The sequence below is a fragment of the Methanofollis ethanolicus genome, from assembly GCF_001571385.1.
Taxonomy (GTDB): domain Archaea; phylum Halobacteriota; class Methanomicrobia; order Methanomicrobiales; family Methanofollaceae; genus Methanofollis; species Methanofollis ethanolicus.
Genome location: NZ_BCNW01000001.1, coordinates 1,627,960 through 1,739,757, shown reverse-complemented (window position 1 = coordinate 1,739,757; position 111,798 = coordinate 1,627,960). Strand labels below are relative to the sequence as shown.

Annotated in this window: 116 protein-coding genes and 2 tRNA genes (1 of these 118 only partly in view); 58 read left to right on the top strand and 60 right to left on the bottom strand. The window is 58.3% G+C overall.

What is annotated here, in order from left to right:
- The 3 genes in view from MEFOE_RS08565 to MEFOE_RS08555 are tightly spaced (at most 49 nt apart) and all read left to right on the top strand, a layout consistent with a single transcriptional unit that may run on beyond the window.
- Window positions 1-478, top strand: the 3' portion of a protein-coding gene (locus tag MEFOE_RS08565; protein WP_067051071.1) for an acetoacetate decarboxylase family protein. 317 nt of this gene lie to the left of the window's left edge; only the last 478 of its 795 coding nucleotides appear in the window; its start codon lies off the left edge, out of view; its stop codon occupies window positions 476-478.
- 12 nt (window positions 479-490) lie between these two features.
- Complete coding sequence (locus tag MEFOE_RS08560) at window positions 491-1,321, top strand: SDR family oxidoreductase (RefSeq protein ID WP_067051068.1); 831 nt, start codon at window positions 491-493, stop codon at window positions 1,319-1,321.
- A 49-nt stretch (window positions 1,322-1,370) separates the two neighbouring features.
- Window positions 1,371-2,309, top strand: coding sequence for a DUF1848 domain-containing protein (locus MEFOE_RS08555; protein WP_083523399.1), 939 nt, complete (start codon window positions 1,371-1,373; stop codon window positions 2,307-2,309).
- Window positions 2,310-2,779: 470 nt separating this feature from the next.
- Here MEFOE_RS08555 and rsgA read toward each other — a convergent pair whose 3' ends face one another.
- The 5 genes from rsgA to MEFOE_RS08530 all read right to left on the bottom strand — a co-directional run bounded on the left by rsgA (window position 2,780) and on the right by MEFOE_RS08530 (window position 7,544).
- Window positions 2,780-3,832, bottom strand: coding sequence for a ribosome small subunit-dependent GTPase A (gene rsgA / locus MEFOE_RS08550; protein ID WP_235809595.1), 1,053 nt, complete (start codon window positions 3,830-3,832; stop codon window positions 2,780-2,782).
- Window positions 3,833-4,113: 281 nt separating this feature from the next.
- Entirely contained in the window at window positions 4,114-4,860 is a 747-nt protein-coding gene (locus tag MEFOE_RS08545; protein ID WP_067051062.1) for a class I SAM-dependent methyltransferase, read from the bottom strand.
- 79 nt (window positions 4,861-4,939) lie between these two features.
- Window positions 4,940-5,665, bottom strand: coding sequence for a TetR/AcrR family transcriptional regulator (locus MEFOE_RS08540; protein WP_067051059.1), 726 nt, complete (start codon window positions 5,663-5,665; stop codon window positions 4,940-4,942).
- A gap of 177 nt (window positions 5,666-5,842) precedes the next feature.
- Window positions 5,843-6,685, bottom strand: a complete 843-nt coding sequence (gene nudC, locus MEFOE_RS08535) for an NAD(+) diphosphatase (RefSeq protein ID WP_067051056.1) — start codon at window positions 6,683-6,685, stop codon at window positions 5,843-5,845.
- A gap of 58 nt (window positions 6,686-6,743) precedes the next feature.
- Complete coding sequence (locus MEFOE_RS08530) at window positions 6,744-7,544, bottom strand: EFR1 family ferrodoxin (RefSeq protein ID WP_067051053.1); 801 nt, start codon at window positions 7,542-7,544, stop codon at window positions 6,744-6,746.
- A 613-nt stretch (window positions 7,545-8,157) separates the two neighbouring features.
- Here MEFOE_RS08530 and MEFOE_RS08520 point away from each other — a divergent pair.
- Window positions 8,158-9,471 carry an ATP-binding protein gene (locus MEFOE_RS08520; RefSeq protein ID WP_235809594.1) on the top strand — a complete coding sequence of 438 codons (1,314 nt, stop codon included), beginning with the start codon at window positions 8,158-8,160 and terminating at the stop codon, window positions 9,469-9,471.
- Window positions 9,472-9,724: 253 nt separating this feature from the next.
- On the opposite strand, the gene MEFOE_RS08515 is transcribed toward MEFOE_RS08520, so the two are convergent.
- On the bottom strand, window positions 9,725-10,354 hold the full coding sequence (locus tag MEFOE_RS08515; protein ID WP_067051044.1) for a type 1 glutamine amidotransferase family protein: 630 nt from the start codon (window positions 10,352-10,354) through the stop codon (window positions 9,725-9,727).
- 658 nt (window positions 10,355-11,012) lie between these two features.
- On the opposite strand from MEFOE_RS08515, the gene MEFOE_RS08510 reads away from it, so the two are divergent.
- The 3 genes from MEFOE_RS08510 to MEFOE_RS14700 all read left to right on the top strand — a co-directional run bounded on the left by MEFOE_RS08510 (window position 11,013) and on the right by MEFOE_RS14700 (window position 14,344).
- A complete protein-coding gene (locus MEFOE_RS08510) occupies window positions 11,013-12,497 on the top strand; it encodes a potassium/proton antiporter (protein ID WP_067051042.1) in 1,485 nt (494 codons plus the stop codon).
- 360 nt (window positions 12,498-12,857) lie between these two features.
- Window positions 12,858-13,121 (top strand): hypothetical protein, encoded by a 264-nt coding sequence (locus tag MEFOE_RS08505; protein WP_067051039.1) that lies wholly within the window; start codon window positions 12,858-12,860, stop codon window positions 13,119-13,121.
- Window positions 13,122-13,462: 341 nt separating this feature from the next.
- Window positions 13,463-14,344: a cache domain-containing protein gene (locus tag MEFOE_RS14700; RefSeq protein ID WP_328585461.1), complete on the top strand. Its 882-nt coding sequence runs from the start codon at window positions 13,463-13,465 to the stop codon at window positions 14,342-14,344.
- A gap of 27 nt (window positions 14,345-14,371) precedes the next feature.
- Here the strand turns inward: MEFOE_RS14700 and MEFOE_RS08495 are convergent, their stop codons facing one another.
- The 6 genes from MEFOE_RS08495 to MEFOE_RS08475 form a co-directional block, all read right to left on the bottom strand.
- Window positions 14,372-14,632, bottom strand: coding sequence for a type II toxin-antitoxin system RelE family toxin (locus MEFOE_RS08495; RefSeq protein ID WP_067051036.1), 261 nt, complete (start codon window positions 14,630-14,632; stop codon window positions 14,372-14,374).
- On the bottom strand, window positions 14,629-14,868 hold the full coding sequence (locus tag MEFOE_RS08490; protein WP_067051033.1) for a DUF7557 family protein: 240 nt from the start codon (window positions 14,866-14,868) through the stop codon (window positions 14,629-14,631). Before MEFOE_RS08490 ends, MEFOE_RS08495 begins: the two co-directional genes overlap by 4 nt.
- Window positions 14,869-15,064: 196 nt before the next feature.
- Window positions 15,065-16,504 (bottom strand): Fic family protein, encoded by a 1,440-nt coding sequence (locus MEFOE_RS08485; RefSeq protein ID WP_067051030.1) that lies wholly within the window; start codon window positions 16,502-16,504, stop codon window positions 15,065-15,067.
- Window positions 16,501-17,139, bottom strand: a complete 639-nt coding sequence (locus MEFOE_RS08480; RefSeq protein WP_067051027.1) for a DUF4062 domain-containing protein — start codon at window positions 17,137-17,139, stop codon at window positions 16,501-16,503. Before MEFOE_RS08480 ends, MEFOE_RS08485 begins: the two co-directional genes overlap by 4 nt.
- A 71-nt stretch (window positions 17,140-17,210) precedes the next feature.
- Window positions 17,211-17,384 carry a hypothetical protein gene (locus MEFOE_RS13750; protein WP_201785185.1) on the bottom strand — a complete coding sequence of 58 codons (174 nt, stop codon included), beginning with the start codon at window positions 17,382-17,384 and terminating at the stop codon, window positions 17,211-17,213.
- Window positions 17,385-17,621: 237 nt separating this feature from the next.
- Window positions 17,622-20,675: an ATP-dependent helicase gene (locus MEFOE_RS08475; protein ID WP_268872621.1), complete on the bottom strand. Its 3,054-nt coding sequence runs from the start codon at window positions 20,673-20,675 to the stop codon at window positions 17,622-17,624.
- Between the two features lie 194 nt (window positions 20,676-20,869).
- On the opposite strand from MEFOE_RS08475, the gene MEFOE_RS08470 reads away from it, so the two are divergent.
- Window positions 20,870-21,970, top strand: a complete 1,101-nt coding sequence (locus MEFOE_RS08470; protein WP_067051021.1) for a DUF4268 domain-containing protein — start codon at window positions 20,870-20,872, stop codon at window positions 21,968-21,970.
- Window positions 21,971-22,349: 379 nt separating this feature from the next.
- On the opposite strand, the gene MEFOE_RS08465 is transcribed toward MEFOE_RS08470, so the two are convergent.
- From MEFOE_RS08465 to MEFOE_RS08395, 15 genes are all read right to left on the bottom strand, one after another.
- On the bottom strand, window positions 22,350-22,643 hold the full coding sequence (locus tag MEFOE_RS08465) for a hypothetical protein (RefSeq protein ID WP_067051018.1): 294 nt from the start codon (window positions 22,641-22,643) through the stop codon (window positions 22,350-22,352).
- A 63-nt stretch (window positions 22,644-22,706) separates the two neighbouring features.
- Window positions 22,707-22,817: transfer RNA gene (locus MEFOE_RS08460), tRNA-Met, on the bottom strand.
- A gap of 69 nt (window positions 22,818-22,886) precedes the next feature.
- Window positions 22,887-24,365 (bottom strand): acetyl-CoA carboxylase biotin carboxylase subunit, encoded by a 1,479-nt coding sequence (locus tag MEFOE_RS08455; RefSeq protein ID WP_067051015.1) that lies wholly within the window; start codon window positions 24,363-24,365, stop codon window positions 22,887-22,889.
- 20 nt (window positions 24,366-24,385) lie between these two features.
- Window positions 24,386-26,128, bottom strand: a complete 1,743-nt coding sequence (gene oadA / locus MEFOE_RS08450; RefSeq protein ID WP_067051013.1) for a sodium-extruding oxaloacetate decarboxylase subunit alpha — start codon at window positions 26,126-26,128, stop codon at window positions 24,386-24,388.
- A 54-nt stretch (window positions 26,129-26,182) separates the two neighbouring features.
- Entirely contained in the window at window positions 26,183-26,827 is a 645-nt protein-coding gene (locus MEFOE_RS08445) for a hypothetical protein (protein ID WP_067051010.1), read from the bottom strand.
- Window positions 26,809-27,507: an ATP-binding cassette domain-containing protein gene (locus MEFOE_RS08440; RefSeq protein WP_067051006.1), complete on the bottom strand. Its 699-nt coding sequence runs from the start codon at window positions 27,505-27,507 to the stop codon at window positions 26,809-26,811. The genes MEFOE_RS08445 and MEFOE_RS08440 overlap by 19 nt, the downstream gene beginning before the upstream one ends.
- Window positions 27,491-28,174 carry an energy-coupling factor ABC transporter ATP-binding protein gene (locus MEFOE_RS08435; RefSeq protein ID WP_067051002.1) on the bottom strand — a complete coding sequence of 228 codons (684 nt, stop codon included), beginning with the start codon at window positions 28,172-28,174 and terminating at the stop codon, window positions 27,491-27,493. The genes MEFOE_RS08440 and MEFOE_RS08435 overlap by 17 nt, the downstream gene beginning before the upstream one ends.
- The gene (locus tag MEFOE_RS08430) at window positions 28,171-28,680 is read right to left on the bottom strand and encodes a biotin transporter BioY (protein ID WP_067051000.1); all 510 of its coding nucleotides are present in this window, start codon (window positions 28,678-28,680) and stop codon (window positions 28,171-28,173) included. Before MEFOE_RS08430 ends, MEFOE_RS08435 begins: the two co-directional genes overlap by 4 nt.
- A gap of 9 nt (window positions 28,681-28,689) precedes the next feature.
- Window positions 28,690-29,670, bottom strand: a complete 981-nt coding sequence (locus MEFOE_RS08425; RefSeq protein ID WP_067050997.1) for a biotin--[acetyl-CoA-carboxylase] ligase — start codon at window positions 29,668-29,670, stop codon at window positions 28,690-28,692.
- A 5-nt stretch (window positions 29,671-29,675) separates the two neighbouring features.
- Window positions 29,676-30,098, bottom strand: coding sequence for a DUF2111 domain-containing protein (locus tag MEFOE_RS08420; protein WP_067050994.1), 423 nt, complete (start codon window positions 30,096-30,098; stop codon window positions 29,676-29,678).
- A 30-nt stretch (window positions 30,099-30,128) separates the two neighbouring features.
- Window positions 30,129-30,710 (bottom strand): hypothetical protein, encoded by a 582-nt coding sequence (locus MEFOE_RS08415; RefSeq protein WP_067050991.1) that lies wholly within the window; start codon window positions 30,708-30,710, stop codon window positions 30,129-30,131.
- Window positions 30,707-32,140: an RtcB family protein gene (locus MEFOE_RS08410; protein WP_067050988.1), complete on the bottom strand. Its 1,434-nt coding sequence runs from the start codon at window positions 32,138-32,140 to the stop codon at window positions 30,707-30,709. The genes MEFOE_RS08415 and MEFOE_RS08410 overlap by 4 nt, the downstream gene beginning before the upstream one ends.
- Window positions 32,141-32,151: 11 nt before the next feature.
- Window positions 32,152-32,559, bottom strand: coding sequence for an archease (locus MEFOE_RS08405; RefSeq protein WP_067050985.1), 408 nt, complete (start codon window positions 32,557-32,559; stop codon window positions 32,152-32,154).
- A gap of 2 nt (window positions 32,560-32,561) precedes the next feature.
- Window positions 32,562-32,705 carry a hypothetical protein gene (locus MEFOE_RS14695; RefSeq protein WP_328585448.1) on the bottom strand — a complete coding sequence of 48 codons (144 nt, stop codon included), beginning with the start codon at window positions 32,703-32,705 and terminating at the stop codon, window positions 32,562-32,564.
- Window positions 32,706-32,873: 168 nt separating this feature from the next.
- Window positions 32,874-33,188, bottom strand: a complete 315-nt coding sequence (locus MEFOE_RS08395) for a DUF2551 domain-containing protein (RefSeq protein WP_067050980.1) — start codon at window positions 33,186-33,188, stop codon at window positions 32,874-32,876.
- Between the two features lie 182 nt (window positions 33,189-33,370).
- Here MEFOE_RS08395 and MEFOE_RS08390 point away from each other — a divergent pair, with 182 nt between their 5' ends.
- The 8 genes from MEFOE_RS08390 (at window position 33,371) to MEFOE_RS13745 (ending at window position 39,769) form a co-directional block, all read left to right on the top strand.
- Window positions 33,371-34,228, top strand: coding sequence for a protein translocase subunit SecF (locus MEFOE_RS08390; RefSeq protein WP_067050976.1), 858 nt, complete (start codon window positions 33,371-33,373; stop codon window positions 34,226-34,228).
- Window positions 34,225-35,673, top strand: a complete 1,449-nt coding sequence (locus MEFOE_RS08385; RefSeq protein WP_067050973.1) for a preprotein translocase subunit SecD — start codon at window positions 34,225-34,227, stop codon at window positions 35,671-35,673. Before MEFOE_RS08390 ends, MEFOE_RS08385 begins: the two co-directional genes overlap by 4 nt.
- Before the next feature lie 39 nt (window positions 35,674-35,712).
- Window positions 35,713-36,009 (top strand): thioredoxin family protein, encoded by a 297-nt coding sequence (locus tag MEFOE_RS08380; protein WP_067050970.1) that lies wholly within the window; start codon window positions 35,713-35,715, stop codon window positions 36,007-36,009.
- A complete protein-coding gene (locus MEFOE_RS08375) occupies window positions 36,006-36,281 on the top strand; it encodes a thioredoxin family protein (protein ID WP_067050967.1) in 276 nt (91 codons plus the stop codon). The genes MEFOE_RS08380 and MEFOE_RS08375 overlap by 4 nt, the downstream gene beginning before the upstream one ends.
- 26 nt (window positions 36,282-36,307) lie before the next feature.
- The gene (locus MEFOE_RS08370; RefSeq protein WP_067050963.1) at window positions 36,308-36,934 is read left to right on the top strand and encodes an endonuclease III domain-containing protein; all 627 of its coding nucleotides are present in this window, start codon (window positions 36,308-36,310) and stop codon (window positions 36,932-36,934) included.
- Window positions 36,907-37,452, top strand: a complete 546-nt coding sequence (locus MEFOE_RS08365; RefSeq protein ID WP_067050961.1) for an aldolase — start codon at window positions 36,907-36,909, stop codon at window positions 37,450-37,452. Before MEFOE_RS08370 ends, MEFOE_RS08365 begins: the two co-directional genes overlap by 28 nt.
- Before the next feature lie 278 nt (window positions 37,453-37,730).
- Window positions 37,731-39,050 (top strand): AAA family ATPase, encoded by a 1,320-nt coding sequence (locus tag MEFOE_RS13390; protein ID WP_083523395.1) that lies wholly within the window; start codon window positions 37,731-37,733, stop codon window positions 39,048-39,050.
- A gap of 2 nt (window positions 39,051-39,052) precedes the next feature.
- The gene (locus tag MEFOE_RS13745) at window positions 39,053-39,769 is read left to right on the top strand and encodes a hypothetical protein (protein WP_153015911.1); all 717 of its coding nucleotides are present in this window, start codon (window positions 39,053-39,055) and stop codon (window positions 39,767-39,769) included.
- 41 nt (window positions 39,770-39,810) lie between these two features.
- On the opposite strand, the gene MEFOE_RS08360 is transcribed toward MEFOE_RS13745, so the two are convergent.
- On the bottom strand, window positions 39,811-40,071 hold the full coding sequence (locus tag MEFOE_RS08360) for a hypothetical protein (protein WP_160329518.1): 261 nt from the start codon (window positions 40,069-40,071) through the stop codon (window positions 39,811-39,813).
- 94 nt (window positions 40,072-40,165) lie between these two features.
- Here MEFOE_RS08360 and MEFOE_RS08355 point away from each other — a divergent pair, with 94 nt between their 5' ends.
- A complete protein-coding gene (locus tag MEFOE_RS08355; RefSeq protein WP_067050955.1) occupies window positions 40,166-40,786 on the top strand; it encodes an ATP-binding protein in 621 nt (206 codons plus the stop codon).
- A 565-nt stretch (window positions 40,787-41,351) separates the two neighbouring features.
- Here the strand turns inward: MEFOE_RS08355 and aglJ are convergent.
- A complete protein-coding gene (gene aglJ / locus MEFOE_RS08350) occupies window positions 41,352-42,284 on the bottom strand; it encodes an S-layer glycoprotein N-glycosyltransferase AglJ (protein ID WP_067050952.1) in 933 nt (310 codons plus the stop codon).
- Window positions 42,285-42,323: 39 nt separating this feature from the next.
- On the opposite strand from aglJ, the gene MEFOE_RS08345 reads away from it, so the two are divergent.
- Window positions 42,324-42,893, top strand: a complete 570-nt coding sequence (locus tag MEFOE_RS08345; RefSeq protein WP_067050949.1) for an endonuclease dU — start codon at window positions 42,324-42,326, stop codon at window positions 42,891-42,893.
- On the opposite strand, the gene MEFOE_RS08340 is transcribed toward MEFOE_RS08345, so the two are convergent.
- The gene (locus MEFOE_RS08340) at window positions 42,865-43,455 is read right to left on the bottom strand and encodes a hypothetical protein (protein WP_067050946.1); all 591 of its coding nucleotides are present in this window, start codon (window positions 43,453-43,455) and stop codon (window positions 42,865-42,867) included. The genes MEFOE_RS08345 and MEFOE_RS08340 overlap by 29 nt on opposite strands.
- Window positions 43,456-43,609: 154 nt before the next feature.
- Here MEFOE_RS08340 and MEFOE_RS08335 point away from each other — a divergent pair, with 154 nt between their 5' ends.
- Window positions 43,610-44,761: a WD40 repeat domain-containing protein gene (locus MEFOE_RS08335; protein ID WP_083523394.1), complete on the top strand. Its 1,152-nt coding sequence runs from the start codon at window positions 43,610-43,612 to the stop codon at window positions 44,759-44,761.
- Between the two features lie 481 nt (window positions 44,762-45,242).
- Here the strand turns inward: MEFOE_RS08335 and MEFOE_RS08330 are convergent, their stop codons facing one another.
- From MEFOE_RS08330 to MEFOE_RS08315, 4 genes are all read right to left on the bottom strand, one after another.
- On the bottom strand, window positions 45,243-45,584 hold the full coding sequence (locus tag MEFOE_RS08330; protein ID WP_067053141.1) for a winged helix DNA-binding protein: 342 nt from the start codon (window positions 45,582-45,584) through the stop codon (window positions 45,243-45,245).
- Between the two features lie 5 nt (window positions 45,585-45,589).
- Window positions 45,590-45,826 carry an LSM domain-containing protein gene (locus MEFOE_RS08325; RefSeq protein ID WP_067050941.1) on the bottom strand — a complete coding sequence of 79 codons (237 nt, stop codon included), beginning with the start codon at window positions 45,824-45,826 and terminating at the stop codon, window positions 45,590-45,592.
- Window positions 45,827-45,906: 80 nt separating this feature from the next.
- Window positions 45,907-46,683, bottom strand: coding sequence for a fructose 1,6-bisphosphatase (locus tag MEFOE_RS08320; RefSeq protein WP_067050938.1), 777 nt, complete (start codon window positions 46,681-46,683; stop codon window positions 45,907-45,909).
- Window positions 46,680-47,585, bottom strand: a complete 906-nt coding sequence (locus MEFOE_RS08315; protein WP_067050936.1) for a class 1 fructose-bisphosphatase — start codon at window positions 47,583-47,585, stop codon at window positions 46,680-46,682. The genes MEFOE_RS08320 and MEFOE_RS08315 overlap by 4 nt, the downstream gene beginning before the upstream one ends.
- 221 nt (window positions 47,586-47,806) lie before the next feature.
- Between MEFOE_RS08315 and MEFOE_RS08310 the strand changes: the two genes are divergently transcribed.
- A complete protein-coding gene (locus MEFOE_RS08310; protein WP_235809593.1) occupies window positions 47,807-48,937 on the top strand; it encodes a transposase in 1,131 nt (376 codons plus the stop codon).
- A gap of 91 nt (window positions 48,938-49,028) precedes the next feature.
- Here MEFOE_RS08310 and MEFOE_RS08305 read toward each other — a convergent pair whose 3' ends face one another.
- Window positions 49,029-49,946, bottom strand: coding sequence for a beta/alpha barrel domain-containing protein (locus tag MEFOE_RS08305; protein ID WP_067050930.1), 918 nt, complete (start codon window positions 49,944-49,946; stop codon window positions 49,029-49,031).
- 286 nt (window positions 49,947-50,232) lie between these two features.
- Here MEFOE_RS08305 and MEFOE_RS14475 point away from each other — a divergent pair, with 286 nt between their 5' ends.
- Window positions 50,233-50,676 carry a helix-turn-helix domain-containing protein gene (locus tag MEFOE_RS14475; protein ID WP_235809592.1) on the top strand — a complete coding sequence of 148 codons (444 nt, stop codon included), beginning with the start codon at window positions 50,233-50,235 and terminating at the stop codon, window positions 50,674-50,676.
- Window positions 50,649-51,419, top strand: a complete 771-nt coding sequence (locus MEFOE_RS14470) for an RNA-guided endonuclease InsQ/TnpB family protein (RefSeq protein ID WP_235809591.1) — start codon at window positions 50,649-50,651, stop codon at window positions 51,417-51,419. Before MEFOE_RS14475 ends, MEFOE_RS14470 begins: the two co-directional genes overlap by 28 nt.
- Window positions 51,420-51,497: 78 nt before the next feature.
- Here MEFOE_RS14470 and MEFOE_RS08295 read toward each other — a convergent pair whose 3' ends face one another.
- From MEFOE_RS08295 to MEFOE_RS08280, 4 genes are all read right to left on the bottom strand, one after another.
- Window positions 51,498-52,280: a tetratricopeptide repeat protein gene (locus MEFOE_RS08295; RefSeq protein WP_067050926.1), complete on the bottom strand. Its 783-nt coding sequence runs from the start codon at window positions 52,278-52,280 to the stop codon at window positions 51,498-51,500.
- A 121-nt stretch (window positions 52,281-52,401) separates the two neighbouring features.
- A complete protein-coding gene (locus tag MEFOE_RS08290) occupies window positions 52,402-54,843 on the bottom strand; it encodes a CDC48 family AAA ATPase (protein ID WP_067050923.1) in 2,442 nt (813 codons plus the stop codon).
- A gap of 33 nt (window positions 54,844-54,876) precedes the next feature.
- Window positions 54,877-55,500 (bottom strand): 5-formyltetrahydrofolate cyclo-ligase, encoded by a 624-nt coding sequence (locus MEFOE_RS08285; protein WP_067050920.1) that lies wholly within the window; start codon window positions 55,498-55,500, stop codon window positions 54,877-54,879.
- A gap of 478 nt (window positions 55,501-55,978) precedes the next feature.
- Window positions 55,979-56,374 (bottom strand): carboxymuconolactone decarboxylase family protein, encoded by a 396-nt coding sequence (locus MEFOE_RS08280; protein ID WP_067050916.1) that lies wholly within the window; start codon window positions 56,372-56,374, stop codon window positions 55,979-55,981.
- A gap of 436 nt (window positions 56,375-56,810) precedes the next feature.
- On the opposite strand from MEFOE_RS08280, the gene MEFOE_RS08275 reads away from it, so the two are divergent.
- Complete coding sequence (locus tag MEFOE_RS08275) at window positions 56,811-57,431, top strand: epoxyqueuosine reductase (protein WP_153015910.1); 621 nt, start codon at window positions 56,811-56,813, stop codon at window positions 57,429-57,431.
- 110 nt (window positions 57,432-57,541) lie between these two features.
- On the opposite strand, the gene thiC is transcribed toward MEFOE_RS08275, so the two are convergent.
- The gene (thiC, locus tag MEFOE_RS08270) at window positions 57,542-58,816 is read right to left on the bottom strand and encodes a phosphomethylpyrimidine synthase ThiC (RefSeq protein ID WP_067050910.1); all 1,275 of its coding nucleotides are present in this window, start codon (window positions 58,814-58,816) and stop codon (window positions 57,542-57,544) included.
- Window positions 58,817-59,738: 922 nt separating this feature from the next.
- On the opposite strand from thiC, the gene MEFOE_RS08265 reads away from it, so the two are divergent.
- The 22 genes from MEFOE_RS08265 (at window position 59,739) to MEFOE_RS08165 (ending at window position 81,533) form a co-directional block, all read left to right on the top strand.
- Window positions 59,739-60,110, top strand: a complete 372-nt coding sequence (locus MEFOE_RS08265) for a hypothetical protein (protein WP_067050904.1) — start codon at window positions 59,739-59,741, stop codon at window positions 60,108-60,110.
- Window positions 60,091-61,044, top strand: a complete 954-nt coding sequence (locus MEFOE_RS08260) for a PAS domain-containing sensor histidine kinase (protein ID WP_083523393.1) — start codon at window positions 60,091-60,093, stop codon at window positions 61,042-61,044. Before MEFOE_RS08265 ends, MEFOE_RS08260 begins: the two co-directional genes overlap by 20 nt.
- Before the next feature lie 96 nt (window positions 61,045-61,140).
- The gene (locus tag MEFOE_RS08255; protein WP_328585446.1) at window positions 61,141-61,896 is read left to right on the top strand and encodes an anaerobic ribonucleoside-triphosphate reductase activating protein; all 756 of its coding nucleotides are present in this window, start codon (window positions 61,141-61,143) and stop codon (window positions 61,894-61,896) included.
- Window positions 61,893-62,441 (top strand): AAA family ATPase, encoded by a 549-nt coding sequence (locus MEFOE_RS08250; RefSeq protein WP_067050896.1) that lies wholly within the window; start codon window positions 61,893-61,895, stop codon window positions 62,439-62,441. Before MEFOE_RS08255 ends, MEFOE_RS08250 begins: the two co-directional genes overlap by 4 nt.
- Window positions 62,438-63,214, top strand: coding sequence for a sugar phosphate isomerase/epimerase family protein (locus tag MEFOE_RS08245; RefSeq protein WP_067050893.1), 777 nt, complete (start codon window positions 62,438-62,440; stop codon window positions 63,212-63,214). The genes MEFOE_RS08250 and MEFOE_RS08245 overlap by 4 nt, the downstream gene beginning before the upstream one ends.
- Window positions 63,211-64,152, top strand: coding sequence for a ribonuclease Z (gene rnz, locus MEFOE_RS08240; protein ID WP_067053135.1), 942 nt, complete (start codon window positions 63,211-63,213; stop codon window positions 64,150-64,152). The genes MEFOE_RS08245 and rnz overlap by 4 nt, the downstream gene beginning before the upstream one ends.
- A 21-nt stretch (window positions 64,153-64,173) precedes the next feature.
- Window positions 64,174-65,376, top strand: a complete 1,203-nt coding sequence (locus MEFOE_RS08235; protein ID WP_067050890.1) for a magnesium transporter — start codon at window positions 64,174-64,176, stop codon at window positions 65,374-65,376.
- 73 nt (window positions 65,377-65,449) lie between these two features.
- Window positions 65,450-66,643, top strand: coding sequence for a potassium channel family protein (locus MEFOE_RS08230; RefSeq protein ID WP_067050887.1), 1,194 nt, complete (start codon window positions 65,450-65,452; stop codon window positions 66,641-66,643).
- A 27-nt stretch (window positions 66,644-66,670) separates the two neighbouring features.
- Window positions 66,671-68,515 (top strand): DHH family phosphoesterase, encoded by a 1,845-nt coding sequence (locus MEFOE_RS08225; protein WP_067050884.1) that lies wholly within the window; start codon window positions 66,671-66,673, stop codon window positions 68,513-68,515.
- Between the two features lie 87 nt (window positions 68,516-68,602).
- Window positions 68,603-69,610 (top strand): DUF3821 domain-containing protein, encoded by a 1,008-nt coding sequence (locus MEFOE_RS08220; RefSeq protein WP_083523392.1) that lies wholly within the window; start codon window positions 68,603-68,605, stop codon window positions 69,608-69,610.
- A 138-nt stretch (window positions 69,611-69,748) separates the two neighbouring features.
- A complete protein-coding gene (locus tag MEFOE_RS13385; RefSeq protein ID WP_083523391.1) occupies window positions 69,749-70,000 on the top strand; it encodes a DUF7123 family protein in 252 nt (83 codons plus the stop codon).
- A 27-nt stretch (window positions 70,001-70,027) separates the two neighbouring features.
- Complete coding sequence (locus MEFOE_RS08215) at window positions 70,028-70,225, top strand: hypothetical protein (protein WP_067050878.1); 198 nt, start codon at window positions 70,028-70,030, stop codon at window positions 70,223-70,225.
- 118 nt (window positions 70,226-70,343) lie between these two features.
- Entirely contained in the window at window positions 70,344-70,826 is a 483-nt protein-coding gene (locus MEFOE_RS08210) for a GTP-binding protein (protein WP_067053132.1), read from the top strand.
- Between the two features lie 64 nt (window positions 70,827-70,890).
- Window positions 70,891-71,241: a hypothetical protein gene (locus MEFOE_RS08205; RefSeq protein ID WP_153015908.1), complete on the top strand. Its 351-nt coding sequence runs from the start codon at window positions 70,891-70,893 to the stop codon at window positions 71,239-71,241.
- A 3-nt stretch (window positions 71,242-71,244) separates the two neighbouring features.
- On the top strand, window positions 71,245-72,900 hold the full coding sequence (gene ade / locus MEFOE_RS08200; RefSeq protein WP_067050872.1) for an adenine deaminase: 1,656 nt from the start codon (window positions 71,245-71,247) through the stop codon (window positions 72,898-72,900).
- Complete coding sequence (locus tag MEFOE_RS08195; protein ID WP_067050869.1) at window positions 72,897-73,748, top strand: methanogenesis marker 8 protein; 852 nt, start codon at window positions 72,897-72,899, stop codon at window positions 73,746-73,748. The genes ade and MEFOE_RS08195 overlap by 4 nt, the downstream gene beginning before the upstream one ends.
- A 697-nt stretch (window positions 73,749-74,445) precedes the next feature.
- Window positions 74,446-75,732, top strand: coding sequence for a COG1361 S-layer family protein (locus MEFOE_RS08190; RefSeq protein ID WP_067050866.1), 1,287 nt, complete (start codon window positions 74,446-74,448; stop codon window positions 75,730-75,732).
- Between the two features lie 10 nt (window positions 75,733-75,742).
- Window positions 75,743-76,420, top strand: coding sequence for an ABC transporter ATP-binding protein (locus MEFOE_RS08185; RefSeq protein WP_067050863.1), 678 nt, complete (start codon window positions 75,743-75,745; stop codon window positions 76,418-76,420).
- Window positions 76,417-77,643 carry an ABC transporter permease gene (locus MEFOE_RS08180; protein ID WP_067050860.1) on the top strand — a complete coding sequence of 409 codons (1,227 nt, stop codon included), beginning with the start codon at window positions 76,417-76,419 and terminating at the stop codon, window positions 77,641-77,643. Before MEFOE_RS08185 ends, MEFOE_RS08180 begins: the two co-directional genes overlap by 4 nt.
- Before the next feature lie 70 nt (window positions 77,644-77,713).
- Window positions 77,714-78,508 (top strand): FHA domain-containing protein, encoded by a 795-nt coding sequence (locus MEFOE_RS08175; RefSeq protein WP_067050858.1) that lies wholly within the window; start codon window positions 77,714-77,716, stop codon window positions 78,506-78,508.
- Window positions 78,509-79,458: 950 nt separating this feature from the next.
- Window positions 79,459-80,316, top strand: a complete 858-nt coding sequence (locus MEFOE_RS14010) for a serine/threonine-protein kinase (RefSeq protein ID WP_160329517.1) — start codon at window positions 79,459-79,461, stop codon at window positions 80,314-80,316.
- Window positions 80,317-80,819: 503 nt separating this feature from the next.
- Entirely contained in the window at window positions 80,820-81,533 is a 714-nt protein-coding gene (locus tag MEFOE_RS08165) for a PP2C family protein-serine/threonine phosphatase (RefSeq protein WP_067050850.1), read from the top strand.
- 7 nt (window positions 81,534-81,540) lie between these two features.
- Here MEFOE_RS08165 and MEFOE_RS08160 read toward each other — a convergent pair whose 3' ends face one another.
- A complete protein-coding gene (locus MEFOE_RS08160) occupies window positions 81,541-82,326 on the bottom strand; it encodes a heparan-alpha-glucosaminide N-acetyltransferase (RefSeq protein ID WP_067053129.1) in 786 nt (261 codons plus the stop codon).
- Window positions 82,327-82,533: 207 nt separating this feature from the next.
- On the opposite strand from MEFOE_RS08160, the gene MEFOE_RS08155 reads away from it, so the two are divergent.
- Entirely contained in the window at window positions 82,534-85,521 is a 2,988-nt protein-coding gene (locus MEFOE_RS08155; RefSeq protein WP_067050847.1) for a PAS domain S-box protein, read from the top strand.
- Here MEFOE_RS08155 and MEFOE_RS08150 read toward each other — a convergent pair.
- Window positions 85,516-86,070 carry a diacylglycerol/polyprenol kinase family protein gene (locus tag MEFOE_RS08150; protein WP_067050844.1) on the bottom strand — a complete coding sequence of 185 codons (555 nt, stop codon included), beginning with the start codon at window positions 86,068-86,070 and terminating at the stop codon, window positions 85,516-85,518. The two genes, MEFOE_RS08155 and MEFOE_RS08150, sit on opposite strands and share 6 nt — an antisense overlap.
- 86 nt (window positions 86,071-86,156) lie before the next feature.
- Between MEFOE_RS08150 and MEFOE_RS08145 the strand changes: the two genes are divergently transcribed.
- Window positions 86,157-86,345: a hypothetical protein gene (locus tag MEFOE_RS08145; RefSeq protein WP_067050841.1), complete on the top strand. Its 189-nt coding sequence runs from the start codon at window positions 86,157-86,159 to the stop codon at window positions 86,343-86,345.
- 235 nt (window positions 86,346-86,580) lie between these two features.
- Window positions 86,581-86,967 carry a rubredoxin gene (locus MEFOE_RS14690; protein ID WP_394326510.1) on the top strand — a complete coding sequence of 129 codons (387 nt, stop codon included), beginning with the start codon at window positions 86,581-86,583 and terminating at the stop codon, window positions 86,965-86,967.
- On the opposite strand, the gene MEFOE_RS08135 is transcribed toward MEFOE_RS14690, so the two are convergent.
- Window positions 86,922-87,212 carry a hypothetical protein gene (locus tag MEFOE_RS08135; protein ID WP_067050839.1) on the bottom strand — a complete coding sequence of 97 codons (291 nt, stop codon included), beginning with the start codon at window positions 87,210-87,212 and terminating at the stop codon, window positions 86,922-86,924. The genes MEFOE_RS14690 and MEFOE_RS08135 overlap by 46 nt on opposite strands.
- A gap of 293 nt (window positions 87,213-87,505) precedes the next feature.
- On the opposite strand from MEFOE_RS08135, the gene MEFOE_RS14005 reads away from it, so the two are divergent.
- Entirely contained in the window at window positions 87,506-87,658 is a 153-nt protein-coding gene (locus MEFOE_RS14005) for a hypothetical protein (protein WP_160329516.1), read from the top strand.
- A 775-nt stretch (window positions 87,659-88,433) separates the two neighbouring features.
- Here the strand turns inward: MEFOE_RS14005 and MEFOE_RS08130 are convergent.
- Together MEFOE_RS08130 and MEFOE_RS08125 are read right to left on the bottom strand one after the other, a co-directional pair.
- A complete protein-coding gene (locus tag MEFOE_RS08130) occupies window positions 88,434-89,537 on the bottom strand; it encodes a DMT family transporter (RefSeq protein WP_067050836.1) in 1,104 nt (367 codons plus the stop codon).
- Between the two features lie 184 nt (window positions 89,538-89,721).
- A tRNA-Leu gene (locus MEFOE_RS08125) sits at window positions 89,722-89,806 on the bottom strand.
- 181 nt (window positions 89,807-89,987) lie between these two features.
- Between MEFOE_RS08125 and MEFOE_RS08120 the strand changes: the two genes are divergently transcribed.
- Complete coding sequence (locus tag MEFOE_RS08120) at window positions 89,988-90,488, top strand: regulator of amino acid metabolism, contains ACT domain protein (protein ID WP_067050833.1); 501 nt, start codon at window positions 89,988-89,990, stop codon at window positions 90,486-90,488.
- Here the strand turns inward: MEFOE_RS08120 and MEFOE_RS08115 are convergent.
- The 5 genes from MEFOE_RS08115 to MEFOE_RS08095 are packed head-to-tail and all read right to left on the bottom strand — an operon-like array spanning window position 90,481 to window position 93,364.
- Window positions 90,481-90,978 carry an HDIG domain-containing metalloprotein gene (locus MEFOE_RS08115; protein ID WP_067050830.1) on the bottom strand — a complete coding sequence of 166 codons (498 nt, stop codon included), beginning with the start codon at window positions 90,976-90,978 and terminating at the stop codon, window positions 90,481-90,483. The two genes, MEFOE_RS08120 and MEFOE_RS08115, sit on opposite strands and share 8 nt — an antisense overlap.
- The gene (locus tag MEFOE_RS08110) at window positions 90,941-91,474 is read right to left on the bottom strand and encodes a transcription factor (protein ID WP_067050827.1); all 534 of its coding nucleotides are present in this window, start codon (window positions 91,472-91,474) and stop codon (window positions 90,941-90,943) included. The genes MEFOE_RS08115 and MEFOE_RS08110 overlap by 38 nt, the downstream gene beginning before the upstream one ends.
- Entirely contained in the window at window positions 91,474-92,547 is a 1,074-nt protein-coding gene (locus MEFOE_RS08105) for an ATP-grasp domain-containing protein (protein ID WP_067050825.1), read from the bottom strand. Before MEFOE_RS08105 ends, MEFOE_RS08110 begins: the two co-directional genes overlap by 1 nt.
- Entirely contained in the window at window positions 92,544-93,071 is a 528-nt protein-coding gene (locus MEFOE_RS08100; RefSeq protein WP_067050822.1) for a tRNA (cytidine(56)-2'-O)-methyltransferase, read from the bottom strand. Before MEFOE_RS08100 ends, MEFOE_RS08105 begins: the two co-directional genes overlap by 4 nt.
- A complete protein-coding gene (locus MEFOE_RS08095) occupies window positions 93,068-93,364 on the bottom strand; it encodes a hypothetical protein (protein ID WP_067050819.1) in 297 nt (98 codons plus the stop codon). Before MEFOE_RS08095 ends, MEFOE_RS08100 begins: the two co-directional genes overlap by 4 nt.
- A gap of 57 nt (window positions 93,365-93,421) precedes the next feature.
- On the opposite strand from MEFOE_RS08095, the gene MEFOE_RS08090 reads away from it, so the two are divergent.
- Window positions 93,422-93,820 (top strand): hypothetical protein, encoded by a 399-nt coding sequence (locus MEFOE_RS08090; RefSeq protein WP_067050816.1) that lies wholly within the window; start codon window positions 93,422-93,424, stop codon window positions 93,818-93,820.
- Window positions 93,821-94,356: 536 nt separating this feature from the next.
- On the opposite strand, the gene MEFOE_RS08085 is transcribed toward MEFOE_RS08090, so the two are convergent.
- From MEFOE_RS08085 to MEFOE_RS08055, 7 genes are all read right to left on the bottom strand, one after another.
- On the bottom strand, window positions 94,357-95,070 hold the full coding sequence (locus tag MEFOE_RS08085; protein WP_067050813.1) for a UPF0280 family protein: 714 nt from the start codon (window positions 95,068-95,070) through the stop codon (window positions 94,357-94,359).
- A gap of 221 nt (window positions 95,071-95,291) precedes the next feature.
- Window positions 95,292-95,747 carry a hypothetical protein gene (locus tag MEFOE_RS08080; RefSeq protein WP_067050810.1) on the bottom strand — a complete coding sequence of 152 codons (456 nt, stop codon included), beginning with the start codon at window positions 95,745-95,747 and terminating at the stop codon, window positions 95,292-95,294.
- Window positions 95,748-96,658: 911 nt separating this feature from the next.
- Window positions 96,659-97,684, bottom strand: a complete 1,026-nt coding sequence (locus MEFOE_RS08075; RefSeq protein ID WP_067050808.1) for an ABC transporter permease — start codon at window positions 97,682-97,684, stop codon at window positions 96,659-96,661.
- A gap of 6 nt (window positions 97,685-97,690) precedes the next feature.
- Complete coding sequence (locus tag MEFOE_RS08070; protein ID WP_067050804.1) at window positions 97,691-98,278, bottom strand: hypothetical protein; 588 nt, start codon at window positions 98,276-98,278, stop codon at window positions 97,691-97,693.
- Window positions 98,279-98,297: 19 nt separating this feature from the next.
- On the bottom strand, window positions 98,298-98,651 hold the full coding sequence (locus MEFOE_RS08065; RefSeq protein WP_067050802.1) for a PepSY domain-containing protein: 354 nt from the start codon (window positions 98,649-98,651) through the stop codon (window positions 98,298-98,300).
- A gap of 656 nt (window positions 98,652-99,307) precedes the next feature.
- Complete coding sequence (locus MEFOE_RS08060; protein WP_067050799.1) at window positions 99,308-99,979, bottom strand: hypothetical protein; 672 nt, start codon at window positions 99,977-99,979, stop codon at window positions 99,308-99,310.
- A gap of 99 nt (window positions 99,980-100,078) precedes the next feature.
- Window positions 100,079-101,263: a C39 family peptidase gene (locus MEFOE_RS08055; protein WP_153015907.1), complete on the bottom strand. Its 1,185-nt coding sequence runs from the start codon at window positions 101,261-101,263 to the stop codon at window positions 100,079-100,081.
- Between the two features lie 840 nt (window positions 101,264-102,103).
- Between MEFOE_RS08055 and MEFOE_RS08050 the strand changes: the two genes are divergently transcribed.
- Both MEFOE_RS08050 and MEFOE_RS08045 read left to right on the top strand, forming a co-directional pair.
- Window positions 102,104-102,526 (top strand): pre-peptidase C-terminal domain-containing protein, encoded by a 423-nt coding sequence (locus MEFOE_RS08050; protein ID WP_153015906.1) that lies wholly within the window; start codon window positions 102,104-102,106, stop codon window positions 102,524-102,526.
- A gap of 39 nt (window positions 102,527-102,565) precedes the next feature.
- The gene (locus MEFOE_RS08045; RefSeq protein WP_067050790.1) at window positions 102,566-103,345 is read left to right on the top strand and encodes a winged helix-turn-helix transcriptional regulator; all 780 of its coding nucleotides are present in this window, start codon (window positions 102,566-102,568) and stop codon (window positions 103,343-103,345) included.
- Between the two features lie 302 nt (window positions 103,346-103,647).
- Here the strand turns inward: MEFOE_RS08045 and MEFOE_RS08040 are convergent, their stop codons facing one another.
- The gene (locus tag MEFOE_RS08040) at window positions 103,648-104,034 is read right to left on the bottom strand and encodes a 4Fe-4S binding protein (protein WP_067050787.1); all 387 of its coding nucleotides are present in this window, start codon (window positions 104,032-104,034) and stop codon (window positions 103,648-103,650) included.
- Between the two features lie 2 nt (window positions 104,035-104,036).
- The gene (locus tag MEFOE_RS08035; protein ID WP_067050784.1) at window positions 104,037-105,542 is read right to left on the bottom strand and encodes a homocysteine biosynthesis protein; all 1,506 of its coding nucleotides are present in this window, start codon (window positions 105,540-105,542) and stop codon (window positions 104,037-104,039) included.
- Window positions 105,543-105,631: 89 nt separating this feature from the next.
- On the opposite strand from MEFOE_RS08035, the gene MEFOE_RS08030 reads away from it, so the two are divergent.
- From MEFOE_RS08030 to MEFOE_RS13380, 5 genes are all read left to right on the top strand, one after another.
- Window positions 105,632-106,339, top strand: a complete 708-nt coding sequence (locus MEFOE_RS08030; RefSeq protein ID WP_067050781.1) for a Nif3-like dinuclear metal center hexameric protein — start codon at window positions 105,632-105,634, stop codon at window positions 106,337-106,339.
- Complete coding sequence (locus MEFOE_RS08025) at window positions 106,336-106,659, top strand: SWIM zinc finger family protein (protein WP_067050778.1); 324 nt, start codon at window positions 106,336-106,338, stop codon at window positions 106,657-106,659. Before MEFOE_RS08030 ends, MEFOE_RS08025 begins: the two co-directional genes overlap by 4 nt.
- A 59-nt stretch (window positions 106,660-106,718) precedes the next feature.
- Window positions 106,719-109,460 (top strand): alanine--tRNA ligase, encoded by a 2,742-nt coding sequence (alaS, locus tag MEFOE_RS08020; RefSeq protein WP_067050775.1) that lies wholly within the window; start codon window positions 106,719-106,721, stop codon window positions 109,458-109,460.
- Between the two features lie 2 nt (window positions 109,461-109,462).
- Complete coding sequence (locus MEFOE_RS08015; RefSeq protein WP_067050772.1) at window positions 109,463-110,068, top strand: ArsR/SmtB family transcription factor; 606 nt, start codon at window positions 109,463-109,465, stop codon at window positions 110,066-110,068.
- A gap of 509 nt (window positions 110,069-110,577) precedes the next feature.
- A complete protein-coding gene (locus MEFOE_RS13380; RefSeq protein WP_083523389.1) occupies window positions 110,578-111,423 on the top strand; it encodes a transglutaminase domain-containing protein in 846 nt (281 codons plus the stop codon).
- Between the two features lie 215 nt (window positions 111,424-111,638).
- Here the strand turns inward: MEFOE_RS13380 and MEFOE_RS14000 are convergent, their stop codons facing one another.
- Window positions 111,639-111,794 carry a hypothetical protein gene (locus MEFOE_RS14000; RefSeq protein WP_160329515.1) on the bottom strand — a complete coding sequence of 52 codons (156 nt, stop codon included), beginning with the start codon at window positions 111,792-111,794 and terminating at the stop codon, window positions 111,639-111,641.
- Window positions 111,795-111,798 lie beyond the last annotated feature (4 nt).

The following is a 111,798-nucleotide window of genomic DNA, read 5'->3' as shown; positions in this document are numbered from 1 at the left end:
GAACAAGACCGCCCCCATCCTCGGCGGGCGGGAGCAGACAGGCATCCCGAAGATCTATGCGGATATCGAAGACCTGCACATTGTTCGGCCGCACTATGCGACGACGGTCAGTTACGAGGGGAACACCTTCCTCACCCTGGACTTCGAGGCCGCCGGGCCGGTAACGGGCGAGGGCCTGGACGCCGTGAAGTCGCAGATGGCGTCCATGAACACCATCGGGTGGCGGTATATCCCGAAGGTGGGGGCGCCGGGAGCGGAGGTGAGCCAGTTCGTCCTCTACCCCCAGGGCATGGAGGTGGAGTCGGCCCTGGCGGGAACGGGCACACTCCGGTGGACAGAGCAGACGCCGATGCAGAACCCGGCCCAGTACCATATCATCAACAGCCTCGCCGCCCTCCCCATGAAGAGGGTGACGCAGGCGGTGCTGACGGAGGGGACGGCCGTCCTTCGTGCGATGGGCGCGAGGGTCATCGAATGAGAGGTGAAAACCATGGATGAGTATTACAACGGCAAGATCGCTATCGTCACCGGCGCGAACTCCGGGATCGGGTATGCGGTGAGCGAGGAACTCCTGAAGAGGGGGGCGGTCGTCTACCTGGCCGGACGGAGTCGGGAGAAGGTCGCGAAGGCGGCGGAGCACCTCTCCGCGTACGGGGACCGCGTCCGCACCCTCGTCATGGACGTGACGAAGGAGGAGCAGGTGCAGAAGGGCATCGAGGGGACGGCGGCGGAAGCGGGCAGACTGGACTTCCTCTTCAACAATGCCGGGGTGGGCGGCACCCTCCCCTTCGAGCAGGCGACCCTGGAGGACTGGAAGACGATCATCGACACCAATCTCTGGAGCGTCATCTACGGCGTCCACTTCGCGGTGCCGGTCATGCTCAGGCAGGGGTCGGGCCATATCGTGAACACCAGTTCGATTGCAGGCATCATCCCGCCTCCGTTCCAGGCGCTCTACTCTCTCACGAAGTTCGGGGTGACCGGCATGACCGAGTGCCTGAAATACGAGTTTGCAGAGAAGGGGATCCACTTCTCGACCATCTGCCCGGCCAATATCGCGACCGCGATCTTCAACAAGAGCATCGACGGCAAAACCCACGGCGACCTGCGGGTCCCGGACGACGCCTATCCTGTCGGGAAAGCGGCGGCTTTCATCCTTGACCGGGTCTCGGAGCAGAAGGGGATCATCGTTGTGCCCGAGGACCCGAACACCGATGTCTGGAAGGGGTATGTCCTCGGCGACCGGGAGGTGGAAGAGCAGTTGTACCAGATGGCGCACGACCGCAGGGAGGCGTTCGAGAAGACAGGGACATATTTCTGAGATCAGGCTCCACTCTTTTTTCGCGACGGCATGAAGACGGTAACGCCCCGTGATCATCTCGGCAAGCCGGGCGACGGACATCCCGGCATTCTATAACGAGTGGCTCATGAACAGGCTGCGGGCCGGCTATGCGGTCTGGACGAACCCCTTCAACAGGAACTTCTCCCGGAAGGTCTCCTTTGAAAAGACGCGGGTGTTCGTCTTCTGGACGAAGGACCCGGCCCCCCTGATGCCTTGCCTCGACGAGATCGAGAGGATGGGGTACCACTATTACGTCCAGTACACCCTCAACGACGACGAGAGGGAGGGGCTCGAACCCGGCCTGCCCCCTCTCGACGAGCGTGTCGAGACCTTCCGGGCGCTTGCGAAGAGGGTGGGGAAGGAACGCGTGATCTGGCGTTTCGACCCCCTCCTCCTCTCCGACGACCTCACCGTCGAGAGACTCCTTGCACGGGTGAAGGGGGTGGGGGACCGCGTCCACGCCTCGACAGAACGCCTGGTCTTCAGCTTTGCCGACATCGACGCCTACCGTGCGGTGCGGCGGCGTCTCGGCGGGAGCTACCGCGAGTTTCGGCCTGAGGAGATGCGGGCCTTCGCGGAGGGCCTCGCCGCACTGAACAGGGACTGGGGCCTTGCCCTCGCCACCTGTGCCGAAGAGATGGACCTCTCCGCGTACGAGGTCGCGAAGAACAGGTGCATCGACGCCCGCCTCCTCAGGCGTCTCTTTCCCGAGGATAAAGAGTTGACGGCGTTCCTGGGCCCGCCGCCGCAGCGCGACCTCTTCGGGGGGATTGTCCCCACAAAAAGCCTGAAGGACAGAGGGCAGAGGGAGAGCTGCGGCTGCATCCGGAGCAAGGACATCGGCGCCTACTCGACATGCCCCCACCTCTGCCTCTCCTGCTATGCGAACTCGGCCGAGGGGGCGGTGCGGCGGAACTATGAGAGGCACCAGGTGGTGGAGGGGGAGGGGTTGATCCCGACAGAGTGAGGGTGCGTGATCGTATCCTGGCCATACGGGGTGCAGTCGGCAACCCGGACAGGCCCTCCTTTCCCGCCGGGAGATGCCGGGTCCGATTTGCAGTCGGTGCTGCACCGGATCGCCGTTACTTCGGCTCTGTAGAAATGCTCCTCCATCGGTTGATAGTGCGTGCTGATCCTCTGCCTTCCCGTTCGCCGGGGGACTACACTCGAAGACCTGATGGTCTTCTCATGCTCCCTTCGGTCGCAGCCCCCGGACCCCCTCTCAGGATTGGTCCCGGGAAGAAAGGGTAGGAGTCCTGGGGGAGGAGGCCATCCCTGCCCCTATCTTAATGGCAGGGGGATTGGGAGGGCGACCGACGGGAGTCGAGAAAAACGTAGTTTTTCGAGCGGCAGCCCCCCCGGACCAGGCACTTCTGAACAGAATTTTTCCCCTATCACTTCAGGAAGTACTTTCCCGCGAGGGTTTCTACGGAGCCGTTACTTCCCTTTTATCTTCCAGATATCCCGCGCCTCTTTTCCGATTGCTTTCCAGCGCTTCTTCTCTAGCCTCGCCAGCCCGATCTCCGCTTTATCCCGTTCGAATTCGAGCTCCCGCATGAGCCGGTGGAAACTCTCCAGCCGTGCTGCGGAGAGGGTCCCGTCCCTCACGGCCGCCTGCACCGCACAGCCCGGCTCCTGCTCGTGCCGGCAGTCCGAGAACCGGCAGCCCTCCGCACGTTCAAGAATATCGGGGAATGTATCGGCAATACCGGCAGCTGCCGTACCGATGCCGACCTCCCGCAGACCGGGGTTGTCTATCATGAGCGCCCCGCCTTCCAGGACGAAGAGCTGGCGGACGGTCGTGGTGTGCCGCCCTCTGTCGTCATAGTCCCGGGTGTGCGAGGTCTCCTGCACCGGACAGCCCATGAGCCGGTTGATCAGGGTGGACTTGCCGACGCCCGACGAACCGATGAGGGCGACCGTTGTCCCCGGCGGGAGGTACGGGTCAAGCCGGTCGACACCCTCTCCGCTCACGGCGCTGATCGGAATGACCGGGATGCCGGGAGAGACCGAAGCGATCCCTTCGGCGAGCGATGCGGGGTCGTCCGCCAGGTCGGATTTATTGACGACGATAACCGGGCGGGCACCGGATGCGTGGGCGATCGCGAGGTATCGTTCAATCCGGCGGGCGTTGAGGTCATGACCGGCGGCCGTGACGATAAAGACCGTATCGATATTCGCCGCAATGACCTGGTCGGTGCTTTCACGCCCCGATGTCCCCCGTGCAAAGAGGGTCTTTTGCGGGAGGATATCAACGATCGTCGAGGTGCCGGCCTCCGGCTGGTCGAGCACTACGACGAAATCCCCGACTGCGGGAAAGCGGCCGAGTTTCCGCAGAGCTCCGGAGATCCCGGCCGTGACGGACCCGCCGTCGACGAGAACGTCCCACACGGTCTTCTGCCGGCAGGCCACGCGGCCCGGCACATACGGCCCGGTGTACTTTGAGAATGCCATATCGTGCTCCTCCGTCCAGCCGAGGTCTTTAAGCATAGAGCGATGCTGCTCTCCGCACCGGGAAGTGGACTGGTTCATGAGACAACCTTTCCTCCGTAAAAGGGGTGGCATACAATGCGCCAAGTGCTTTGTGGTCGCGATCATCGACTGCGGTCTCTTCTGCATGGCGATCACATGCGAACAATGGTGTGTCTACAGGGTCGAAGTAGAGGGTACCGCCGTTGAAAATAGTGATAGTGAGAGGGGGTCAGGGAGGGGTGATGGCAAATGATGACCGGTGGCGTCCCACTCTGTTTTGAGCAGAGAGATATACGGGTTCAGTGTCTCTTCAGAATGAAGAACTGGTAGCCGTACTCGCCTCCGTGCTCCCGATGCATCTCGATCTCCCGCTCCGAGAACGCGACCAGTGCTTCCGCGTCGGGATCGCCGGCAGCCGCCTTCTTCAGGTCAGGCAGCCGTTCGATGAGCGGCGTATAATAATCATCCCACCACGCCGATCCGGGGAGCGGGAAGGTTGCGACAACCTCGTAGCCGGCACTCTCAGCGATCGCAGAGGTCTCCTGGACCATTTTTATCGCAGGGTAACTCTCGTTCCAGAACGCCGCCGCCTCCGGCGAGGGGTGATCGGTGAACCAGACCGCCTCGGTGAGGCAGAAGGAGCCGTCCGGCCGGAGAAGCCGCTTCCACGACCTGAGTCCCTCTTCGAACCCCACAACGAAGATAGAGCTCTCTGCCCAGAGGACGTCGAAGGTTGCATCTTCAAACGGCAGATCGTCCATGGACGCCCGCACCGTCGTTATCCGGTCGCCCACCCCGGCCGTTGCCGCCTTTCGGGCCAGATCGTCCAGATACGGCTGGTGGATGTCGACGGCGGTGACGTGGCAGTTCGGGCATATCCGGGCGAGCTCGATCGTCTGCATCCCTGACCCGCACCCGATATCCAGGATCTCCGGGCGGTCCGGGAGATCCTTCAGCATCGAAAACGCTTTTCTCGTGCACTCGTTGCTGCCCGGCCCCTGGCGGGGCAGTCCCTCGTGCATGGTGAAGATGAATGAAAGATCCATTGCCGTAGAATTATGCAGTCCCGGTTATTAAACGGCGGTGGTCCAAAACCCGGAAGGACGGGGAATTCTCCCCGCGATGTTACGGTTCCGGCCTTTTCTTCTTCTCCTGCGCCGGAGGTTCTGTTACATGGAACCCGAACGCCGCGAAATCCCTGACGTCCATCCTGTGGGAACCCTCGCCGGGAGAAAGCGCCGGCATGATGAACCTGAAGAATTCACCGGCGAACTGCTCGTAGGAAAACCCCTCCGCCTCGATCGCCAGTTTCCATCTGTTTTCCATCGACAATATGCCCATGAAGGATGTCATCAGGTACATCGAGGTCAGGAACGGGTCGAGATCGTCCCGGATCGTCCCGTCGTCGATGCCCTTCTGGACCGCATCCCGCAGGATCCGGCGGCAGGTGCCGTAGCCCTTTCCGATCTCTGCGGTATAGGGGTTCTCTCCGGAGAAACGCTCGGACCCGTAGAAGTGGATCAGTCTGAGATACTCCGGGTATTCCTGCGAGAACCGGTAATAGGCCTGGCCCATCAGGGCTACTTTGACGATGCCGGGGGCCGGTGTTCCCATGCATGCCAGGTATTTTTCCTTGAGGATCTCGACGCCGCGGAGGACGATTGTGGCGAAAAGCGTCTCCTTGTTTTTAAAATAGAGATAGATCGTCGCCTTGTTCAGTTCGACCTCCCGGGCGATATCGTCCATGGAGACGTCTTCGTACCTCCGGGAGAAGAAGAGACGCTCGGCTGCATCGATGATCGCGGTCTTTCGCTGCTCTTTTTCTCGCTGTCTTCTCTCTGTTGTTCCCATCCTGATGCTCCCGTTCGTGTGCCGGTGTTCACGACGCCGGATCTGAAAGGGTCCGCCGGTCCGGGCTGGCGCCGACTGATACCCCTGGGGGGATCCGACCGGTTCTGATTGTCTCCGTCAGTTCGTTTCAAGGAAGAAACCCTTTCGGTTCCTTTCGTTCGTGATACCCGGCGGCGTTTAGACCTCCCGCCGGATCCAGGCCTCGATGAGCGCCCGCGTGATGCTCGCCCTCCGGGGAACAGGGGGCAGGGTGTCGCGGGTAAACCACCGTGCATCTTCAATTTCCCGGCCGTCGACCCGGATTTCTCCTCCGGCATAATCTGCGACAAAGCCGATCATGAGCGAATCGGGAAACGGCCAGGGCTCGCTCCCGAAGTACCGGAGGTTTTGCACCGCAACGCCGACCTCCTCGCCGACTTCGCGGTGGACGGTCTGCTCGAGGTTCTCGCCGGGCTCGTTGAAGCCGGCGATGAGCGAGAAGGCCCCGGGCGGGGCGGCGGGGGAACGGGCGAGCAGGACCTCCTCACCGAATTTGATCAGCACGATGATGGCCGGGGAGATCCTGGGGTAGGTGATGTGGCTGCAGGCCGTGCAGATCCGCGCCCGTTCGGTCGTGAGCGGGCGGGTTTGTGCGCCGCACCTCCCGCAGAAGGCGGTCGACCGGTCGAAGTCGAGGATCCGCACGGCATAGGAGGCGACGGCCATGTCGCCGTCCGGGACCTTTCCGGACAACTCCCTGACCGGCGACGGCTGCCAGTCGCCCGGCGGCGCGGCACCGGCCGGGACCTCGGCCGCATAGTAGACGAGGTCGTCGCGGGTGCCGAGGTACACCGGCGCACCGCACGCCAGACCGGCGGGGAGGGGGTCGGGCATGAGCACGGTGCCGGGGGCCGGGTCGCTCTGCAAGAGCACGGAACTGTCCTGGACCAGGACCCAGCGTTTCCGTGCGGGCGACGGCTCCTCAGGCTCCGGGTAGACCGGGAGGAGGGGGCGGACTGCGTAGAACGGGCGGTGCTCCATCAGGTATCCCCGGTATGGAATCGTGAAGATCTCCTCGTTGCCATGATGAATCTCCTCGTTATAAGAAGTATTCCGGCTCTTTTCGCTCGCTATAGAGCGTATGGAGGCGCAACGATGCGTCCCTCACCAGGCCGTGCTTCATCGTCCTCGCGTGTTTTGGGCAGCGTTTGATGCAGGCGCAGCAGGTGATGCATTTTTTCGTGTCGATCGCCGCGCTGTCTTCCGGATCGATGGCGCCGACCGGGCATACCTCCGCACAGGTCCCGCACCGGACGCACGCATCGCCGACCGCGATGAAATCGACCGTCCAGAGTTTCGAGTCCCCCCGGTACGGGCGGCATCCGGGTATCGCTCCATCGGGGATCTGGTCGGCCGATGGGATGGCATCGAGTTTTTCCCGGATTTTCCGTCCGAACGACTCCGCGTGGCGGAGGTCGCCTGCATCCGGGCGGTCTTTAGCCGTCGGCGTTTCGTCGGTGGAGAACGAATGCTCCCCGATATAGGCCGCACCGGCGATCGGTCTGCACCCGCACCCGGTCAGGATATCTTCGAGCTCGATGAGTGCATCGTCATACACCCGGTTGCCGTAGACGACGACACATACCGCCGGCGTATTCCGGGCGGAGATCGCGTGCAGCCATTCGGTTACGAGGGCCGGCACCCTCCCCATATACACCGGCACGCCGACGACGAGCAGTTCATTCTCCGATGTTTCGAGCGGTTGCACTCTCGCGTCCGGTCGGGTGATGTCCAGCAGTTCCACGTTGCCGTGATCGATGCCGCGTGCAATGGCCTGGACCACCGCTTTTGTCGTTCCCGTAGGTGAGAAATATACCAGTTTCACCGATTCCGTTTTCATTTCATCTGCCCCGTCAATAGTCTATGAATTGTGCGAACGACACCGTTCATTCCCCTTCACTCCCCCTGGGTCCTCGTCCCTCTCCCAGCGGGGGATGTCACTCCGGGATGCTGCCTGGAGGGCGTCTCACCAGAATAGTGTAACTCTTAGTTATATTATAACTATCGGTTATTGTGTGGATGCGAGTTGGATATCATGGTGCACCAGGGGAAAATCATCCGGTCTTTCTCGACGTCGGGCCGGATCCGATCATGTTCTCCCGACGGGACGAAACGGGATATGCTGGACCCGGATCACGTCGCCCTGGCCCGGCCCCTCGAACGTCAGGACGTTGTAGCCGCGTCTGGCCCCTTCCATCGCATACGGGTGGAGCTCCTCCTGGCAGCCGTCGAAGCCGGTCTGGACGATGAGGAGCGGCCGGGATATGTTAGTGAAGCGATGAGATCACACTTTTTTGCATGCTGCATGCGGGCAAGATATCTCGAAAATACACGCTCTTCCAATCTTAAGTTAGAAAAATGTGTACCTCACACACAAAATAAGTTGTAAAAATGTGTACTGGAGACACATAATATATAGTTAAAAGTGCAGATGTCATTTTATGAGACGGTTCATGTACGATACTTTACTCAAATGGAAAGACCGTGGGGATCGTAAACCGATTATTATTGAAGGAATTCGCCAGTGCGGAAAAACCTGGATATTAAAGCACTTTGGCGAGGCGGAATTCAAAGATATCGCTTATTTCAACTTTGAATATGATGACCGGCTGCACAAGATATTCGAAGGCGACCTGAATGTTTCAAGAATTATCAAAGACCTTGGCATTCTGAGGAATAAATCCATCCAGTCCGGGACAACCATCCTCATATTAGACGAAATTCAGATCTGCCCTCGTGCGATAACGTCTCTCAAATATTTCTGCGAAAATCTGTCCGAACTCCACGTTGCTGCCGCCGGTTCCTTGCTGGGAGTGGCTGTTGCACAGATGGGAAAAAATGTCTCATTTCCGGTTGGCAAGGTGCAGATGCTTAAGATGTATCCTCTTAATTTCCCGGAATTTCTCCTGGCAAAAGATGAAGAACTCCTTTACGAGTACCTGAATAATTTGTCCCGGGATGAAGAAATATCCACCGTATTTACCAGCAAACTGGAAGAAGCATATCGTGAATACCTGATCACGGGAGGTATGCCCGAGGTTGTCAGATCATGGATAAATAACCACGACATCGGGCTTGTAGAAACAATACAAAGCGATATTCTCAGTAATTATGAAAAGGATTTCGTGAAATATGCGTCTGTATCCGAATTTCCGAAACTTTCTCTGATCTGGAATGCAATCCCTGCACAGCTTGCAAAGGACAATCAGAAATTTATATTCGCTCATGTAAAGCAGGGAATGCGTGCCCGCGATCTGGAAGACTCCCTGCAATGGCTGATATCGGCAGGGCTCATCTACAAGGTCGAAAAGATCGAGCGGCCCTCTATTCCGGTTACGACATATGGGGACATTACGTACTTCAAGATCTATTTCTCAGATGTGGGACTTTCACGAAGGATGAGCAGATTCCCGGCAGATGTCGTTTTTGACACCTCTTCGCTGACCGCCGACATGCGGGGAATTCTCACGGAAAATTTCGTGTTGACAGAACTGATTGCGAGTGATTTCCAGAGACCATTTTTCTGGAAATCCGGCGGCACCGCCGAGGTTGATTATATCATACAGGAAGGCGTTGATGTCGTTCCGATCGAGGTTAAATCCGCAAGAAGGACTCGTTCAAGAAGTATTACAGAGTACAGGAAAAAATACGGCCCGCGTATTGCCGTCCGGACCAGTCTTAAGAATATTGCCAGACATTCGGATGAATATGGGGAAGTTCTGGAAATTCCGTTATACCTTATCTGGAGACTGAAGGCATATCTCTGAGGGTTATTAACCAGAAAATACACAATCCCGAGGTCCTTTCTCATTTTTTCAAGAAGTATATGCTCTGTTGAAATCCTTTCCCCAACGCGCTCAGGGGAATTGCGAGGGTGACTTCGGTTTCGATCTTTTGAGATGCCCTAATACCGTCATTCTCCACGGGGCGGGGGTCGACAGACCCCGGGCACCCGTGGCTCCATCACCATCCAATGCCCATCCGATCAGGTTATCAACAGAGCCAGAATTTCCGAATTTGTTATTGAGAAGGCAGGGATGCCATGAGGGCATAGAAAAATTCCTGTTTCCTTAACGTGAAGAGCCCGTACCATGCGTCGAGGGTTGCGGGATTCATGACATCCAGTTTCCTGAATATGCTGCAGGCAAATTCAACCGGTGCAAGCCCGCTTGCCGTGATAAGGTTCCCGTCTGTCACTGTAGGCTCTGTCCGGTAAAATTGCTCTCCTTTGTATCCGGGGCAGAACATTTTGAGCACTTCGAGATCATTGCTGGTGTGGGGCCGGTTGTCAAGCAGCCCGGCATTGGCCAGGCCGAGGGTAGCCCCGCAGATTGCTGCAACAACCATCTCCTGCTCAAGGAGCGTGTCTACCATATTGATAATCGACGCATGGGCGGGATCAAGCCAGGTGTCTGCGCCGGGCAGGATCAGGAGATCTCCTTTTTTGGCCCTGATATTCTCAATGGTGATACCCGGTGTCAACTTCAATCCGCCCATCGTCGTTATCGTGTCCAGGGATTTTCCGCACAGGACGACATCGTACTTCAGCGACGGGTCTTTGAGGTACCTCCCGGAATGGAGTTCGTCAAGGGCATGGCCGGTTTCCCAGTCGGAAAGCGTATCAAGGATATAGAGATAGAGTGTCGGCATTTGGCATCACTACGCCATCAACACTTGGCAGGATAGGATATCAATTTTACTTCCCGAAATTGCCGGCAATTTAAAAAAAAGGCTCTGTTGAATTAAGCAAGCAAAAATATGTAGAATCGTGCATGAACCCCGGGCTCAAGCAGACATCGAGCATATCCCAGAACTCTCGTTCATTTCCCTTTCCCCGCATGCTGAACTCGGGAGAAAATTTCATGATCGGACCGATGTCTTCCCAAATTCCCTGACGAGTCGTGCGAAACCACCGCCTTCCCCCACCTCTTCGCCGGGGGACCGACACCCCCGGACCCCCGAAACAGGATAGGGTCGGGGAAGAGAGACCGGAGATCCTGATGAAGGAGATTGCCATCCGTCCCCTATCGCAATAAGGGAGGGACCGGGGGGTGAAAACCCCCGGACAGGACGCCAGAACAGGATTTTTCAGAACCACATACCGATCATTCCATCGACAGGACAGAGGGTATGATCAGTTTTGGGATGACTTCATCGAATGTATCTGTCGAGGTGATCACGCTCTCCGACCGGGATATTCGGGTCTCATTCGTCAATGGAAAGGAGGAAACCTGTCCGCCGAAAATACACTGCCCGAAAGGTCGAGAAGTCACGATTATAACGTTTCACGCCCAAGGTGTGCGTATACATGGTGCTCACCCTCGTACTTGTCGGCATAGCGTTGCTCTTCCTGATCAGCATCATCGCAAACACGTTCTCCGAGCGTCTCGGCGTCCCCGCCCTCCTTATCTTCCTCGTCGTCGGGATGCTGGCGGGCTCGGAGGGGCCGGGCGGCATTCCCTTCGACGATCCCGAGGTTGCACAGATCATCGGGATTATCGCGCTTGCCTACATCCTCTTCTCAGGCGGCCTTGACACACGGTGGGAGCAGATCAAGCCTGTTCTCTGGCCCGGGATCGCCCTCTCCACGGTCGGCGTCGTCCTGACTGCAGTCCTGCTCGGCGCATTTGCCGTCCTGGTCCTCGGCTTCTCCCCGCTTACGGGCCTTCTCCTCGGTGCGGTCGTCTCGTCCACCGATGCGGCGGCGGTCTTTTCGGTCCTGAGGATGGCACGGGCACGCCTGAAAGGAAACCTGCGGCCGTTCCTGGAGTTCGAGTCGGGGAGCAACGACCCCATGGCGGTCCTCCTCACCACCGGCGTTATCGGCCTGATCCTCATCCCGGGCTCATCGATCTTCTCCCTCGTCCCGATGTTCGTGCAGCAGATGGCAGTCGGAGGCCTGTTCGGCTACGTGATGGGCATATTCATCGTATATCTCATCAACCGTATCAGGCTGGAGTCCGAGGGGCTGTACCCGGTGCTCACCCTGACCATGGTGCTGCTGACCTACGGGCTGACGTCCATCATCGGGGGAAACGGGTTTCTCGCAGTCTATATCGCTGGCCTTGTCATGGGCAACAGCACTTTCGTTTACAGGAAGAGTCTGGTCCAGTTCCACGACGGGATCGCATGGCTGATGCAGATCGTGATGTTCCTTGCACTCGGGCTGCTCGTCTTCCCCTCGCAGCTTGCTCTGGCGGTCGTGCCGGGTCTGATCGCCGCTCTCTTCCTGATCCTGGTCGCACGGCCGGTTGCCGTCATGGTCACGCTGCTCCCCTGGAAGATGCCGATGAACGAGAAGGTCCTGGTCTCGTGGGTGGGACTGCGGGGGGCCGTCCCGATCATCCTCGCCACCTATCCCCTCGTGGCAGGAGTGCCCGGTGCGGACCTGATCTTTAATATGGTCTTTTTCATCGTCATCGTCTCGGCGCTGGTCCACGGGACATCGATCCCGGCCGTCGCCCGGCGGCTCGGTCTCGCCGCCCCCCTCGAAGAACCGCTCAAACTCTCGCGGGAGTTCGAGGCGGAATCAGATACTCCGAGCAAAATGCTCGACCTGGTCATCCCCCCGGACTCCCCGGCTGTGGGAAAGCAGGTCGTCGACCTGGGGTTGCCGAAAGGCGCCCTTATCATTCTTATGCAGAAAGGGAACGACCGCTTTGTCCCGAGCGGCAGCACCGTCATCGGGGTCGGCGATACACTCCTCCTCCTGACGACGGAGGAGATGGTGGATGAGGTTCGTGCCAGATTGGTCGGGACGGAGGGGGAGGTGTCGATGCAGACGGGGGAGTGAGAGTGTCCTGCCGCCCCGCACTCCGTCGAGAAGAGTGCCGGTTACAGCAACCTCTCCTGGAGCGACGCCTTCGGGGAGGCGATCAACGCCACGTTCCAGAAACAGGGTTTCCCGACCCGGGCGCCTGTCAGCACCGAAGCGGTCGTCGGTTTTGTCTCCACAGGGGTCCCCCGCACCGTCACCCTCACCGCGGCGGACGACGGTTACGAAACCCTGGTCAGGACGAGCATCTTCCTCGGTTGCCAGATAAACGACGGGGGGGCCGGGTCGTCGGGCGCCCTCTCACGCATTTTTCTCTCCCTTCACCGGAGTAGCAGGTACCAGAAGTTTGATATCCTCTTCGTGCATGGTCTCTTCTCTATGCTGTACACCCGCGAGATCATCCAGAAGATCTGGGACGCACAGGGCTACGGAAACCTCGCCGTCTGGAAGGACGGCACGACCGCCGTCATCGCCCCGGGCGAGGCCCCGGAAAAGAACGGGAAGCCACCCCTTGCCGTCTTCAAGCCCATCCCCCTTGTGGGAGGTTTTTCGATGCTGGACTTTGCCACCCACGACGCCGCACTGCTGGAGGCGGTCGAGGCGACGATCCGGGAGGCCGGAGGGGAGATCGAGCGGGAGTGAAGGGGTCCTGTCCCCCCTCGATACGGTTCAAAGCCTTCTGACCGGAAAGGGTCGGGCGGCTTCATGAACGATCTTCTTTGATCAGGGGACGCTCTTTCTCCGTGAGGCAGCACCTCTGCTTGCTGCTCTCTGGTCTGTCGGGGAGCGTCACTGTAATCAGATTTTCCCCCATGGCGACGCGGGGGGCTTGAGGCATGTTCTCGACCCGGGCCTCATTTTACAGAGCCATTTTTCTGAAAGCGTCTTTAAAAATTGCAAAAAAGAGTGTCGAATGATCTGGTATTATCAGCAAGAAAAATCTATCCATCAAGATGAAGAGAACGTCAATTTCATTCGTATTGGTGTTTGTTCTCGGCCTGTTTCTGATAACAGCCGGGTGCACGCAGGACCAGCCCGCCGCAACCACATCAACGCCGGGAGATACTAACACCATCCAGCAGGAGACCTACACCTCCAATGAAACGCTTGTCGCCTTCGTTGACAGTGCGGCCGCCTATGCAAAAACATACGGCAAAGAAAAAGCCCTGGCAGAATTTTCCAACCCGAACGGTTCGTTTGTCGAGGGTGAGCTCTATATCTATGCCTATGATTTCAACGGTACCACTCTTGCCCATCCCTTCAACCCGGAGAAGATTGGTGTAAACCGGCTCGCTGAAACCGATGCGCAGGGCGGGTACTTCATCAAAGACCTGCGGGACGTTGCGATTAAAGGCAGCGGATTTGTCCGGTTTTATTATATCAACCCTGCTCACAACCGCTCAATCGAGCCGAAACTGGGATATGTCGAAAAGGTAGACGATGACTGGTGGCTGGGCTCCGGGATATACACGGACCCGACCACACCCCTCACCGGTGCGGCAACGCCCTCCCCGGAGGTCACCTCACCCTCCACCCCGGACATCGTCGGGGTCTGGACCGGAACGTCGAGCGGCCACATCAAGACCGTGGGATTCCGTGAGAGCGCTGCCCACCGGTACATTATCACGGCACAGAACGGACCGGCCTTTACCGGGTATAAGGAGTATACAAAGGCGGACGGCGTCAGGTATTCGGAGAACATCTCCGGCGTCATCGCCTCTGACGGGGAGATCTCCATCATCGATCACGATGACGGCTCCGCCCTCGGTAAGTTCATCGGACCGGATGAGATCGAACTCCGGTACATCGAGAACGGGGACACTGCGGTGGCCCTCCTCTTCCATCTGAAGAGGGAGAAGAACTGATTTTTCCCCCGTCTTTTTTTCGATCAGTTACACCGTACTCCGGTGTCCCACCTCGATCACGTGGATGACCATCACGTCGTCGACGATGGTGAGGATGGCGCGGTAGTCGCCGACCCTGAGAGAGTAAAAAGGCGGGTTCTGTCCTCCCTGTATCTTCTTCACATGTCTCTTCGGGTCCGTCTCCGCGGCGAGCGAGATCAGTTCTTCACCGATCGTGAGGGCGTAGTCCTTCGGGATACGCTTGATGTCACGGCGGGCCGTCGCGGAGAAGAAGACGCGATAACTCATTCGTCTTTCAACTCCGCCATGACCGGCTCAAGGGTAGAGACCCGGCCACTTTTGATATCTTCGAGAGACTCCTCGATGGCCTTGATGGTGGCGTCGCTGAGGGGCTCGTCATCGACTGCCATCTCCACAAGCCGCTCGATTACGTCGGTGTAGGATTCCCTGGGGTGGATCTTCAGAGAGTCCAGGCGGTGCTTGAGGGGGACCCTGATCTTGATGGTGGTGGTGTCGGCTGGCATACCTGGGTATACTAAAGTATCCATGATGAAGGTTATGATCTTTATTAACCCCTATGTGATTCCGGGTCGGTCCTCATGCCGAAGACGTTGAGGTGAGGACGCCCTCGGGGAGTTCATCGGACCTGATGAGATCGAACTCCGGCACCTGCCCGGCACGCCCTTTCCAATCTCTGTCAGAAACCGGTCGGGCAAATGTTCATGAACGATCTTCGCCTATCAGGGCACGTCCTTTCTCCGTGAGGCGGTATCTTTGCTTGCTGCTCTTTGGTTTGTCGGGGATGGTCATCTCAATCAGATTTTCCCGGATGGCTGGCAGCAGATAGGCTTTCCTGAAGTGTTCGTTGTCTTTCAGGCCGAGAATGTATTGAAGGTCCTTCCGCGACATCTCTCCATCAAAGGCAGCGAGCATCTGTGCGACTTCCGGGGTGACTTCCGGGGTGACTTCCGGGGTGACTTCCGGGGTGACTTCCGGGGCATAGAAGGTTAAGGTAACGCCGCGTCTATCTTCCGACCACTTCGGCGGGGGTAAACCGCGTTCATCACAGGCCCTCTTGATCATCACGCTGCCACGGCCTATCATCTCCATCAGTCCCCGTAGATGAATCACATGAGCGATGTCAGGATTACGCAGTACTGAGAGGTGCTGCCCCGACAGGAGGTTATCGGGGGTCACACCTTCAGGGAATGTGCCGCTGTTCCAGATCTCCAGACGATCTGGATAGATACGAACGGCAATCCCCCCGGAAAAATCGCTGTAGTCCCGGTGAACAAACGCATTCACCAACCCCTCTCTGATGGCGAGCACGGGATAGAGAGGTTCGTCCCGGCGTTCCAGATCCCCCTTGCTAAAGCGTGATATTGTTGAAGTATTCCGTTGAATAAAATGGTAAACATCCTCTAACACCGGGACCAGAGGTCCCTCAAAGGATTTCATATCCCGATAGGTATCATCTGCTCGATCTGTCGTAAAACAGGCGGCACGGACCCGAACTTGTGGATAACGCATGGCGGGATTGGTTCCGAAGAGGACATCGCCGCCATTGGTCAGGCGCCCATAGCGACACACTCCAAGTTTTTCAAGAGCTATGATCGGGTTTTCACTATCGCGAAACTGTACCTGGAACCTCTCATTTGCCGCACCCACTGTGGAGCGGATTTCATCCCTGTCCAGATCCTCTTTTATATCGGCAGAAGAAAAACGCCGCTCCCATCGTTCGGGTTCAACCTGTTTGCGGAGCACCATATCTCGGATCGTTTCGATATCGGCTTTTCGAGTTATCTGACCTTCACGGAGATAGATCACATTCTTAAAGGCATAGGGTATGTCCTTGCCAGATGGTACCTCGACTACCAGCAATGCCTTCTCTCCGATTTTATGGGCCTGAACAGAAACGAGTGCTCCCGGAGAAATGCCGTGGAGCAACTCCTGTTCAAGATTCTTCACCGCACGATCGGCGTTTTCGATGCCGATAATGTCCCCTCTGTCATCCACGCCACAGACAATAGAACCGCCGGATGTATTGAGAAATCCGCAGACAACTGAACCTACAAACTCAAGATCCTGGCACCGCGGCAAAAACTCGGTGCTCTGATCATTTCCCGGCAGCAGAATCTCCCCGATCTTCTCCGGCTTCATGGGCGCTCCCTCCTGTCCTGAACAATGTGAGAAATGCGGGCACTATCACGTAAGTTCTCGCGCACAAATGCCTCGACTTCCTGATATCGAGAGAATTGCGCCATAGCGAACAGGGCGGCGTCATCATCTGAGTTGAACTTCTGGACCCAGTTCCCCTGTCGGTCCTGCAGGGGTTTCTGGGAGAGAATAGCTTCTTCATACATGTCAATGACACGAAGATCATCAAGGATCTGGTTTTTCTCCAGCAAAAGTTTTCTCCGGTCGTCTCCTCCATTATACCCGAGATATTTCAGGAGCGACCTGGCGAAAATCACATGTTCATGAGCCAGAAGCCAGCGTGGCTTGTTGAGTTCGATGGCTTTTCTCAGTTCCTGGTGAGTGATGGAAAGTCCGTCCTTATCTATCCCGCTACCGTAATGAGGGGTAATCAAGCCGAGAAACAGATCACAGTTTGTTACTCCCGCGATGCAGTTATCAAAAGTTGAATGATGTGAAAAGACCGGCATGGTTCCCTTGTGGGACATCCAGACTTCATACCCGAATTCGGTTAAGAGCGTGTATATCCGGTCCAGAAGTTCTTCGATACCATAGACCGTGGATGAAACCATGATCGTGAGTTTCTTATTGCCCTTCATCTTTCCTCAGCTGAGCCCTGTTCTGATCGATTATCTCTGGAGAAGAGATGTTAAGCCTTTCTCAGGAGGCATTACTTACCTCTCACGAAACCCTCGATGTCAGCCAGATCGTACACGAGGTAGCCCTCGCCCCGCAGATCTTCCTTCCCCTCCACACTGCCCCCGACGAGGAGATAGCGCTCCCTCGGGTATCGGTCATGTCTGACCCTCTCCGCCTTCGCCTCCAGGCACCCCTCTCGCTTCACTCTTCCACCACCGCCGGCCGTACAGGATGATCATCCGTCCTCCCCCCTTCTGATGCTCCTCATCAAGGATCCGCCGCCCCTCCTCCCGCTCGACAAAACCCCAATCCAGATTAGTACTAATCCAGATTAGTAATAGGGGTTGTGCCGCACCATGGTGCTCACCTGCCGCAAAAACATGATCAAACCTTGAATATTGTGTCAAAATGATTCTATGGTCCGAACCATTGATAAAAATGATCAGGTCTGGTCTCCCTCCATCCCTTCGCATAGCATCCGGTAATCGCAATGGGTGCAGCCGTACCCGCTCCGCACCGGGAACTCACCGGCACGGATCCGCAGGATATAGCCTGACAACCGTTCCCGAAATGCAGCGACAGTCTCTTCTGTCGGGGAATAATGCAATTCCTTTCTCTCCTTCACAAAGAAGAACGTCGCCCGCTCCGGAAGTTCCCCGAAGATCTCCCACACGGCCAGGCAGTAGAGGTTCAACTGGATGTTCTCAGGGAGACCTTTTTTCGTGAACCCGTTCGAACTGCCGGTCTTGTAATCGACCACCACGTACCTGCCCTCCGGGGTCCGCTCCACCCTGTCGATGGAGCCGACGAAACGCACGCCGTCGATGCAAAACTCAAACCACCGCTCGACGTCCACGACGGTGTTCCTGTTCGCCTCCTCCCAGGCCACATAGGTCGCCACCATCTCACGCGCCTTTGTCCTGTCTTCTTCCTCTTTCTTCCGCGACGGATATCCAACAGACGACCAGGCCGCATCCAGGGCCGAGAGGGCGTTATCGAGGCTGACGCGCTCCCCCTCCATCTTCCGGCGGGCCATCCCCTCGCAGACGGCGTGCACCGCTGTCCCGAGGGAAAAGTAGGTCTTCGGCCTGGTCGGCACCCGCAGCACTGTCCCGAACTTGAACCGCAGCGGGCAGTCCTCGTAGGTGGAGAGGGCAGAGGCTGAGAGGCGAATGTCGTCGGTCAGACCGGGTTCAGACCGCACCCCGGCCCGGACCTCCAGATCAAAGGGTGGGGCTGCCACAGAGAGGAACGCATCCCGGTCAAAGAACGCCGGATCTTCTCCGGCCGCCAGGAGCCGGCACCGTTCCAGGTCCATCAACCGCTGCAGGGCGGTGAAGAGGCGCATCTCGGCCACTGCCCGGATCGCCTCCCCCTGCAGCCGCTGCCGCGCCTGTTCGAGGTCAGAGAGCAGCACACCGTCTGCCACCGTCTCCGGGGCCGGGACCTGGACAACCCTGATGAGGGGGTGTTCTGTATAATGCAGGTCGTCCAGGAAGGGCGAGGGTTTTGCGGCGGTCTTGCGCCCGTCGTACATCACCGCCCTCGTCAGATAGAGACGTTCCTCGGCCCGGGTCATCGCCACATAGCAGAGACGACGCTCCTCCTGCTTGAAGAGTTCCCGCTCGTCCTCCTCGGGGAGGAGGCTTTTAGCCAGGTCAAGAGGCACCGTAAAGACTTTAGAGCGGTAACGGACCGGGAACCGACCTTCCGAGAGATCGACCAGGAAGACAACCGGGAACTCCTTGCCCTTGCTCTGGTGGATCGTCATGATCTGCACGGCATCGCCGCCGGCCTCCCCCTCCGTATCCACGGCGATCTCCTGCACCTGGTCGAGGTAGAGGAGGAAGTCGGCGATTGAAGGGTCAGGGGTGAGGGCGGTGTATTCGGTGGCAAGACGGTAGAGCCAGTCCAGCACCCGCCGCTCCCGCTCGTTGCCCTCCCGGAGAACAGCGGCGTACAGCCCGCCGCTCTCCATCATCAGGGTGTAGATATAATCAGGGAAGGGGAGTTGCGTCTTCTGCTCGATGGCGCGGCCGATCCTGCAGACGACCTCCTGCACCGCCGCATCGCCGTTGTGCTGGAGGAGGGCCGCGTAGACGCCGTCGGTGTCCTCCCCGGCGTCGGCGTGCCGCCTGGCCGCCCGGTTGATCCCCTGGACCGTCACCTCTGAGACCCCGGCCCGGCGCAGCAGACGGTTGATCGGGATCCCGGCGTTCAGGGGATCGTCTGCCGCCTGCAGCACGGCGATGAGATCCCGCACCGCCGGGAAGCGGAGATAGTCCTCCTCGCCCACAAATTCGCAGGGGATGCCGTCGTTGACGAGCTGCCGATAGAATTTCTTCCCCTGGGCCCGCTGGCGGCAGAGGATGGCGATGTCACCATAGCGGAACCGTCGCGGTTCCCCTTCCTTTCTGGGGGTGAATTCGGTCTGCAGGAGGGCCCGGATCTCATCGGCCACATACACCGCTTCGGCCGCCTCGTTCTCGCACTCGGCGACCACGACCGGTTCGCCACCGGGGTTGTCGGTGCGGAGATCCTTCTGGGTGCGGCCGTGCGCCTGTTCGATGAACTCACGGGCGAGAGCAAGGATGGTGGCCGAGTTGCGGTAGTTCTCGTTCAGAACCGTAAGGGAATGGTCAGGGTAGGTGGCGGCGAAGTCATTCACATTCCCGAAGTAGGCACCCCTGAACCGGTATATCGACTGATCGTCGTCGCCGACGACACATAGGTGGCCGTTTCCGATGGCCTTGACCAGGGCGAGCTGGGCGTAGTTGGTGTCCTGGAACTCGTCCACCAGGATGTAGGGGTACTGCCGCACCAGCCGCTCCCGCACCAGGGGCCGGCGCTCCAGCAGGTTGACCGCTTCATGGATCATATCGTCGAAGTCGATCCGCCGCTCATCCCGCTTGTAGCGTTCGTACGCCCGGTAGACCGAGAGGAGGTCGGCGAGCCGGCGGACCTCCACCTCAGCCTCAGGATCAGGTGCAGCCGTGAGCCGGTCGGCAATATATCGCTCAAGGTCGTCGGGGGCGATCAGTTCGTCCCTGAAACTGCTGATCCCATCCATGATCGACTCGATCACACCGGCAGCATTGTTGCCGACCTCGATATACTCAAAACCGAATTCGTCGATGTGCCGTTGTCCCCACACGATCTGGTTCGTGCGGCTGATGAGGCCGTTTGTGAGGTTCAGCCCGCTCTCAAGGGTATGGTCGCGAAGAAGGGTATGGCAGAATGAGTGGAAGGTCTGGACAGTGCAGCCGGCGGCAAGGTCGCCGGCCCGGTCGATGCGCTCCTGCATCTCCCGGGCCGCCCTGTCCGAGAAGGTGAGGGCGAGGATCTCTTCAGGGACGGCCTGCCCGCTCTCGATGAGGTGGAGGATCTTCTCGGTGATCACCCGGGTCTTTCCTGAGCCCGGGCCTGCAAGGACGAGTTGACGGCCTGAAAGGGTCACTGCCTCTACCTGGCGGGGGTTCAAGCCAGATGAAGGCATATTGGAGCTCCTTTGGTTGGTGTACGGTTGTGGGGGTGCATCTGGATCAGATGTGGGTGAACCGGGGGGGAGGATAAGTGTTGGGTTTTGAAGCGGACTCATTGCACACGCGAGTTCTCAAAAGATCCATATGGCAGAAGGATCCCTGCGAAATCCTCTCTCTTTTATAGTTCGAAGGTCTACAGAGAGTTTCGATGATTTTTACGTACAACCTCCAGGATGAAAGAATAAAAATCCCTCAAAAAACCACCTTTAAAGATCACAACATATTAGAAAGAAAAAACATTGAAAAATGGGTAGAAACATATCCCGAGATATTAGGCGAGGAATTACTCATTTTAACAACCGAATTTGACAAATTTGATAAGACATCTGAGCGGCTGGATCTCCTCGCCCTGGATCAGGATGGCAACCTTGTTGTTATAGAACTCAAAAGGGACAATACCGGAAGAACAGCTGAATTACAAGCAATTAAATATGCTGCGTACTGTTCGACATTAAATCTCGATCAAGTAATCGATCTTCATGTAGATTATCTCAGAAGGAGAGGAGAACAGGCAGAAAGGGAGCATGTAAAATCGAAATTAATTGATTTTATACAGAATACTGAATTCGAGGAGATCAACGATAGACCAAGAATCATTTTACTTGCAATGGAATATCGACCCGAGGTGACGGCCTCTGTCTTCTGGCTCCGTAAATTTGGCATTGATATTACCTGTGTAAAAATAACCCCCTATATCAATGATGAAACAGCATTGACGGTAGAGTCATCGATCATCATACCCATTCCCGATGCAAAAGAATACCTGATACAGGTCGAAAAGAAAGAACTTTCAGAGGGTTCGCAAAGTCTTTCAAAACAGGAATATCTGGAGTTTTACGCTGATCTAGTCTCAAAACTAGGAGATCGAATTCCAGACACCTATCCAAAACCCCTTCCAAGAAATTATTATACTATCTCTTCGGGTTTGAGTAATGTCCATTATGAATGGATATTCCGGGGAAGACCTCGGAATGCATTCAGTGTTGAATTGCATTTTGAAAATAGTGACAAATTATTAAATCAAAAACAATTGGTCCGTCTGGCATCGTTACAAAAGACGCTTGAAGAGAGAACAGGGGAAAATGTCATTATAACTAAAGAATGGGGCAGAAAATGGGCGAAGATATCAATAGAGAAAAAAACAGGTGAGATGTCAGAAGAATTGCGATTTTGGGCTGTAAACAACATGATCATATTCTTTGAAGTCTTTCAGCCTGAGATAGACAGATTAAAAAAATCTGGTCTGTAGAGACCTTAGCCCCTCCAAGACTCCTCATTTCTTCACGACCCCATAATGTCCTGATGTCCGATCTCCCTGTCAAACAATTCTCTCCCAGCAAAAATACATCCTTATTGAACCCTGTTTATGAAATAAGTAATGATAAATCCATAAAATTGATCGTACGAGAAGGGGATATCAGATTTGGTGAATCTCATGAAATCCCCACCCATCGGATCATGATGACACAAAATAGTTAATCCCCGTTCGGTCCTCGGACTGACCACCTCCCTCAGAAGGTGTTTGCTCGGCGTGGGGGATTTGTAGGGGCCTGCAATCTCGTTTTTTATTGCATCTGTGGTATGAAAACATGTGCAGATCTGTTGGGATCATATCCCAAAACGTATTCTCAAAAAGTGTCGTTCTCCCCATAGTGTATCCTGTGGACGATGAACTCCGCTTTTTTCAGGATCTCCTCCGGGACCGCGGGGATCTGGTTCTCGACCCTGACCCTGATCTGGTCGGCGAGGTCGCGGGCAGAGGCCTGAATGTCCCCTTTGAGATACAGGACAAGATCTGAGGCGTACATATATGCCGCCGCATTGTCGCCGGTCCTGAGGTTCATGAGGACGAGGTCACCGCAGTACATGGCAGAGTCCCGGACATCGCCGTCATGCCTGCTCTGGTCAAGGGCGTGCGTCAAGGTATCAAATGGAGCCTTTTAAAAGTCGCAATTCAAAATTGGAACTCAAACATCCCAAAAGAGTGCTGCGAGGGGGATCCGAACCCCCGACCTCCAGATATCTCAGATCTGGGCGCTTCGTTTTTGCTCAAAACCCTATGAGTCTGGCGCCCTAACCAACTAGGCCACCGCAGCACGAGTGTTTGCACCTAAGTGCAGTATAACAATGATGGATTGGTTAATAAAGGTTATTGTGGGGCAGGGTTATCTCCGCCTCATCTGGTTGATGTAGACGTTGACCGCGGCGGAGATCGCCGCCGTCTCCTTCCCCTGCCGCAGAGAGTCCGCGAGGGTCTGCATGCGGGTTTCCTCCTCGCGCAGGTACCGCCGAAGACTCTGGGCGATATGCTCCTCCTGGAGGAAGTGGGTGTGCGTGTTGCCGAGCGCGAACTCCCGGTTGTGCATGATCGCGTGGTGGAGGGGCAGGGTCGTCTTCACCCCCAGGATCACGTACTCGTAGATCGCCCTGCGCATCCTCTCGATCGCCTCCATCCTCGTCTGGCCGTGGGCGCAGAGCTTCGAGATCATTGAGTCGTAGTTCGGCGGGATCGTGTAGCCCATGTGGATCCCCGAGTCCACCCTGATCCCCGGGCCGCCTGGCGAGCGGTACCGGACGATCTTGCCCGGGTCGGCCTGGAAGTTGTTCAGGGGATCTTCGGCATTGATCCGGCACTCGATCGCGTGCCCCCGGATCGAGACATCCTCCTGGTCGAAGGAGAGGTCCTGCCCCGCAGCGACCGCGATCTGCTGCTTCACGATGTCGATCCCGGTGATCATCTCGGTGATCGTGTGCTCCACCTGGAGACGGGTGTTCATCTCCATGAAGTAGTAGTCCCCGTCCGAGTACAGGAACTCCACCGTGCCCGCGTTCTTGTAATGGGACGTCTTTGCGACAGTCACCGCCGAGGCCGCCATCCTCTCCCGCAGCTCGTCCGTCATGATCGGGCAGGGCGCCTCCTCCACCAGTTTCTGGTGACGGCGCTGGATCGAGCACTCACGGTCGTACAGGTGGAGAGTCTTCCCGTACCTGTCCGCGAGCACCTGGAACTCGATGTGGCGGGGCTTCGTGAGATACTTCTCGATAAAGACCGTCGGGTCGCCGAAGGCCGACCCCGCGATCCGCATGCTCCCCGCGATCGCCTCTTCCAGCTCGTCAGGCGAATTGACGACATGCATCCCGATACCGCCGCCGCCCGCGCTCGCCTTCACAATCACCGGATAGCCGATCTCCTCCGCGACCTTCGCCGCCTCGTCGAGACTCGTGATCCCGCCCGGCGTGCCGGGCAGGACGGGCACGCCCGCCGCCTGCATCGTCTGCTTGCTCTCGATCTTCGAGCCCATCATCTCGATGGTCTTCCAGGACGGGCCGATGTAGGTGAGACCCTCGTCCTCGACGAGTTTTGCAAACTTCGCGTTCTCTGCCAGGAACCCGTAGCCAGGGTGGACCGCCTCCGCTCCCGACATCTTCGCGATCTCGGCGATCCTCTCCATGTTCAGGTAACTCTTCTGCGGCGGGGCCTCGCCGACAAAGAAGGCCTCGTCCGCGTACTTCACATGGAGGGCGTTTTTGTCGGGGGCCGAGTAGATCGCGACCGTCTCGATCCCGAGTTCGCGGCAGGCCCGCATCACCCTGATGGCGATCTCGCCCCTGTTTGCGATGAGCACCTTCTCAAAATATCTCATGTGACCACACAGAGGGGAGTTTATTCGACCACCATCAGGACGTCCCCGTTCTGGACGACGTCTCCTGCATCCACGAAGATCTCGGTGACCTTGCCGTCGGCAGGGGCGTAGATCGGGTTCTCCATCTTCATCGCTTCGAGGACCAGGAGGACGTCGCCCTTCCGCACCTCGGCGCCTGCGGAGACCCGCATCTCAAGGACCATGCCCTGCATATTGGACTTGATGCCGCCGGCGATCTCGCCCCGCGGGATCTCCTTACCGGCAGAGGGTGCGGCCGACTCGACCGCACTCCCCTCGACAGAGAGGATCCGCACGGAGAAGATCTCGCCGTCGACCTCGACCTCCATGAAGCCCGGGATGTCGGCGGCGCTTGCTGCAGCCGTCGCCTTCTGCGGGATCGCCTCGGGCTTTCTCTCGCCCTTCAGGAAGGACGGGGCGATTGCCGGGTACATGATGTAGGTGAGGACGTCCTCCTCCTTCCGCACGAGCCCCTCCTTCACCGCCTGCTCCCGCATCTTCTCGTAGGCGGGTTCCAGGAGGTCGGCGGGCCGGCCTGTGATCACGTCCTCGTCGCCGATGATCAGAGTCCTGATCTCGGGGGAGATCGGCGCCGGCGACCGGCCGTACAGGCCGCGGACATAGTCCTTGACCTCCTTCGTGACATTGGAGTATCTTTCCTTGCCCATCAGGACGTTCAGGACAGCCTGCGTCCCCACGATCTGGCTGGTCGGGGTGACGAGGGGAGGATAGCCGAGGTCTGCCCGCACCTTCGGCAGTTCGGCGAGTACCTCCTCCATGCGGTTGAGGGCGTCCTGCTCCTTCAACTGGGAGACCAGGTTCGAGATCATGCCGCCGGGCAACTGGTAGATGAGGACGTCGCTGTCCACCCGCTCGGAGATCGGGTCGAGGAGGCCGCCGTACTTCTCCCTGAGGCCGACACAGAGGTCCCGCACTCCACGAAGGGCGTGCAGGTCGATGCCGGTGTCCCGCGCCGTGCCCCTGAGGGAGGCGACCACGCTCTCCGTCGGGGGCTGCGAGGTGCCGAGGGCGAAGGGCGACATCGCCGTGTCAAGGATGTCGACGCCCGCCTCGATCGCCGCCTGGTAACTCATCGACGCGATCCCGCTCGTCGAGTGGGAGTGGAGGCAGACCGGGATATCGACCCTCTCCTTGATCCCCGCGATGAGTTCCCGGGCGGCCTCGGGCATGATCAGCCCGGCCATGTCCTTGATGCAGATGGAGTCGCAGTCACGCGCCGCCATCTCCTCGGCCATGTCGATGAAGGTGGCCGTGGTGTGCACCGGACTTGTCGTGTAGGAAATTGTCCCCTGCAGGTGTGCGCCTGCCGCCTTCACGCTGGTGAAGGCCTTCTCCATATTCCTGATATCATTTAAGGCGTCGAAGACGCGGAAGATATCGACACCATTCTTATATGCGGCATCGACAAAACGCTCCACGACATCGTCGGGGTAGTGGCGGTAGCCCACCAGGTTCTGCCCCCGCAGCAGCATCTGGATCGGCGTCTTCGTAAGTTCGGCCTTCAGGTCTCTCAGACGGTCCCAGGGATCGTCGTTGAGAAAGCGGATGCAGCTGTCGAAGGTCGCACCCCCCCAGGCCTCCAGGGAGAAAAAGCCCACATCATCCATCTTCCGAGCCAGAGGGATCATGTCCTCCGTTCTCATGCGGGTGGCGATGAGCGACTGATGGGCATCCCTGAGCGTCGTATCGGTGATATATACCCTTTTAGAACTGGCAGCACTCATCTGAATACCTCGGGGCTCTTAAATATCCTCAAGCCTCTCAATTTTTCAATCTGATCATATAAATACATCACTAAGAGGTACATACGAGAGAATTACGATAATTCCGGCAAGAGCAGCGGCGCATTTGTCTGCTCTCGTCCGGGTAAAAACAGGGCAGACTGACCCCCCACCGGTGTAGCCGCGCACGGCGAGGAGGGAGGCGCGGTCTGTTGACCTCTGCATCTGTGCGTGGAGGAGGCCGAGGCCGAGGGGGACGACGGCCCTGATGCCGCGGCCCTTCCCTTTCAGTCGCAGTGCCATTCTCATCCGTGTGATGTCACCCTCCAGGGAAGCGAGTGCCTCCATTCCCATCTCTCCGGCGAGGCCGATGTCGAAGCCCCACTTTTTCCCGAAGAGGGAGGCACCGGCGCCGAGGAGTTCGCCAGGGACGCGTTCGCGGTACGCCCAGAACGCGATGAGAAAGACCGCGGCCAGGCGGAAAAAGTAGGCGAGGCCGCCACCTGCGGTGACCTCGGTCGCGGCCGCGGTGATGCCGAGGGTGAGGAGGACGACGGCCCCTGCGGTCCGCGGCGGGAGGGAGGCGCGCCTCCTGCTGAATACCACCCACCAGAGAAAGACGAGGGCCGCGCCGTGCACCGAGTGGAAGGCCGCGATGGAGAGGGCGAAGATGCAGAAGAGTCTCAGTCGTGTGTCCTGCATAGCGCCTCCACCGTGTCCCTGAACCTGATGTTCTCCGGCACCACGCCGGCGTCGATGGCGTACCTGAGGTACGGCGGTGCGTGCCGCCATGCCGGGATGGCGTCCGGCACCCTGCCGAGACAGACGACCTCTCCCTCCTCGACCTCCCAGAGATAGTCTGCCCGCGGCAGCACCTGTTTCTCGTGGGTGAAGATGACGGTGACGCCGCCGTCCCTCTCCTCCAGTTCCCTGCACAGGCGCCCTTTCTGGACGCAGTCGAGAGAACTGAAGGGTTCGTCCAGGACAAGGAGGTCGTGCTTCCCGGCGAGGACGCAGGCGAGGTGGAGGCGCTTGAGTTCGCCGCGGGAGAGGGCGAAGGGGTCGTCCCCCCGGCGGTCTTCGAGGCCGCAGAGGGCCGTGACCTCTACCGGGTCGGCGCCGTAGGAGAGGACCTCGTCCTCGACCGTCGCCTCGGTGACATGGTATTCGGGATTCTGGAAGGAGAGAGTGAGGGAGGCGATGCCATCCCTGATGATCGTCCCCGCCGATGGCGTCACAAGACCCGCGAGGAGGAGGGCGAAGGTCGTCTTCCCGCTCCCCACCCTGCCGCTGATGAGATGGACGCCCTCGCCGAAGACGCCCGAGCAGGAGAGGGTGAAGGCGCCGCGGTTAAAGATGACGCCCTCAAGCCTGACGTCCATGGGCGGTCCTCCAGAGGGGGGGGTAGAAGCAGGTCTCTTCGCGGGCGGCGAAGACGTCGGCGGGCGTGCCTATCTCGCCGACCCGCCCTTTTTCCAGGTACAGCACGGTGTCGGCCCGTGCGGCGGCGGCCATGTCCTGCGTGCAACGGACAGAGTACCGGCACCGGCACCTGGCCAGCGCCTCCTCGACGACCTCCGCCGTCTCGCCGTCGAGATGGGAGTCGAACTCGTCGAGGACGAGCACCTCCGGATCTGTCGAGAGGGCAGTCGCGAGGGCCACCAGGGCCCGTTCGCCCCCGGAGAGTTCCCTGACCGTGCGGGGGAGGAGGTCTTCGATGCCGACCAGGCGTGCGGCCGCCTCCACCCGCGTCTCCACCTCCTTGCAGGGGAGGCCGGCGAAACGGGAGGGACTCGCGATCTCGTCATCAACGCGGGTGAAGAGGATGCTCTGGTCGGGAAACTCAGAGACCCACCCGACGTCGACCAGCCGCGGCGGGCGGCCGTCGATGCCGATCCGGCCGTAGAGAGGGACGGCGATGCCGGAAAGAAGAGAGAGAAAAGTTGATTTGCCGCTCCCGTTCGGGCCGATGAGGGCGGTGTGCCCCTCGTCGACCCGGAGGGAGGGGATGGTGAGGATGCCGTGGACGAGGCCGTCGATCTCGATCATGCCAGTCTTCGTGCGACGATATACGCGGCCGCCGTCTTGACAGCGTCGCCGGGGAGGAAGGGCACCATCCCGACGAGAGTTGCGGCCACAAGTCCCATGCCGGTCGAATATGCAAGCCAGGAGACCCCGAAGAGGTAGATCGCAATCGAGGCGGCGGCAAGGCCGGCGATCCTGACAATCTCGGCGTCTCTCTCGTACGCCAGGCCCGCGACGAGGGCCGCGGCGATGAAGCCGACGATGAAACCCCCGGTCGGCCCCATCAGGACGCCGATGCCAGCCGTGCCATTGTGGAAGATCGGCAGGCCGAGAAGGCCGAGGAGAAGGTACAGGGCCGCGGGCACCACCGCCCATCTCTTCATCACCGCTCCGGAGAGGAGGACGAAGAAGGTCTGGAGGGTGAGGGGCACAGGGACGAAGGGAATGGAGACCCACGAACCCGCGGCTATCAGGGCGACAAAGCCGGCAGACTCTGCGATAATGCGGGAGCGCTCTTCGCTGCCGTACATCGCCCGCCCTCAGAGGTGCATGCAGTCGCCTGCAACGACCTTCTCGATCCGCCCGTTGTCCCGCCTGATGATCAGGGCGCCGTGCTGGTCGATGTCGATGGCGATGCCCTCGAAGGTCTTTCGCATCGTCCTGATCGAGACGCGGTTGTCCAGGGTGCGGGAAAGGCTCTTCCACTCCCTGATGATCGGGTCGTATTCGCCGCTCTCCAGGATCTGGTACCTGCTCTCGAACTCCTTGAGGACAGTCGTGAGCAGGGACGCCCGGTCGACCTCGTGTCCGAGTTCTGCCATGACAGACGTGACCGTCTTCTGGAGGTCAGGGGGGAGGTCGCTGATATCCACGTTGGCGTCGATGCCGATGCCGAGGAGACAGTAGTTGACAGTCTCCCCCTCGGTCGAGAGTTCGACGAGGAGCCCGGCCACCTTTTTGTCGCCGATATATACGTCGTTCGGCCACTTGATCAGGGCCCCGAGGTCGTACTTCCGCCTGATCGCCCGGGCGATCGCAAGGGACGCGGCCATCGTGATCAGGAAGAGGGAGTGAACCGGTATCGTCGGTTTCAGGATGAGGCTCGCCCAGATGCCACCCTTTGGCGAGACCCAGGCGCGGCCCATCCTCCCGAAACCGCCGGTCTGTTCTCCGGCGACGACCAGGGTGCCGTGGAGGGCGGCAGGGTCCCCTTCAGTGCAGAGCTTCCGGGCCGCCCAGTTTGTCGAGCCGACACTCTCATGGTACCTGATCTCCCGGCCCATCACCGCGGTCTTGAGCGTCTTTCCGATCTCCTCGGAGGTGATCGCCCCCCCTCCCCTGACAAGGAGATAGCCTGACCCCCGGGAGAACTCGATGTCGTGTCCTGCCTCGCGCAGGCTTTTGATATGGTGTGCGACCGACGAACCGGGTATATCGAGGGACTCGCTGATCTGTTCAGCGGTGATGGGGTCTTCGGCCGATTCGAGTATCTTTAGAACCTTCTCAGTAACATCGTTCATGGCTATTACCTTTTTGCGGGGATCGCTTCTGTAGGGAGAGGACAGGGGTCTTTTCCGCAGACCTGCTGCAGGATCGCGGACTGGTGCTCCATCAGGGTCGCGAGGTCGAAGATCCCGGTGATGTCGACGACGCCGATCGCACCAATCGCCTCGCCGGCGCTGTCGCGCACCGGTGCGACGACGACAGGCACCCCTCTATAGGGGCCTGACGGCGGCACATCTTTTTTCAGTCTGTTTTCTGCAATGGCGGCTTCGAGGAGCGGACCGGTATAGTGACCGTCGACCACCCTCCCCTCCTCGACACGCAGCCCTGGTGCATTCCGTGACCGTGCCGTTATCGGCAGCCTGTTGAGAAGGAGATGGACCGCCATCACCACCGGCGTGAGGTCGTCTGTCGTGGATGAAGCGGAAATGATATACTGGTCCATTATTCCACCTGTACTCTCCATTACACTCTTCTAAAATAAGGTTTCTCTTTCCGCGGTACAGAAGGTACCGACAAACCGGGCAGAGGGATACTCATGGATGCTGGTGACGACGACCACTCCCTTTCCTATCTGCTTTGCAAGGACGACCGCCTCCCCTTCGGGTGTTGCGGCGATCACGTCCGCGTCGGCATCAGGGAAGACGCCGTCTGTCTCGACGGCATCAGTGTCGTAGTCCTCGACGATCGCGGCGTACTCGCTCTCGGCAGGGAAGACGAGTTTCCTCTGCCCAAAGTCGTGCCTGTACTCCACCCTGAAGGGGAGCCAGTCGTAAGCCCCCGGCCGCTCGTCCATGGCGCCGAAGATCAGGAGGTGACCGCCGTTCTCGACGAAGGTGCGGATCCGACCGGACGCAGCGCGGAGTGCCGGGAGAAGACGGGAGTACCGGGGGTTCGCAAACCCGGTCGGCACGATCAGGGCGACGTACCGCCCGCGGTAGAAGGGAGACGCCACGAGCAGCTGGTTGATGGGGTCGCAGCTGACCCCGCAACACTCGTTGACGAACCTGTTGAAGGTACCTGGTTCGTCCCAGAGGATTGCCGCCTTTGCCGTCACCCCTTGATCACCCCGACCGGGTGGAGCCTGACCACCGGAAGGGAGAGCCCTGCCAGGCGGACGACGTCGACGACCTTGTCGCTCTCCTTGTACGCGTCAGGGGCTTCTTCGGCGATCGAGGCGTCGCTCGTCGCCCTGACGATGATCCCCTGCTTCAGGAGTTGTTCCCTGACCTGCCTGCCAGGCGTGGCGTGCTTGGCCTTTGTGCGGCTCATGACCCGGCCGGCACCGTGGCAGGTGCTCCCGAAGGTCCTCTCCATCGCCGTCGCCGTGCCATGGAGGACATAAGAGGAACTGCCCATGCTGCCCGGGATGATCACCGGCTGGCCGACCGCACGGTAGACCTGCGGCACGTCGTGGAGACCGGGGCCGAAGGCGCGGGTGGCGCCCTTTCTGTGGACGCAGAGGGTCCGCCTCTTCCCGTAGGCGGCGTGCTCCTCCATCTTGGCGACATTGTGGGCGACGTCGTAGACCAGGGGCATCTCCTCATAGGCGATCCCGAAGAGGCGTGCGAAGACGGTGCGTACCTGGTGGGTGATCACCTGCCTGTTCACCCAGGCATAGTTCGCTGCGGCGGCCATCGCCCCGAAGTACGCCTCCCCTTCGGGGGAGTGGACAGGGGCGCAGGCGAGTTGCCGATCCGGGATCTCGATCCCGTACTTCCGGGTCGCCGACTCGAGGACCCGCAGGTGGTCGGTGCAGACCTGGTGGCCGAGGCCCCGCGACCCGCAGTGGACCATGCAGCAGATCTGGCCGGTCGCAAGACCGAAGGCCTTTGCCGCCTCGGGGTCGAAGACCGCGTCCACCGCCTGCACTTCCAGGAAGTGGTTGCCCGAGCCGAGGGTACCGGCCTGCGGCCTCCCCCTCTGACGGGCCTTCTTGCTCACCGCGGCCGGGTTCGCCTGCTTCATCTTCCCCTGCTCTTCGCAGTGGACGATGTCGGACTCCATGCCGAGACCGTGGTCTATCGCCCACTCCACCCCGTCGGCCATCAGGTCGTCGAGGTCGGCCTCGGAGAGGCGCATCGTGCTCTCGGCACCGACGCCTGTCGGCACCGTCCTGAAGAGTTCCTCGATCAGGGCCCGCGGGTTTGTGATGTCGGCGACGGTGAGAGGCGTCGTGATCAGGCGGACGCCGCAGTTGATATCGTAGCCGACCCCGCCCGGCGAGACGACGCCCGTGTCCTCTTCAAAGGCGGCGACACCCCCGATGGGAAAGCCGTAACCCGAGTGGATGTCGGGCATGGCAAGGGAATATCTGACGACGCCCGGGAGCGTGGCGACATTGGCGAGCTGCTGGACCGCCCCCGCTTCCAGCGTCTCCGATAGGTCTTCGGAGAGGAAGAACCGGCCGGGTACCCGCATCCCCGGGACATAACCGACCGGCACCTCCCATTCGACCTCGCTGATCTTCTCGATCCCTTCAAGCATTTCCGACTACCTCACACATCAAAGAGTATCTCGCTACAAAACTCTTCCCCGTCCCTGAAGATCGTCAACCCTGAATAGGATACCCCCTTGACCTCCATACCGCCCTGGTGTTTCTCCCGGGCGAAGGGTTCTCCCCTGGCCGTTACCGTAAGGCTCGTGCCTGTTATGGAGACATCGAAGGAGGAGAAGACGACCCTGTCCACTTCCGAGACGAAGAGGAGTTCGGAGAGAAAGTCGATCATCAGGGACGGGATGTCGTCGGACGTGACCGTGATGCTCCGCTCGATCTCTCCCTCGTCGCAGGTGACGTACATGATGGAGAACATTGCCCTGGCGGCCTCGGCAAAGAGGGCGTTGCAGTCCTCTGCCCGCACCCGCACCCGCACATCTGCCTGATGGGGAAGTTCCTCGAACGACATCCTCACTCCAGGTCGTAGGCCGGCACAAGGCCGAGGTCGATGGTGTCAAGGTACGGCGCCTGGTACATGGAGATATAGATCCAGTGGCGCCCTGCCTTCACTGCCACGTCTGTGGCTTTCTGGGGCTTGACCGAGATCGGAAGCAAAATCGGGCCCCCGCAGGACGTACACACCCTGAAATCGCAGCCTCGCTTTTGAACATATGACAGAACCTCTTCCGAGACTTTTATCCTCGGGGCAGAGGGTTCTTTCCCGGTCCTTATCATCCCTTATACGTCAATGCAGGAAAGGGTAAAACTGTTGTGATCCCCCGCCTATCCGCTGTCGAGGAGGCGGGTGACCATGCCGATGTAATCGTCCTTGATCTCGTAGACGGCGTTCGGGCTCTCCGGGTCACGTCGCACACGCAGGACTCCGATGCGCGAGGCGATGATCCCCACCATCGAGGCGATGGAATGATAACTGACCGTAAAGGTCCGGGAGAGCAGCGCATAGAGATCGGGGATCGTCGTCGACCTGATCCTGACGAAAAAGGCAAGAACTTCATGCCTGATGCCTGTATTGTCTCGTGAAAGATATGTCTTCAGGCGGGCCTCGATCTCCTTCTTGATGTCGGCCGGCGACCGCATAGTGGTGTGTGGTATTGGTCTCCATATTAATCTTACTATTTTATTTCAGACTCTCCCGGCCGTGGTATCAGGAAAAAAGCCTCCCGCGAATGAATGGGTCGAGACGTTATTCCCCTCCAAAAAGACGCAATACAGGGGGGGATATCCAAATATTAATCCCTTCTACGGCAGACTATATACCTATGGGGTTTGTCACCTACGATGTCAACAAATACCCGCCAAAGCAGATGGTAGTGATACCACTCGTTCTGCTTCTTCTGGCGCTCGGCCTCCTTACTTTTAACTGGCTGAGCACAGGGATGCCGTTAACTCCCGGCATCGACTTTGCAGGCGGCACTGCCGTCACCGTCATCACCGACGACAGTATTGATGAGATTAAGGAATATTTCGCAGGATTCCCCCTGACTGATGTCGGTGAGGGGCTTGACGGCGGCAAGTACGTCAGGTTCGGCCCCATGGACGACGACCAGGCGCAGGCGCTCAACGAAAAGGTCCTGGAACGCTATCCTGACGCAAAGATCGACCAGATCGGCGAGGCCTTCGGGAGCACCCTCCAGCAGCAGGCCTTCATCGCCCTGATCTTCTCCTTCATCGGGATGGCGTTCGTGGTCTTCATCGCGTTCAGGAACCTCGTCCCCTCCGTGGCCGTTGTCATCTCGGCATTCTCGGACATCGCGATCACAGCGGCGATCATGAGCCTCATCGGCATTCCTCTCACCCTCTCAACGACGGCGGCCCTGCTGATGCTCATCGGTTACTCGGTGGACAGCGACATCCTTCTTACGACCCGAGTCCTCAAGAGGCAGGGGAAGACGGAGGACAAGTTCGCCGGGGCCTACAGGACCGGCATCATCATGACCACGACGACAATGGCCGCGGTCGCGGCGATGTTCGCGGTCACGGCCTTCGGCGGCGTTGAGGTCATCGCCCAGATCTCGGCCGTCCTTCTCGTCGGCCTCTTTGTGGACCTGATGAACACCTGGGTGCTCAACGTCGGCATCCTCAGGGCATACGTAACACGGAACGGGAGGCACGCATGAACAGCGATACGCTCAGAAAACTCTATACCGATTGGAGGATCGTCCTCATGGTGGCCCTGGTCATCCTCTCGATCATCGCCATCGGTCCACACTTCGAGGACGGAAAATTCACGACCAACCTCCAGTACGGCCTCGACCTCCAGGAGGGTTCCTGGCTCCAGATGGAGTTCCAGGCCGAAGTGGTCACAGTCGAACCGGGCATCGATATCAACAAACTTGCAGACACTCTGGGCACGGAACTGGACACCGAGGTGATCCCGATCTCGGCGGATCAGGTCGAGGTTCGGAAGGCGTTCACACGTGAGCAGCTTGAGCCCGTCTTCACGAAGGCCGGGGCGACCATCGTTACCGTGAACCCTGGCGTCTCCAAGGACACCGCCGAACTCGTGAAGCGGACTCTTGACGAGAAGGTGAACAGCCTCGGCACCAAGGATGCACGGGTGAACATCCTCACCGGTCTCAACGGCATCACCCGCTATGTGCGTGTTGAACTCGCCGGCGTCGACATGAAGACGGCGAACGAGATCGTCGGCCAGCAGGGCAAGTTCGAGATCCGCGTTCAGACGACCGGAAACCAGACCGAGCACGTGATCTTCGGCGACGTGATCACGAGCGTCAACGTGCCGACAAAGGACCAGCAGGGTATGTGGGGCGTTGGCTTCACGCTCAGCCCCGAGGGTGCGGATGCCTTCAGACAGGGCGCCATCTCCTCGAATGCGGTGAACGACCCGCAGAACCATGAACTGGTCATGCTCCTGGACAACAATACGGTGTACTCGGCGCCCCTGTCCGCTGAACTCGCCTCGCAGCTGAAGGCCGGGCCGATCCGCAGCCTCAGCGCCTCCACCGGCGTCGGCGACGAGGGCCTGCAGGAAGCAGAGAACCTTGAGATCCACCTGCGGGCCGGTGCCCTGCCTGTGGACGTGACTGTCGCAGGGTCGGGATCTGTCTCGGCAACCCTCGGCGACTACTACAAGATCCTCTGTATCCTGGCCGCGATCGCCGCCCTGATCGTCGTCGGTGTCGTGGTCTACTACCGGTACCGCGAGCCGAGCATCGTGCTCCCCATGGTCGCAACAAACCTCGCCGAGATCATCATCCTGCTCGGCATCGCACGGTTTGTCCAGCAGCTTGACCTGGCATCGATCGCGGGTATCATCGCCGTGATGGGTACGGGCATCGACCAGCTCGTCGTGATCACCGACGAGGTGCTCCACGAGGGCCGGGTGCCGTCGTCGAGCGTCTACCTGAAGAGGCTCTCGCGGGCCCTCGGGATCATTGTCGTCTCCGCAGGGACTGTCGTCTTCGCGATGCTGCCCCTCGCCCTGATGGACCTCTCGACTCTCCGCGGTTTCGCCATCATCACGATCCTTGGCGTGCTCATCGGCGTGCTGGTCACCCGGCCTGCATACGGCAAGATCATCATGGCGATCCTCTCGAAATAACCGGAAACTCTTTCCCCTCTTTTTTCCCCATACGTCGGCATGGGTAAACCGGTGCTGATCGATTTCTTCTCCGCGTGGTGCGAACCCTGCCGGGAGCAGACCGCCATCGTGGAGGCCCTTGCCGAAAGGCTCGGCGACAGGGTGGAGGTGAGGATGATCGATGTCGCGGAGAGGCGCGACCTGATATCTGCCTACAGGCTGGTGACCGTTCCGACGATCGTCATCGAGGCGGGGGGAAAAGTGGTCGGGAGGTTTGAGAAGGTCACCGACGCAGAGACGCTCGAAAGCATTTTATTATCTCTGATCGATGATCATGCAGAAAGAGGGATAGTATGAGCAAACCGGTATTGACTGACTTTTTTGCGACATGGTGCGGGCCGTGCAAGATGCAGACGCCGATCCTTGAAGACCTCAAGGAGAAGATGGGCGATCTGGTCGAGATCAGGACGATCGATGTCGACCAGAACATGGAAGAGGCGATGAAGTACCAGATCCGTGTTGTACCGACCCTTATCATCGAGAAGGACGGCATTGTCCTCCAGAAAATCGAGGGCGTCACCCGTGCCGATGTCCTTGAGGATATCCTCAAGCCCCTGATCGAAGAGTAAGGGATACTTTCACCATTTTTCTTTCCATGGATCAGGACGAACGAGTCCGGGCCCTGCTCGGTTTTCTTGCTGCACGCTATGGCGAGATCGTCTGGTGGGACGCATCCGCGGACGAGGTGGTCATCGGTGCGGTGCTCACCCAGCAGACGCGGTGGGAGAATGTCGAACGCGCCCTCGCCCTCCTCAAGGACGCGGGGGTCTGCACGGTCGAGGGGGTCGACCGGGCGGAGACGGCAACGGTCGAGGCGGCGGTCCGCTGCACCGGTTTTTACCGGGTGAAGACGGCGCGGCTGAAGAGGTTGTGCCGCCGGATGTGTGAGATGGGGGGTATCGAGGGCCTGTCCCGTCTTCCGACACCTGCCTTGCGGGAGGCGCTCCTTGCCGTCAATGGTGTCGGCGAGGAGACGGCCGACAGCATCCTCTGCTATGGGTTCGCCCGTCCGTCCTTCGTGGTCGATGCCTACACGAAGCGTATCTGCGGGTGCATCGGTGTCACGGGGTCGTATGGTGCGCTCAAGGCGGCCTTCGAGAGGGTGCTGCCCGAGGACGCGGCACTGTACGGGCGTGTCCATGGCCAGGTCGTCGAATATGCAAAGGAGTTCTGTGTTGCAGGACGGTGTGACGAGTGCAGGATGAAGACTGTGTGCGTATAGGAAAGAGGCTCTTTACGGAGGGCCTTGTCGGCGGAAATTTCGGGAACATGAGCAGGAGAGTGGAGGACGATTTCCTGATCACGAGGACGGGGTCGTACCTCGACGATCCCGGCGACCTGGTGCTGGTGCCCTGCGAGGGCGAGGCGCCGCCGGGGGCGTCGAGCGAGTACAGGGTGCACCAGGCGGTCTACAGGCTGACTCCCCACCGGGCGGTCGTCCACGCTCACCCGGCCCATGCGGTGGCGGCGTCTCTCGCCTGCGAGAGGATCGTCCCGATGGACAGCGAGGGGGAGATGCTCTGCCCGGAGATCGCGGTCGTCGGCGGGGCGCCCGGGACGCAGGAACTCGCCGACAATGTGGCGGCGGCGCTGAAGGACGCCCACCTGGTCATCGCCCGCGGCCACGGCACCTTCGCGGCGGGGAAGAGTCTCGACGAGGCATATCTCTACACGTCGCTCGCGGAGTACTCGTGCCGGGTTTTGTTGTACGCGGGGTTGTGGGGGAAAGGGAGTTTTTAAGCTGTTTTTTGGGAGGGATTGGAGTATCCCCCTTGTTTATTGAGGGAGGATAGGGGATCTCCGTTCTTCCCACAATCTGAACTGAGTTTTCCTTGAATGCGGAGATCAGGCAGGTCACCCGTCGGTATCAGTACCTTATGTTCAGGAGCGATCTCTGGGTTCTGTGATCAGATTACTAACACAAAATGGGCTCGTTAATTAAAAAAGATGTGGAGATACAATATGTTCCCCTTCATATCGGAAGGTAGAAATGAAACCAGTACAACATTCCTTTTAGTATGGATGGACTTCAAGAGATCTCTATTAAAAATTATCGAGCATTGAATGAAATATCCTTTCAACCCAAAGCCGTGAATATTTTTGTTGGCCCAAACAATAGTGGCAAATCTTCTATTCTTGAAGCAGTTGCTCTGTTAATTTCAGGGAGAAACAAGTGCAAAGACTCCCTTGGTGTTTCTGTGTTAAATGAGATTATCCAAAAATATTCGATAGAATATCTTATTCGTGGTTTAAATCAGTCAATACAGATTGCATATGGCGATAGTAAGATGTTCGTAGAATTATATTCTTCTGGATACCCAAAAGATGAGACTGGAACAATGATCCAGAATTTTTTCTCCCAAAAAATACATGAATACCTTAGTCAACCAGATACCCTTGCAAGATATAAATCTCGCTACAATGAGGAGAGAAAATATTATTTTAGGTCATCTCCAAAGGCAAAACAAATAACACTTGATGGGATGATTCCATCTGACATTCAATCGAGATTATACGATATAGATGAAAATAATGAATACGTTGATCAAACATTGGCGGATTATATTGGGCTATTACAAGAAAAGTTTGAATCATATATGTATAACAAAAATAAGATTGTGATATCTGGCTTTTCGAATAATGCTCTTGATTATCTGTATGTTGCTTTAGGCCCAGAAAAACCAAGATACCTTCTACGAAGAGAAGAAGTCTTCGAATTTTTAAGGTATTTCTACGGAGATGATGGAGTATTCACGGTTCATTCGAGTAATTCCAATAAAGCCAATTTTGTGAGTGATATTGGATCGAGTGGTAATGCGCGAAAAGTGGAGGATTTGCATGATGAAGTTGTTCGAAGAAATCTGATGTCTGAATCACAGGATTGGCTTATTTCAAAGATTCCCTATATTGAAGATATTCGTAAGACTGATGAAGGCATGTTCGTTTCTCTAAACGGATATGATCGGACAATCCCACTATCTTCAATGGGAGATGGGCTCAAATCGATACTAAAAATAGTATATTTAAGTGTTCTAGCCAAAAATGGAGTAATTGTTCTTGAAGAACCAGAGGTATCTCTTCATCCTGGTTACATCGAAATGTTAGCTGATTCTATTCTTTTTTGTTCAAAAAATACACAATTTTTTATTTCAACTCATTCTGAAGATCTAATTGAGAGTTTGTTAGAATCGGCAAATAATATAGAATGTCTTGATACTGTCCAAGTCATAAAAATGCATAACAGAACTGACATACACGCGAGTGAAGCAGAAGTCATCTCTGGGAGTGAAGCCTTGGATGATATAGAGACTATTAATGCAGATCTTCGGGGTGTTTAATCATGATTCGCCCTATTCTCTGTGAAGGAAGATATGACTCTTGGTTTCTGGATGAAATCTTGAAAATAGAGTATGCTGTGTTGCCAATCCGCCTGCATAGTGATTTTAAGAGTTTTAGTAGGTATTATAGATGGGGTTGCCGTGATGGAAAACCTTGTATTATCCTTTCGGACAATGGGCATGATTTGATTAGCAAATATATCCCAAAAATTATTCGAGAATACTTTGCTGCTTTTACTCCCCTTAATCTACACTACGTTGTTCTCAAGGATTCTGATGGTTCCAATCATAGGTTTCTCCTAGGAAATTATTACGATACAATATCTGAGATTATACGGGCTAAAAATATGAACAATGTAGATTTTGATAAGAACGAAGATAATTGCACGATCACTCTTACTTCAAAGCAGGATTCTCGTCATTCATTCCAGTTTCATTTTATATTTATACCACAGAGTTTCGAAAAAAGCCTTGTTGCTAAATCTTTTGAGAAAAATAGACAACTTTCAAAATACAAAGATGATATTGAGCGTATGGATCCACATGATGCTCTTACTGAGATTGCGAAACATCTGGGCATCGACAAAGAGAGTCTTATTCGAAATTCAGTATCACAAGGGTGGTTTCGCGAAGAAGATTGGTACATGACACTTGGTCAATCATTTTGTGATTATCTGAATTTTTCTCCATATCTTGTATCTATTGAGTGTTCCGGATAGTAATATAATAAATATTAATCAAATCTCTATTTTCCAGAATGTTACATTTCTTCTGGCTTTCCGCTTGCGTTGTTTTCTTTTTTCTCTGGCATTACGGTTGCTGGAAATACTTGCGGAGCACCTTCGGAAAAGTGTCGGGATTTGCCGACACCGTCCTCCGCCGTCTCGGCCTCATCAGGGACGGCCGCATCACCAACGGTGCCATCGTCCTCTTCGGCAAAGACCCGCAGACATATTTCCCGAACACCATCATCAGAATCGGCAGGTTCAGGCGGGCCGACATCATCATCATCGGCGACCACGAGATCAGGGGCAACCTCTTTGTCCAGTTCGAGGAGGCAGAGAGGATCATCAAGAACTACAATCGGCGTCCGCTACGACATCTCAGAGGAGGCGATGCAGGAGTCCTTTCAGCGGAAGGAGGTCTGGGAATACCCTCTCCCGGCGATCCGCGAGGCCCTGCTCAACGCCCTCATCCACCGGGACTACTTCAACAACACCGTCCAGACGCAGGTCAGGATCTTCGACGATGCCATCCGCTTCCACAACCCCGGTCGCCTTCCCGAGGGCGTCACCATCGAGATGATCCTCAGGGAACACTATTCCTATCTCCGCAACCCGTTGATCACCGATGTCTTCTACCGTGCTGGCCTCGTGGAGCGTTACGGGTCGGGGATCGAACGGATCATCCGGGCCCTGGAGGAGGGAAAACTGCCAACGCCTGAGATTGTCAGTACGCCCCTCGGTTTCACGCTCACCATGCGCATGAATCTCTTCACCGATGGATATCTACAGGAACTCCGTCTGAACGACCGACAGATCGCAGCCGTTTCCTTCCTCAAGGAGCATGGCACCATAACCAACACTCAGTATCAGAAACTCAACACCGTCGCCGCCCGAACCGCACTGAGAGACCTGAATGAGATGGTCACAAAGCATATTCTTGAACGGCGGGGCACGTCGCGGCGGGACACGCACTATGTCCTGTCCCGGGAGACAAAGGGGCCACTGAGATAATGCGTGATGAGGCGTGATGATCTCCCCGACCTGATCGCAGGGCACCTATCACCGGCACGGTCGGGACGAACCGCCCTCTGTCACCTCCCCCTCTATCACCTTCATGACGACGGCACCACTCGTCGCCACAGAACCTCTGGAAGTATAACCAGAACGACTCGTGGCGCCTGATCTATACGGTGGCCAGCGACGGCGAGACGATCGTGGTGATCATCGAGTGGCTGGACCACACTGCATATGAGAGGCGATTTGGGTACTGACCTTTCCCCTCTTAGATCTCCTTCGTGTGCGTCTTCCCGCTGTTCTCCACTTTTTCGAGGGCCTGAATAATTACATCGCTCATCTGCGGACCTTTCGACGGTTCACCATCTGAATTTTTTCCGTGAGGGGGACGGGATTCTCTCATAAGCCTTCTGCAATGAGGTGGAGGATATACCCGAGGGAAAGATAAATGATCCGCTATTGTTTTTATGAGAATCGGAGCATGAAGCGGCAGGGGATCAAAAAAAGAGGGCTGATGGAGATTGAACTGACGAGACCGAGATAGAGGGGGAGGCCGACTCACTCACTCCCGTCTCTTCGGCGGCTGAGGCGGCTGCAGCCTCTGGACCTCCCGGATCACCTCGCGGTGGAAGGCGAGGATCAGGTCGCTGATCACGCCGAACATGAAGATCTCGATGCCGACGACGATGAAGAGCACCGTGAGGATGGTCATCGGGAGGTGCTCGATGTCTTTGAGCCATTCGAGGAAGACATAGACCCCCATGCACCCGCCGATAAAGGTGAGCAGGAGCCCTATCATCCCGAAATAGAAGAGGGGATTATTAAGGCGGGCGAAACGGAAGATTGCCGAGAGAATCCTGAACCCGTCCTGGACGGGATTGAGTTTGGTCGGCGTCCCCGGCCGCATCAGGTAGTGGACAGGGACCACCGCGACCTGCTGGTCGAATTTTACCGCCTGCACCGCCATCTCGGTCTCGATCTCGAACCCCGCCTCCTGGAGGTCCATCTGCCGCAGGGAGGAGAGGGTGAAGGCGCGGTAGCCGGAGAGGATGTCATGGAGGTCGCGGCCGTGGGCGACCTTGAAGAAATAGTTGATGATATAGTTCCCGACGAGGTTCAGGCGGGTTAAGGCGCCTTTCTCCGGGTAGGCGAGACGGTCGCCGATCACGTGGTCGAAACCGGAGACGAGGGGAGAGAGCATCTTCTCGGCGTCGTCGGGGAGGTACGTGCCGTCCCCGTCGAGCATGAGGACATAGGGGAGATCGATGATCGCGGCTGCTTCGATGATCGCGTTTCCTTTTCCCTTTTCAGTCTGGAAGATGACTTCTGCCCCGGCTTTCCGCGCAATCTCCGGTGTGCCGTCGGTACTGTGCCCGTCAGCCACCAGAATCCGGTGATATCCCCTTTCTTGAAACTCCCTGACCAGGCCTTCTATGGTCGGCGCCTCGTTCAGGGTGGGAATGAAGATGCACACCTGGTCCTTCTCGATCTCCATTGCCATACTATTTAAAAAGCCATCGTCATAAGTGCTTCCATGCACATGGCGAAGACGGGGCTGCGTGCCCTCGGTATCGCCGAGAGTTTCCGGGGGCGGGAGAGGTCCACGCTTGCCGGCGTCGTGATGCGCAGGGACGGCGTGGTCGACGGCTTCGGGTTCGGCGAGGTGACGGTCGGCGGCGTGGACGGGACCGCTGCCGTGATCTCCCTATTTCAAGGATTGGAACGGGAGGATATCAACTGTGTCCTCCTCTCCGGGTGCGTCATCGCCTGGTACAATATCATCGACCCCGACGTGGTCAGCCGTGCGACGGGGCTCCCCGTCGTCGTGGTCACGTACGAGGACTCGGACGGTCTTGAAGATGATATCGCCGCTCACTTCCCGGGCGATGCAGAGAGGATGGAGGCGTACAGCCGCCTCGGCCCTCGCGTCCCCCTCCGCCTTGGCACCGGGTACACCGTCTACCTGCGGTCGGCGGGGATCGAGACGGCGGACGCGGGGAGAGTCGTCGATGCCTTCACCCGCGACGGGAAGATCCCAGAACCCCTGCGGGTCGCCCGCCTCGCCGCCCGCGCCGCTATGCAGTATACGTATCGGCAGAGATGAGCGCACCTGTCCGGGTGTCGCGGATCTCGACCCGCACCACGTCGCCGGGACGGAAGGTGCCGTTGGCGAAGTCGATGATGATCCGACCGTTCGGGCACCACTGGCTCCCTGTGCCTGTCATATACTGGGTGCCGGTGTGATGGGTCTGTATGAACTCGTGCGCCTCCATCGTCAGGATGCGGGCCTCGACCTTCTGGCCGTTTTTGAAAAATGTGGGATACATATCGTTTTTGACATAATAGCGTGTCCTGTCGGGTTCGGTCGTATGGACGCCGAGGCGTTTCCAGAACTCTTTCATGGCCGCGTCCCCCGCGTCCTCGGGAGGGGGACGGGGGTTGTACCAGAGGGAGACGCGGCTGTCATAGTTCATCGTATACGGTTTTTCGTCATCGACGTGGGCGATGTCGATGATCTCGAAGATGCACGGGTCCTCAGAGATCGAGAAAGAAAAGGAGAAACCCAGGCAATAGATAATGAGGAGGACAGCGGCGGTCATGACGACCGCACAGAGGATCAGCTCGCCTATCAGATGAGATGTTGCCTCAACTGTTCCGGAGCTCATTGTTCTGGCCTGGCGATGTCCCTACATAAGACTTCCGGTCGGCGGACATCTCTGCCGCTCCCGTCAGCGCAAAATTCATATATGAGGGGCGTGATCTCTCTCAAACTCTCTTCTTCCTCTGCTGTCGGAAGGGAGAAGCAGGTGGGGGACGTGCATGCCGAAGTGGACACTATTTGCTCTTCTCTTTGTTCTGGCACTACAGGCCGTGGTGGTCGGGAGTGCCGGAGAGATCGAGGCGACCCGTACATGGGAGCATGCCTTCGGGAGCGAGATCCTGACCCTTGCACTGGCGCCCGACGGTTCCTCCTTTACGGTCGGGACAAACAGGCCCGGGGCCCTGTATTATTATGACCGGAACGGCACCCTCCTCTGGAGCCATGAAACAGGGTGCCCGGTCTATGGTTCTGCGGTCTCGAAGGACGGGGCCTATGTCGTCGAAGGGTCGGACCTGGTGCGGGTCTTTACCCGCGAGGGGGATCTGGACTGGCGGTGGAATTCCGGGTACTTCGCCTTTAGCGTGGCCATATCTACCGATGGAAAATATATCGCCGTAGGAAGCGACGACGACACAGTACGCCTTCTCAGACGCGGCGCCGGCGAGTTATGGAAGTATGATACGACAGGCGATGTCGATGCCGTCGCGATCTCGGCCGACGGCAGTCTGGTCGCCGCGGGTGCCGACGGTCAGGTCTACATGCTGGGCAAGAACGGCAAAAAGATCTGGAAAAAGGATGCCGGGAAAGGGATTCGATCGGTCGCCATATCCCCTGACGGGGCCCTGATCGCCGTCGGGTCCCTGGATTACCGGGTTCACCTCTATAGCAGCAATGGGACGCTGCTCTGGCAGTACAGGACAGACAACCGCGTCCATCATGTGGGGATCACATCTGATGGCCGGGTTGTCGGGGCATCGCAGGACCAGGCCGTCTATCTGCTCTCGAAAGATGGCGAACTCCTCTGGAAGGAGACACAGCCCGCGTCGGTCACCGCGGCCGTCATCTCGGACGACGGGTCCCTTGTCCTCTCGGGGACGGGCACGGGTGACCAGAGGGTATCCATGTACGCCCTCGAAACGATTGCCGCAGTGATATCGACGCAGCCGACGCAGCCCCCGACACTCCCGCCTGTCAGGACGATCGAAACACTGCCCCCTGTTGCGGAGGCCCCGGGAGCCATCTCTCCAGAAAAGTCCCTGTTCGGGTTCTCGACCATTTTTAACCGGCCCCTGCCGCAGGTCCTCCTGCTCGCCGGGGGGGTGGTGCTTGCGGGGTGGATGGTGGCGGCCCTGTACCGCCGGCGGCGGTGATGATCAGGTCTCCATTTTTCTGCTCTGTTGAAAGTGGGAGATACCTCTGATCCTCCGGTGAAAGCGTGGATCCACTACCTTCTCCATACATGCTCACCGCGGGTTTCATCCCCGGTACAGGCATTTAGATCCTGTGACACCCGTACAAACGCCATCCCTTAATCAGACACCGGGGGGCGGCGGCCCCCCGGACCCCCAAAATTAGGATAGAATTAGGGATGGGAGAGCCCGATCAATCGCCTTTTCCATACGGAATCACCGCAGGTTTCATCCCGAACCCTTGCAATGAGGATAGAACCCCGGAAGAGGATTGCTAAGGGGGAGATTGCCGTCCCACCCCCAATCCCAATGTGGGGTTCGAAGGCACTTCGTCCCCCAATTTCGATTATGGGGACGGCAGCGGGCCGCACTCGTGCCTTGGTGAGAGCATGAGCGATTCACAAGAGCCGAAAAAAGGAAGTTCGTCCCGGGCAAGGACAGGTTACTCGTTCACTTCGCTGATTGCCAGTTCGTACATCCAGTCAAGAAGGACCGAACACTGCTCCACATTGCAGTCCAGGTCACAACCGATACAGGGGATCAACTCTTCTCCTGCCATCAGGAGAGAGGGATCGACCGCCTGCTGCCGTGCCTTCAGCAGGTATGTCTTGAGCCCCTCCTCTCTGTACTCGAGGCGATCGATGAGGCCGGCATCGCTCAGTTTCTTGACGACCCGCGAGCATTTCCGGCTGTCGATGTTGAGGAGTTTCCAGAGTTCACTCTGGAGCACTCCTTCCTGCCTCGACTGGATGATCCTCAGGGCCTCATCTTCAACAGATGGCATGTCCATCAGATAAGGGGTGCGATCGTAAGAATATTGTTCCCCCTGATGACGACGGTGCCGAGGTTGCGTCCCCGCTGGTCGCCCGTGAACTCGATCGTCTCGTCCATGTGCAGGTTCAGGTGCTCGTCCACGGCAACGAGTCTTCCCTGCAGCTTCCGGCCCTCGTCCTTGATCTCTACGCTAATCTTTGAATCAACGAGCGAAAAAACTTTTTTCACTGGCAGAACAATACTGTTGACCATCTGAGGTTATGTGGTGGTGGAAAGTATTTAATCTTTCCATCAGCCGGAAAAACCCCATTGCACCGTTTTTTCCGGAGGCCTCACCGCGGGGTGAAGGCCGGGTCGTCGAAGAGGTCTGCCGGGCCGATGAGCATGCCGTCATGGACCCCGAATCCCAGGCAGACGGCTTTTGTACAGACCGGTACGGCGTCGCAGAGGCTGACCGGCATGAGGCCTGAGGCCGCGACGGCGGCGAGGACGCCGGCGACCGGCGGGCACCCACGGCCGGTACCGAGGAGGAGGGCCGGGTCGGCGCCTGTGCCGGCCGTGGCGACGGTCTTCTCCGGTCCCTCAACCTTCACGACGGAGGCGCCGCCGCGGATGTGTTGGAGGAGGTCGTAGGCGCCGGACGGCGTGGGGTAGACCCCGCCGTCACTGCAGGTGAAGGCAAACCCCCGGTGGAGGAGGGGGTCGTCCACCAGGGCGGGCGTCGTGTAGGGGTCGGCGAAGATACGGGCGAGCACCTCGCTCCAGGCCCCTCCCCCCGCCCCGCTGGAGAGGAAGACGAGCACGCCCTCCCCGCTCTCGACGGAAAGGTCCGCTCTCCCTGCCTCACCGTGGCCGACGAGGCCGAAACCTGTTGCAAGGGTGCGGCACTCCACCATCACACGGTCGACAAGGTCTGCGATCCGCGGGTCGTCCTGGTGAGTGAAGATGCAGGCAAGCCTTCCGCCCACTCTGGTCACGAAGGAATCGACGATGAGGCCGCCGTGCTCTTTCTTGAGCACCTGTGCGGCCCTCTCGATGACGAGAGGGTGCGCCTTCATGCCGGCCGGGAATCCGCCGATGTCTGCCGTCACCACCGTGACGGCGGTCATGCGTGCGTCCTGCCGAAGATCTCCTTTACCGTCCGGATCATGCCTGCGGACCCGACATAGATCGGGGTGCGCTGGTGCGGGTCGTCGGGTTCCACGTCGAGGAGGTTCCGGGTGCCGTCGGTGATCGCGCCTCCGGCCTGCTCGGCGATGAAGCCGACCGGGACGGCCTCGTACATCAGGCGGAGTTTGCCCTTCGGTCTGTCCTTCAAGGCAGGGTAGCAGTAGATCCCGCCATACTTGAGGATCTGGTGGAAGTCGGCCACATAGGACCCGGTGTAGCGGACTTTCGCCCCCTCTTTCTCGATCGTCTCGATGAATGTGGTATGCGGCGCCGTCCACTCAGGCCTCTTCCCGCCGGTGCCGTAGAGGGTGCCCTCCGGCATCCTGACATCGGCTTCGAGGAGGCGGTAGACACCCTCATGGTCCATCGCAAAGATCTGCACGCCCTTGCCGATTGTCAGGGTGAGGGTCGTCATCGGGCCGTACAGCATGTAGAGCGCGGCCTTCAGGTTTCGTCCCTTCTGTCGCACAGACCCGTTGCCGAAGATCCCGATGATCGTCCCGACCGCGAGGTTCGTCTGGATCAGGGACGACCCGTCCATCGGGTCCATCACGATGGCATAGTCCTGCTTCGCCCCGGCGAAGGTGAGCACCTCCTCCTGTTCCTCGGAGGAGAGTTCGCGCACGAGGCCGGAGTCGCGGGCCGCCCCGATGATCCGTTCGTCGGCCCAGGTGTCCATCGCCGCCTGCTGCTCGCCGTAGACGTTCTCGCTCCCGGCATAGGACTGATGGGTGATGAAGGCCTCCCTGATCGGGCCCGCCTGCCGTGCGATGAGTTCGATGAGTTCCTGCAGCCCGGCTTCGCAGCCTGCCGCCCGGAGATAGTCTTGCAGTGTCGTCATCTTCAGTCTCCGAAATTCTCTATCTTGCGGGGTAAAGGGGTGGAGCGGGAAGTGTGCACCTCTCAGAGAGGTGCACATGCGCACTTCCTTCAGAAGTGCACAGACCCCGGCCTTTAGGCCGGGGATGACAGCGGAACCCCTTTTGGTGATCGCGATTACCCCAACAATATATTGTTGTAAATTCTATAATGCCTTGTATGCTTCAAGCCTGCAAGTATCGGATGTATCCTTCAGAGGAGCAGGTTACGCTCCTCATGAATCACATCCATGCCTGCCGGTTTGTGTATAACCATTCTCTGGAGCAGAAGATCCGGGCATACGAGCAGGAAGGTCAAAAACTCTCCTGTTTCGACCTGAACAACCGTCTTCCCGCCCTTAAGGAAGAACATCCGTGGCTCAAGGAAGTGAACTCTCAGTCTCTCCAGAGTGCCAACAAAAATCTCGACAACGCTTTCACCCGGTTCTTCCGTGAGAAGAAAGGATTTCCACGGTTCAAGTCAAAGAAGAATCCCGTACAGTCCTTTCAGGTGCCTCAGAGTTACTCCGTGGACTTCGATCAGAGATGGATCAAACTCCCGAAGATCAGCAAGATTAGAACTGTCTTCCACCGTGTCTTCACCGGGAAGATGAAGTATGCCACCGTCTCTGTAACATCGACAGGAAAATGGTTCGTCAGTATCCTTGTCGATGACGGGAAACCCGAACCGACACCTGCACCCTTCTCTCTGAACACTACTCTTGGGATCGATGTCGGGCTGAAGGACTTTGCAACCCTCTCTACGGGAGAGAAGATCGAGAACCCCCGATACCTGAAGACTTCCCTCCAGCGGTTGAAGGTGTTACAGCAGAGGGTGTCGCGGAAGGTGAAAGGGTCGAAGAACCGGGAGAAGGCGATCCTGAGACTTGCCCGGTGCCATGAAAAGATCGCCAACCAGAGAAACGATTTCCTGCACAAAATCTCTTTTCGAGTTGTGAGCGAGAACCAAGCCATTGCAGTGGAATCGTTGAATGTTGGCGGGATGATGAAGAATCATCATCTGGCACAGGGGTTCGGAGATGTTTCGTGGAGTATGTTCTTCACGATGCTGGAATACACGTGTCGGAAGTACGGGAAGACTCTCCTGAAGATCGGGAGATTCGATCCCTCCTCGAAGATTTGTAGCAAATGCGGGTATCTCAAACAGGATCTTACCCTCTCTGACAGGGAGTGGATCTGTCCTGATTGTGGTATTCATCACGACCGCGATGTCAACGCGGCGGTCAATATCAAGAAATTTGCCCTGCAAGAACAGAACCTTGTCGGGGTATCAGGTGCGGAACGCACCGTTGAGCCTGTGGACTTGCCTCAGTAGAGGGAGGGTGAAGCAGGAAGCCCCGCCCTTCAGGCCGGGGTAGTTCACAAGAACACCGCCCCGGTACAGGGGGGCGAAAAGAAAAAATGGGTCAGTTGCCCTTCAGGAGCGCGACGGCGTCCTCAAGGGGTGCATTGTCGATGGTGATGGCCGAGATGGCGTTGCACATCCTGACCGCCTCGTCGAGGGACTTCTGGTGGATGTTCCGGCCTGTTGCATTGCCTGACGCACCGCCGGTATGGATCTGGTCGTACAGTTCCTTGAGGAACTTCGTCTCGTCGATGCTCGACCCGCCGGCGCAGACGACCTGCGTCCTGCCTGCGGCACGGGTCACCTCGCGCAGGAGTTCGGCCGAGACCGCGCCTTCCTTCTTCGGGGAGTTCACCTTGACGAAGTCGGAGCCGAGGCAGGCAGCGACGCCGGTGGCGCCGGCAATGAGGTGAGGGTCCTTCTCGTCCTTCACCGCCGCACCGCGGGGGTAGATCCAGAGGACGGTGACGAGGCCGTGCTGGTGGGCCTCGAAGATGATCTGGGCCGCTTCCCTCATCATCTCGGACTCATACTCGGAGCCGAGATAGATCGTGTAGCCGACGCCGAGGACTTTCAGGCCGGTCTGGTTGCGGAAGGCAACGACCTGCCCGACTGTCGAGATCATCGGGCTGTACGGGTCTTTCTGGGCGGTCTTCACCAGGTGGGTCTTGGAGTTGAGCTTGACCAGGTACGGGACGTCGGGATAGTCCCGGCCGTACCGGGTGATCAGGCCGAGCTGGGTTGCGAAGACGCCGATGCGCCCCTTCTGCGCGATCCTGAAGAGGTGCTCCGGGTCGGCGTCGTCCTCGTGGATGCCCTCGCCGAAGAAGTCGTCGTTGAGGTGCTCGATCTTCTGGTCGCCGGCAAAGAGCATGAGGCGACCGGATCCGTGGGTGATTGTCCTGTAGTTCTCGATATAGGTCTCCCGTGCCGTGCCGGGAACGTCGGCGGGGACGGACAGGGTAACATTTGCAGACATACCAGACTCAATCATGCCGCCCTGTACTTATTTTTTATGGGAATCCGGGTTCTGGGGAATAGAGCATGAGTTGGCAGCACGCCCCAGGCATACTGCGTGAAATGTTTTCCATGGTAAATCCTGGTGTCATGTGTCCATGCATGAGAAATTTTAACTTGCGGGGGTGAAGGGGGCGGAGCGGGAAGTCCCGGGTCTTCAGGCCGGGGATGAAAGCAGAGCCGCCCTTCTTCACTTTCACCCTGTAATGAATGATTATATCACACTCCCCAGAAACATTTGTGTGTCTATGATCATTTCCTACAAGTATCGAGCGTATCCAGACGCAACCACCGAGACGCGGCTGAATGCCGCACTCGATACCTGTAGGTGGCTCTACAACGCACTCCTCGAAGAATGCAACACGGCACGGGAGGGCGGGATCGCTCCAACAATGCGAGGAACGCAGGCGCGGATCGTCTCGCTGAAGGACGATAATCCGTCTCTGAAGGGTGTGTACTCCAAAGTGCTCCAGATGGTGAACTATACTCTCTGGAGCAACATCGCTGCACTCTCGCAGACAAAGAAGAAGGGGCGAAAGATAGGTAAACTCAGGTTCAAGAGCGCATTCCGGTACCGGACGCTCAACTACAACAGTCCGGGTTCAAGATTGATAAAGAGCATAGCACCATCTCATTCTCGAAGATCGGCGCGATCCGGTTCACGATGCACCGACCATACACCGGGAAGGTGAAAGGTGTCCTGATCACCCGTTCTGGTGATAGATGGTACGTGATCGTTCCGGCAGAGCAGGATGCTTCCGGGTCAAAGCGCGAAGGACGGTCTGTTGGGATCGATGTTGGTCTGAACTCGTTTGCAGTCGATAGTGACAGTGCGGTGATCGAAAATCCCCGATTCTATGGGCGCTCACTGAATACGATCAAGAAGATCCAGCGGAGTATTGTCCGGAAGAAACGATTTTCACAGAACTGGAAGAAAGCAAAGAGCAGACTGGAGAAGGTCTATGATCATATCACGAACCAGAAAAAAGATTTCCTGCACAAACTCTCCCGCCAGTACGTTGACACCCATGCAACGATCTGTGTCGAAGACCTGGACATCAAAGGTCTGAAGGAGAAAGGCAACTCTACAGGACTGCACAGGAGTATCCACGACGCTTCATGGGGACGGTTCTATTCTTATCTTGCGTACAAGGCTGAAAGTGCTGGTACGGAACTCGTCAAAGTCGATCCCCGGAACACATCACAGATGTGCTCGAACTGTGGAAGTATCGTGAAAAAGACTCTCTCCGAGAGAGTCCATGAATGTCCATACTGTGGTTTTGTTGCCGATCGAGATTACAATGCCGCGGTGAACATTCACCGCGTGGGGATGGAACAGCCCTTTGAGCCTGTGGAGACGATACCTCTCCATCGCATCTCTGTGATGCAAGTGTTGTCCATGAAGCAGGAAGCCACGCCCTTTAGGGCGTGGTAGTTCACACAGCCGAACATTCGTCTCCTCAGAACAGGGCCGGGAGAGGCTTTCGATGATAAAAAAGATGGGAGAGAGATCTTACCCGAGATTTTTGACAATGTCCTCGCAGGTCTGGACGGTGAGTTCAGACCGCGCGACGAGGCGGGTGGCGAGGAGGGGCGCCGTCTTCGGGTCGAGGGCGATTGCGTGGTTGAAGCACTCTATCGCGTCCATATAGGCGTTCGGGTTGGGGCTGAAGGAGGAGCCGCCCGACGCACCCCCGATGTCCCTGAACGCCTCCTTCATCTGCTCCTCCTCCTGCAACGAGATGTAGAGGAGTGCGTCTCCTTTTTTGATCCATGCCGCCGCGTTCTCAGGTTGTGCCTGGAGGATCCGGTCGTAGTAACCGACAGCCTCGTCGTACTGTCCGAGGAGGAGACTTGAGGCCCCGGCCGTCTGGAGTGCCGGGAGGTCGGCGGGGTCGCGAGCGAGGGCATCTGCGCATGCCGCGATGGCGCCTTCAAGGTCGCCGGCCTTCATGAGTGCTTTCCCTTTCTCCGAGAGTGTTGTTGCATCCCCCTCTCCGGTGGTGAGGGCCATGTCATAGCAGACGACCGCTTCGTCATACTTCCCCTGTGCCGACAGGGCCTTTCCTTTCACCCGCAGAAGCCCGGGGTTGTCGGGAACGACCGTGCTCGCGAAGTCTGCGCAGGCGGCCGCTGCCTCATACTGCTCGAAGGAGATGAGAGTGGAGGCGGCCATGGTGCCGACATCGGCGACCCCCGACGAGAGATACTCCGGGTCATCGGCGATGCGGTCGGAGAGGGAGAACCCTGCAACGACGAGGATGCCGAGGATGAGGAGGAGCCACTTGATCTTCACAATTTTCTTTAATGGTATATTACTAATATAGATTTCTATTATCCCGTCGAAGTGAATGTACGATATATCGATTTGTGTTTCAAATTTATTCTCAAATTATCATTCCAAAAAAGAAGTGGGGTCAGCTCCCCTGCAGGTGTCCGGAGACATCCGCGTAGGCTGGTTTCTTCTGCGCACCGAGGGCCGCCTCCAGTTTTTCGGAGAGCGCCGTGATCGCAGGGAAGTCCTTCTTCTGTGCATAGTTTGCCGTCCTCAGTTCTTCGACAAGCGTCCTGACCGTCTCGTCGCCCCGTCCGGCGACAAGCCCCGCGCGCTTGACGAGAGTCGCCGCTTTTTCGAGAATGCCCTTCTGCTCCCCGGAGTACAGGATCTCCCAGGAGAGGCGCTCGAACTCCTCGCGCCTCTCGGCCGGGAGAGACCCTTTCACTTTCCCGAAGGCTAGGTCGAAGTGCCTGGCGGTGACCCGCACATTCCCGATGGCGTCGGCCCGCTCTTCTGCCGACTTGTCCTTCATCGCCGCGATGAACTCGCGCATTGCCGCCAGTTTCGCCTCCCTGACCACGGCCTCGATATCGGCGCCGACATAGCCGTCTGTCCTGGCGACAAGGTCGTCGACCTTCACGTCGGCCGCAAGCAGGTCCTCGGTGCCCTTCAGGTACACCTCGAAGATCTTCTTCCTGCTCCCGGCATCGGGTGGGGGCACATAGATGATCCGGTCGAGCCTGCCCGGCCGTAGCAGGGCCTCGTCGAGCATGTCCGGCCTGTTCGTGGCGCCGAGCACCATCACGTTTTTCAGTTCTTCGAGGCCGTCCAGTTCGGTGAGGAGCTGGGAGACGACGCTCTCAGTCACATGGGAGGAATTGGTGTACGAGCCGCGCTTCGGCACGAGGGAGTCGATCTCGTCGAAGAATACGATCGACGGGGCCGCCTGCCGCGCCTTTCTGAAGATCTGCCGCACTCCTTTCTCCGACTCGCCGACCCACTTGGAGAGGAGTTCTGGGCCCTTCACAGAGATGAAGTTGCACTCGCTCTCATTGGCAGTCGCCTTGGCAAGCATGGTCTTGCCGGTGCCGGGCGGGCCGAAGAGGAGGATGCCCTTCGGGGGCTTGGTGTGCATCCGGCTGAAGACTTCGGGGTACTTCAGCGGCCACTCCACGGCCTCGGAGAGTTCGCTCTTCACGTCGTCGAGACCGCCGACGCTCTCCCACTTCACGTCCGGCACCTCGACGAGCACCTCGCGCATCGCCGAGGGTTCGACGTGCTTTCTGGCCTCGTCGAAGTCCTCGCCCGTGACCTTGAGGTTCTCGATCAATTCGGCCGGGATCTCCTCCTCGATCTTGATCTTCGGGATCACCTGGCGGAGTGCGTGCATTGCCGCCTCCTTCACGAGGAGGGCGATGTCCGCACCGACAAAGCCGTGGGTGGTGTCGGCGAGGTGCGGGAGGTCAACGTTCTCGGCGAGGGGGACGCCCCGCGTGTGGACCTGGAAGATCTCAAGCCTCCCCTTCTTGTCGGGGATGCCGATCTCGATCTCCCGGTCGAACCTGCCGCCGCGGCGGAGGGCCGGGTCGATGGCGTCCGGGATGTTTGTGGCGGCGATGACGACGACCTGGCCGCGGGCCTTGAGGCCGTCCATGAGGGCGAGGAGCTGGGCGACGACCCGTCTCTCCACCTCGCCCTTCGTCTCCTCGCGTTTTGGGGCGATGGAATCGATCTCGTCGATGAAGATGATCGTCGGGGCGTTCTCCTGCGCCTCTTCGAAGACCTCGCGCAGGCGTTCCTCGGACTCGCCATAATACTTGCTCATGATCTCCGGGCCGGAGAGGGAGATGAAGTGGGCGTCCACTTCGTTGGCGACGGCCTTGGCGATGAGAGTCTTCCCGGTGCCGGGCGGGCCGTACAGGAGCACGCCCTTGGGCGGGTCGATGCCAAGCCTCTTGAAGAGTTCGGGGTGGCGCATCGGAAGTTCGATCATCTCCCTGACCATGTCGAGTTCGCGGCCGAGGCCGCCGATGTCCTCATAGTGGACGCCCGTGGCCTCCTTGCGCACGCCCTCGCCGGGCTTGTACGGCGTCTCCTTCAACTCGACCTCGGTCATCTCAGAGATGATCGCGATCCCCTTCGGAGCCACCTTGGTGATGACGAAGGTCAGGGGGTTGCCGAGCACATTGACCCGGATGGACTGACCCTCGAAGACCGGCCTGCCGACCAGGATACGCTTGAGGAACTGTTCGCCGCCGACGAGCCGGATCGGCTGGGTCGGCTGGATGACGACCTTCTGGCCGTAGCCCACCTCGACTTTTCCGATCCTGACCGTGTCGTCGATGCCGACGCGGGCGTCGCCCCTGATGGTCCCGTCGATCCTGATGATGCCTTTTCCCGTGTCCTCGGGATAACTCGGCTTCACGATGGCGGCAGCCTTCTGTTTGCCCTGGATCTCGATCACGTCGCCGGAGACAAGACCGAGGTCCTTCATCACGTCGATGCCGAGACGCGCGATGCCGCGCCCGGCGTCCTCGTAATACGCCTCTTTTACAGTAAGGTCCCGATACTCTTTCTGCATAAGACACTCCCTCACAGAGTGATTTACTCAAAGTTAGTGGTCATTGTATTTTAACTTTGTGCGCACTCCTGGTGGGGAGCAGGAAAGGGATTCAGATTCCGTAATGATCGCGTCCATCTGCCGATCAAAGGGTTCGTGAGGGACAGTCTCGACTTCCTGGCAGGCAAACGCGATGCCGACCGTGCGGGCCTCCGGGCACTCTGCAAGGAAGCGGTCGTAATATCCCGCACCGTAGCCGAGGCGGTTTCCCGAGCGGTCGAAGCCGACCATGGGGACGATGACGGCGTCGAGGTCGGCGGGGGATGCCGGTATCTCATGGCCGATGGGTTCGGGCACATGGAAGGTACTCTCCACGAGCACGTCCCTGTCTTCAATATAGGAGAGGCGGAGGGAATGCGTTTCTTTCTCGATGATCGGGACGACGACCCGCGTGCCCCGCGCAAGGAGGGCGTCGATGAGGCCGGCGGTATCAACCTCGGGGGGCTTCGAGACGTAGACCATCACGGTCCCGGCCCCGTCGAGGAGGGAGAGGAGGCGGTCGGTGACGGCCCTGCTTTTTTCCTGGATATCGTCTGCGGAGAGGGCGAAGCGGAGTTTCTTCACGCTGTCCCGCAATGCCTGTTTTGCCGCAGGCTGCTCAGGACGCACAGCATTCATCTATACTCTATCGCGGTCGGCCGGGGATAAAGAAATCTCTCCGGGGTCTGGAGGATCTCTCAGGCTTTTGAGGGGAGATGTTTCGGGATGGGGGAAAAGTCTCTGTTGAATCGCTCATGAAACGAAGTTTCAAGCGATTCTTTGAAAAGCACTGAGGTGGTTTCCATGGTAATTCCTGTTTGGGCGTGTTTGTGCCGGGGGGTTTCACCCCCCGGTCCTCCCATCATTAGGATAGGGACGGGGATGGTAGTTCACTCCCCTCGGATTTACTTCTCCCTTCCCCCGACCAATCCTGAGCGGGGTGCGAGCGAAGCGAGTTCGAGAAGACCAGTAGGTCTTCGAGGGTGAGGCGTAGTCCCCCGGTCTCGATTATAGGGAAGGCGGTGGACCCGTGCTTTCCCTCATGCAGTCGGAGGGATACATCGATGCGAGCATGAGGGATTCTACAAAGTCCAACAGAACTTTCCCACAATCTCACTCACGGGAACGATTCCTTGAAGGCCCGGAGGGAGGAGGCGAGGACGTGCGTCTTGCCGATGACGCCGGCGATGAGGATCGTGTCCAGGATCTCGTCGCGGGTCGCCCCTTCCCTGAGGGCCGCACCGACATGGACCTTGATGCACTTGTCGGCACCGGCACCGGCACCGGCGGCGATCGCCACGAGTTCGGCGGTCTTTGCGTCCATGCTCGCCGGCCGTGCGGTCTTGTAGTCGCCGAGGGCGGAGAGGGTGAAGGCCTCCGGGCGCTCGCGCATCACGGTGAAGATGAAGGGGACGGTGCCGAGCCAGTTCTCGGTCTCGGCAAGGACGTCGTCGGCCATCGTGTCGGCATGGGAGAGGAAGTCATCGAGAGTCTTCTGGTTTTCCGGTTTCATAGGAGAAAGTTTGGGAGGCGGGGGTTATCTTTCTGTCTTTTCGGCCGTGGAGTGTAGTGCATGGGCCGGTAGTCCGGCATACGCCCGATTCACCGGAGCATATTCTCCGGTTTTCAGCGGATATCCTCGCGCCGGGGGAGACCCCCGGAACCCCCGAATACTATGGAGACATGCTCCCGGGCATCTTTCACCAGAATATCGACGGACTTTCCACGTCACCATCCATACCAGAACAAACAAAAACACGTGTCGATCCAATACCGCCATGCACTCCGGGTCCTCTCCCCTCCGCAGATCCAAAAAAACTCTCGAGTACCTCCTCCACACCGAAGGAGTGGACCTCTACGCCACTCTGGCCGTGGCCGAATGCTCTGCACCGGAGGGATATCATCCCCGGGACGTATTGCCCTCCGCAAAAACCGTCATAGTCTTCGGAATGGAAATCCCGGCTAAAACATTCTCTCTCACGAGCAGAGAGAAGACCGAACGGCTGCACCGCGTCATCGAACGCCTTGACGAGACCGCTTTTTCGCTTGCGAAAGCACTTGAGGAGGAGGGACACTCTTCCATCGCAGTTCCGTCTTTCTTCCCGGTGCGGGTGCGGGACAGGAGGATCAGGGGGTATCTCTCCCTGAAGCATCTGGCCGCAGAAGCGGGTATGGGGAGCATCGGGCAGAACACGCTCCTCATCACCTCGCAGTCGGGAAATCGCGTGGCGCTCGGGGCAGTGGTGACAGAGAAGGAACTGCACGTGGAGAGACCGGCGGTGCCGCCGCCCCAATGCCGCCGGTGCAACAGGTGCATCAAGGCCTGTCCTGCGGGAGCGTTGACTGAAGAGGGAGTAGATGTCCTCCGCTGCAGGAACGTGACCCACACGATCCCGGCGCCGGTGCGACCCGTCTTCGGCGTCCTCTTCGGGAGCAACGCCGGAGCGCCCCTGGCGGAGTGGCTGATCAACCGCATGGCCTGGGACGCAGAGATGGTCTGCAGCCGGTGCCTGACGGTGTGTCCGTACTTTCGAGAACCCCGTGCCGGTCAATCGAAGTGGCACGTCTGATCACCACGCCCTCCCGATGTTCCCGTCCGCTGCGCTGTTGTAAGAGGTGAGTACGTGATGATCGGACGGGCCGCTCCAGCACAGCCCGAAAAAAAAGATTCTAAAAAAATTTAGAAGTGGAAGTTTCTGTTCACGATCTTGAGGGCGCAGTAGTCGCCGCACATCGTGCAGCCGTCGGTGTCGGCGGGCATCCGCTCGTCCCGGATCTTCTTTGCGCGCTCCGGGTTCATGGCGACGGCGAACTGCCGATCCCAGTCGAGGTCCCGGCGGGCATGGCCCATTTCGAGGTCGTCGTCCCTCTTCTTCAGCTTGATCATGTCGCCGACGTGCGCGGCGATCCGGGAACTCATCACGCCTTCATAGACCTCCTCGGGGGTCGGGAGGGCGAGGTGCTCTGCCGGGGTCACGTAGCAGATGAAGTCCGCGCCGTAGGCCGAGGAGAGAGATGCGCCGATGGCGGCGACCCTGTCGTCGTAGCCCGGAGCGATGTCGGTGACCAGGGGGCCGAGCATGTAGAAGGGCTTCCTGTTCGTGACGCGCTTCTGGACGACGACGTTCGCCTGGATCTCGTCCAGGGGGATGTGGCCCGGTCCTTCGATGATCGTCTGCACGCCGAAGTCGTTGGCCTTGTCCGCGAGTTCGGCATTGATGATCAGTTCCTGGAGCTGCGCCCTGTCGGTGGCGTCGTGGACCGCGCCGGCCCGCATGCCGTTGCCGAAGGAGAGCGTGACCTCGTGCTCCTTCAGGATCTCAAGGAGATAGTCGAACTCAGCATAGAGTGGGTTCTCCTTCTCGTTGTGGAGCATCCATGCAGTCATGAACGCACCGCCGCGGGAGACCAGACCGCCGTGCCGGCCCTGATTCTTCAGCCTCTTCATCGTCTCCAGGTTGATGCCGGTGTGGATGGCCATGAAGTTCGTGCCGAGTTTCGCCTGCTCAGCGGTGATCCTGAAGAGGTCGTCGGGGTCCATGAAGACGACGCCGCCCTTCTTCTGTGCGGCCTCGATGAAGGCCTGGTACAGGGGGACACTCCCCACGGAGAGGGTCGTCGCCTCGATGACACGGCGCCTGATATCCAGGAAGTCGCCGCCTGTCGAGAGTTCCATGAGGGTGTCGGCACCGGCCTTCTCGGCCATCTTCACCTTCTCGATCTCCTGGTCCACGTCCACCATATCGGTGGAGGTGCCGATGGAGGCGTTCACCTTGGTGCGGAGGCCCTCGCCGATACCGCAGATCTTGACCTTCCTGTACGGGGAGACCGGGATGGTGATATGGCCCTCGGCCACGCCGCGGCGGACGAAGTCCTCGGTGACTCCTTCCTTCGCCGCGACGATCTTCATTTCTTCGGTGATGACGCCGCGCTTTGCGTCCTCAATTAGTCCCATGCCTTCATTGTTGGGTAAAATCTGAGATAAACCCTCTGTTTTGCCGTCGCCGGTTAAATTTTGTTTGTTCTCCAAACAAGTAAATTTGTTTACCTTTGGGCAAGTGGAATTACCTGAGCGTGCTCCCCTACCCGGAGCAGCGAAAGAGACAGATTTAGAGCACATCCCCAAACTCTCGTTCATTCCCCCCATCTCTGCATGCAGGGATCGGGAGAGAATATCATGTTCGGGTCGATATCTTCCTGAATTCCCTGAAGAATCGTGCGAAACCCCCACCTTCCCCTACCTCTCTGCCGGGGGACTGACGCCCCCGGACCCCCGAAACAGGATAGGGTCAGGGAAGAGAGACCAGAGATCCTGATGAAGGAAGATTGCCCTCCACCCCCTCTCGCAATGAGGGGGGGGTGCGAGCGTTAGCGAGCATGAGAAGACGAAGTCTTCGAGGGCGGGGGGTGAAACCCCCCGGACAAGACACCAGAACTGGATTTTTCAGAACCGAATGTGAGTCCTTTCATCGGCGTGAATGAAGGTTCGGATCAGTTTTGGGATGACCTCTTAGATAAAAAATGCTTCAATATCGGCTTTGTAGAAATCCTCCTCCATCGGTTGATAGTGCGTGCTGATCCTCTGCCTTCCCCTTCCTGTTCGCCGGGGGACTTTTGCCCCCGGGAAGAAAGGGTCGGAGTCCCGGAGGAGGAGGCCATCCCTGCCCCTATCGTAATGGCAGGGGGTATGGGGGGCGGCAGCCCCCCTGGGACCAGGCACGTCTGAAAAGAATTTTTTCCCCTATCACTTCAGGAAGTACTTTTCCGCAAGGGTTTCTACAGAGCCGAAAAAATAGAATTTATACATTATTGTCTTCTTTAAAGAAATCAAATATCTGGAAATATTTATCATTGCGTCAGAGAAATGTTCATCCGGTATGAACACCTTCTGGCTCCGCACTCATTTTTTCCATACCCGTGCCGGACGCGATGCGCTGGTTCTTGCGGTAGTCGGAGTCGCTTTTTTTCTGATAGCCCGGTCCATCGACGCCTTCGAGGTGCTCGTGGAGTTCGCCACAGAATACAAACAGTGGGAAGTCGACGAGATCGTCACCGTGGTCCTCATACTCTCTGTGGGCTTTGCCGTCTTCTCTGTACGGCGGTGGAGTGAACTCACGGCCGAGGTCAGGGCGCGGAAAATCGTTCTGGAGAGGTTGAGACTTGCCATCGAAGGGGGATCCCTGGGCATCTGGGACTGGGACGTCGCGACAGGCGAACTGTCGATAATCCATGACTGGATACATACATGACCGGCCCTCCCCGGCCCCGGAGGAGGAGACCCACATCTCAATTCTCCGGGAGCACATCCATCCCGACGACTTCCCTCTGCTGATACAGAGCATGGAAGAGGTGAAAGACGATGCCATGCCGTACTATGAGGTCGAATGCCGGGAACGATGCCCGGGAAAGTCGTGGCGGTGGGTGCATGTCCTGGGAAAGGTGACGGCACGCGATGGGGACGGTCGCCCCATCAGGGCGACGGGCATAATGAGAGACATCACCGAGACGCACCGGACTAGAGAGGCCCTTGAAGAGGCGAACAAAAAACTTGACCTCCTGTACAGCATCACCAGACACGACCTCCTCAACCAGGTCGGCGTCATTGCCGCGTACGCAGGACTGATCGAGGAAGAGGCGGAGACAGACGGAAAGACGCGGGAATATGCCAGACTGGTGACCCGCGCGACCGCGACGATCAGGGACCAGGTCGTCTTCATGCAGGACTATGAAAAAGTGGGCGTGAAAGTCCCCGAATGGCAGTGCGTTGAGAAGGTCGTCAGGTTTGCCGGGGAGAAGGCATCCCTCGGGAGACTGAAGGTCCGGGTCCATACCGGGAGATTTGAGGTCTTCGCAGACCCCCTCTTCGAGAAGGTCGTCTTCAACCTTGCAGACAATACTGTCCGTCATGGAGACCGGGCAACAGAGTTCACCGTCTCGTTTCATGAAGAGAACGACAGGGGCATCCTCGTCTTCGAGGACAATGGGATAGGTGTCCCCGCTGCCCTGAAAGAGAAGATCTTCACCAGAGGTTTCGGTCGTCGGGCCTCGGGCCTCGGCCTCTTCCTGGTGCGCGAGATCCTGGGGATCACCGGCATGACGATCCGGGAGACAGGGATAGAGGGCGAAGGGGCGCGCTTTGAGGTCGTGGTCCCGGCAGGGAATTTCAGGACCCGCCGGGAGTGATTGCCCTCCTGAGAGGACGGAGGCCGATTCTCGCGGAGGCCGTCTCCTGCACCGTTCGATACATTCTATAAAACCGCTCGCCCATGATATACAACGGTGGTTTTTCTGAAGGTGAACTTCGGCGGTTTTGTCCCGCTCAGCACGGTGGACTGGAGAGGCAGGGCAGTCTGCACGGCCTTTCTCCGCGGCTGCCCGGTCCGGTGCCACTACTGCCAGAATGCCGCCATACTCGACGGTAAGGACGAGCGGGAGGTCGACGAGGTCCTTGCCATGATAGAAGAGTCCGCCCTTGTCATCTCCGGCGTCGTCTTCTCGGGCGGGGAGGCGACGATGCAGAAGGAGGCGCTTCTCGCCCTTGCGAAGGGCGTGAAGAAGATGGGCCTCGGCGTCGGCCTCCAGACGAACGGCGTCTACCCGGCAACGATCCGGGCGCTCCTTGAAGAGGGCCTCGTTGACAAGATCTCCCTCGACCTGAAGACGCAGTGGCGCCACTACAACAACCTCCTCAAGAAGGACTTCGCCGATCGGGTGAAGGAGTCGCTCCTCCTCTGCACCGAGGCCCACCACGCCGGCAGACTCCCGGAGTTCGAGGCGGTCGTGACGACCTTCCGGGGGTGCGAGGACGACATCGCCTACATCGCAAAGGACGCGGAAAGCGTCGACCTCGTCCTCCAGCAGGGCGTCATCGCCGGCGTCGCCCCTCTCGACTTCGAGGAGCTCGCGGCCATCGCCGACCGCCTCGGCCGGAGCGTGCGGATCAGGACGCGGCAGGACGGCGAGGTCGCCTATGAAGGACGGCGGATCGTCAGGGCGGAGAGCATCAGAGATCAGGAGAGGAGAAGCGAACAATGAAGGTCATCGGAATCGTCGGCATGCCCGCAAGCGGCAAAGGCGAGTTTTCACGGATAGCAGCAGAGAAAGGGATACCTGTCGTGGTGATGGGGGACGCCATCAGGAAGGCCGTCACAACCGCCGGGCTTCCCCTGACAGACGGGAACATGGGAAAGGTCTCCTCAGACCTCCGCGCGAAGCACGGCATGGGGGCGATCGGCCTCATCACGGTCCCTGAGGTAGAGGCGACAGGCGCCCCCGTCGCCGTCATCGACGGGATACGAGGGAGCGCCGAGGTCGAGATCTTCAGGGAGCACTTCCCTTCCTTCCTCCTCGTCGGAGTGAGGGCCTCTTTCAAGACACGTCTCGCCCGCCTCGGCAGCCGCGGCCGGTCGGACGACCCCGCCTCCGCCGACGACCTCAGGAGGCGCGACGAGCGTGAGATCGGCTGGGGCCTCGGCGACGCCCTCGCCATGGCCGACGTCTTCTTCGAGAACGAAGGCACGATGGAAGAGTACGGGGAAAAGGCCAGGCACCTCCTCGACGCCCTGGAGGGATGCGCATGAGCATCCAGCCGTACTTCGCCTCGTCCTCGAAGGTCTGGGAGTCCGTGGACTGGGTCTTCGGCATCGAGGAGTGCGGGTACGCGGGCTGGGAGATCTCGGCAGACGGGAACTACCGCCTCGAAAACCCGAAGAACAAGGCGGCTATCCGCGACGTGCTGGAGAGCACCCACCTCAAGGCGACGGTGCACGCACCCTATGCCGACCTCAACCCCGCCTCCATCAACGACCCCATCTGGCGCGAGTCGGTGCGGCAGATCTGCCTCTGCGTCGAGCACGCCGCCGACATCACCGACCGGGTCACCATGCATCCCGGCTACCTCTCCGTTGCCGGAAAGTTGCTGCCCGACAAAGTGTGGGGCCTGCAGAAGGAGGCATTACGCATGATCGGAAAATGTGCCGATGAACACGGCGTCGTCGCCTGCCTGGAGAATATGATCAATATCCCCGATTTCCTCTGCCACGACCCCGGTGAACTCCTCGGCCTCACCGAAGGGATCGAGGGGATAGGGGTCACCTTCGACCTCGGCCATTCGAACACCGTCAGAAAGACGGGCGCCTTCCTTGCAGAGATCGGGAAGGCGAACCACCTGCACATCCACGACAACCACGGCATCACCGATGAGCATCTCGCCCTCGGCGACGGGACGCAGGACTGGAAGAAGATCGGGCACGCCGTCGCAGAGGGGTACCGCGGCGGCGTGGCTGTCGTCGAGGGGCGCAACCTCGACGAGGCGCGGAAAAGCCTTGAGGTCTTCAGGAGGTGTTTCGTATAGCCGGCGAAACCCTGCAGGTGTACTTCCTCGGCACGGCCGGCGCCCTCCCGACGCCCAACCGCAACCCCTCGTGCGTCATGGTCAGGCACGGTTCGGACACCCTCCTCTTTGACTGCGGCGAGGGGGCCCAGCAACAGATGATGCGGGCGCGGACCGGGTTTCTCGTCGATGCCATCTTCATCACTCACTGGCACGCCGACCATTTTCTCGGCGTCCTCGGCCTCGTGCAGACCATGGCCTTCAACGGCCGGACAGAACCGCTCGTCATCTACGGCCCCGAAGGAGTGCACGACTTCGTCGAGTACACCATCAAGATCGGGCGGACAAAACTCGGTTTCGACCTCCAGCCCGTCCAGCTGGTGCCCGGCATGGCCGTCAGGTTCTCGGGCTACCAGGTGGAGGCCTTTGCGACCTCCCACGGGATGCCAAGCCTTGGCTATGCGCTCAGGGAAGATGCGCGGCCAGGCCGGTTCGACCGCGAGACAGCGATCTCCCTCGGCGTCCCGCCCGGCCCCCTCTTCGGCCGTCTCCAGCGCGGGGAGAGCGTGACCGTGATGCGCGACGACGGCGGCGAGGTGACTATCACCCCCGACCAGATCCTGGGGACGCCCCGGCCGGGGCGGATGATCATCTATACCGGAGACACCCGTCCCATCCACCGTCTCCATACAGAGGGCCTCGAAGGGGCCGACCTCCTCATCCACGACGCCACTTTCGACGACCTGGAGAGGGGCCGCGCCGCTGAAGTCTACCACTCCTCGGCCGGTGAGGCCGGCGAAGCGGCGTCGGCACTCAAAGCCCACTCTCTTGCCCTCGTCCACATTAGTTCGCGTTACACCTCGATGACAAACCATATACGGGATGCAGAGGAGAAGTTTGAAGGCGAGGTGCTTGCGCCATCGGATCTGGCGATGGTAGAAGTTCCTTTCAGGGAGTGACAGCAATGACGGAGGGTGAGGATGAAGTCGGGAAACGGTTTGAGGCGCGAGCGGCGCCTCTTCCTGACTGGCCTTGCGGCGCTCCTCATCAGCACCGTGATTGCCGTCGTTGCCGGATCCTATCTCTCCTCGGTCCGTGAAGTCCTCGTCCTCATCCCCGGACTCCTGGTGCTGGTGCCGCCGACGATCAATATGCGGGGGAGCATCTCGGGCGTGCTCGCATCCCGCCTCTCGTCGTCCATGCACCTCGGGGAGTTTACAGGAAGCTTCCATGACGGCGGCGTCCTTGCCGAGAACCTCCATGTCTCCCTTATCCTCACCCTGGCCACGGCCGTCGCTCTCGGTATCGTGGCAAGCCTTGTCAGTACCCTGACAGGCGTCACGGTGATCGCCACAGGCGACCTCGTCCTCATATCAGTGATCGCCGGCATTGTCGCCGGGTTCATCGTCATGGGCTTTACCATCCTTATCTCCGTCCTTTCGTACAGGCAGGGCATCGACATGGACATGATCGCCGCCCCGGCGGTGACGACCCTCGGCGACCTGGTCACGATCCCGGTCCTCACCATAACGGCCGTGGTCGTCCTCTCCTTCCAGCCGGGGACACGAACTCTTCTCCTCTGGGCGATGCTCCTCGTCACAGCCGTCGCCTGTCTCTATTCCTGGTCGCGGGGCGGACGCATAAAGCGGATCTCCACCGAGGTCCTCCCCCTCCTCGTCTGCCTCTCTGTCCTCGGGACCTTTGCCGGGGTGACCTACACCCTCGGCCTTGACCGTCTTGTGAGCATGGCCGCCCTTCTCATCCTGATCCCTCCTTTTGCCGGGATATGCGGGTCTATCGGTGGCATCCTCTGCTCGCGCCTCGGCACCGAGATGCACCTCGGCATCATCGCCCCCTCTCTTGTCCCCTCGAAGGGAGTGCTGGTGCAGTTCGCCCATACCTACCTCTTCACCGTCCTGCTCCTCCCCCTGATGGCGGCCCTCGCGCACCTTGCGGCCCTCCTCCTCGGTGCCCCTTCCCCCGGCCTCCTCCCCATGGTCGCCATCGCCACCCTGGCAGGTGCGGTCGTGATGACCCTGGTCAACGGGATCGCCCACCTCACCGCGACGATCTCTTTCAGGTTCGGCCTCGACCCGGACAACTTCGGGATCCCGGTCATCTCCGCAGTCATCGACCTCCTCGGCGCCGTGGTCCTGGTTGCAGTCATCGACCTCTTCCTCTAGGGGCGTCCGGGTGTGCGAACTGCGAATTAATATACTGTCATAACACTATTGAGAGTGAAGACGGTACAGATTCATGATGGAAGTCGAGTATCAGCCGACCAGTCTCAAGGATGTCCTTATCGAGATGAAGGATATCTCGGAGCTGATGGTTGACCTTGCCTATTCTGCAGTTCTCTTTGAAAGCCACGAGATTGCCGGCGAAGTTGAGAAACTCGAAGAGGTCATGAACCGGCACGCGTATCAGGCGCGGATCTCGGCCATTCTCGGGGCGCGCCGGGTGGAGGAAGCCGAGTCGATGAGCGGCCTCCTCCAGATCGCCGAGGCGGCAGAACGAATTGCCAATTCTGCAACAGACATTGCCAAACTCATTTTGAGAGGGGCAAAATTCCCGCAGAAACTCAGGAACGCCCTGCCTGAAGCGGAAGAGGTGACGGTCAGGGCAGAGGTGCATCCCGACTCTCTCCTTGACGGCACGACCCTCGGTGAGGTGAAACTCCAGAGCCGATCGGGTATGCGCGTCATTGCGATCCGGCGGGGGTCGGGCTGGATCTATGACCCTGACAAGTATTCGAAGACCCTTGCCGGGGACATCGTCCTCGCGAAGGGTCTCGGTGCCGGGATCACCCCCCTGTTCACGATGACCGGCGCGAAGCCGCAGCCCCGGAAGGAGTGGGTGCAGGCCGGATGCGTCGACGACCTCGACCGCGCCGTCGCACTGATGATCGAGATGAAGAACCTCTCGGAACTGGCAGTCGGGCTCGCATATACATCTCTCCTCTTTACGAACGAGGACATTGCCGAGGAGGTCGTCGTCCTTGACGAGAGGATGGAGGACATGCGCTACCAGTTCGACCTCTGGCTCCTGGAGGCGACGCGGCGGATCGAGAACGTGGAGTACCTCCGCGGCCTGATCCACCTCTCTTCCTTTGCCGGGACCATCACCAGCGCCGCCTCGGCCATCGCCGACGTCCTCCTCCGCGATATCGAGATCCCTCCGGTCTTCAGGATGATTGTGCGCGAGTCCGACGAGATCATCACGCGGCTCGAAGTCGAGGAGAGGTCGGCCATCGCCGGCAGAAGCCTGCGCGAGGCCTCGCTTGCGACTGTCACCGGCATGGTCGTCTTTGCGATCCGGAGCAGAGACGGCAGGTGGAAGTACCGTCCGGGACGGGATGAGCGTCTGCAGGCAGGCGATCTCATCATTGCAAAGGGACGGAGAGACGGTGAGGAACGCCTCGCCGCCCTCTGTTCAAGTGAAAATACATAAGCACTTTCCAGACAAGAGAGTACGAAAATGGCGAATACTGAAGATACCGTTGTCTATGCCCTTGGCCCGAATTGCGGGATCGAGGACGTTGAAGAGGGGAAGATTTATGCAGGGACCGTTCAGGGCTTTGCAAATTTCGGAACCTTCGTACAGCTGAGTGCCCGGCTGAAAGGGCTTGTCCACAAGAGCAATATCCTCCAGAGCCACGAAGAAAAGGATCAGATCTTTGTCAAGATCATCAATATCAGGAATAACGGAAACATCGACCTTGCCGAGATGATCCCGGAGGTCTTCAGGCTGGAGACCATTACCCGTCGCGCCCATGTAACGAAACTGGGCGAGATCCAGTCTCTGGTGGGCAGGAACGTCACCTTTGAGGCCGAGGTCGCGCAGGTCAAGCAGACCAGCGGCCCGACGATCTTCACCCTTGTCGATGAGTCGGGGAGCGGCAATGCCGCGGCATTCGTGGAGGCCGGTGTCAGGGCGTACCCGGAGGTCGAGCTTGGAGGCGTCGTCTGCGTCTCCGGCGAGGTGATGCGCCGCCAGAACCAGCTTCAGATCGAGGTCAGCTCGATGGAAGCGCTCACCGGCGACGATGCAAAAACAGTGCACGACCGGATCGAGGCCGCCCTCGACGCACGGGCAGAGCCCGAAGACATCCCGCTCCTCGTGGAGAGCGATGTCCTCACGCAGTTGAAGCCCGAGATGAAGAAGGTCGCCAAACTGATCCGGCGCGCCGTCTTCGAGGCCCAGCCGATCATCCTCCGCCACCATGCCGATGCCGACGGCATCTGTGCGGCGGCCGCCGTCGAACAGGCGGTCATTTCCCTGATGCGGGAAGAGGGCGACGACCTGGACACGGCGTACTACCTCTTCAAGCGTTCCCCGTCCAAGGCCCCCTTCTATGAGGTCGAGGACATCACGAGGGACCTCGACTTCGCCCTCAAGGACCACGAGCGTTTCGGGCAGAAGATGCCCCTGATCGTCCTGATGGACAATGGTTCGACCGAGGAGGACCTGCCCTCGATGAAGATGGCGCAGGTCTACGGCCTCTCGATGATCGTCGTCGACCACCACCACCCCGACGCCATCGTCGACGAGTACGTGATCGCGCATGTCAACCCCTATCATGTCGGCGGCGACTTCGGCGTCACGGCAGGGATGCTCGGGACCGAGGTGGCACGCCTCATCAACCCGAAGGTCAGCGACCTGATCCGCCATCTCCCGGCCGTCGCCGGTGTCGGCGACAGGAGCGAGGCGCAGGAAAGGCAGCGCTATCTCGACCTGGTCGCGGATGAATACTCCGAGGACGCGTGCAAGGACATTGCTCTTGCCCTCGACTACGAGCAGTTCTGGCTCAGGTTCAATGACGGCAGGGAACTGGTCAAGGATATCCTGAACCTCAAGGGGAACCGCGACCTCCAGACGCGCTATGTGAATCTCCTGGTGGAGCAGGCGAACGAAGCGATCGAAGACCAGATGGCGGCGTCGATGCCCCATGTGACCGAGGAGATCCTCCCGAACGGCGCTCACCTCTTCAGGATCGACGTGGAGATCTTCGCGCACCGCTTCACTTTCCCACCGCCGGGCAAGACCTCGGGCGAGATCCACGACCGCCTCTGCAGGCAGCACCCGGGCGAACCGGTTGTCACCCTGGGCTTTGGCCCTGACTTTGCCGTGCTCCGTTCCCGCGGTGTCCTGATGAACATTCCGAAGATGGTCCGCGAACTCCGCAATGAGATCAACGGCGGCGGCATCAGCGGCGGCGGCCACCTTGTCGTCGGGTCTATCAAGTTTGTCGAGGGAATGCGCGAGGCCGCCCTCGTTGGTCTGGTCGAGAAGATCGGCCTGGCAGATGTGGAGAAGTCCTGATCTTGGGACAGGATCCCCGGTCCTTTTTATCCCACGTCTCCGAAAGACATAAGTGACGTGACTGGTATGAAAGGGTGAGGGAATCCCATGGATCGAAAATATCGTTCACTGCTCTCCCGTACAGGTGTACTCTGTTGCACCTTTCTTCTCCTTGTTGCGACGGTTGCAGCGCCGGTTGTAGCAAGGGGGACAACGATTTCCGATATACAACCGGGAGACACCGTCTTTGTCTATGAGACCGGATTGGACCTGACGGCCCTCAGGAATGCAACAACAGACAATCCCGTCACAGCGCTCCAGCGCTTTAATGACGACGACCCGAAAAAAGGTCTCATCAATACGATTCCGGTCCCCGACGACACGGACTTCGACCTCATCGACGCCCTGGTGAGTGACGATACGGGACTGTACTTTGCCTACAACTCGCAGGACGGCATCACGAACAGGATTTACATCCGCTATCCCGACGTGAGCATCGAGGCGGTGCTTGCAGCCCCGAACCATGCGGAACGTATTGAGGGAATATCGGTTCCGACAGGGACGGAGATCGCCTTCCGGGTGATATCGTCTGATGTCGGTACATACTATGCGGCCGGAGAGACGCGTGCGGCGGTCGAGCTTGTGCTCACAACGCCGGGAGGTGCGGAGATGACGTCTTTTGGCGGACGTGATTTCTCGAACCTGCCGATCGACGGTTCGCTGTTCTACACAGACGACCCTGGCAGGCCCGGATCGGTTGCCCTGGAAGACCTTGAGCAAGGGATGTACAGGGTCCAGGCCAGGTGGACATCGCCGCAGGGCTTTGCCGACGATGCAGAGGATTCCAATGTCATCACATTCTCTGTCGGCGATCGGGTCGGGGTGAACACAACGACGCCGACGACCGCGGCGACGACAGCGCCCACCACTGTTCCGACGACGGCTGTGACAACAGAAACAACGGCCCCGGAGACAACCGCAACGACACCGTCCCTGACAACGGCCGCGACCACGGAGACGACAGTGCCGGTGACGACCATGACACAGGCATCGGGAACCCTGATCCCTGCACTCGGGGCAGCGGCCCTCCTCCTCTTTGCGCTGAGACGGCGGTGATCCTCTACTCCCGCCACCTGATCTCATGGGGATGAGGTCACAGGGGATTTCCGGGCGCAATTGCCCGGAAATCCTCCCGGAAAAACAGAAACTATTTATAATAAACCTGCGATACGTCTAACACGCTGAGGTATTGAGATGGATAGAAAAAAGAGTATCCGGGAACAGTACAACGACAGTCAATGCCGGATTGTTCATTACCTCAAATCAGGCATACAGCGAGGCAAACACTATTTCAAGTCAAAGTACATCGCTCATGACCTCGGGCTTTCTGCAAAGGAAGTCGGGACAAATCTTGCCATACTTTCAGAGATCTGCGATGAACTTGAGATTACCCGCTGGAGTTACTCCAATTCCACGACCTGGATGGTCAGTCCGCGCGCAGCATAAGTACTATCATGTGTCATACATCTGAACATGGAAAAGATCATCTCATTCGAGTCTGAGATCGAGTTTGTTGCACGGATCAATGAGCAGAAGGACTGCATCATGCAGCAGGGCCCGAAGGGCTCCGGTGACGCGGACCCCGGCCAGCTCTGGTTCAATATCGACGTACCGAAGGGGCATGGCCTCAAGGCTGGCGACAGGGTCAGGGTCACCGTCGAGAAACTCTAAGAAAATACCCGCAGTGCCAACCAGACATTTTTAAAGCCCCTGATTTTTTTTAAAACTCCGGATTTTTTTGTAATTCATTCCGAAATGTCGAAATAGACCTGTACCCAAAGCAATGGTGATGGCACATGGTAAGTTCAAGCTCTGTGTCTTCGGGCCGTACGACGCCGGGAAGTCCAGCCTGATCCAGGCACTGGACCAGAACACCCGGCACATCGAGGCACGGTGCGAGGGCGGGTCGACCACGGTTGCCCTGGATTATGGGAGGGTCCAGGTAGGACAGGAGACGGTCTATCTCTTTGGAACGCCGGGTCAGGAGCGTTTTGAGTTTGTCAGGCAGATACTTGCCCGGGGCATGGACGGAGCCATTATCGTGGTGGACTCGACCGCGGACCCCGATCCCATGGTCCGGCGTCTCTCGGACTGGCTTGTCGCGCAAAAGGTTCCATACGCCATCATGCTCAACAAATGCGACCTGCCGGGTTCGTCTCCCTCCCGCTTTGCCCATGAGATCGGGGATGCATCCGTGTACCTCGTGTCCGCAAAGTCGGGAAAGAATGTTCATGAAGCGCTCTCTTTATTTATCCAGGGCCTGAAAAGATGACGTCTCCGGCAACAGACCAAAGGATATATCTTTTTTCAGCAGTGACATTCACATGGTGGCCGGAATGAAGATTGGACCTTCGATTGTGATCGGTGTCTGCCTCTGCATGGTCGCGTGGACTGCCGGATGTACAGGGATCGGTTTCGGGGACGTGCACTATGCAGACGCAAACCTGCAGGTCACGGTAGAAAACCCCGCTGAGGCGTTGAACGGCACGGTTCAGGTGACTGTCTTTGAGATCCGTGACTTCAAGCAGACCGAAGTAACGAAGATCGCCCGTTCGGAAAATTTACCGGCCGGCACGACGACCCTGACATTCCCGATGGACCTCTCGCCCGGGGACTACAAGATCTATCTGTATTTCATGAAGGGCAACGAGAGAACGGTATCGGTGATCAAGGACATCCAGGTGTGAGAGATGGGACGGACCATCAGGGTGGCGCAGGGGCTCGAGCCTGCCGACCGACTCTTCACGCATCTCTCTCTCTATAATCCCTTCACCTGCTCCTGGGACGAGACCTCCTTCGCGGTCGCTGACGGCATCGTCGTCGGGATAGGTGTCTATGAGGCGGCGGAGACGGTCGACCTCGAGGGAGCACGGGTGGTCCCCGGCCTGATCGACGCCCACACCCATATCGAGAGTTCTCTGCTGGTGCCCGGCGAGTACGCCAGGTGCGTGGTCCCCCACGGCACGACGACGGTCGTCGCCGACCCCCACGAGATCGCAAATGTCTCGGGTATCGAAGGGCTTCTGTTCATGCGTGCAGAAGGGAAAAAGGCCGGGTTGTCTATCCTCCTCACCCTCCCCTCCTGCGTTCCCGCCACCCCTCTCGACAGGGGCGGGGCCGACCTCTCTGCCGATGACCTGGCCACTTTTGCGGATACCGCCGGGGTGGTGGGCCTCGGGGAAGTGATGAACGTCCCCGGCGTCCTCTCGGGAGACCCGGAGGTCTGGAAAAAGATCGGCCTCTGCGCGGTGCGGGACGGCCATGCCCCCCTCCTCTCGGGCCAGCCCCTCAATGCCTATGTGCTTGCCGGCATCCAGAGCGATCACGAGTGCACCGCGTGCGCGGAGGCCGAGGAGAAACTGAAGCTCGGGATGTACATCATGATGCGCGAGGGCTCGACAGAGCAGAACATCGCGGCCCTCGCCCCTCTCCTGACGCCGTGCACGGCCTCACGCTGCTGCTTCGCGACCGACGACCGCCATGCCGACATGCTCGTCGCCGCGGGGCACATCGACGACGCGGTGCGAAAACTCATGAAGGCCGGGGTCTCGCTGGAGACCGCCCTCCGTGCGGCGACCCTCACCGCGGCAGAGCGTTTTCGCCTCGACGACCGCGGGGCGATTGCGCCCGGACGCCGGGCCGACTTCTGCGTCCTCGCGGAGGGCAAGGTCTTCGCCGTGAAAGAGACCTATATTCTCGGGAAGAAATACGAGGACCCGGGATTCAGGAAACCTGCATGCCCGAAGCCGCGGTTCGCCTGCCCGGTGCCGTCGCCGGCCGATATTGCGGTCGGGGGACAGGGCAGGGCGCGGGTGATCGGCCTTGTGCCGGGGCAGATCGTCACTGAGTCTCTCTCCAAGGAGGTGGCCGCGGTGCCCGACCTGGAGGAGGACATCCTCAAGGTCGTCGTATGCGACCGCTACCGCGGCACAGGCTGCGGCGTCGGCCTGGTCCATGGCCTTGGCCTGAAGGAAGGGGCGATTGCGACGAGTGTCTCCCATGACGCCCACAACATCATCGCCGCCGGCGTCACCGACGAGGAGATCGTGCGGGCGATCAGCGAGGTCGTCGGGCACCAGGGCGCGATGACCGCGGTCAGGGGTGACGCGGTCGTCACCCTGCCCCTCACCTGTGGCGGCCTGATGGCGGCCATGCCCTACCCCGCGGTCTGCGAGGCCCTGGACCGCCTTTCCGCGGAGACGGGGGCGATGGGGGCGGTGGACCAGCCCTTCATGTACCTCTCCTTCCTGGCCCTGACCGTCATCCCGCACCTGCGGGTGACGACGCGGGGGGTCTTCGACGCGGACGCGTTCAGGGACGTCCCGCTCTTTTCGGAGGGACCATGACTGACGAGCATATCATCGAGGCAATCGGAAAGACGAGGATCGTGGTGCGGGACGGCAGGGTCGTCGAGGTCGGGAAGCCCCTGATCCGGTCCTGCCCCCTTGCGGAGAAGTTCTCCTGCCCTGTCCGCGAGATGACGGAGGAGGCGATCAGGGAGAACATCGAGGAGAGGATGCAGGCCTTCGGGATGTGCACGCCCGACAGGCAGGTGACGGACAGGTCTGACTTCGTCCTCTTCGGGGCGTCTGAGGTGATCTCCTCCGCCCTCAGGAACGGACTTGTGCGCTCGGCGGTCATCGTCTGCGACGGGGCTGGCACGGTGGTCGTCACCGCGCCCGACCTGGTGCAGGGCATCGGCGGGAGGGTCTCCGGGATCGTGCAGACCTCCCCGATACCGCAGGTGATCGGGCGGATCGAGGCGCTCGGCGGCCAGGTGCTTGACCCGGCGACGGCACGGATCGACATGCCTGCCGGGGCGGCATTCGCCCGCGACCTCGGCCTCGTCCCGGCCGCCGTCACGGTGGCGACCGCGGACGACGCGGAGACGGTGCGGACAGACCATCCGGAGGCGCTGATCATCGCCGTCCACACGACCGGCGTCTCCCGGGAGGAGGCGCGGCGCCTTGCAGCCGTCGCCGACCTGGTGACGGCCTGCGCCTCGGCTGCGGTCAGGGAGGAGGCCGGGCCCCGCGCCCTCCTCCAGGCAGGCACGGCGGTGCCGGTCTTTACGATGACGCCCCTCGGCAAGAGAGTGGTGCTCGCAAAGTTGCAGGAGACGGAGAGGCAGGTGCTGGTCAGCGGCAAGGCGCTGCCCGTCAGGGGCGGGGGAGGGCCGGAACCCCTGATCTGAACTCCGGCAGGAGACACCGATCCACTCCCTTCCCCATCATTATGAGCATATCTCGGCTCTGTTGAATTCCTGTTTTGGTGTGCCCGTGCCGGGGGACTTTTGCCCCCTGACCCCCGCGCGAGGATTGGACCTCGAAGTGGCAAACGTGCATTTTGAAGAGGGGTCTTCCCTCCACCTCCCTATCCTCACGGCAGGGGGACAGGGGGGCGGCAACCCCCCGACCAGGCACGTCTGAAGAGAACTTTTCTCCCTATCGCTTCAGGAAGTACTTTCCCGCAAAGGTTTACCATGAGGTCATCCCAAAACTCTCGTTCACCCCCCATCTCTGCATGCAGGGATAGGGAGAAAAGATCATGATCGGGTCGATATCTTCCCGAATTCCCTGAAGAACCGTGCGAAACCACCGCCTTCCCCGACCTCTCTGCCGGGGGACTGACGCCCCCGGACTCCCGAAACAGGATAGGGTCGGGGAAGAGAGACCGGAGATCCTGATGAAGGAGATTGCCATCCCCCCCTCTCGCAATGATGGGGGATGGAAGATAATGTCCGATTCATCGTAAACCATTTTTCCTTGAACCGGCCGGTTCAAGGAATGTCCTGTCGGGTTCAACAATGGCCCCCGGGATATTCTGGGAATATATCTCTCCTGCTGACGAAATGGTTTCCTGAAAGGGTATGTACCCCTCAGGAGACACGCATGAGAAAAATCGTATGGATAACACTGATCATATTCTCTCTGCTCATCGGCACCGTTGCCGCGTCGACAGACGAGAATTATGCCGCCGCTGCGCAGGTGTCGGTCACCGATGTGCAGATTAACCCGGCTGTTCTGATAAAGGGCGATACTGCCACAGTCGCCGTGACCGTGAAGAACACGGGCGACGATAGTGTCGCCATATCACGCGCCACACTTTCCGGGACCGGTATTGCAGTCTTGAACAGCCAGACCTACGACACCGTCGGGGACATCGGCGCCAGCACGACGAAGACCTTCACCTTCACGATACGGGCCGACGGTTCCGACGGTTTCTATTACCCGACCTTCACCCTGGACTTCAGAAACGCCGGGAGTCTCAGGTCGCCGGTCCCGGTGCAGGTGCAGAGCAACGAGGTGGAGATCTCAGTGCTGAACAAGCCCGAAGTCTTCACCGCAGACAAGAAGGAAACCGTGAAACTGTTGATCGGAAACTCCAGGGAGAACGCGGTCAGCAGTGTGACTGTCACGCCGTCGGGAGACGGTATCGAGAGTACCCAGTCCAGTTCCTTTATCGGAAACATCTCGCCTGACGGCTCGGCAGAGGTCACGTTCGATATCGCAGCCTCCCACTCCACGGACCTCGTCCTTACGGTCACCTATCGCAACGGGATAAATACCCACACCACCGTGCTCTCCGTCCCTATCGACGTGGGCACGTCCCTGACCGACCCTATCCTGGTGGTCAACAACCTGAAAATGAGCGCGAGCGGCGGGACCTATGACCTGACCGGCGACGTGACCAATGCCGGCCTCGAAGACGCGATGTCGGTGATCGTCACTGCCGGCAGTCCGGCAAAAGCGACAGACCCCTATCCAAACTATGTGATCGGCAGCCTCGACTCCGATGACTTCTCAAGTTTCGAGGTGACCTTCACGGGGCAGGGTCTCATATCGGTCCCGATACTAGTACAGTACAAGGACGAGGACGGAAATGACTATACGACGACCTATACCTACGAGATGAGTACAGGGATGGCCACCGCTTCAGGCGACAGTTCGTCCGTCTCTGCATCTTCGGGATCCCCGTCCTCAGGAGGAGCGCCAGGAGGTGGCGGACCGGGCGGCATGAGTATGTTCGGGATGGGAGGTGGAGGCCGCTCAGGATCACTTCCCCTGACTCAGATCGGCATTCTGATTGTCGTTCTGATCGTTGGGGTCGTCGCATGGCGGAAGGGATACCTCGGACGCGCCCGCACCGCCCTGAAGAACCGGGTGAAGAAGGAGTGAGAGGAGAAAAATGAGCAGCGTTCCGGTCATCAGCCTGAAGGACGTCGTCAAGGTGTATCCTCTGCCCGCAGGAGACGTGGTGGCGCTCAAGGGGATCTCCCTCGACATCATGGACGGAGAGTTCGTGGCGATCATGGGGCCGTCCGGGTCCGGAAAGTCCACTCTGCTCAACCAGATCGGCAGCCTGGACGTTCCGACCTCAGGCGACCTCTTCATCGCGGGTCGGAACATCAGGGAGATGAACGACGACGAACTCACCGACATGCGGCGCGACACCATCGGCTACATCTTCCAGAAGTTCAACCTCATCCCCCTCCTCACCCTCTACGAGAACGTGGAATATCCATTGATCCTGAAATACGGGAAGAGGGACACGACCGGGAGACCGATCGAACTGCTGAATATGGTCGGGTTGGAGGGACCGATGATCGAGCACAAGCCCACCGAGATCTCGGGCGGGCAGCAGCAGAGGGTAGCGATTGCACGGGCACTCGTCAACGACCCGAAGATCCTCCTCTGCGACGAACCCACCGGAAACTTGGACACAAAGACGAGCGAACAGATCATGGACATCCTCACCGATCTGAACAGGCAGGGGCGGACGGTCATCATGGTCACCCACAACCCCGAAACGGCCACCTATGCCAACCGCACGATCGTCATCAGGGACGGGAGGGTCGTCTCATGAGCAGGAGCGTGGTCTTCGACCTCTCGGTACGAAACGTTCAGAGACACTTCCTCCGCTCCCTCCTCGCCGCCGTCGGCATCGTGATCGGTGTCATCGCCATCACCGCCCTCGGCATCATGGGGGCGAACATGACCCTTTCGGTTACCGAAACGCTTTCGGAGAACAGCGACACGATCAAGGTGTCGCCGGGCGGAGGGCATGGGGGCGGTGGCGACGGACCGGGCAGCGGACCGGGCGGAGGTGGCGGAGGATCCAGCGACGAGGACGAGTACATCTCTACCGATCAACTCAAGGACATTCAACAGGCCGCAAGTCCCAATACCGTGATCCCTGTCTACTCGGAGTCGGACACGATATCTGTCGGTGGTCAGGAAGGCAGGGCAACTGTCTACGGTCTTAACGAGAATGACATCGCCACCCTGCTCACCGTGACCAACGGCACCTATCTGAAGAGCACGTCGACCGCACTTGTAGGTCCCAATCTGGCCGAGCGCTACGGGATAAAGATCGGGAGCAGGATCGAGATCGGGGACGAGGATAGCGATGAGGGTACGAGCAAAGTCCGTGTCGCCGGCATTCTTGAAGAGCGGGGGATGACCTTCGACATCACCACCGACAACGCCATCGTCGTCTCGGATCGCTGGTTCACCGGCTTCTACGGCGGCGAAGGGGAGTACGACGAGGTCATCGTAAAACTCGACGATATCAACGATGCCGACGCGGTCGAGGAGGCGATCGATGACCAGTTGAACCGCAAAGAGGACGAGGTCACGATCTCGGACGCCTCGCGGATGATGGACTCGATCACCTCGTCGATCTCGACGATCATCTCCATGATGATGGGCATCGGCGCGATCTCCCTTGTCGTGGCCTCGGTGAGTATCTTCAACGTGATGATGATGTCGGTGACCGAAAGGGTCCGCGAGATCGGGATCCTGCGGAGCATCGGCACCCGCAGAAACGTGGTGCGGAAAATGTTCCTGTACGAAGCGTTCATCCTCGGTGCGGTGGGCGCAGGGATCGGCGGCGTCCTGAGCGTGATCATCGGGTATATGATCGTGTACAGTATGGTCGGGACGACGGATTACTTCTTCACCATCGAGAGTCTCATCTATGTCCCCTACGGGATAGCAGTCGGGATCATCGTCTGTGTGCTCTCGGGGGTCTATCCGGCATGGAAAGCCTCGAATCTCGATCCGATCCAGGCGCTGGCGGCTGAGTAGGGAGGGGGACCGATCTCCCTTCCCCGATGCAATGACTGAAATGATCCGGGACACATAGGGGGATAGAAGCATGGGAGAGAAAAAAGGACAGCATACGCTTGTTGTGGAGAAGGACCGGGCATTTCTCGACGAACTCTCGGAGTACCTCGATATCCTCGGGAATCCGACGCGCCTGCGGATCCTGACGGCTATCGAGACAGTGCCGAAGGATATCAGGACGATCTCTCGGGAGATCGAGACGAGTTATGAGAATACGAAAAAGCACCTCGACAAACTTCTCATGGTCGGCGTGATCCGAAAAGAGGCAGGAATGAGTGCTCCGACCTCGAAAGGGATCCATCTGGTCTGGAAATACTCGGTCATGCCCGGCGGCATCGAGGGGATCATCCAGAACCTCGGGCTCTTTTCCAATCTCCAGGTCCGCTTTGACGATGAGACTCTCTCTGAACGGATCGAGGCGGTGCTTGAGCAGGTTTCGGGAAAGATCGGTGCGGACATTCCTGTCGTCGTCCTTCTCGGCGGCCCCGAGGACGGCAGGGCCTTTCCCCTTACGACCGATATTGTTTCTGTAGGACGGGCCGACCCTGCGGCCGCGGGACCGTACGATCCCGAACATGACATCGTCCTCCCCGAAGAGTACGGCGCGGTGACACGGATCTCGCGCCCCCACTGCCGCCTGATCTCGTCAGGTGGCAGGTGGCAGGTCGAAGACTGCGGCAGCACCGGGGGGACATATCTGAATACCATGCGCCTTGACCTCCGCGTACGGGCAGATCTACATGATGGCAGCATCATCGAACTCGGAAAAGGGGCGAAGGGAGCGAGGCTCGTCTTCAGGATCCCGAAAGAGAGTACAGGCACATAATTCTTTTTTCTGTCCCGGTTCCTGTTTCCATGTGCTTTTAAACATTGAACCGATCATTACTATCTGCAGGAAAACAATTCTGCACGAGGCGCTGAAGAACCATGACCCGGGAGATTTGCCGGAGGGAGATCGTCTGTATCCTGCTCATTCTCCTTTGCATCCTCCCTGTCAGTGGTACGGGGAACCTGAGCGCATCCGTTCCGGAGAATCTGACTCATTATCCCGGACCGGAGTCCGTTTCCCGGATTGATGGTGAATACACCATTCAGGATTTTCTTGCTTCGGTGATTTTGCCGGAGCGTCCTCACGTCGTCAGGTCGGAGAACCTCTCTGATAGCCCTGTCATTCCTGAACAAAAACCGGAAAGAGATTTCAATGCGACGACGACGGCCGGACCGCCCCGTTTTATGCCGTTAATAGAGACCGGAAGTGCCTATATCATATTTCTGCTGACCTTCGGACTTTCCGTCCTTCTGCTTGTTACTCTCTCAAGGGCTGGAAGAAGGCCCTCCGTACAGTATTCTCTGGACTGCCGACAGGTCGCGGTCGTGGCGCTCGCGACTGCGTATCTTCTCCTGGGTATGGTTGCAGGATTCCTGTCCATTCCTGTCCTGTCCTTCTTCAGTGCATTGATGATTACCGGGGATCAGTTCTGGGTCGGGGGAGTGGCGGCATTCTCTATGGTCTATCTCTTCCTCTCGTCATTTTTCCTTTCTTATGCCACTTTTCATCGGAGTCCTCTTGTTCTCCTGCAGTTTGCTCATCCTCTCCCGGCTATTGCCCTGATGGCGATGTTCTGGTTGATGGCCGGTTCCGCGCCTCGGCCACCTATCGAAGGGGTGATCTATCCGATCTTTCTTATCATCTCGGTGATCCTCCCTATCCTGCACTGGCGGTGTCTCACGAAGCATCCCGGGACCACCGAAAAATCTTCCTCGTCTCAGACCCTGATGAGCGGCGAGGCACCCCCTTCCGTACGGATTGGAAACGGCTTCCCCTCGGAACTGGAAGAACGGTATGGAGATGCCGAACTCGTCGGCCGAGGAGGGATGGCTCTCGTCTTCAGGGCACAGAGACGGTCGGATGGGAAGATGGTTGCCGTCAAAGTGCCGACGCGCTACGACGAGGCGACAGGCCACTGTTTCATGAAGGAGATGCAGATCTGGAAGCAACTCCGCCACAAAAATATTGTCGAGGTCTACACCTACAACATCCTGCCCGTTCCCTTCGTGGAGATGGAGTTCGTCGGCCCCTCTCTGGCAGAGAGGAAGGTTCCCGTTCCTGTCGGAGAGGCCGTCTCCATCGTCAGGGGTGTTGCCGAAGGACTTGCGTACGCCCACGCTGCCGGCTTGATCCACCGGGACATCAAGCCGGGAAATATCCTGATCGCACCTGACGGAACGCCGAAGATCACGGACTGGGGGCTCGGCAAGGAGGTGGCCGACAGAAAAGAGACTCAGTTCATCGCATTTTCCCTTGATTATGCCACTCCCGAACAGATCTCGCCGAGCACCTATGGACGGGCGGACGCGCGGACCGATATCTTCCAGATGGGAGTGGTGTTCTACGAACTGCTGACAGGAAGGGTGCCTTTCAGCGGAGACGGCATGGGCGAGATGAGCGTCGCCATCCTCACCGACGCGCCGCTTCCCCCATCCCGGATCATGGAGAATCTCGGGGCCTTTGACGCCATTGTCCTGAAATGTCTTGAAAAAACACAGGAAAATCGGTATCAGTCCATCGAGGATCTTCTTTCCGACCTCGACGCCCTGCCGGGCGGACCGAACGGATCAGATGATCCGGTATAACCGACCGGTTCAACGATGGTCCCCGGCGATATCGTGCACGAAACCGGCATATTTTGGGAATATATATAGTCATAGGTCTATTTTTGATCAGGGTACCCCGGGAGGTACCCGTACCACCACACGAGATCAACCGCACAGAAACCAGCACCCCACCCGGGACCACAACAGTGCTCTGCCTCTGGCCATTGTCCCGGTACGCACCGCCCTGTGACCAGAAACGCTGGTACCATAGCCCGGAAGACAGCGGCGACCACAGAGTTATAAACCAGTCACGCTGCCCGAAAAAAAGGGGGACACAGAATGGAAAAAATGAAAAATGAACTGAAAAAATCGAGAGATGCGTTTTTCGAAAGTGTACGCACTCTTCACATGGCGTACCTGAGATCTAGGATACCCGGGGCCTCTGATGAAGACGCACCAGAGGACGACGCGATCCTCACGTCGCTGGCATCGGAACTGGGGTATCATACGACCCCTATCACGGGAACTACCCGCCTGTCCTGATGGCGATGGTGCACTATGACGTCGCAGGGATGAGCCGCGCCGGCCACCTGAGCAGGAACGAAGATGCCTATGCTGTGATCGAGACCGCTGATGCCTGCCTGCTCGCTGTCGCGGACGGTGTCGGCGGAGAGGCCGACGGAGACCGGGCAGCACAGATCGCCATTGAAACCGTCACATCGTTCTTCACCAGCATGTACCGCACAGGGATGGACGGTTCTGCGGTGAGGGGCCTCCTGGAATATGCGTTCTCCGGGGCAGACCGGCAGATCAGGGCCGCGGCCGTGGGGCAGGCAAGGATGGGGACCACTCTTGTTGCCGCCATTGTCAGGGAAGATCAGGTCTGGATCGCAAACTGCGGGGACAGCAGGGCTTTTGTTGCAGGTAAAGAGATCCTCTTCAAGACATGGGAGCATTCTCTTGTCAGCACGCTGGTCAGGATGGGATTCCTCGACCCGACTGCCGCCAGGGACCATCCCCTGAAGCATGTCATCACCCATGCCCTTGGCCTCACCCTCTGTGTGGACCTGTACGACGCGACGATCCCGGCAGACACTGCCCTTATCCTCTGCAGCGACGGCCTGAGAGATGACGTGGTCCGTGAAATCCTGGCAAAAGAAGAGATCCTCGAAAGCGAGACATTTGCACGGGCACTGGTGGAAGGCGGGGCCGCCACATCGGATGACGACGTGACAGTTGTTGTGCTGAAGGCCTGAACTCTTTTCATCCGGTCACAACCCTTGCGGCGAGGAGGACGGCCACGATCACCGGTTGGTGAAGGAGGTAGATCGCGAGTGAGTTCCTGCCCATCATGCAGAGGGCGTCCGCGCCCCTCCCCTCCATCGCAGGGACGCCGAACCTGCGTCTCCCTCCCGGATAGAGGAGAAAACCGATCGCCATGCCGATGAGGGCCACGCCGAGCCAGGGGACGATGGGGACATAGTCGACGCTATAAAATCCGGCAGGGGGGATGCCGAGGGGGATGAGCCAGGACGGGCCGGCGAGATTGCCGATGGGCACGGCGGCAAGGATGATCGCGGCGCCGACGAAGAGGTTCCACCGCCCGAAGCGCAGGAAGAAGGGGGCGGTGATGATGGCGAAGCCGATGAGGTGGAGGATGCCGAAGACGATGAAACCCTCGCCGAGGAAGATCCAGGTGGCGAGGGTGGCGAGCATGCCGAAGAGAAATACCTTGCCTCCTCTCCGCCCATACTCAAAACAGAGTGAAAGCCCGGTCATCTTCTGCCGTCTCCTCTCATAACTGATCGGGAGGGAGAGGCCGGCGAGGGCGATGAAGAGGGTGGCGGTGGCAAGGGCGAAGTACCGCCAGAACCCGTCCAGCACATCGACGGCAGCGGTTCCGAAGAACCAGAGGTCGAAGAGGAGATGATAGGCGACCATCATGACGATGGCAATCCCCCGCAGGAGGTCGATCTCCCGGAAGCGTCGTGACGACGAATGGGTGGAGAGGACCTCTCCCCATTTCCGGGCATATGGCTGTACATTCATCCTTTCTTCTTTCCTCCGGAAATCTTTCCGGATGATATGATTCCAGAGTATCTTAAACCCTGGTAACAGTGTCCTCTTTTCGGAAAGGACAATCCCGGGCAGGGCCCTGGACAAAATAGAATGAATCATATACAGAGAACAATATGTATTGTGTGCCGTCGAAAAAGTGAATGACAATCCATTACCTCATTTTTCCGGGAGATATCCATGATAAGCCTTCTGCTTGTGGACGACGAACCCGCCCTCCTCGATATCGGCACGGTATTTCTGGAAGAATGCGGGGACCTGTCCGTCGACACGGCCACAACCGTCGCGGAAGCACGGGAGAAACTCCGGAGTGGCAGATACGAGGCCGTCGTCTCAGACTATGATATGCCAGATATGGACGGGATCACTTTTCTCAAGGAGATCCGCCTCCGCCATCCGGACCTTCCTTTTATTCTTTTCACCGGAAAGGGACGGGAAAAAGTCGTCATAGAGGCACTGAATAGTGGGGCCGACTTTTATCTCCAGAAAGGTGGCGACCCTGTGGCACAGTTCGCAGAACTGTCCCACAAGATCCGGCAGGCCGTGCAAAGGAGAAGAGTAGAGTACGAACTCCGGAAATCTGAGAAAAAGTATCGGGAACTTGTCGATAACCTCCCGGAGGCACTCTTTAAATTGGACATTGAGGGAAACCTTGTCTATATCAATCGCAGGGGCCTGGAAATCCTTGGTCTGCCAGAGGGCGAGGCCTATGGGAAACCATGGTATTTCCATGTCCATCCTGACGACCGGAAAGATGCACAGGGTATAGGTAACCGTCTGATACGCACAGGCGGTCGGGCAAGAGATCTTGAGTTACGAGTCTTGACAGCGTCCGGAGGGGAAAAGACAATTTCCGTCCTCCTGAATCTTACCTCCATCAGGGACGATTCCGGCCATTTTGTGGGAGTACAGGGGATTGCAATCGATATCTCCGGGAAAAAACAGGCTGAAATCGCGTTGCAGGAGGCCGAAGAACGCTACCGCCTGATCACAGAGGGTATTGCCGACGGCGTGACCCTCGGGGATATGAGCGGGATCATTTTCTATGCCTCCCCTTCGATGACCAGGATCACCGGATACAGGAGCGGCGGCATGGTCGGCCATTCGTTCCGTGAGTTCGTTGTCGAAAAGGATCGGGAAATAATCGATGCCTGCTTCGAGAAAACACTTTTGAATGGAGAGAGTTTCGAGGGGCTCAGGGTCAGAGTGAAGAGAAAAGATGGAACCTGTATCTATGTTGAAATCAACGGCGGCCCGGTCATACGGGACGGGAAGGTAATAGGGGCGCAGAGTGTCACGCGGGATATCACCCGGCAGGTGCAGGTCGAGAACGCCCTCAGGGAGAGTGAAGAACGGTTAAATGTCACGTTGCACTCCATTGGAGATGGCGTCATCGTCACCGGGGAGGACGGGAGAGTGACCCTCATCAACACCGTGGCCGAGTCCCTGACCGGATGGAAGGAGGAGGAGGCTATCGGCATGTCCCTCACAGATGTTTTTCATATCGTCAATGAAAAGACCTTAATGCCGGTGAAAAATCCGGTTAAACGCGTGATTGAGGAGGGGTTCGTCACAGACCTTGCAAACCACACGGTGCTCCTGGCGCGTGACGGCACACGGAGGGCGATTGCCGACAGTGCCGCCCCCGTCAGGGATAAAAACGGCGTTATAATCGGTGCGGTGCTGGTCTTCCGTGACGTCACGGCAGAGAAGGAGACTGAGAAGGTCCGTCGTCACCTTGCAGCCATCATTGAGTCCTCTGACGATGCGATCTACGGGATGACGGTGGAGGGGGTCGTCACCAACTGGAATCAGGGGGCCGAAAGGATCTACGGGTACCCTGCCTCCGAAGCGCTTGGCAGTCATGTCTCTCTTTTTGCCCCCCCTGACCAAAACGAAGAATTCATGGACGTCATCAGGCAGATCACCCGGTCGGGCCGTATGGACTCCTTCGAAGCCGTCAGGTTGCGAAAGGATGGCGCCAGGATCCTGCTCTCTATCACGATCTCCCCGATAATGGGTGACAATGGCACGATTGCAGGATTTTCCGCCATTTCACGGGACATCACCAGACAGAAGGAGGCGGAGCACGCCCTCAACAAGAGCAGGCAGTGGCTTGAACATGTCGTTGAGGGTGTGAGACTGGGCACGTGGGAGTGGGACGCGCGGACAAGGAAAGTGACATTTAACCGGCACCTTGCTGTCATGCTCGGCTATCCGCAGGATTGTCTGGAGGCAGATGGACAGGCGATCGGTCTGCTGGTCTCTGAGGCAGACCGTGTCCCCGTGAAAGAGGCTGTTATTGCCACTCTGAAAGGGTTATCTCCTATCTTTGTACAGGAGGTACATCTCACAGGCGAAAATGGCCGTACCGTTCTGCTTCAGGCCTGGGGGATCGTGATGGAGAGAGACGAAGACGGCCACCCTACACGTCTGAGCGGGATCTGTCAGGACATCTCCGAGATCCGCGGGTACCAGGAGGCCCTGAAGAATGCAAACAAAAAGCTCAACCTCCTGAACAGCATCACCCGCCACGACCTCCTCAACCAGACGACGGCACTGCAGGGGTACATGACCCTCATCAATCGTGCTGCCGGTGAAGGCGATCCTGTTGTCAGGAAATATCTTGGCATATGCAGCGGGTTGATCGATGGGATCCAACGCCAGGTCGTCTTTACGCGGGACTATGAAGACATGGGAGTGAATGCCCCGGCATGGCAACATGTGGGTAACGCGGTCAGGAAAGCAGCTGCCGACCTCTCTTCAGGTGCCAGGAAGGTATCCATTCTTTCCGACACCGGCGATATCGAGGTCTATGCCGATCCCATGTTTGAAAAGGTGCTCTTCAACCTCTTCGACAATGCCCTCAGACACGGCGAAAGGGTGACCGAGATCAGGGTGTCGTTCCGGGCGAATGGCGACGGCGGTGTCCTCACGGTCGAGGACAACGGCGGCGGGATCGACCCTGACTCCTGGAGCAAGATCTTTCTGGCGGGATACGGGAGGAACACCGGGTACGGCCTCTTCCTTGCAAAGGAGATCCTTGACATCACCGGGATCAGCATCTCCGAAACCGGTGAGAATGGTGCAGGTGCGAGGTTCGAGATGACGGTGCCCGAAAGGGGTTACAGGGTAGGGAAAATCGGCATGCCGCCTGCCGGGTCATGAAAGCAGGGCGAGGGTCAGGGCGGTGCCGACCGCTACCGGTATGACAAGGTTGTCGTCGATGGGGGAGAGGAGTTCGGCGAGGGCTGCGACGCCGGCGACAAGGAGGGCAGCAGAGGGGTGCAGCATCGGCAGGAGGACAATGAACAGTGCAAAAAAGCCTGCCCCCGACCCTTCAAGTGTCTTCCCGTTGATGATCTTGTGCCTCCCGAAGCTGAGGCCGGCGATTGTCGCGACCGAGTCGAGGACCGTGAGGGAGAGGACGGCAATGAAGGCGACCTGCGGTGCGAAGGCCACCGAACAGAAGAGGGCGCTTGCAACGAAATAGACCGTGCCTTTCCCGGGGAAGACGTCCTCTCTTTCGAGGGCGCCGATGATCTCCGCGATGCCGGGCACGTACCAGCCGCGAAGCACGGCCTCGACGAGCATGAGGCCGCCAAGAAGGCCTGACGCATAGATGAGCACGGCAAGGCCGGGCACAGGGACAAGAAGGATGGATGCGATGCCCAGACCAAAGACGAGGTGGACCATCTGGCGGCCGTACTCGTGCATGCCCTGCGTGGCATGTGATAGGATAAATCCTTGTGGATCACCCCTTTCGAAGGATTAATCCTCTTCGCAGCGAAAAATTGTGTGATATGGCTGAAGATATCTATGAAGAGGTCGTCTGCAACCACTGCGACGGTATCGGCTGCACCAACTGCGGTCGCACCGGCAGGGTACTTGTGCGGCGGCCTGCAAAACGCTGCAGCCGGTGTGACGGTGTCGGTTGCATCTACTGCGGCTACACGGGCTGGGAAGGTCTGAAGGGGAAATACGAGGAGTAAGTACCTTCCCCCACAGCAGACCACACCTGCTGCCTTCCTTTTGAGTGTACCGGGGGATTCTATCGAAAGCCCCCGCCCATCTCAGGCTCGCACCTCGAAGACCTGACAGATTGTGGGACATTCAAGATGTGCCCTAACAGGAGATCATGAAGAGGCATCCCATTCTCAAGAGCAGCCGCTGACAGTCGAGGGCAAGAATATATATCGGGCCGGACGCATGGGAGTCCGGGGGACCATGATGGCAAAGGTGAACCGGTATATCTGCAGGTACTGCGGCTACGTGTATTCTCCGCTCAGGGGCGAACCGCACCGGGGCATACCGGCGGGGACGGAGTTCGAAGACCTGCCCGAGGATTATATCTGTCCGGTCTGCGGGGCGACGGGAAAGGGGCCGATAGGCACCTGGGGCTTCGAACCCTGGAACCCTACGAGATATGTCTGCAAGATCTGCGGGTATGTGTACGACCAGAAGCGGGGTGAACCGCACCGCGGCATTCCGGCAGGGACGGAGTTCGAAGATCTGCCTGATGACTATGCCTGCCCGGTCTGCGGACTGGACCCGAAGATATCAAAGTATTACGGCAAGGTCGGTAAGACCCAGTTCGAGGCCCTGGAGTACTGATCCTTGCTGAGGTTTGTGGTGACTGTCCTGTTGAGGATCTCCACAAACCGTCTATTTTCTGCCTCGGTAAGAGGTCTGTCTCTCATCTCCTCGATCCTGAGATCGAGTTCTCCGTCCGAGTACTCCGCGATGACCACAAGACTCTGAGAGGCCGGGTTCCCGAAGATCTCTCTGAGTTCCTCGTTCCTGTTCAGGTCATCGATGATCTGTGAGAGTACCCCCATCCTGATGCCCACACGCTTCATACCCCCTCCGCATATTGTGGTGATGGACGGCGTATTGCCATTCAGATATATAAAGAGGACGCCGGGGGTACGGACAGGGCCTCAGGGGCCTCATCCCGGTCCAGAACCCTGCGTCTCTGCCGGGACGGTGCGTCCCCGCGCCTGTCGGAGGAAAGGCGAATGTCGGGAACGAACAATACAGATTAGACCTCCGCAATGGAAATATTTCCGGATCTTTCATCATAAATCATGAGGAAGTCCAGAAAATTATAAAGGAAGACATATATGGGGAACCTTCCAACTGAAGGAAGGAGATGAAGACGAAGATGCTCATGTACCAGGATTCGATTTCTGAGTGGTACAATGGTGAGTTCAAGGAGTGCGTGCGGAATATCAATCTGTACCGTACCGTCGCGATGAAACTCGGGACCGTCGCGAAGGCCGACCTTGAAATCCGTGACCTCTGAATAATCTAAAATATCGGCTCTGTTGAAAACCTTTTCTGGTGTGCCCGTGCCGGGGGACTTTTGCCCCCGAACCCCCGCGCAAGGATTGGCGGGGATATGGTGCTCTCCCCCTCTGAATGTCCTGTTCACTCTTCCCGAGCCCATCGCAATAGGGGGTCCGGGGGTGAAACCCCCGGCAGAAAGGAGAGGAAAGGCGAGGGATCTGTGCTCCCTCCCCGGGATCACAGGGGAGACATCAAACATGGTATGAGGGTTTCAACAAAGAGCATATCCCAAAACTCTCGTTCACTCCCTTCATCCGTGCATGGGAACTCGGGAGAAAAGATCATGAACGGGTCGATATCTTCCTGAATTTCATGAAGAATCGTGCGAAACCACCGCCTTCCCCCAGATCTCTGCCGGGGGACTGACGCCCCCGGACCCCCGAAACAGGATAGGGTCAGGGAAGAGAGACCAGAGATCCTGATGAAGGAGATTGCCCTCCACCCCCTCTCGCAATGAGGGGGGTGCGAGCGTTAGCGAGCATGAGAAGACGAAGTCTTCGAGGGCGGGGGGTGAAACCCCCCGGACAAGACACCAGAACTGGATTTTTCAGAACCGAATGTGAGTCCTTTCATCGGCGTGAATGAAGGTTCGGATCAGTTTTGGGATGACCTCAAAGCCAAAATATCGTCTTTTTCGGGGCGGTCGGACCAGACCGAGACGGCGCCCCGAAGACCTCCCTGTTTTGTCCGGCAGCGCCTGCACGCGCACTGCCGGGAAACTCAGGGGCACATCAGTACTTTGCGCTGCCGGCGCCGTCATGGCGGTGCTGGTGATGGGTGTCAGGGCTGTGCGGGTGGTCATGCCAGAGGTCGTGGTGGGCATGGGGATGGGAGTGGTACCCGTGCCGGTCGATGGCAGGCGTGCCTGCCGGGTGCTCGTGGTCGTGGTGGAGGTCGTCGTGCCTGTGACGGTGTTCGTGCACCATCGCCTCGTGGTGGTGGGAGTGAGAATGCCGCTCTGTGATGAGGAGATAGGCGCCGAGGCCCATGGTCAGGAGAGACGGGTAGAAGAGGACGCCCGGGTCGTCCGTGAAGAGAAAGAAAGAGACCAGGACACCGAAGAAGGGCGAGGTCGAGACGAGCGCACCTGTCCTGGCTGAACCTATCCCCCTCAGTGCCATCAAGAAGAAGACACTCATCAGGCCGCCGTACCCGAGGAAACCGATGATCATGGCGGCGCAGCAGGTCTCAGGTGACGGGATGGCCTCGCCGAGGGCCCGGGCAATGAAGAAGGTGACCGTACCGGCGCCGAGGCCCTTGATCATCACAATGGGTATGGGGTCTTTCGCCGAGATCATCTTACTGAAGTTGTTGTCAAGACCCCAGAAGGTGCAGGTGAGGAGGATGCCGAGGGCGGCAATAGAGAAGCCGAAGGCCTGATCGGGGTTCCATGAGAGGATGATACAGGAGAAGGTGATCAGGCAGAGCGCAGCCCCCATCCGGCGGCCGATCGGTTCCCGGTACCACATGACCGCAATGATGGCCGTGGCCACGGCCTCGAAGTTGAGGAGGAGAGCGGCGGTGGCCGCCGGCGTGTGGGCGAGGCTCACCATCAGCACAATAGGCGCAAGGACGCCGCCCGAAACGACCACGCCGACAAGCCAGGGGAGGTCTGAACGGCTGAGCGACGCCTCGACACCGTCTCTTCCGTTGCCTGAAAGGGATCCTGCCATGAGATAGATCAGAAGGCCGGTTCCGCTCCCGAGAAAGAGGAGTGACGCCATGGTGACCGGCCCGACACCGCCGAGAAGAAGTTTGGAGAAGGGTGCCGTGATCCCGAAGAGTGCGGCGGCAGCCAGGGCATAGATGACAGGAAGGCGCTCAGAGAAAGACATATGACCAGATATGACTGTTCATGTTGGTCCGGCTGTGTCTTATACCTGTTGAGGCGGGAGGGAGTTCATGCACGGTGCGCCAGGGAAAACGCCTGACCCTGCTGGAACACTGTCCGTTCAAAGACAGATCTGACAGAAGAGTTCTTGCAACAAAAGCAGAGAGAACAGATATCATAAAAGAAAATGCGAGGGAAGGGATTCGAACCCTCGAACACCTACGTGACAAGGCCCTCAACCTTGCGCCTTTGACCTGGCTTGGCAACCCTCGCCTGTTACCCTATAGAGAAGGATCTTCACATTTTTTAATCTATCGCTCAACCCGGGCACGCAAACCTCTCCTACAGAGTACCTCCCCGGAAAATCGCGGAATGGCGGGGTATCCGGCCCGGTGAGCGCAATGGTGCCGACCCCAAGAATCATTATCCCGCAGCGCCGATGATAATGCTGGTTATGTGGGCAAAAATCATGCAGGAATTTGCCGATTCCCCGGCCCAGGCCCGGGTCGTCAGGTTTCTCCTCGAGAACGGCTTTGGCGTCTCCTCTGAGGGGCGCATCACCTGCAATGGTATCGAGATACCGGCCACGCATATCGCACGGGAGATCGGGATCGACCGCCGGGTCGTCGATGCCACGGCCCGCCGTATCCTGACGATGGGGCCGGCAGCAGAGATATTTTCACTGATGAGAGCAACTCCCGACCTCTCCCGGGTGGCCGGGTTCCTGAAACTCACCGTCATCACCATCCTCCCGAGAGACGCCCATGAGAAGGGGATTGTCGGTGCGGTGGTCGGCGTCCTTGCCGCGCACGACCTGACAATCAGGCAGATCTTCGTGAACGACCCGTACTTCTCCGAGTCCCCGAAACTTGTCGTCGTCCTCGACGAACCCCTGCCTGTCGGCGTGATCGAAAAACTGCGGGCCCTCCCTCATGTTCAACAGTTGATCATCTGAGGTGACGGAGGGGTTCGAGATCGAGGCCGAGCCTGAAGGCCCGCACCATAAATTTTCGGCCGAGGGTAACAGATCGGTCCATCCGCTCCTCAGGCGTGATCACCCGCGTCCCTTTGACAAGGTTGTCGGCATGGGCGACAATCCGTTCCTCCAGTCTTTGCGGCACCGAGTCACGGGGAATGAGCCCGAGGAGAGAGCATTCCTCGACGGTCAGTCCCGCGCCGATATGCCTCTGGACGATCCTGACGACCTCATCGGGACACCCTGTCTGCCGGGCGAGGTCGGCACCGACCTCGGCATGATGGAGAGAGTGGGTCTCTGAACGCCCGAGATCGTGGAGCATGGCCCCGGCTGTCAGCAGTTTCCTGTCGATGACGGGAGACCGGGCATATCCTGCAGCGACAGCGTTAACGGTGCGGCAATGGGCGATGACGCCGGGATCGCACCCGGCATCACTCAGATGCGCTTCCAGTTGTTCCAAGAGTTGCATGGATCGCCGCGACCCGCCGTTTCAGGGCGCCAAGGAGCATCTCATTGTCGAAATGCTTCACCGGGGCACTGCAGTTGGGACAGGTAAAGTTTGAGTCGGAGACATCGTTGAAGGTGAAGATCCCGCACTCCTCGCAGATGAAAAAGTCGTTTTCCTCCTCGTACTTCGATCTTTTTGTCAGGATCTCCAGGACACGTTCAAGTTCCTCCCTGATCACCGGATAGACCATGTCGGTCCTGAGTGTCCACAGATACGTGAGCCAGCCCGACTCCGGGTCCTTGATCCGCCTGTACTCGGCAAGACGCCTCTCGTAGAGCGTATAGAGGGTGTGCCGTACCGTATTGAGATTGATGCCGGTCTTCTCGGCAAGTTCCTCGTCTGAGTATTCGCCTGCGGGCGGGAACCTCTCGAGGAGATCGAGGCCCTCGTTCCCGATATGGCGGAGGAGATATGCCCTGATTGCCGGATCTGCCAGCATCTCGTCTATGCCAACCATCAGGGAATATATTGACGGACGCGTGTTATATTTCTATCCAGCATGTCAAGGGCGGCGGTGCGGTCAGGACCCCATCCGTAGATGCTCACCACCGCGCCTCCCTCCTCGATCTCGGTCCCTGGCCAGGGGATGTCGGCGCAACAGTCGGCACAGTCGCCAAGGTCCCGTGTGAGGGTGAGGTCGCGGTCGGCAAAGAGGATTGCCCGCGCCGCAACCGTCCCGGACTTCAGGCCATGCGGAGGAAGGGTGCCCTGACAGGCGTCGATGTGTTTCTTGAAGATGCTCTGGCCGGTGGCGATCTCGACGGTGTCGAGGGTGCCCTGGAAGCGGGGGTTGATCTCGATCGCCCACGTATCATTGTCGTCGACGACAAAATCGACGCCGACCGACCCGACGCACCCGCTCCTGCCTACGGCCTCCTCTGCAATCGCTGCCATCTTCGCGGCAAGGGGGTGATCGAACGGCGTGATCGAGCCGGAAAAGCCGTACGCACGGTCGCCCTCTCCGCCGCGGAGAATCTGCTCGTTGACGGCGATGGCGACGGCCCGCGTCCCGTCGGCGATGCAGGAGACGCTCGCGGGTATGCCGGAGACGAGTTCCTGGGTGATCGCCGGGACATCGGGCCATTCTTTTTTCCATGCCCTGAGGTCTTCAGGAGACCCGACGACCCGGTTCCGCCAGCCTCCGGCACCGTGCCGCGGCTTGACCATGGCCGGGAAGCGACCGTCTGAGAGGTGCGGCGTCGGGATGCGAGCGTCCTCGAAGAACATCTGGATCTCGAGTTTGTCCAGGAAACGCGCCGAGACGTCGGCAGGCGTCCCTGCATGGGGGAGGGGGACGGCGAGGTCCTCGGCCCCTGAGGTGGCGACAAAGTAGTCGATGGTGTGACCGTCGGCGATCGTGGCGATCGTATCGGGAAGGTCCTCGAGTTCGTCGAACCTGAGGTGCTTACTGGCATTCCAGCAGAGGTCCTGGTCGCAGAAGTGGTCGACGGCATAGACCTCGAAACCTGCCCGCCGCGCCGACTGGACCACGTGCCTGGTCGCGAATCCCGCGACAAGGACACGTCTCAAAGCTCGACCACCCGTTTTCCTACCTTGCAGGGCTCGACGCGGATCTTCGCGCCCTCGAACTTGTGGTCCATCTCCTGGCCCTGGAAGAGGCGGTCGAGGAAGATGGCAAGGCTCGATATCTCGGAGTGGGGCTGGTTGGTCACGGATACGTTGTAATCGACCATGCCGTAAACGTCGCCCGGCACTTTCTCCGCGCCGACGATGATGAGCAGGTCTTCGGGGCGCTCCCGCACCTCGTCGACGACCTCCCCGACCTCAAGGCCGTACATTGTGAGATGGGCGACGATGCCTCCCTTCTCCTTCCACTGCTTGATGCATTGCCGCCATTTCACGTTGTTTTCAACGAAAAATTCTCCGCCCCAGCGCTCGACCACGTCCTCGATAGAGTCGACGATCCCGTGGTCTTCGGCCGCAAGGTACATTCCGTCCGCGCCGAGGGCGCGGGCCGTGAGGCCGACATGGGTGGTCACCCGCAGGTCGCGTTCAGGCCGGTGACCGAGTCTGAGGATACACACTTTCCTCATGAGTTATTATCTCCTTTACGTGCAAAATCGGGTATCTTTATGACGCCGTCCTCGATTTCGAGGGGGATGCCGGGGCCTGCACGCAGGTGGCATTTGAGAATGGACTCCTCGATCGAGAGGGCGCGGTATTCTTCATCGTGCCGCTCTATGAGCAGGTACGAGACGAGGCGCTGCACCGAGGCTTCGACTGCCGCCGCATCCCCGCCGGTGTATTTCACGAGGGCGGGGACCGTCGTCGCCCTGTTCCAGGCGATCGCGTGATAGACCATCCAGTCGAATTCTTCGGATTTCACACCGTATTTTGTGCTGGATCTCACAATATACTTTTTTATCTCCGGGGGAGAGGTATCATGATGACCGATTACGAGCAGCTTGCGGCAGTGGCCGACCAGATCTTTGACGAGGCGGAGGAGGACGACGCACGCCTTGCCGGGATCCTTGATGGGATCGCCGACGATATCAGGCGCGAACTCCTCACCTCAGACCTGCTCAATGCCCTTCAGGTCTACTACTACTATTTCCGGGAATATCCGGGCGACCTCCCGGCCGAGCGCCTCGTGCTTGCCCCGGCCTCGGAGACGCTCCGCGGCGTGCTCCTCGACGAGGTCGATATCTTTGAACTGGTCTTCGAGGTCGATGCGTCCGGGCCGGCGATCGTCGTCACCGACGGGGAGACGGAGTACGGGAGGTTCAGAGGGGAGGGGGCGCGGAAGAAGGCCGAGGACTTCGTCCTCGACGAACTGGCCTGAGCTAGTTTTTGGACCCGGGGATTTCAGTTCTGGCAGGTCTATCTTCTCATGTCCGGATAAGAGAGGATAGCAATCCCCTCTTCAGGATTTCCTGTTCTGTCTTGTCAGATCCTATTCCCGGTGGGCATTATGGGAAAGGCGGTGGGTCGACGTCCTCCGCCGGGGGACTGCCGCCCCCCGCTCCCCGCCATTGTGATAGAGGCAGGGTTTGCATACTCTGCCGTGACTTCTGCTCTCTCTTCCCCGGCCCTATCCTGGATCGGGGAACCGGGGGCAACGAGAAAACCGAAGGTTTTCGAGGCGGTCCCCCGGCGAACTCTATGGGGAAGGCAGGTTATCGTGCTCTGCACCGGGGGACTACGCCCCCGGACCCCCGCTCAGGATAGGGACGGGAAGGTTATCTCCCTTTTGGATGAACACTCTCTATTCCACGGTCCAATCCAGAGTGGGGATCGAGCGATAGGGAGTTTGAAAAGATATTCGATGTCCGAACAGAGTATGTTCTATTTTGATCAACCCCCCCGACATCCCACCCCTCAGACGTCCTCCCCCCGCGTGATGAGGTCTGTATCGACCCGCGCCTCGACGATCTCGGGGAGCGTCCCCCAGGTGCCGACGGCGTCGCCGAGGATGGCGAGGGCGCCCTGCACCCCGGTGCCTGCGAGGGCGGTGAAGGGGGTGTCGTCGCCGGGGCTGAGGTCGTTGCAGAGAGAGGTCGCCCAGGCGTCGGCGAGGGCGACGTCCTCCGCAACGACGCAGACGGCGTCGGCGATGCCGAAGGAGATCGACGGCCCGACTGTCGCCGAGGATGTGCAGATGCCGAGGATGGCGGGGTGCGGCGGGACGAGGAAGGCCAGTCTGTCGGAGAGGGGCGACTCGCCGGCGTGGATGCCGACCCGCACGTCGCGGTCGGAGAAGAGGGCGATGTCCCCGCCGTTGTCGACGACGCCGAAGGAGGCGCCGGCCTCCTGCATCGCCTCGGCCCCTGCCCAGGCGATGGTGCCGGCGACCGCCGCCATGGGGCCGACGCCTGCGGAGACGGACGCCGCGCCCATCCGCCGCACGGTCAGGCTCTCCGCCGGCGGGTCGTAGGGGTCGAAGGTGATCCCGAAGAAGGGGTCTTCGGCGATGAACGCCTCCAGTTCGGCGCGGGCCTCGAGCATCGCACCTTTTGCCGCGTCGATGAAGGACTGCTCGTCGGCCAGGATCGTCGTGATCGTCTGCCTGTACTGGAAGTGTTCGCGGATCATGATAGGAGAAGTGTGTGTTTGCGGGTATAGATAGGGGATGGGTGAGGGAGGGGATTTTCGAGAATCATCTCATGGTTTTATCTATGGAGGAATGTGGTGTAGCGCTGTCCTATAGGAGGAGAGCAGGAGGAAGACAGGGGGTCTGCACCGCCCGTCATGGGATTCAGGAGACCTCTACCGGAACCATCTTCGATACTTCATCCTGAATCTCCCGGTTTCTTTTACAAACCCTCCCGGATTTCGGTCACGGTCGTGATCACCCGCCCTTCAGTTTCATCGACCAGGAAATCGACGACAACCGTCTCGTTTGCGATCCTGAGCGCCGGGGCGCACCCGTCCCCGGTCGAGGGGAAGGGCGTCGGGTGGCAGGAGAGGAGCACTCCCTCAACGGTGCCGCCGCCGAGGTACATCGCCCGCGCCGCCTCGTCCCTGAGTGCGAGCCTAGCGATGTATGAAGCATTCGTCGTCATCCAGTCGGTCTCATCAGGTGAGATGACCGGGACATTTGCATAGTCGAAGTCGGGAAGGTCGGAGGATGCCACGGGGCGGGTGGTGACCGGCGTTTCCTCCGGGAGCGGAGTCGTTGGCGGCGGAGGAACATCCACCGGCGCTATCGTACACCCGGCGGCGAACGTCAGGATACTAAAGATCAGAATGAGATACCACAGGTCTTTCATTTATACACCATCAGATCAGATTTTTAGTTTAAAATATATATTCTGGTATCTAATTTATTGCCCTAAAACTGGACACTGCTGTAGCATTTCCATCCCTTAGAACTTTAGATCCAGATGGTACTTGATGAACATATGTAGCAGGGACAAAACCACCCGGTGTCGCTATCTTTTTTACATTTTCATCATGGGCAAATAATATTTCTTTCCCATCCTGTGAGAATACCCGAGTAATACCATTGTTTGAATGGATAATTATGGCTCCAATGGGAACATAATGGGTGTTAGTATCTTTAACTGGACTTAATTCTCCAGATATTATCGCTTCATTATGGGATTCATATTTCTACAATACGGGCCAATCTATGTTCACTCCTTCATTAGCCATCACTGGCATGATTAATACGACCATTACCAGAGAAGCCACAAGAAGGCTGACTGTAAACACTTCTTTTGTGTTCATTCTTCTACCTCCAATGTTTTTCCCAGAGGCAAACAGACCGCAACGGCTATCACTGATGACATCCAACAACCCGATCGCCTCCGGGCAGAGGAAGGCTGGGACACGACGCCAATCGAAGTCCCCGGCCTCCCGCGGGACACCCGTTTAGGCATCCACGATCCATAGTATCTCTGTTATTTTATATATCTGTTCTGTGGAGATCATCTACGCGTTGGGGGAATTGTATTCTCCGCATACAAAAACAGTCATGCAAAAGGGGTCTGACCCCACAAAAAAAAGAAAAATTTCTGATCCTTACCGGTTCCCTCACTTTTCCAGCGCCTGTGCCAGTTCGTAGTGGTTCTTTGCGCCTCTACTGGCACACCGCGATAATGTCCCCCCAATTTCATGGGTGTCAATAGGTACATCCTGAAGATGGTAGGAGCACATTTTCTCCCGGAGAGGGCCCTTTTCACCTGAGATCGAGCCTCTGGAAGCGGATATAGGCATAACCGAGGGAGATGGCCGGGATGAGGAGGAGTGCGACGATGTTCTTCCAGAGGTGTCCGAGGATCTCGGCGTAGTCCAGGTCGTCCGCATCGAAGTGCGACCACGCCTCGTCCGGGTCGCCGTGCATGTTCAGGTACATGAGGGGCTGGGTGACGGCGCGGGAGACCTCGGCGTAGTTGAGTTGCGGCGAGAAGACATTTCCAGTCGAAATGACGGCGTTCCGCATCTTGTCGCGGTCCCTCCGCTCCTCCAGGTAGGCGTTCCACTTCTCCAGGTCGGAGTCATCGACAAGGGTCGGCTTTTCCGGTTCTTCCCCCGCTATCACATCGGCGGCAAGGGTCATTGCCGCCGGGACGACGGAGGAGAGGAAGAAGAAGACGACCAACGCATAGAGCAGCGCCTTCCCGCTCCGATCGGCGACGACCGACATGGCAAGGGCGATCGCATACCCGCAGGTCAGGTAGAGGAAGGAGACAAGTCCGAAGATGAGGATGAAACCCGCCTCGTCGGTCGAGGGGACGTGACCGGAGATGAGGAGGAGAGCAAGCGCGATGCCGAGGGCGACCGCCATGGCGAATGCCACCGATACGATGCCGCCGAGGGCCTTGCCGGTGATCACCTCGTCCCGGTACACCGGGTGGGAGAGGAGCATCTTCAGGGAGTGGTCCTCCTTCTCGCCGGAGATGAGGTCAAAACCGACGGCGATGCCGAGAACCGCCCCAAGGGTCGACATCGCCTCACCCATCCGCATGAAGACGTCCAGGACCGAGGGAGGGATACGCGCTATCGATGGCATGATCTCGGTGCCGGCGACCTGGAGGGCCTGCATATACCGTTCGAGGGCGGCGGTGTAGTCCTGAATGCCCTGCCATGCCCCGACGGCCGCGATGATGAGGAAGAGGGCGAGGACGAGGAGGAAACGTCGTCCCCTGATGTTCTCGGCGAACTCTTTTTCCGCGATTGTACATATCCGTCCGATCTCCATCATCTCACCTCAGGCCGCATCGGGATGGTAGGAGCAGAGAAGCACCTCGCCGGTGTGGGCGTCGACAAATGCATTGGCGTCGCCGGGGTACGTGAGAGAGCGGTAGTGGTCGTCGTCGAAACACACCTCCCATACAAGTGGGATCGGGTCTGTGCCTCTGATTTTCATGAAGGAAGGCGAGTCGTACCACATGAGGTCGGCCGTATGGACGTCAAGGCCGGGCAGGTCGCCCCATGTCTCCTTCAGGTACGCCCGGACGGCGTCCTTCGCATCGTCCCCTGAGACAGACGGGGCCGTTTCGGCGGTGCAGAGGTCTTCGTCGGTCTTCCACCATTTCGAGTACCCGCAGACCTTGCCCGTCACCGCGTCGACAGAGATGTGAAAGCCATCGCTGAGGCATGGGACGCCCCTGATCAGGCGGGCATAGTTGAACGAATACCTGCCGGCCACTGTCCCGGTCAGGGCGCTGGAGAAGGTGTTATAATGTTCCGAGGTCCGTTCCAGGTCAGCACCGCCTGATTTTTCATCGACGTACGCCCGTGCGGTCTCCCGCGCATCGGCCATCGAAACGAGAGGTTCGGCAGGCCGTCCCATCATCCTTGATCCTGCAGAAAACTCACGGAGGTCGCCGGTCGCCGGTCGCCGGATCGATCCACACCTGGATCTTTTTTTCGTCCTCTGTCCAGACCACGCATTCGTAGAGGAAGTAGTCTCCATCGCCGGTGAGTTCGACGGTCGTCCGGTCGATCTTCGTCTCCGGGAAGATCTCGAGGGCGACTTTTTCCGCCTCATTTTTCGCTTCCTGCGCGTCTATCCCCGGTGTCGCCGTCACCTCGGGTGTCGGCGTCGGCACGCCCGCGGGGGAGGGCGGGGCCGGCGATCCTCCGGACGATGACGGCAGGAGGCCGCTCAAGACGACGACGGCGAGAAGGGCGACGAGGGCTATGAGAGCAAAGATGAATGTTTTCATGATAGGGTCTCCCGGGAGGTACCTGTTCAGGCATCCATGGCCCAGAATATCCTCTTTGTTTTATATATCTGTTCTGTGACGATCGTCTACGCGTCGAAAGGGTCACATGCCCTGCCCTCCGCTGCCGTCACGCAAAAGGGGACTGAACTATCTAAAAAATCTGGCTCTGTTGAAATCCTTTTCCGACGTGCTTGTGCCGGGGGACTTTTGCCCTCCGAACTCCGCACGAGGCTTGGCGATGATACGGCAATCTCCATCATCGGAATGCCGGGATAACTCTTCCCAAGGCCAATCGCATGTGTGGACGACCGAAGGGAGTCGAGGAACCGAAGGTTTCTGCTGTCAGAAAGAAGTGAGATCAAAAATACAGGATATCTTAGATATCCTGTTCACGCCCATCTTCGATGTGCAATGGGTAGAAGGTCGTCACTGTCTGTGGGCGGTCATCCGCCGAACTCAATGATGAGGAAGAGAAAGAACCTGCGCTTTTCCTTTATGGGATCTGGAAGATGCATTGACCGGAGCATGAGGATATGTCATGATAAATATTTTATGTGATGTTCCTGAGACGTGCTCTCGAATCGTGCCCAGTTCTACAAGGCCAGAAGACACTCTTTGTCGGTCATAATTCCCTCGCAAAATACGATTTTGTGTTATTATCCCATGACCGTTTTTTCCGTCAGTTCATCGTAGATGTGTATCTTTTTGTCGAATGGATAATAGCCGACGAAGATATTTTTTTCGTCGTCCTGACTAAGTTCCCACACAGGACAGGTGGGGGACTGTGTTTGTTCACAGGGTTTCCAGACAAGCCGTGCGCTCCAGTTCCCTTCATAGCCGTTCTCCGAGAGAACCTCTTTTACCTCCTCCAGTGTTGGCCGCACGACGTCCTGCGTCTTGAAAAAGGGCGGATAAGCACTGCTGAAGTCTGCAACATCGTCCTTGATGGAGACCTGCGCGATGACGGATATATATCCGTCCTTCTCAAATGGAATCAAATAATAGTCGTGCCGGTTCTTGTCAAGCGAGTGTATGAAAACCGGTTTGCCTGGAACCGCACCGGCCAGTTCTTCCTGGAATATACCGAGTTTGTTCATTTGATCCTGGGCAAATGCAGCGAGATCTGTGCTCTCGGTCAGAGGAATGTCATCCTCCTCGTCCGGCATCAGGGTTATGCTTTTGGCCGCAGTTTTGTTCTCTGAGATGTTGAGGGCAGTCTGCTCAGGTAATTTCTCTGCACCGAAACTCGACAGGCAGATATAGGATATCGCAACGATCACCAGCAGGAATGCCAGAATGATAGTGCCGGCGATTACTCGGTTGACCATGAGAGATGTTCCCTCCTGAAGTCATCTTCTATCAGAAAACAAAAAAAGTAGGAGTTCTCTCCTGGAATAAGGGAAGAGGATATTGTCAGTATGTTCATGTTAACCACTCAACGTCTTTTCGGTCAGCTCATCGTAGATATGTATTTTTTCATCGAATGGATTATAGCCGACGTAAATACTTTTTCCGTCATCCGAGCTGAACTCCCATAAAGGACAGGTTAGAGACTGAGTCTGCTCGCAGGGTTTCCAGACAAGTTGAGCATTCCAGTTCTCATTATAGCCATTCGTCGAAAGGACCATTCTCGCTTCCTCAAGAGTCAGGCGGATAACATCCTGCGTTTTTGTTGAGTAATAGGAATATGCACTACTGAAGTCTGCCGTGTTACCCTTGATGGAGACCTGTGCAATTACGGAGATGTACCCTTCCTTTTCAAAAGGTATAAGGTAGTAATCGTGCCGGTTCTTGTCAAGCGAGTGTATGAAAACCGGTTTGCCTGGAACCGCACCGGCCAGTTCGTCCTGGAATATACCGAGTTTGTTCATTTGATCCTGGGCAAATGCGGCGAGGTCGATATCCTTGGTCAGAAGGATGTCATCCTTCTCGTCTGACATCAGAGTAATGTTTCGGGCAGCGGCTACATAATCTGGAGCTCCCTTGCTTTCCCAGTATCCCTGAACAGTAACCCAGTAGTTATCCCAACTGCTACTTTGTGAAGGCGTCTCGACTCGTGTATATACACTGTCCCAGTCGTCTATGGAATAGTAATGATTGGCATCGTTTTGCCAAGGGTCGTGAACCCACAAACCGTTTACCTCATTCACTCGCCCGGCGGATTCGTCATATGAGACTCCTTTCACCAAAACCCAGTGAGCACCCGAATTTATCAGTACTGCAGAGGGAATGTCTCTATTGACCAGATCGATTGCAACTCCTATGTTTGCAGCGTCAAAAAAACTCCACTTGTGGTCCTCAGTGACAAGGTTGTCAACATAATTCGCTATGCAACACGCGAGGCCGTATGGATCAGTGCACCATAAAGGCGCCCCCTCCTGATTGTGAGACTGGATATAGCTGTATAACGTGTCTTGGGAGACGTAACCGTCGTGGTAATCTATCCACATCTGGGAAACACCTGGACCACAATAGTAATTTGTCTCCTGCTCATAATAGGGGACAGGGAGTAACTTGGTTGTCTCTGTTGCTGTTACAGGAGCAGCCACAAGTCCTGCAAGTATCAGCGTCAGGATCAGGACGCCGATTTCAGAAAATCTTTTTCTTTTCATTTTTTCTACCTCTAATACATTTTCCCAGAGACAAACAGACCGCAATGGCTATCCCTGATGACATCCAACAACCCGATCGCCTCCGGGTACACGAGGGGCCGGGCTGCATGCAGAACTAACATGCCTGACCTCTCGCGGGACACCTTTTCAGGCATCCACGAGCAGACATTCGCCCATCTTTTATAAAAGGAATCTGTCACGATCGTCGATCTGTCCGATAATACCCTGGACATAGCGTAAACACAAAAAAAGGGCTCTGTAGAATCCCTCACTCTGGGTACGAACGTGACTCAACGCCTTTCTCCATCTTCGCGCTGGGGGCTCCTCGAAGGTCTTCGACCTTCTCTAACTCACTCTGTTCGTACCTCGAAAGCCTCCGGCTTTCTCGAACTCGCTACGCTCGTTGCCCCCGGACAGCGAAACCTCTGGTTTCTCGCCTCCCTCCGGTCGTCCCTAGAATTGCGATGGGGCGGGGAAGGCGAAATCAACGATCACGAAGGGGAGTTACCATCCCCGTTCTAATCTAATGCGGGGAGTTCGGGGGGAGGGAGCGATAGAGACCGTGAGAAAACCGAAGGTTTTCGAGCGGTTAGCCCCCCACAGAGATAATTCTCCGGAGGATTTCTACAAAGCCAAAAAAAGAGACCCAATAGAAATTTCCATGCCTCCCTTCCGTTTCACTGGAGATGCCTCCGGGTGAGCGCAGACCCACTGCCTTTCTCTTTACCATCCTCCCAGTATCATAATCATTCAGAGTCTGACAGATCGACGATCCTGACAGAAATGTTATCATGACCTCCGTATCATTTCCTGCTTATGAAGATCTCCAGGATAGTCTGTATGGCCCTGATCATTGCGGCGGTCCTGACGCCGTTCGGCGCAGCACAGGGTACGATCGCAGAACTGGATGGATACACCATTGCACCGGCGGCAGATGAGAACAGAGGACTTGTGGAACTCCAGAGAAACGATGCCACCATCAGTCAGGGAGAAAGAGATCGATACTCACATACCGTCCCGTCCGGTACATCACAGATGAACATCGATCTGAACTGGGGGAATTCCGCAAACTCACTCTTCCTGACAATCTCCGCCCCGACAAGCGCTATAGGAACATTCCATGACGCCGACGACGGCGCAATCGACGGCCGGATACACATCACCATCAGCAAAAGTCCCTGCATCGAAGCCGGGACGTGGGAATTTGTCGTCTACGGAGAGAAGGTGTCTGGAAAGGAAGACTACACATTCGGCTGGATCTAAATCGGTGATTTTATTCCATCGCCTTCCCCCCACTATCTCATGGATAAGCGCCCCCTTTTTCTCATCCTCATCCTCTCCAGTATCCTGACGGCACCTCCGGTCACCGCCCTCGGAGGGTACACCGTCACCCCGGCCTATGATATCTCCGACCAGGAGTATCATGACTTCGACGAGATCTCTTTCTTCGAAGAGTCACCCAGAATGATGATCATTGAACTGGCCCTCTTTCTCTCACCGGCGCTCATCCTCCCGGCGGAGATCCTCTACTCCCTCGTTGTCATCTCATGCCTCGGGTTTCGCCGGGTCACCAGGCAGACCATCCTCGACCATAAAGGAAGACGTGAACTCTATGAACTGATCCGAGACAATCCGGGAATATCCCTTTCCACTCTTCGAGAAAAGACAGGACTGAATGACGGGACGGCACGCTACCACCTCGGACTCCTGAACCTCCACGGTATGATCGTCTGCCGCTCCTATCACGGGTCCAGGTACTACTATGCCAGGAACAAAGACTACGGCAGAATGGAGGCGGCCCTCCTCACCTACCTCCACACTGAAAACGCCCGCGTGATCCTCGACCTCCTCTCCCGAGACGACGACCTCTCGCACCACGACCTGATGGCGGCGACCGGCACCGCAAGTCCGACCATATCCTGGCACATGAAACGTCTCATCGCTGATGGCATCGTCGAGTCGTACCATGAGGGGAGAAAAACGAGGTACCTGCTCACCCCTGCCGCCGCGGAGATCCTCGGGACCGCAAGCAGGAACGTGGATGACGGGACAACGCAGGAGTCAGGGGCCGTACCGGGGTGACGCAGGGGTATGCCGATCCCCTGCTTCCCCCTACAGTCCTCGGAGGACTGCTCGAAGACCTGATGGTATTCTCGTTGCCCACGGAACTCGAAACCTCCGGTTTCTCGACTCCTTTCAGTCGTTCCTCGAAAATAGGACCGGACTGAGGAAGGATTAGCCCTGCAACCTGAAGACATCTGCCATCATCGAACAGTCGGCAGACCTCCTCAGAACACTTTTCATGCGGTATGCTTGAACCCGGGGATCATGCCTGGTTCAAAAGGATCGCAAAAAAAGGAATAGTATCTGCCCCAGAGGGCCGCTCATCTCAACAGAGAGAGCGCCCCGTGCGGGCACGCCTGGAGGCACCGGCCGCAGAGAACGCAGCGCTTCTGGTCGAGGACGAGGTTCCAGTCGTCGTCGAAGGAGAAGACGTCCTGCGGGCAGATGCTGATGCACGCCCCGCAGTCCACGCACTCTGTCTCGTTGTGGTGGATGGCGTCTTCGAGCACCCGCACCGTCGCTCCCATGTCGCGCATCTTCTGGCTGACTTCGTCTGCAGAACCGTTCGGGACGTCGATGAGCACCTCGCCCTCGCCCGGTTCGATCCGTGCCCGCTCGACATTGATCAGGACGCCGGTGTCCTTGACCACCCGGGCGATGATCGGTTCGCGGACTTTCTTTTTAGAAAATGAGACCATCAACTTCATGGTTACTGCCACCTCCCGCCGAGGAGTTTGCCGAGGTCAAGCGCGGTGAGCATGCCGATGACCCTGTTTGCGGGATCGACCACCGGCAGGGCGCTGATATTGTTCCTGTTCAATTTCTGGGCGGCGATGTCCACCGCCTCGTCGGGCGTCGTCCTGACAACCTTCCGGGTCATGATGTCCCTGACAAGGAGACGGTCGTCCGGCCGTGCGACAGCCTTGGTGACGTCGTAGGTCGTGACGATCCCGACGAGGAAACCGTCCGTGTCGAGGACGGGCAGGTGATTCGTCTCGCCCCGGAGAAGCCTCGTCGCCGCCGCAATAATCGGTTCGTCCTCGGTGATGCAGACGACCTCCGGGTCCATCACCTCGCGCACCATCGGGACCACCTTCGTCTCCCTCATGGGGTGCGTCCTCTTTGCGGCATTGAAGTGCCTGGTCGGGAGGGCGAGTTCAATCGAGCCCTGCTCCACCCAGCCGCGCAGGGTCTCCGCGACCTCGCGGGCCTTCTTGTAACTCGAAAGGGAGGAGGTCTTCACCTCTTCGCCATTGATCTCGACCTTCCCGCTCTTCAGTTCGGCATAACTGACACGCCTGATGGCCGGACGGTCGCGGTGCGGCACGCCGTAGTCGACAATGGTCGTCATCAGGTCCTCATCCCGTACGGCCGTGCTCCTGACGACCTCAAGGTCAGTGACAGGCAGGGGGACGCCGACGCCGACGTACATCGTGACGCCGTAGCCCTGGTACGTCGCCGCCCTGATAAAGTCGGGGCTCATCTGCTTCAGGTCGCCGGTCGTCATCAGGGTCGCAAAACCGGTCGCGGGGGAGGACTGCGTGCCCTGCCCGACGATCATACCCTCTGCCCCGCCAAGGAAGATGGGGACGCCGCTCCCGATCCGATGATAGTGGGGGTCGTTGGCGAGGGGGGAGAGCGCCCCTGCCCCGGAATAGGAGACATTCCCGCTGTTCGGGAGGAGGAGGCCCATATAGGTGTGGAGGGTGCGGTCGGTGGAGTTCGTCGCCGCATTGTAGTTCTGGTAGGCGTTCCGCGGGTTGACCATCACGGCATCGTTGAAGTCTTCGAGGAGGAGGGTGGAGGTCACCGTCCGGCGCGGGTAGCAGTCTGTCCCGCGGGAGATCGCACGGAGTTCGACAGACCTGCCGGAGATCAGGTCCTCGATCACGTGCGCACCGCCGTACGTATCGCCCTGCGTGGTGGACTGCTGGGTCGCCCCGAGATAAGCGTCGACGGCGGCAACGCCCCCATATGCCTCGACGTCGTTGAGCCAGACTCTCTCCATCCTGATCGGGGGGTCGGTGTGGCCGAAGTTGAGGAAGGCACCGGAGGAGCACATTGCCCCGAAGGTCCCGGTCGTGACGACGTCCACCTCCTTGAGGGCCCCTTCCTCGCCGAGTTCCGCGACAATGTCCGGCATCTCCTCTGCCGTGACGACGCGGGCATTGCCGTCGCGTATTCGTGTATTGATCTCTTCGATCGACTTCTCCATATCTCCCTATTAAATGTGCATATTTATAGGTCTTTCTTATTACTCCAGATAATAAGTGCCTTGATTATGCCGGAGACAGATCTGTGTATATGGATAGTGCAGACCTGGTTGCGCACCTGGAACGAATCGCGCCGCCGGAACTTGCTGAAGAATTCGACGAAGGGCGGATCGGCCTCATAGTCGAAGGGAGGAAGGACGTCGGGACGGTCTGTTGCGCCCTCGACGCAACGCCCGCGGTGGCGGAGGCCGCCGCCCGTGCCGGTGCCGGCATGCTCGTCGTCCACCACACTCCCATCTGGGAACCGGTGACTGCCGTTCGCGGCACGACCACCGGCGTCCTGCGGCCCCTGCTGGCGCACGAGATCGGCCTCTATGTGATGCACACCAACTTCGACCGTGCCGCCGGCGGAGTGAACGACACCCTCGCCCGCATCCTCGGCCTTGAGGAGGTGCGGCCGATGTCGCTCGGACGCGTCGGCACCTGCACCCGCACCCTCAGGGAGATGGCCACCCAAATCGGCGGAAACGTCAGGGTGTACGGCGACACACGCGACCCCGCCACCCTCGCGGTCGTCGGCGGGAGCGGCTTTGACCCCGCCCTCATCGATGAGGCCGTCGGCCTCGGTGCAGAGGCCTTTCTCTCGGCAGAACTGAAGCACCATGTGGCGCGGTCGTCGCCGATCCCCTGCATCGAGTCGACTCACTACGCACTGGAGGCCCCGGGCATGCAGGCACTCGCGGAAAGGGAGGGCTGGCAGTACATCGATGATCGGCCGCAGGTCACGACCCTCCCATGAAAGAGATCTGGGAGGAGATCAGAGACGCGGGCGGCCTGACACCGCAGGTCAGAGAGCGGATCTGCCGGTCCTACAGGAACCGGGGGGAAAAAGCGCTCGCGGCAGCCGACGGCGGCCTGGTGTGGAAGTACAACGACTTCTTCATCGTCACCGGTTGTTCGGACGAGTACATCGTCGAGGACGACTTCTGCACCTGCAAGGACTTCATCTACCGGGGGCGGTGCTGCTGGCACATCCTTGCCGTGCGGATCGCCATAGCAGCAGGGTCATATCAGGAAAAAGACGGTTGGTACATCGATCGATGGAAGATGATCCGGTGAACACGATAAACAATATAATCATCCATTACCGAATAATAAGTAATAAGACGTGGTTTTGAATGCTCGAAGAAGAGTATCAGCTTGAATATTTTAAATCCCAGGGCTTCGTGCGGAAAGTCTGCACCAAGTGCGGGTCGGCGTTCTGGACCAGAGACCCGTCCCGGGAGACCTGCGGGGATGCACCCTGCGAGCCGTATGCCTTTATCGGCAACCCGGTTTTTCAGCCGCATTCCCTGGACGAGATGAGGGAGGCATTCCTTTCGTTTTTCGAGCGGCATGGCCACACGCGTATCGAGCGCTACCCTGTCGTCGCCCGCTGGCGTGACGACATCTACCTGACCATCGCCTCGATCGCAGACTTCCAGCCCTTCGTGACGAGCGGCCTCGTGCCCCCTCCGGCAAACCCGCTGACGATCTCGCAGCCCTGCATCAGGCTCAACGACCTCGATTCTGTCGGCAGGTCCGGTCGGCACCTGACCCTCTTCGAGATGATGGCGCACCATGCCTTCAACTCGCCGACCGAAGACATCTACTGGAAGGACAGGGCGGTCGAGTTCTGCGACCAGTTCTTCGCCTCGATCGGTGCCGACCTGAAAAAGATCACCTTCAAGGAAAACCCCTGGATCGGCGGCGGCAATGCCGGCGCATCCGTCGAGGTGCTCATCGGCGGCCTCGAAGTCGCAACCCTTGTCTTCATGAGCCTGACACGGGAGAAAAACGAGCAGGAACCGGTCATGCTGGAGGGCGAGCCCTACTATCCGATGAAGATGCGGATCGTGGACACCGGCTACGGCCTTGAGAGGATCACCTGGGCCTCGAAGGGGTCGCCGACGGTGTACGATGCCGTCTTCCCGGAGATGGTGAGCCACCTGATGCACGCGGCAGGCCTCGAACACCTCCTCGACAACAAGGAGTTCACGAAGATCCTCAGCCTCAACGCAAAGTTTGCCGGCCTGATGGACATCAGCGGCCCGAACCTCTATCAGCTCAGAAAGAAGGTCGCCGCCACGATCGATGTCCCCCTGGACAAGCTGGACAAGATGATCACGCCGATCGAGAAGATCTACGCGATCGCCGACCACACCCGCTGCCTCGCCTATATGCTCGGCGACTGCATCGTCCCCTCGAATGTCCGCGAGGGCTATCTTGTCAGGCTCGTGATCCGCCGCACCCTCAGGATGATGGCAGACCTCGAACTCAAGGGCAGCCTCGCCGACCTTGTCGAGATGCAGATGAAGATCGTCGGGCTTGACGCCTTCCAGCAGGACGTCAAGGTCGTCCGCGATATCCTGGACCGCGAGGTGGAGAAATACGCGGCGACCCTCGCCCGCGGCGCACGTATCGTCCAGAGGATTGCCCGCACCTACAAGAAGAAGAGCGAGCGGATCCCCCTGCAGGAGGTCGTCACCCTGTACGACTCGCACGGCATCCCACCCGAGATGGTGAAGGAGATCGCTGCACAGGAAGGCGCGGTCGTCGAGATCCCGGACAACTTCTACTCGCAGATCGCCGACCTCCACTCGGAGAACCATGTGGAGAAGGAAGCCGACCCGCTGGCAAAGTACCGCGAGCGTGTCGCCGGTCTCCCGGCGACGAAGAAGCTCTACTATGATCAGCCTGCCGACGTCGAGTTCGAGGCAATGGTCATCGACTACTTCGACGGCTATGCGGTCCTCGACCAGACCCTCTTCTATCCGGAAGGCGGCGGTCAGCCCTTCGACACCGGCACCCTCGTCACAGTGGAGAACATGGTGAGGGTGGAGGAGACGATCAAGCTCGGCGAGGTGATCCTCCACAAGGTGCAGGGCGGCATCCTCAAGCGCGGCGACCGCGTCAAGGGTATCGTCGACGAGGAGCGGCGCTGGACGCTGATGCGCCACCACACCGCGACCCACATCATCCTCCACGCCACCAAGGAGGTGCTCGGCGCCCATATCCACCAGGCTGGCGCCCAGAAGGGGATCGATACATCGAGGGTCGATATCAGGCACTTCAAGCATATCACCCCCGAAGAACTGAAGAGGATCGAGGTCCGTGCGAACCAGATCGTGATGGAGAATGCCCCGGTCTATATCACCTGGGAGGACAGGACGCGTGCCGAGCAGAAGTACGGCTTCGGCCTGTACCAGGGCGGTGTCCCGCCGGGCAAGTTGATCCGGGTCGTCCAGGTGGCCGGAGATGTGGAGGCCTGTGCAGGCACGCACTGCCGCTCCACCGGCGAGGTCGGGCCGATCGCGATCCTGCGGGTCGAGCACATCCAGGACGGTATCGAGAGGCTGGAGTTCTCCGCGGGTATTGCGGCGATCTACGCGATGCAGCACGTGAAGGAGCTCATCGCCCAGTCTGCCGAGATCCTCAGCGTCCAGCAGGAGAACCTGCCCACCAGCGTGACCCGCTTCTTTACCGAGTGGAAGGAGCAGAGGAAGGATATCGAGAGGCTGCAGCAGAAGGTCGTGGACCTGGAGGCGCAGCAGCTTGAGGCGGAGGAGATCGAGGGCCACCGTATCGTGGTGAAGCAGGTCGATTTGCCGCCGCAGGAACTGGTGGCGCTGGCATCAAGGCTCGCGGAGAACGGCGAGGTCGCACTCCTTGTCGGCGGGAACGAGCGTGTGCATGCCGTGATGGCGTCCCCGGTTCCCGAACTGAATGCAATCGAGGTCATCAGGGATGTCTGTGCGGCCCTCGGCGGCAAGGGCGGCGGAAAGCCCCAGCTTGCTCAGGGCAGCGGTCCCGAGGCCGGAAAGATCGGCGAGGCACTTACTCTCGGCCGGTCCCTGATCGAAGCGAAACTGCATAGCTGACAATGACGGAAGAGGTTGTGGTGCTGGAGCCCGGCGACGAGCGGGCGAAGAAGATCGCGAAGGCGATGGCGAGTCAGACGGCGAACGATATTCTCTCCGACCTGAAGGAGGGGCCGCTCAGCGCCGCCGAGATCGCTGACCACCTCTCCATCCCCATCACCACCCTCAAATACCATATCGAGAACCTGGCCGACGCGGGCCTGATCAAGATCGTCAGGACGAAGTGGAGTTCGAAGGGGCGTGAGATGAAGGTCTACGGCCTCACCGACACTCTCCTCATCGTCGCCCCGCAGGTGAAAGACATCAGGTCGATCCTCCTGAAGTACGCCTCCCTCTTCGGGGTCGTCGTCTTCGCGACGGTCATTGCAGCGGTGGTGATGCCGATGCTCATGCCGCCGGCGCCCGAACCCATGCCGCGGATGGTGGCGTTCAACGAGGGTGCCCCTCTCGGGGCCGCACCCAAAGCAGGAGGGGAGGGCTTCCTTGGTGGGGTCGACACCTCGGTCCTCGCCTTCTTCCTCGGCGGGAGCACGGTGCTCCTTGTACTCCTCGTCTATGAGGTGTATCTGTACTTCACGTACTATCGGCGGAGAAAGAGCAGGGTGTGAAGGATCGAATTATCCTTCATTTCTTTTTTTGATGTGCGCTTTGACAGTGTGAGAGATCATCAGGTACGTACGCCGCCTGCCTGAGTATCTCTATCTTGCTCACTGTCCCGGAGGAGTGTGCGAGCGACAGAGAGCATGAGAAGATCTCATAGATCTTCGAGGAGGCATCGACAGGTGCCGGGTGGGGGATGCCGCCTTCACCCGAAGGGGATGCCGCCTTCACCCGAAGGGGATGCTCGCCCATCTCCTGAGGGGGAATGTCGGGGAGGATAGAACAAGAGGCGGGAAACTGTAGCCTATACTAATGGGATCCTCAATTCCATGTTCAAAGGTTAATGAAAAAATCAACCAGACTACAATAAGAATATTTATCGAATAATAATTGCCATTGCTTTTCTGACTGCTATGTCTGGCCCCCTGAAAGGTATCGATCCTGTAAAAAACAGTATAGTATGTTTTTCAAAACAGACTTCACCTCTTTTTGACGAGACTGATGAGAGGCGGAACATATGAGAGCGTCAAAAACCCCAGAACGCTCTCAGAAAAAGAAGGACGAAAATATTATGAAATTCTTCGGATTTTTAGGTGTCTTTTTCTTAATTGCTGTTTTTTGTACCATCTTAACTTCAGTTCAGACTTCTCTTGCCCTTGATGAATATTTTTCAGTCATATACAAAACGACAATACAACCCCACGGGGAACAGGAAATTGAGCAGATTGTCGCCAGAGTTCGAAATATTTCAGATACCTCAGAAAAACTCGACGCCATTGCTGCATGGGAAACAGAAAATTTCACCGAAATATACTGGGAAAAAAGCCGAGAGAACAATCTCTCAATAAAGATCATGGATCCGCCAATCGGGAGATGGGTCTATGAATCAACAGGAAAGATCCGGCCGATGAATAATCCCTATGCAAATGATCCAGCATGGATCGCATATTACCGATTCGGAGCGTGTGGTGAACTTGCTCATCTCTTTGCAGATGTGGCGAATCGATCAGGGTATGAAACAAGAGTTGTAGTTGCGATTCTGAAAAACCCACCCGGAAATCATGCTTGGGCGGAAATAAAAATAGGAGATGAATGGGAATATTATGATCCGACGGTGTATGGAGAATATCACTATTTAGGGAAGCAAGCATTTCATGGACGTTGGTTCAATAAAATTGAAAATTATGATATATTCCAACCAGAAAGAGTAGCGGGAGTATATTTCGTGGATGATGGAGTGGACACCGGAAGCAGATATCCCAGATTGATCGTATCTTCACCTAACAGAAAGATCGATGAACAAATTGAAACAATCATAGATTACTGGCATATCGACGAAATTTTTAAGATTGAACCTCAATAAGTACAAATTAACCTTTCTTTTTCTTTTAATAAATTCAAAACCAAATAATTCTGGTCGCACAATTGTAATAATAACTAAAATGATTGAATCTCTCTTATTGAAGCGTACATTCTGCAAATAATAATATAGAGTTCATAGCCTGTGTGGTCGATGGAAAAGAGACCACTCAGTACATTCCTGATTGTCGTGCCACACCGGAAAAGAGAGTGACCGGACTATCGTCGGGCCATGAGGATGAGGGCTTCGCGGTTCTCCTCCATGGAGGCCCGCAGACTCTTTTTTTCAGAGGGAGAAAGGCCGTCTTCTCGTAAGACCCTGCGTTTTTCTGTGAGTAGCATCAGGTCCCTTCCCTGCACCCTCTCTCCGGTCATAGAG

Excerpts from the sequence above, each read along its gene's own strand:
- MEFOE_RS08560 (WP_067051068.1), top strand. The coding sequence starts at position 491 with ATGGATGAGTATTACAACGGCAAGATCGCTATCGTCACCGGCGCGAAC.
- rsgA (WP_235809595.1), bottom strand. The coding sequence starts at position 3,832 with ATGCTTAAAGACCTCGGCTGGACGGAGGAGCACGATATGGCATTCTCA.
- MEFOE_RS08545 (WP_067051062.1), bottom strand. The coding sequence starts at position 4,860 with ATGGATCTTTCATTCATCTTCACCATGCACGAGGGACTGCCCCGCCAG.
- MEFOE_RS08540 (WP_067051059.1), bottom strand. The coding sequence starts at position 5,665 with ATGGGAACAACAGAGAGAAGACAGCGAGAAAAAGAGCAGCGAAAGACC.
- nudC (WP_067051056.1), bottom strand. The coding sequence starts at position 6,685 with ATGGAGCACCGCCCGTTCTACGCAGTCCGCCCCCTCCTCCCGGTCTAC.
- MEFOE_RS08530 (WP_067051053.1), bottom strand. The coding sequence starts at position 7,544 with ATGAAAACGGAATCGGTGAAACTGGTATATTTCTCACCTACGGGAACG.
- MEFOE_RS08520 (WP_235809594.1), top strand. The coding sequence starts at position 8,158 with ATGTACGATACTTTACTCAAATGGAAAGACCGTGGGGATCGTAAACCG.
- MEFOE_RS08515 (WP_067051044.1), bottom strand. The coding sequence starts at position 10,354 with ATGCCGACACTCTATCTCTATATCCTTGATACGCTTTCCGACTGGGAA.
- MEFOE_RS08510 (WP_067051042.1), top strand. The coding sequence starts at position 11,013 with ATGGTGCTCACCCTCGTACTTGTCGGCATAGCGTTGCTCTTCCTGATC.
- MEFOE_RS08505 (WP_067051039.1), top strand. The coding sequence starts at position 12,858 with ATGCTGTACACCCGCGAGATCATCCAGAAGATCTGGGACGCACAGGGC.
- MEFOE_RS08495 (WP_067051036.1), bottom strand. The coding sequence starts at position 14,632 with ATGAGTTATCGCGTCTTCTTCTCCGCGACGGCCCGCCGTGACATCAAG.
- MEFOE_RS08490 (WP_067051033.1), bottom strand. The coding sequence starts at position 14,868 with ATGCCAGCCGACACCACCACCATCAAGATCAGGGTCCCCCTCAAGCAC.
- MEFOE_RS08485 (WP_067051030.1), bottom strand. The coding sequence starts at position 16,504 with ATGAAGCCGGAGAAGATCGGGGAGATTCTGCTGCCGGGAAATGATCAG.
- MEFOE_RS08480 (WP_067051027.1), bottom strand. The coding sequence starts at position 17,139 with ATGAAGGGCAATAAGAAACTCACGATCATGGTTTCATCCACGGTCTAT.
- MEFOE_RS08475 (WP_268872621.1), bottom strand. The coding sequence starts at position 20,675 with ATGCCTTCATCTGGCTTGAACCCCCGCCAGGTAGAGGCAGTGACCCTT.
- MEFOE_RS08470 (WP_067051021.1), top strand. The coding sequence starts at position 20,870 with ATGATTTTTACGTACAACCTCCAGGATGAAAGAATAAAAATCCCTCAA.
- MEFOE_RS08455 (WP_067051015.1), bottom strand. The coding sequence starts at position 24,365 with ATGAGATATTTTGAGAAGGTGCTCATCGCAAACAGGGGCGAGATCGCC.
- oadA (WP_067051013.1), bottom strand. The coding sequence starts at position 26,128 with ATGAGTGCTGCCAGTTCTAAAAGGGTATATATCACCGATACGACGCTC.
- MEFOE_RS08445 (WP_067051010.1), bottom strand. The coding sequence starts at position 26,827 with ATGCAGGACACACGACTGAGACTCTTCTGCATCTTCGCCCTCTCCATC.
- MEFOE_RS08440 (WP_067051006.1), bottom strand. The coding sequence starts at position 27,507 with ATGGACGTCAGGCTTGAGGGCGTCATCTTTAACCGCGGCGCCTTCACC.
- MEFOE_RS08435 (WP_067051002.1), bottom strand. The coding sequence starts at position 28,174 with ATGATCGAGATCGACGGCCTCGTCCACGGCATCCTCACCATCCCCTCC.
- MEFOE_RS08430 (WP_067051000.1), bottom strand. The coding sequence starts at position 28,680 with ATGTACGGCAGCGAAGAGCGCTCCCGCATTATCGCAGAGTCTGCCGGC.
- MEFOE_RS08425 (WP_067050997.1), bottom strand. The coding sequence starts at position 29,670 with ATGAACGATGTTACTGAGAAGGTTCTAAAGATACTCGAATCGGCCGAA.
- MEFOE_RS08420 (WP_067050994.1), bottom strand. The coding sequence starts at position 30,098 with ATGGACCAGTATATCATTTCCGCTTCATCCACGACAGACGACCTCACG.
- MEFOE_RS08410 (WP_067050988.1), bottom strand. The coding sequence starts at position 32,140 with ATGCTTGAAGGGATCGAGAAGATCAGCGAGGTCGAATGGGAGGTGCCG.
- MEFOE_RS08405 (WP_067050985.1), bottom strand. The coding sequence starts at position 32,559 with ATGTCGTTCGAGGAACTTCCCCATCAGGCAGATGTGCGGGTGCGGGTG.
- MEFOE_RS08395 (WP_067050980.1), bottom strand. The coding sequence starts at position 33,188 with ATGCGGTCGCCGGCCGACATCAAGAAGGAGATCGAGGCCCGCCTGAAG.
- MEFOE_RS08390 (WP_067050976.1), top strand. The coding sequence starts at position 33,371 with ATGGGGTTTGTCACCTACGATGTCAACAAATACCCGCCAAAGCAGATG.
- MEFOE_RS08385 (WP_067050973.1), top strand. The coding sequence starts at position 34,225 with ATGAACAGCGATACGCTCAGAAAACTCTATACCGATTGGAGGATCGTC.
- MEFOE_RS08380 (WP_067050970.1), top strand. The coding sequence starts at position 35,713 with ATGGGTAAACCGGTGCTGATCGATTTCTTCTCCGCGTGGTGCGAACCC.
- MEFOE_RS08375 (WP_067050967.1), top strand. The coding sequence starts at position 36,006 with ATGAGCAAACCGGTATTGACTGACTTTTTTGCGACATGGTGCGGGCCG.
- MEFOE_RS08370 (WP_067050963.1), top strand. The coding sequence starts at position 36,308 with ATGGATCAGGACGAACGAGTCCGGGCCCTGCTCGGTTTTCTTGCTGCA.
- MEFOE_RS13390 (WP_083523395.1), top strand. The coding sequence starts at position 37,731 with ATGGATGGACTTCAAGAGATCTCTATTAAAAATTATCGAGCATTGAAT.
- MEFOE_RS13745 (WP_153015911.1), top strand. The coding sequence starts at position 39,053 with ATGATTCGCCCTATTCTCTGTGAAGGAAGATATGACTCTTGGTTTCTG.
- MEFOE_RS08355 (WP_067050955.1), top strand. The coding sequence starts at position 40,166 with ATGCAGGAGTCCTTTCAGCGGAAGGAGGTCTGGGAATACCCTCTCCCG.
- aglJ (WP_067050952.1), bottom strand. The coding sequence starts at position 42,284 with ATGGAGATCGAGAAGGACCAGGTGTGCATCTTCATTCCCACCCTGAAC.
- MEFOE_RS08345 (WP_067050949.1), top strand. The coding sequence starts at position 42,324 with ATGCACATGGCGAAGACGGGGCTGCGTGCCCTCGGTATCGCCGAGAGT.
- MEFOE_RS08340 (WP_067050946.1), bottom strand. The coding sequence starts at position 43,455 with ATGAGCTCCGGAACAGTTGAGGCAACATCTCATCTGATAGGCGAGCTG.
- MEFOE_RS08335 (WP_083523394.1), top strand. The coding sequence starts at position 43,610 with ATGCCGAAGTGGACACTATTTGCTCTTCTCTTTGTTCTGGCACTACAG.
- MEFOE_RS08330 (WP_067053141.1), bottom strand. The coding sequence starts at position 45,584 with ATGCCATCTGTTGAAGATGAGGCCCTGAGGATCATCCAGTCGAGGCAG.
- MEFOE_RS08325 (WP_067050941.1), bottom strand. The coding sequence starts at position 45,826 with ATGGTCAACAGTATTGTTCTGCCAGTGAAAAAAGTTTTTTCGCTCGTT.
- MEFOE_RS08320 (WP_067050938.1), bottom strand. The coding sequence starts at position 46,683 with ATGACCGCCGTCACGGTGGTGACGGCAGACATCGGCGGATTCCCGGCC.
- MEFOE_RS08315 (WP_067050936.1), bottom strand. The coding sequence starts at position 47,585 with ATGACGACACTGCAAGACTATCTCCGGGCGGCAGGCTGCGAAGCCGGG.
- MEFOE_RS08310 (WP_235809593.1), top strand. The coding sequence starts at position 47,807 with ATGTATCCTTCAGAGGAGCAGGTTACGCTCCTCATGAATCACATCCAT.
- MEFOE_RS08305 (WP_067050930.1), bottom strand. The coding sequence starts at position 49,946 with ATGTCTGCAAATGTTACCCTGTCCGTCCCCGCCGACGTTCCCGGCACG.
- MEFOE_RS14475 (WP_235809592.1), top strand. The coding sequence starts at position 50,233 with ATGATCATTTCCTACAAGTATCGAGCGTATCCAGACGCAACCACCGAG.
- MEFOE_RS14470 (WP_235809591.1), top strand. The coding sequence starts at position 50,649 with ATGCACCGACCATACACCGGGAAGGTGAAAGGTGTCCTGATCACCCGT.
- MEFOE_RS08290 (WP_067050923.1), bottom strand. The coding sequence starts at position 54,843 with ATGCAGAAAGAGTATCGGGACCTTACTGTAAAAGAGGCGTATTACGAG.
- MEFOE_RS08285 (WP_067050920.1), bottom strand. The coding sequence starts at position 55,500 with ATGAATGCTGTGCGTCCTGAGCAGCCTGCGGCAAAACAGGCATTGCGG.
- MEFOE_RS08280 (WP_067050916.1), bottom strand. The coding sequence starts at position 56,374 with ATGAAACCGGAAAACCAGAAGACTCTCGATGACTTCCTCTCCCATGCC.
- MEFOE_RS08275 (WP_153015910.1), top strand. The coding sequence starts at position 56,811 with ATGGAAATCCCGGCTAAAACATTCTCTCTCACGAGCAGAGAGAAGACC.
- thiC (WP_067050910.1), bottom strand. The coding sequence starts at position 58,816 with ATGGGACTAATTGAGGACGCAAAGCGCGGCGTCATCACCGAAGAAATG.
- MEFOE_RS08265 (WP_067050904.1), top strand. The coding sequence starts at position 59,739 with ATGAACACCTTCTGGCTCCGCACTCATTTTTTCCATACCCGTGCCGGA.
- MEFOE_RS08260 (WP_083523393.1), top strand. The coding sequence starts at position 60,091 with ATGACTGGATACATACATGACCGGCCCTCCCCGGCCCCGGAGGAGGAG.
- MEFOE_RS08250 (WP_067050896.1), top strand. The coding sequence starts at position 61,893 with ATGAAGGTCATCGGAATCGTCGGCATGCCCGCAAGCGGCAAAGGCGAG.
- MEFOE_RS08245 (WP_067050893.1), top strand. The coding sequence starts at position 62,438 with ATGAGCATCCAGCCGTACTTCGCCTCGTCCTCGAAGGTCTGGGAGTCC.
- MEFOE_RS08235 (WP_067050890.1), top strand. The coding sequence starts at position 64,174 with ATGAAGTCGGGAAACGGTTTGAGGCGCGAGCGGCGCCTCTTCCTGACT.
- MEFOE_RS08230 (WP_067050887.1), top strand. The coding sequence starts at position 65,450 with ATGATGGAAGTCGAGTATCAGCCGACCAGTCTCAAGGATGTCCTTATC.
- MEFOE_RS08225 (WP_067050884.1), top strand. The coding sequence starts at position 66,671 with ATGGCGAATACTGAAGATACCGTTGTCTATGCCCTTGGCCCGAATTGC.
- MEFOE_RS08220 (WP_083523392.1), top strand. The coding sequence starts at position 68,603 with ATGGATCGAAAATATCGTTCACTGCTCTCCCGTACAGGTGTACTCTGT.
- MEFOE_RS13385 (WP_083523391.1), top strand. The coding sequence starts at position 69,749 with ATGGATAGAAAAAAGAGTATCCGGGAACAGTACAACGACAGTCAATGC.
- MEFOE_RS08215 (WP_067050878.1), top strand. The coding sequence starts at position 70,028 with ATGGAAAAGATCATCTCATTCGAGTCTGAGATCGAGTTTGTTGCACGG.
- MEFOE_RS08210 (WP_067053132.1), top strand. The coding sequence starts at position 70,344 with ATGGCACATGGTAAGTTCAAGCTCTGTGTCTTCGGGCCGTACGACGCC.
- MEFOE_RS08205 (WP_153015908.1), top strand. The coding sequence starts at position 70,891 with ATGAAGATTGGACCTTCGATTGTGATCGGTGTCTGCCTCTGCATGGTC.
- ade (WP_067050872.1), top strand. The coding sequence starts at position 71,245 with ATGGGACGGACCATCAGGGTGGCGCAGGGGCTCGAGCCTGCCGACCGA.
- MEFOE_RS08195 (WP_067050869.1), top strand. The coding sequence starts at position 72,897 with ATGACTGACGAGCATATCATCGAGGCAATCGGAAAGACGAGGATCGTG.
- MEFOE_RS08190 (WP_067050866.1), top strand. The coding sequence starts at position 74,446 with ATGAGAAAAATCGTATGGATAACACTGATCATATTCTCTCTGCTCATC.
- MEFOE_RS08185 (WP_067050863.1), top strand. The coding sequence starts at position 75,743 with ATGAGCAGCGTTCCGGTCATCAGCCTGAAGGACGTCGTCAAGGTGTAT.
- MEFOE_RS08180 (WP_067050860.1), top strand. The coding sequence starts at position 76,417 with ATGAGCAGGAGCGTGGTCTTCGACCTCTCGGTACGAAACGTTCAGAGA.
- MEFOE_RS08175 (WP_067050858.1), top strand. The coding sequence starts at position 77,714 with ATGGGAGAGAAAAAAGGACAGCATACGCTTGTTGTGGAGAAGGACCGG.
- MEFOE_RS14010 (WP_160329517.1), top strand. The coding sequence starts at position 79,459 with ATGAGCGGCGAGGCACCCCCTTCCGTACGGATTGGAAACGGCTTCCCC.
- MEFOE_RS08165 (WP_067050850.1), top strand. The coding sequence starts at position 80,820 with ATGGCGATGGTGCACTATGACGTCGCAGGGATGAGCCGCGCCGGCCAC.
- MEFOE_RS08160 (WP_067053129.1), bottom strand. The coding sequence starts at position 82,326 with ATGAATGTACAGCCATATGCCCGGAAATGGGGAGAGGTCCTCTCCACC.
- MEFOE_RS08155 (WP_067050847.1), top strand. The coding sequence starts at position 82,534 with ATGATAAGCCTTCTGCTTGTGGACGACGAACCCGCCCTCCTCGATATC.
- MEFOE_RS08150 (WP_067050844.1), bottom strand. The coding sequence starts at position 86,070 with ATGCACGAGTACGGCCGCCAGATGGTCCACCTCGTCTTTGGTCTGGGC.
- MEFOE_RS08145 (WP_067050841.1), top strand. The coding sequence starts at position 86,157 with ATGGCTGAAGATATCTATGAAGAGGTCGTCTGCAACCACTGCGACGGT.
- MEFOE_RS14690 (WP_394326510.1), top strand. The coding sequence starts at position 86,581 with ATGATGGCAAAGGTGAACCGGTATATCTGCAGGTACTGCGGCTACGTG.
- MEFOE_RS08135 (WP_067050839.1), bottom strand. The coding sequence starts at position 87,212 with ATGAAGCGTGTGGGCATCAGGATGGGGGTACTCTCACAGATCATCGAT.
- MEFOE_RS14005 (WP_160329516.1), top strand. The coding sequence starts at position 87,506 with ATGAAGACGAAGATGCTCATGTACCAGGATTCGATTTCTGAGTGGTAC.
- MEFOE_RS08130 (WP_067050836.1), bottom strand. The coding sequence starts at position 89,537 with ATGTCTTTCTCTGAGCGCCTTCCTGTCATCTATGCCCTGGCTGCCGCC.
- MEFOE_RS08120 (WP_067050833.1), top strand. The coding sequence starts at position 89,988 with ATGTGGGCAAAAATCATGCAGGAATTTGCCGATTCCCCGGCCCAGGCC.
- MEFOE_RS08115 (WP_067050830.1), bottom strand. The coding sequence starts at position 90,978 with ATGCAACTCTTGGAACAACTGGAAGCGCATCTGAGTGATGCCGGGTGC.
- MEFOE_RS08110 (WP_067050827.1), bottom strand. The coding sequence starts at position 91,474 with ATGGTTGGCATAGACGAGATGCTGGCAGATCCGGCAATCAGGGCATAT.
- MEFOE_RS08100 (WP_067050822.1), bottom strand. The coding sequence starts at position 93,071 with ATGAGGAAAGTGTGTATCCTCAGACTCGGTCACCGGCCTGAACGCGAC.
- MEFOE_RS08090 (WP_067050816.1), top strand. The coding sequence starts at position 93,422 with ATGATGACCGATTACGAGCAGCTTGCGGCAGTGGCCGACCAGATCTTT.
- MEFOE_RS08085 (WP_067050813.1), bottom strand. The coding sequence starts at position 95,070 with ATGATCCGCGAACACTTCCAGTACAGGCAGACGATCACGACGATCCTG.
- MEFOE_RS08080 (WP_067050810.1), bottom strand. The coding sequence starts at position 95,747 with ATGAAAGACCTGTGGTATCTCATTCTGATCTTTAGTATCCTGACGTTC.
- MEFOE_RS08075 (WP_067050808.1), bottom strand. The coding sequence starts at position 97,684 with ATGATGGAGATCGGACGGATATGTACAATCGCGGAAAAAGAGTTCGCC.
- MEFOE_RS08070 (WP_067050804.1), bottom strand. The coding sequence starts at position 98,278 with ATGATGGGACGGCCTGCCGAACCTCTCGTTTCGATGGCCGATGCGCGG.
- MEFOE_RS08065 (WP_067050802.1), bottom strand. The coding sequence starts at position 98,651 with ATGAAAACATTCATCTTTGCTCTCATAGCCCTCGTCGCCCTTCTCGCC.
- MEFOE_RS08060 (WP_067050799.1), bottom strand. The coding sequence starts at position 99,979 with ATGGTCAACCGAGTAATCGCCGGCACTATCATTCTGGCATTCCTGCTG.
- MEFOE_RS08055 (WP_153015907.1), bottom strand. The coding sequence starts at position 101,263 with ATGAAAAGAAAAAGATTTTCTGAAATCGGCGTCCTGATCCTGACGCTG.
- MEFOE_RS08050 (WP_153015906.1), top strand. The coding sequence starts at position 102,104 with ATGGCCCTGATCATTGCGGCGGTCCTGACGCCGTTCGGCGCAGCACAG.
- MEFOE_RS08045 (WP_067050790.1), top strand. The coding sequence starts at position 102,566 with ATGGATAAGCGCCCCCTTTTTCTCATCCTCATCCTCTCCAGTATCCTG.
- MEFOE_RS08040 (WP_067050787.1), bottom strand. The coding sequence starts at position 104,034 with ATGAAGTTGATGGTCTCATTTTCTAAAAAGAAAGTCCGCGAACCGATC.
- MEFOE_RS08035 (WP_067050784.1), bottom strand. The coding sequence starts at position 105,542 with ATGGAGAAGTCGATCGAAGAGATCAATACACGAATACGCGACGGCAAT.
- MEFOE_RS08030 (WP_067050781.1), top strand. The coding sequence starts at position 105,632 with ATGGATAGTGCAGACCTGGTTGCGCACCTGGAACGAATCGCGCCGCCG.
- MEFOE_RS08025 (WP_067050778.1), top strand. The coding sequence starts at position 106,336 with ATGAAAGAGATCTGGGAGGAGATCAGAGACGCGGGCGGCCTGACACCG.
- alaS (WP_067050775.1), top strand. The coding sequence starts at position 106,719 with ATGCTCGAAGAAGAGTATCAGCTTGAATATTTTAAATCCCAGGGCTTC.
- MEFOE_RS08015 (WP_067050772.1), top strand. The coding sequence starts at position 109,463 with ATGACGGAAGAGGTTGTGGTGCTGGAGCCCGGCGACGAGCGGGCGAAG.
- MEFOE_RS13380 (WP_083523389.1), top strand. The coding sequence starts at position 110,578 with ATGAGAGCGTCAAAAACCCCAGAACGCTCTCAGAAAAAGAAGGACGAA.
- MEFOE_RS14000 (WP_160329515.1), bottom strand. The coding sequence starts at position 111,794 with ATGACCGGAGAGAGGGTGCAGGGAAGGGACCTGATGCTACTCACAGAA.